Genomic DNA, 115,343 nt, shown 5'->3' with positions numbered 1-115,343 from the left:
TTTCTTGTACACTATCTGATAAAAATTGTAATGGGGGACTAAGTCTAACCTTATTTAAATAAGATGAAAGAGCCCCAACTGGAGGAGATATAGACATATCATTATCATTTAGTACTACAACAAAGGGTGTATTTGGTAGGTGACCAGCATGATTTATGGCTTCTAAAGCCATTCCACCAGTTAATGCTCCATCTCCAATTACAGCTACACATTTATGATTTTCTCCTTTTCTATCTCTTGCTATAGCCATTCCTAATGCTGCTGAAATAGATGTACTTGCATGACCTGCACCAAAATGGTCAAATTTATTTTCAGTTCTTTTCAGATAACCTGCTACGCCATTTTGTTGTCTAAGAGAATCAAATTCAGTGAAACGACCTGTTATTAATTTATGAGGATAACCTTGATGACCAACATCCCAAACAACTTTATCAAAATCAAGATCAAGAGTTTGATATAAAGCCAATGTCAACTCAACAACGCCTAATCCAGGACCAAGATGTCCACCACTGGTGGATACTACTTGAAGATGTCTTTCCCTAATTTGACAAGCAATTTCCTCTAATTGTGCAACTGTTAAGCCATGTAGTTCATTCGGATGACTTAACTCACTTAAAAGCATTACATAAAAATAGTTATCTATATAATTTAAAACGCCGAGGTGCAAAATGAGTACTTTTTATGAAATAGATCATGTAATGTTTTATTAGATTAATAATTAATGCTAAAAATATGTATATGAATGATTATTTTGAAAAAATACTTCAAGCTGAAGTTTATAAAGTGGCAAAAAAAACACCGCTAGAAAAAGCTCATAATCTAAGTAATTCACTTAAAAATGAAATTTATTTAAAAAGAGAAGATCTTCAAGACGTATTTTCATTTAAAATAAGAGGTGCATATAACAAAATGAGTAAGCTCAATAAGTCACAGCTAACTCAGGGAGTAATTACCTCTAGTGCTGGTAATCATGCTCAAGGGGTGGCATTGAGTGCTCTTAAGTTAAATTGCCAAGCTACTATTTTAATGCCCATAACAACACCTCTAGTTAAAATCAACGCAGTAAAAAATTTAAAAGCAAAAGTTATATTATATGGTGATAATTATGATGAAACTTATAAAGAAGCAATACGGATTAGCCAAGAAAGAAAATTATGTTTTATTCATCCTTTTGATGATCCAGACGTAATCGCAGGACAAGGAACTATAGCTATTGAACTTGAACAACAATCAAATGAAAAACCATATGCAATTTATGTTGCTGTAGGTGGTGGTGGATTAATCGCAGGAATATCTTTATACATAAAAAAAATATGGCCTACGGTAAAAATAATTGGTGTAGAGCCTGAAGACGCAGATGCTATGTCAAAATCTTTGGAAGAATCAAAAATTGTGGAATTATCTTCTGTAGGACAGTTTGCTGATGGAGTGGCCGTTAAAAAAGTTGGTAATAATACTTTTGATATTGGTAGGAGATATATTGATAAGATGATTACGGTTAATACAGATGAAATATGTGCTGCTATAAAAGATGTATTTGAGGATACTAGATCGATACTAGAGCCTGCAGGAGCATTATCAATTGCTGGAATGAAAAAAGACATATTCGAGTCTAATCATTCAAATAAAAAAATGATCGCAATAGCATGTGGTGCAAATATGAACTTTGAAAGGCTTAGATTTGTTGCAGAAAGAGCCGAGCTGGGAGAGTGCAAAGAGGTAATGATGGCTGTTGAAATTCCAGAAAGAGCCGGTAGTTTAATTGATTTTTGTAAATTGCTTAATGATAGAAATTTAACAGAATTTAGCTATAGAATGTCAAATTCATCAAACGCACAGATATTTGTAGGAGTGCAGGTTTATGGATTATTTGACAAAAAAAACCTATTAGATGAATTTAAAAATTCACAATATCCATTTATGGATATAAGTGATGATGAATTATCTAAAAATCATCTCAGACATATGGTAGGTGGAAGATTACCAAAGAATATTAATGAATTGAATAATATAAATTTTGTAGAGTTGCTTTATAGATTTGAATTTCCAGAAAGACCTGGAGCATTAATAAATTTCTTAAATAATATGAAATCTAATTGGACAATAAGTGTATTTCACTATAGAAACTATGGTGCTGATGTAGGAAAAATTGTTATTGGAGTTTTAATTGATAAAAATGAAATTACAGAATGGGAAAAATTTGTAAAAATCTTAGGTTATAAATACTGGGATGAGACCAATAACAATACGTATAAATTATTCCTTGGTGCATCAGATTAAATATAAGGTAAATTAGGAAAGAATTTGGTCATCTAAAATTAATCAATCTGATCTAATTACTAAGAAAATATCTGATATAGATCTAATAACTAGAATTGAGGCTGTCCTTTATTTGAAAGGAAGGCCAATAACAAGAAAAGATCTTTCTGAAATTACTAATACGGATATCAATTCAATAAATGAATCAATCAAAGATCTAAAAAATAAATATTCCAATCCAAACTCAGCAATTGTATTAAATGAAGTAAATAATAGTTTTTGTCTGGAGTTAAAATCTAGTCTTAATGATTTTGTAGAGGATTTACTACCTTCTGATCTTAAAACATCAGAATTAAGGACATTGGCAACCATTGCTATTAAAAAGAAGATTCTACAATCAGATCTTATACTTCTAAGAGGCTCAGGTGCTTATGAACATATTAAAGAATTACTAGAAAAGAAATTCATTGTGAAACGAAAGCAAAAAGACGGCAGATCATTTTGGTTGTCCTTATCCGAGAAGTTTTTCCAAACTTTTGCTGTAAGTGATGAATATCTCTCAAATATAGGAAGCGGCATTAACAAGCAGCAATAAGAAGTAAATGTTAGAATTGAATTGATTAACTTTTTTTAATGGCTGCAATAACAATTTCAATTTTACAAGTTATTAGTACTACATTATCGCTTTACTATGCCTTATTGATTATTAGAATACTTTTGACCTGGTTCCCAGGAATCGATTGGAGTAATGGAATATTATCCGCATTAACATCAATCACAGATCCATATTTAAATATATTTAGAGGTATTATCCCACCCATTGGTGGATTTGATATATCTTCATTATTAGCATTAATTCTTTTCCAAGTCATACAAGGATTCATACCTCAATTAATAATGTTTTTACTAAACCAAGGCAGTGGATATCAATATTAAAAGTTAGCGATCATCACCCGAACCACTTATCTTACCTTTAGAAGCTCTGAATTTTAATTTTTCAAGGTTTTGTAATGCAACATCTTCTAAATTGAAATTTAATTCTGTACAAAGATTAGATATGTACCATAAAACATCTCCTAATTCTTTTTTTATACCTAATTTTGACTCTTTATCAAATACTCCATTTTTATCCCTAATTACTTTTTTTACTTTTTCTGCAACTTCACCAGCTTCACCAACTAAACCAAGAGTTGGATAAATATTATTTGAGCCTAAATTTGGATATTGAGCTGTTTCTCTTGCTTTTTTCTGATAAGTTTTAAAATTCATGACTTAAATAACTAACTTTGGGTATGGTAAATTTATTTATATCTAGCAATATTATTTATATATGTCGAATATTGATTTAAAAAGAAGAACAAAAATTGTAGCTACTATTGGCCCTGCAACTCAATCTGAAGAGATTATTACAGATTTAATTAAGGCTGGAGTTACAACATTCAGATTAAATTTCTCACATGGAGATCATAAAGATCATGCAGAGAGAATTGCAACAATTAGAGAAGTATCAAAAAAATTAGATATTGATATTGGTATTCTTCAGGATCTTCAAGGCCCTAAGATAAGATTAGGACGATTCAAAGATGGTCCAGTAAGAGTAAAAAAAGGAGATAAATTTAAACTAACTTCAAATGAAGTCGAATGCACAAATAGTATTGCTAATGTAACCTACGAGAATCTTTCTCAAGAAGTTAGCGAAGGAAAAAGAATACTATTAGACGATGGAAAAATTGAAATGGTTGTAGAAAAAGTAGATATAGAATCTAATCTTTTAGAATGTTTGGTTACTGTTGGTGGGGTTCTTTCGAATAATAAAGGTGTAAATTTTCCAGATGTTCAATTATCTGTAAAAGCTTTAACAGATAAAGATAAAGAGGATTTAAAATTTGGATTATCTGAAGGTGTTGACTGGATAGCTTTAAGCTTCGTTAGAAATCCATCTGATATAAACGAGATAAAAGATTTAATAAATAAAAATGGGCATTCCACTCCAGTAGTTGCCAAAATAGAAAAATTTGAAGCTATAGATCAAATTGATGCTGTATTACCCTTATGTGATGGGGTTATGGTAGCAAGAGGTGATTTGGGAGTAGAAATGCCCGCTGAAGAAGTTCCACTTTTACAAAAAGAATTAATAAGAAAAGCTAATACATTAGGTATACCAATAATTACCGCGACTCAAATGCTTGATTCCATGGCCTCTAATCCAAGACCAACTAGAGCGGAAGTAAGCGATGTTGCCAATGCAATACTAGATGGAACAGATGCAGTAATGCTTTCAAATGAGACCGCCGTTGGTGATTATCCTGTAGAAGCAGTAGAAACGATGGCAACTATAGCGAGAAGAATTGAAAGGGACTATCCACTTAAAGCTATAGAGAGTCACTTACCTAGTACAATACCAAATGCTATCAGTGCAGCAGTAAGTAACATCGCCAGACAACTTGACGCAGGAGCAATTATCCCATTAACAAAATCAGGTTCTACTGCTCGAAATGTAAGTAAATTCAGACCACCAACTCCCATTTTGGCTACTACAACAGAGAGGAGTGTAGCAAGAAGGTTGCAACTCGTTTGGGGAGTTACCCCGATAGTAGTAAAAAATGATGAACGAACAGCAAAAACATTTAGCTTAGCTATGCAAATTGCTCAGGAAATGGGAATACTAAATCAAGGAGATTTAGTGGTTCAAACTGCAGGTACACTAACAGGGATAAGCGGCTCTACAGATTTAATAAAAGTCGGTTTAGTAAGAAAGATTGTTTCAAGAGGGGTTTCAATAGGTGAAATTGGAGTCACAGGAAAAGCAAGAATAATAAAAAATAATCTTGATATGTCATTGATTTGTCCAGGAGAAATTTTATTTGTTCCAAAAGAACTATTAGGAAATTTACCATTAAGCAAAAATATTGCCGGAATTGTTACGAACCAAAATGTCGATGATGTTTACTCATTATTTAATAAAAATAATAATAAGGTTTCTACAATATGTAATCTGGAAAATATTGATGATCTTCAAATTATTAATGGCGACCTAGTAACTTTGCAACTTAATGAAGGGGTAATTTATATGGGTCAAATTGAAGATGATGAAGAAGCAATAGATAAATATAAATATGTCTAGGAATATCTCAATAAATGAAGCCTTAGGTATGGCTACCAAAACATTAGTATCGAACAAATTGAGAAGTTCTTTAACAATGTTGGGAATAATTATAGGAAATGCATCTGTTATTACACTCGTTGGACTTGGGAGAGGCGCACAAACATTAGCAAAAAACCAATTAAGTAATTTAGGAGCAAATGTATTATTTATTGTTCCTGGAAATAATGACACAAGAAGAAGAGGTATTTCATTTCCTAAAAACTTAGTTTTAGAAGATGCACTGGCAATAAGTAATCAGGTCCCAACTGTTAACAAAGTTGCTCCCCAAATATCTGCGAATGAAATAGTTCAATCAAATTCTAAAAGTCTAAATATATCAATTGCAGGTGTAACTCCTGAGTTTCTTGATGTTAGAAGTTTTGAAGTGGATAAGGGTAGATTCTTATCTCAAAGCGATATTAACAGCGCCAGGAGTTATGTAGTAATAGGTCCTGATCTAAAAGAGGAATTTTTTGAAAATAAATCTTCATCACTTGGGGAACAAATTAGAATTAAAGATCATACTTATGAAATAATAGGAATTTTAAAACCCAAAGGGGCAGTATTTGGAAGTAATCAAGACAGGAATGCTTATATTCCATTGACTACAATGGTTAATAGGATTACGGGGAAGGATCCTACATATGGTGTAAGTTTAAGCTTCATAAGTGTTGAAGCAAAAAATAAAAAGACAACCAGCGCAGCAAAATTTCAAATTACTAACTTATTAAGGCAAAGACATAAAATAATAAGAGATGATGACTTTGCAGTTAGATCACAAGAAGATGCATTAAACATTGTAACTAATATTACGAGTGGACTAACGTTTCTATTAGCAGGTATTGGTGCAGTATCTTTAGTAGTTGGAGGTATAGGAATAATGAATATTATGCTTGTTTCTGTTAGCGAAAGAACTGAAGAAATAGGTCTTAGAAAAGCAATTGGTGCTAAACAGTCGGATATATTAATTCAATTTTTAATTGAGGCATTGATTTTATCTACAATTGGAGGATTAATAGGAACAACAACTGGATTATCAGGTGTTTTTCTATTATCTCTGATTACACCACTTCCTGCATCTGTAGGTATTACAACTACTTTATCCACAATGATTATTTCAGGATCAATAGGTTTAATTTTTGGTGTTTTACCCGCAAAAAGAGCCTCTAAATTAGATCCGATTGTTGCCTTAAGAAGCTTATAAATAATATTTATAAACATGCTCAATTTGTATAAATTAATTGAGATACTGGTATGTTTTCAATCAATAATAGTATCAACCCTGATTCCTATAAATATTCCACTCACATTTACTGATAAATCAAGTATTAACTTTGACATACCTATCACTTGGCAAATTCCAACAATTATTTTACTAACACTTTTATTTAATAGAAAAGTTGTTTTTAGAGCATTTACTATATATATAATTTTAGGGTTATTTATATTCCCAGTTTTTCATGACGGTGGGTCAATAGGATATTTGCTCACTCCAAATTTTGGATATTTATTAGGAGTGTATCCATTAATCAAAATAATTGATAATTTAAATACAAGAAATAAAATAAATTTTGGCAACTTTTTAAAAAATGGATTTATAGCAATAGGTGCTATGCATTTAACCGGAATATTTTACAACTTTATACAAGTTATATTTTACAGTCAATTTAATATATTTTTATATAATTTAGGGAAATACTCTTTAGGTAAAATTGGATATCATTTTTTAATGCTATTTCCACTATTATTATTTATTGAACCTATAAAACGTTTAAAACATAGCAAATAATGGTTAACAAAATACAAACAAAATTATATTTCTTTTCTTTAAGTATTTTTATTATTTTAATAGATCAATATACGAAATATTTAATGTTTTATAATTATAAAAAACTTATAAATAAAGATTTTCTTTTATTTAGATTAGACTTTGTAAAAAATTATGGGGCAGCATTTAACATATTTAGTGGCAGTAGAATATTTTTATCTTTCATAAGTATTATTATTTCAATATTCCTTATTTATTTAATATTAAGAAAAAATACTTTAAACGTTTTTGATCTCTATTGTTATAGCTTTATTCTTGGCGGAACTTTTGGTAATGGAATAGATAGAATATTAAAAGGATTTGTAATTGATTTTATAAATTTAAATATTATAAATTTTCCAGTTTTTAATATTGCCGATATATCTATTAATATTGGTTTTATTTTTTTAATTTATACTATTTTTAAAAAGAAACGATAATATGAATTACTTTAAATTAAAGTATATAAAATATTTTTTCTTTATTTTATTTCTATATATTTTATTTTCGACATTAATAAGAGTAGTTAATATTTATACGCTTTTATTTTTAATAATAACTATGTATATATTTTATAATATTGATAAAAAATTATTTAAGAAAATAGTTTATAAAGTTATATACAAAAATAAAAAGAATACACTTTCATTCAAGAATACATATGGTGCTGCCAAGATAAGTTTGGAAGGGATCGAGAAAATAAGTAAAAAAATAAACGATAAAGTAAAAGTTGAATTGTTAAATTACCAAAAAAATAAACTTGAGGCACAATTAAAAACAGGAGATTATAAAGTTACTCTTTTTGGAGCAGGTTCCTCAGGAAAAACTTCAATAGCAAGATCTTTATTAAAAAATATTGTCGGACAAACATCAGCTAAAATAGGTACAACAAAGCAAATTAATAGCTATAAAATTCGTATCCCAATCTTAAAAAGAAACATTAATATAATTGATACTCCAGGATTATTCGAACCATCTAAGTTAGGCGAAGAAAGAGAAAAAGCAACAATTATACAAGCATCAAATTCTGACATAGTTCTCTTTGTCTTAGATCAGGACATAAATAAATACGAAAAATATTTAATTAATGAATTATTCAAAGTAGGAAAAAAAATAATAATAGTGCTAAATAAATGTGATTTAAGGTCTAGAGATGAAAATAACCTCATCAAAGAAAATATAATTTCCATAACTTCTGCTAGAAAAAATAAAATTTCAGTTGTTAAAACAATTGCAATACCTCAACAATCTCCATATGTAAAATCAGAGGCCTTAAATATAGTTCCAGAGGTAGGAAGTTTATTTAAAGAAATAATTGAAACGCTAGATAATAGTGGTGAAGAGTTATTGGCAGATAATATCCTTTTTCGCTCAAATAAGTTAGGTATTAAAAGCAAAAATTTCGTACAAGAACAAAGATACTTAATGTCAAATAAAGTGATTAATAAATATATGTGGGTAACAGGAGGAGTAATCCTAGTTAATCCACTTCCAGCGGTTGATTTTCTTACTACTACCTCGGTTAACCTTCAAATGATAATGGAATTATCAAAAATATATGAAATAAAGCTTACTAAAAAAGATGCCAAAGATTTATCGAAATCATTGCTAAGCGCATTGGCTAAACAAGGAATACTAAAAGGTGGGCTCGCAATTCTTTCACCTGCTTTAGCTACAAGTATGACTAAAATAATAATATCTAAATCGATACAATCTATTACTGCAGGTTGGTTAATAAAAATAGTAGGACTAAGTTTAATTGAATATTTTAAAAATGGACAAGATTGGGGAGATGGAGGAATTCAAGAAGTTGTAGATAAAATCTACAGAATAAGTAAGAGAGAGGACATTTTAAATAACTTCGTAAAAGAAGCTATTTCTAAAATTAAGATAAAAAAATATTTCAAGTCAAATAAAAGTTTGCCTCCATTTCCTATGTAAGATTTGATAATTGATCATTTAGATAAGTTCTGAAATCAAAGATAGTTATTAAAAGTAAGTAGGCAATACAAATGGCTATAGAGATAAACCCTGTGACTACTGCAATAATTTTTGGTCTACCTATATTCATTGTTAAGCATGTAAAATTTTCAAAAGTTCTTCAATATGAGATTCGTTAGTATTGTAATTACCCATGACAACTCTTAAATAATATTTACCTTTAAATTTTGGTCTAGAAATCATAAAATTATTTTTCATTAGTTCATTAACTTTAGTTTGAGTCCAGAAATCCGTGTCTTTTGTATTAAGTCCCTTTGGTAAGAAAGAAATAATATGTAGAGGACCTGAATATATTTCAAATTTATTTTTATTAATATTTTTTATAAAAAAGTCTTTTCTATTAATTGATGAATTTAATATATCATCCAATCCTTTCAAACCTAAAGATCTTAATCCAAGCCAAAGTTTTATAACTTCTGCAGGTCTAGAACCTTGAATACCTAATTCTCCTCTGTTTATTATGTTTTCCTTAGATGATATATATGGAAGTCCAGTCGAAAAGGTATTTTCCAAAGTACGCATATTTGATACCAATAACAGAGAGGAAGTCTTTGTAATGCCAATTATTTTTTGGGGATTTATTGTTATGGAATTAGCCTGATTAATATTATTTAAACCCTCTATTGGAATAGATGTTACTCCAAAAATCCCACCAATAGAGCCATCAATATGTAGCCAAATATTTCTTTCTTTGCATATATCACTTATATCCTTAATAGGATCAATTGCTCCTCTTACAGTTGTTCCTAATGTGGCAACAATAACAAAGATTTTTTTATTATTTATCGAACATTGATCTATAGAATTTTTTAGATTATCTATGTCCATACAACCTTTATTATCAGTTTTAATCTTTACTAGATTTGAATCATCAAGACCCATAATTCTTGTGCATTTAATGAAGGAAGAATGAGCATCTTCACTTACAAGTAATACAGAATTAGGATCTGAACCTAATCCAGCATTATGTCTAGCTGCTATAAGTGCATTCAAATTACTTAAAGTGCCTCCGCTAGCTGCTATACCTCCTGAAGAATCATTAAACCCTATTTTCTTTGCAAACCATTTGCATAATGATTCCTCAAGCAAAGTAACACTTGGAGACAACTCGTAAGCAAGAAGATTATTATTTAAGCCAGCAGCAATTAAATCTCCTAAAATAGAAAAAATTAAAGGTGGGGGGTCAAGATGAGCTAGAGAGCCAGGATGAACGGGATTAAATGAATTATTCAGAAGGGATTGAATCTCAGAAAACAAATCTTCTGTAGAATTACCATACTCATCAGGCATTAAGCACTTGAAATTCTCATCAAAGGTTAATGGACCATATTTCTCGGCATTAGAGAACCAGTCACAAAGAATTTGAGTTGCTCTATTGAGGAGAGTAATAAAGTTATCGTTAGTCCCTAAAGAGGAAGGGAAGTATATATCTTTTTTATTAATTAAATCTTCAGTCATCAGATAAGATATCTTTTAACAAGTCTATTCTCAATATTATTAAATGAGGAATATTTTTGAAAATGGAAATAGTAGTAATGATCCACATAAAGGAACAAATAATTTAAATTACATTAAATGGATGAATTCTATATTAAGAAGATCAGAAGAAATTGGAAAAGTTGTGCTACCAATCTCTTCAATAATTTTAGATGAAAGAGGAAGATGTATTGGAAGAGGGGTTAACAGGAGAAGTGTAAATAAAGATCCATTAGGTCATGCTGAGATAATGGCACTAAGGCAGGCATCTCTAATAAAAAATGATTGGAGGTTTAATGAATGTATTACTATCACAAACTTAGAACCATGTACCATGTGTGCATCGGCGCTTATTCAAGCGAGGATGGGTAAAGTTGTTTTTGGTGCCTACGATAAGAAAAGAGGTGGATTGGGAGGGTCAATTGACTTATCAAAGCATAAAAGCTCTCATCACAAGATGGAAATTGTAGGGGGTATATTAGAAGAAGAATGCAGTCAAATATTACAATTATGGTTTAAAAAGTTGAGGACTCAAAAATAGAATATTTCTTTAACTCAGTATCAAATAGGTTTAATAACCTGTCGACATTCTCTTCACTTGAGTTATAGCCCATTAATCCTATACGCCATACCTTACCAGACAATTCTCCAAGTCCATTTCCTATTTCTATTCCAAAGTTTCTTAAAAGATGATTTCTAAAACCATCTCCATCAACTGCTGGTGGAATCTTAACTGTTGTAAGAGTTGGCAATCGATAATCTTTTGAAACATGTAATTCCATGCCTAAACTTTCTAAACCATTCCACAGTTTCCTTGCATTGGTATTATGCCTAATCCAAACATTTTCTAAACCTTCATTTGCAATTAATCGTAAACCCTCTCGTATAGCAAAATTCATATTTACAGGGGCTGTATGATGGTAAACGCGATCTGAACCCCAATATTTATTTAAAAGGGATAAATCTAAATACCAGTTAGGAACTTTTGTTTTTCTTGAACTTAGTTTTTCTTCAGCTCTCTCATTCATTGTAAAAGGACTTAATCCAGGGGGGCAACTTAGTCCTTTCTGACTACAACTATACGCTAAATCTATTTTCCATTCATCTATCAATAGTTCTAAAGCGCCAAGAGAAGTAACAGCGTCAACTAAAAACAAGCAGTTATTTTTTCTACATACATCACCAATTCCATCAAGAGGTTGTAAAACCCCACTAGATGTTTCAGCATGAACAATAGCAAATATAGCTGGTTTTTTAGTCTCTATTTCATACTTGATTTCTTCATAAGAAAAAGATTCCCCCCAAGGTTTTTCCATAACAGATATATCTGCTTTATATCTAGTAGCCATATCAACAAGTCTGTCTCCAAAATATCCTTTTTTAGCTATTAGAATTTTTTCTCCTTCCTCTATAAAATTGGCTATTGAAGCTTCCATAGCTGCACTTCCAGTACCACTCATTGGGAGAGTAAGACGATTATTGCATTGCCAGGTATATCTTAGAAGTTTTTGAACATCAGACATTAATGAAATATATGCTTCATCTAAATGACCAATTGGATTTAGAGAAAGAGCGTTTAAAACTTCTGGATGAGCGTTTGAAGGACCGGGACCTAATAAAAGTCTAGAGGGAACATAAGTCTTTGAGAAATGAGATAAATTCTCTTCATTTAAAGCAGAAATAAGTTTCGCCTCTGTCAAAGCATTACATTCAATTACTTTTAAATTAGACTAATATCACCGCATAAGCGAGATTTATATAAAGAAATTCATTCAATTTAAATATTTACGTAAACAATTATTAAACTTATGACTTGAAACACTAAAAGAAGCCATCTAACCTTAAAAAAGGTTACGGTTGATACAAAACAAGACTCATCAAGTTATTAATTTCATATAAGGTATTAAAAAATTATGTCTAAGTCACCTCAAGATGTTTTAAGTCAAATTAAAGACGAAGGAATTGAACTCATCGATTTAAAATTCACTGATATTCATGGAAAATGGCAACATTTAACACTTACATCAGACATGATAGAAGAGGATTCTTTTACAGAAGGCTTAGCGTTTGATGGGTCATCAATAAGAGGTTGGAAAGCAATTAATGCATCTGATATGTCAATGGTGCCTGATGCAAGTACAGCATGGATCGATCCTTTTTATAAACATAAAACTCTTAGCATGATTTGCTCTATTCAAGAGCCAAGAAGCGGTGAGCCTTATGATAGATGTCCAAGAGCTTTAGCTCAAAAGGCATTAAAATATTTAGACTCTACTGGCATAGCAGATACTGCATTTTTTGGACCAGAGCCAGAATTCTTTTTATTTGATGATGTCAGATATGACTCTAAAGAAGGAGGTTGTTTTTACAGTGTAGATACTATTGAAGCACCATGGAATACAGGGAGAATAGAAGAAGGTGGAAACTTAGGATACAAAATACAATATAAAGAAGGATATTTTCCAGTAGCTCCAAATGATACTGCGCAAGATATCAGATCTGAGATGCTTCTTCTTATGGGTGAATTAGGTATCCCTACAGAAAAACATCACCATGAAGTTGCTGGTGCGGGCCAACACGAGCTTGGAATGAAATTTGATTCTTTAATAAATGCTGCTGATAACGTTATGACGTATAAATACGTGGTTAGAAACGTAGCTAAAAAGTATGGCAAAACAGCTACCTTTATGCCTAAGCCTGTATTTAACGATAATGGTACTGGAATGCATGTACACCAAAGTTTATGGAAGAGTGGAGAGCCATTATTCTTTGGTGAAGGTGCCTATGCAAATTTATCTCAAACAGCTAGATGGTACATAGGAGGAATACTTAAGCATGCCCCTTCATTCCTAGCATTTACTAATCCAACTACAAACAGTTATAAAAGATTGGTTCCAGGGTTCGAAGCACCTGTTAATCTAGTTTATTCTGAGGGTAATAGATCCGCTGCAGTCAGAATACCTTTAACGGGTCCAAGTCCAAAAGCTAAAAGATTAGAATTTAGATCAGGTGACGCACTTGCCAACCCATATTTAGCTTTCTCAGTAATGATGCTTGCTGGTATTGATGGAATTAAAAATCAAATAGATCCTGGTGATGGTGTAGATGTTGATTTATTCGAACTTCCAGCAGATGAACTTGCAAAAATCGATACCGTTCCTTCATCTCTTAATGATTCACTTAATGCACTCAAAGCAGATAAGGATTATCTATTAGCTGGTGGAGTATTTACAGAAGATTTTATTGATAACTTTATCGATATAAAATATGAAGAGGTACAACAATTAAGACAGAGGCCTCATCCACATGAATTCTTCATGTACTATGACGCATAAGTAAGAGAATCTAAAGGTTCAAATTAATCAATTTGAGAATTATCACAAAATATTCTCAAATTGATTTTTTTTTTGTTGGAATATATATATATAAATTTAAAAATGGCTAGGGAATCTATTTCAAAAATTGCATATAAAACGCTTCAACAGAGTAAAAGCATTGCTGGATTTGCTCATAAGCAAATTAGTTCAAGGATAATGAACTTTATTCTTCCCGATTCTAATCTTGAAAACTTTGATATAGATAAGAACCTTTTATTACAAATCCAAAATTCAATGGATCTATTAAGAGAGGAAGATTGGAATGACGCAGAAAAAAATATATATCCAAAAAAATTATTGTTTGATGAGCCATGGCTTAGATATTTGAGTCAATATCCTAAAATTTGGCTAGATATGCCTAATACATGGAATAGGCGAAGAAGCCAAAACTTTGATGATCTTCCAAAATCGATTGAAAAAGATAATTATCCTCACTATTACTTAAGAAACTTTCATCATCAAACAGATGGTTATTTATCAGAATTTTCAGCTAGTATTTACGATTTACAAGTAGAGATACTTTTTAATGGAAGTGCTGACTCAATGAGAAGGAGAATCATAAAGCCAATAAAAGAAGGACTTGAAAGTTTTAGTGATAGAAAAAAAAGTTCTATAAAAATTCTTGATGTGGCAACTGGTTCAGGAAGGACGTTAAAACAATTAAGAGGAGCATTCCCCAAAGAAAAAATCACAGGAATTGATTTATCTGATTCATACTTGAAAGAGGCGAGTCGATATATTTCAGATCTTGATGGGGATTTAATTGAATTAATAAAAGGTAATGCCGAAGAATTACCTTTCGAGGATAACAGCATTCAATGCATTTCTTGTGTTTTTTTATTTCATGAATTACCGAGAACAGTTAGAGCTAAAGTATTAAATGAATTTTTTAGAGTACTAGAACCTTCCGGAACATTAGTTTTAGCAGATTCGATTCAAATAAGTGATTCCCCTGACTTTACATCCATAATGGAAAATTTCTATAAAACTTTTCATGAGCCTTTTTATTGTGATTATATAAAAGAGGACATAAATTCTAAACTTGAAGAAGTTGGTTTTAAAAATGTTAATTCAAATTCCTTTTTTATGACCAAAGTATGGTCTGCTGTAAAGTAGATCAAAAAACATCTATGACATATTGGGATAAAGATACTATTAAGCTTGTGCAAAGTCTTAATGGAAAATTAAAAATTGATCATTCAAAATGGCATATTGATAAAGGTAATAAATATAAAAGATCTGCAGAACTTATTTCAGCAGCGTTATGTCAATTAATTATTTCTTGTAATGAGAAAGAAACCATTGAATATATGGAAGAAAGTATTAAATGGTTAAAAGAAATTAACGTAGATAAACCTTGTCCTAGTAAAAATCACCTTTTTAAAGCCAATTGAAGCCTATTACCTTTATTACTCCATCGAATGTCATCAAAACATTCATTAATAATGTATAGTCCACGTCCATTAATACTATTTACTTTTTTTGGTAATTTGTAATTTCTTTTTTTTATTTCTAAACCATTACCTTGATCCTGGATTTGCCAAACACACCAATTAGGAGTAATGATTCTTCTAACTCTAATATTTTTAGTTGGATCTAATTTATTTCCATGTTTAACTGCGTTAACAAGGGCTTCATGTAAGCCAAGTTTGATGAGGTAACTTGATTGAGATCTTTCAATGGGTTCTAATAATTGATCTACAAATTCATTTAATTGTAATGAAGATTCAAATTCAAAAATAGACCAGTTAATACTTGAACTCTTTAGGAATTTTTTAAAAATATTTTTGCCCTGAAAGAAGGACATAATAATATTTTGATACTAACCTAATCTTAACTTATTAAATACCTTATTTTAAAGTATATTATTGTGTCTCTCAGCTATAGCAGGATGTCTAAGAATAGAGTCCATAAGCCTTACTCCTCTTAATTGATTTATTAGAGGCATATGTCCATCAGGAGCCTTTAATGACCAACAAAAAGAAGAGGGGTATCTTGTCCATAACCCATCTTTCTTCCATCCTATTTTAGGCCACAACAATTCATATTTCTTTCCTACTGATTTTAAAATCATTGCCTGAATAGAAAAGCCAAATCTACCAGTAGAATAAATAGTCCATAATCTATCAATTGTTTGTAGATCTTTACCTGACATATTATTAACCTCACTATAGAAAACATATCCACGTTTTTCCGCTAGTTTTCCTGCTAACTTCCTTAAGTAGCTGCTTGTTAATCTATCAGCTTCTTCAAATTTTTGCTCAACTAACATCAATTGCAATTCTGCATAATTAATATCAATTTCTGAATAGGTATTAAACCAATCATTGAATTTGGTATTATCAAAGAAATCAGGCTTATATCTTTTTAAAACTTGCAATAACCAACCAGCAGCCCAGTCATCACCGTCACTATCAAAGATTTCAAACAATGAATGGCCAAGTTTAAAAATATTATCCACTTCATCTTCTATTTGAGTTAATAAATTTATTCTTTTTCTTTGATTTGAATCTACAAATTTATTTATCAGATCTAATGTAGCATTACTATGGTCATCTTTTTCTTTGTTAGTCATTTTAATAAATTAACCTAAAAATAAAAACTATCAATGTATTCCAAAAGTATAGAACTAGAGAAATTTAGAAGTTTTAAAGGACCACTTATAGATGTTAGGAGCCCGAGTGAATATTATAAAGGACATATGCCTAATTCTATTAACATTCCATTATTTGATAATAATGAGAGATCAATAATTGGGACAATTTATAAAAAAAAAGGTAGGGAAATAGCAGTAATAGAGGGATTAAAATTTTTTGAAAAAAAATTGAAATTACTTCTTGATGATTTATTTATGAATATTGACTCTCATAAAATTATTTCTGAAAATAATAATGAAATATCAATTAGAATATATTGTTCTAGAGGTGGAATGCGATCACAAAGTATTGCTTGGTTATTAGAAAAATATAAATATAATACCATTACACTTAAAGGAGGATATAAAACGTATAGGAGATGGATATTAGAAAGTTTCACAAAAAAGTGGAATTTTTTAATTATTGGGGGGAAAACAGGAACTGGGAAAACAAGGTTATTGACTTTACTAGAGAAATATAAATATCAAACTATAGATCTTGAAGGATTTGCCTGTCATAGAGGAAGTACATTTGGTAGTTTAGGAATGAATGAACAACCTTCAAATGAACAATTTGAAAATAAAATTGCAGAAAAATTAAATTCCTTTAAAGCTATTAATAAAATTTTTATAGAAGCTGAAAGTGCAAATATTGGCAAATGCAAAATACCTCATGAAGTCTTCAAGCAGATGAAGACTTCAAGGAGAATTGAGATTTTAAGGAGCGAAGAAAACAGGTTAGATGAGTTAATAGATACTTATAGTGTATTTAATAAAGAAGAACTCAAAGAATCTGTACTAAGGATAAAAAAACGATTAGGACCACAAAGAACAAAAATAGCTATAGAATCAATTGAAAAAGAGAGATGGGACTTGGTTTGCAGATCAGTTTTGGATTATTACGATAGATGTTATGAATATGAAAAGGTTGGGAAAGAAAACATAACGTTATTAGATTTAACAGATAAAAAGTATGATGAAAAGATCTTAGAATTAATAAATAATGTTTTATAAAATATTTATAAACAAAAGCGAAAATTTTTTCCTAAAATAAAAAATTATTATACGAATATTATGACAGTAAATAAAAAGGCAAAAATACAATTTTATCAAGGAACTGATGAACCAGTAGTTCCAGAAATAAGACTAACTAGGAGTAAAGACGGCACTACAGGTCAAGCATTATTTTCCTTTGAGAAACCTCAGGCATTATCATCAATTGCAGACGGTGAAATCACGGGAATGCGTATGATTGATAATGAAGGTGAGTTATTAACGAGGGAAGTTAAAGTAAAGTTTGTAGATGGAGAGCCTATATTTTTAGAAGCAGTTTATATTTGGAAGAACAGTTCAGACTTTGATAGGTTTATGAGATTTGCAAATAGTTATGCCAAATCAAATGGATTAGGATATTCTGAGAAGAAGTAGAATATTTTTCTAAATTGAATAGTTCAGCATATTTCAAGTTAGCAGTAATTTTAATAACATCTTTAATAATATGGATTTTAAGAGATTTCATACTATTAATAATTTGCTCTTTAGTAATTTCAAATATTGTATGTAATTTATGTAATCAAATTCAAAATGGTTTAAAGATCCCCCGGTCACTATCATTGTTTTTTGTCTTAACAGTTATATCGGTAATAGTTTTTACTATTTTTATTCTTGTCTTACCTCCATTTATAAAAGAATTTAATGAAATACTAGTTGATATTCCAAATGGTTTATCTAAAATAAATTTTCTACTAAATACAAATATTAACAAATTAAATAGCTTATTTTATGGTGAAGAATCAGAAAATGTTATAGACATATTTAATCTTATAAATAATGTAGTTACTATTCCAGATGCTGCAACTATTGCTAAAGCTATTCAAGAAAGTTTTAAGAACTTAATAAATATAGCTGGGAATCTTGGCTCAGGATTTTTAAAATTAATTTTCGTTTTAGTAGTCAGTTTGATGATATCTATTGAACCAAAACAATATATAGAAAATATACTTCTATTAATTCCTAAAAGTTATCGTAATAAATCTAGAAATATTCTGGCAAAATGCAATACTGCACTAGCAAACTGGACCTTTTCTATGGTCATAAGCTCATTATCAGTAGGCCTTTTGTCATTAATAGTTTTATCGATATTAGATGTCAAATATGTTGTCTCTAATGCTTTAATAGCAATGGTTTTAAATATAATTCCAAATATAGGTCCAGTTATTAGTGGTATATTTCCAATTTCAATTGCACTACTAGATAATTTTTGGAAACCGCTGGTAGTATTAGGAGCTTATGTAATCATTCAAAATATTGAAAGCTACATAATAATGCCATCAATAATGAAGAAAAAAGCAAATTTACTACCTGGTTTAACACTAATCTCACAATTTGGATTTACATTCATTTTTGGTCCATTAGGATTAATCTTATCTCTTCCTCTAGCTGTAGTAATTCAAGTTCTTATCAAAGAATCAATTAAAGATATATAAGAATTTACTTATTTAACTTTTTATATAAATATGGATAGGAAAAAAGTATAAAGAAAGCTAAGGGATGCTTAGCAAAAGCAAATTGTAAGGAATTAAAAGTAAAATGATCAAATAATATTCTTAGTTCAGTAGAAAGATCAATTAAAACTAAAGAAAGTAAAAGTATTAAATAGTAATTCAATCTCATAAAGTTAGAAACTTAAACTTAATCTTTCAGCAAAAAAGATGGCGCTAATAAAATACTTGAATAACTACCAATAATTATTCCTAATGATAGAGAAACAGAAAACCAAAATAATGAATAAGAACCAAAGAAAATTAGAGTTATTAATGGAATTAGGGTTGTAATACTAGTAAAAGTTGTTCTTCTAAATGATTCATTAACTGATGATTGAATAGTTTCGTTGTAGCCTAAGTTGCTCGATCGTAAATTCTCACGGATCCTGTCAAAAATAACAACAGTATCATTTACTGAATAACCCGCAATAGTTAACAAAGAGACTGCAAATAAACTATTTACCTCTATAGATAAAATGATTCCTAACCAAGAAAAAAGACCGAAAACAATTAATAAATCATGGAATAAAGCTAATAATGCAAATAATGCATATTTCCTATCAAATCTTATAGTTATATATAAAGATATTGCAAATAAAGAAGCTAACAAAGAGGCAACACAGTTAGTAAGTAATCTTTTCCCAAGCTTTGGACCTATTAATCTTGAATCTTTACTCTGATAATTTAGAGGACCAATAATGTTCTCAAGATTAGTAATAAGATTATTTGATTCTTCAATACTCAAATAAGGAGTTCTTATTGAAATTAATTTATTATTATTTTGGAATTGTAATTTAATATTATTTAAAAAGTTTTTATTTTTAGAGATCTCTCTTAAATCATCTAGAACTGAATCAGGAGAAATATCAGAACATTCCTCGTCACAAACTCTCTCTATTCTTAATTCATTTCCCCCAACGAAATCCATCCCAAGATTTATAGGTTTCTTATAAGAAGTATTAAAAGTAGAATATAAAATTCCTAAAAGACTCATCATAATTAGAAAAGTTGAAAACCCAATTATCTTTCTTTTATTTTTTATTAGTTCAAGATTAAATAATTTCATGGAAAGATTAGAAATAAAAATTTAATTAGATAAATTGTTTTTGGGTACGTAAAGATTTTTTTGCCTTAAAGATTGATATGTTGTCAAAAATCTCAAAATAGTTTTGGAGCAATTTAATGAGGTAAATAAGCTTATTAAGACTCCAATTCCTAATGTTGCAGCAAAACCTTTAACAAAATTTGTTCCCAATAAAAACAATACAAAACAACTTAAAAGAGTTGTAATGTGACCATCAACTATGGATGAATTAGCTCTTTGAAAACCACTATCAATAGATCTTGTAAGTGTATTGCCATCATATAATTCTTCTCTAATCCTCTCAAATATTAGAATATTTGCATCAACTGCCATACCGATACTAAGTATAAGTCCAGATATTCCAGGTAAAGTTAAAGTCACAGGAATTAAAGAATACAGGGCCAAGTTAAAGAAACCATAAAGTCCTAGAGAGAGAACTGAAACAAAACCTAAAATTCTATAATTGAAAATCATAAAAATACCAACAAAAATTAATCCACTAATAGCTGCATAAAGACTTTTTAAAATATTCTTGGATCCAAGCAGAGCTCCTATCGTGTTAGTTTCGACTATTTCAATTGGCAAGGGCAAAGAACCTCCTTTAAGTTGCACTTCTAATTCTCTAGCATTTTCAGCACTAAAATTACCGCTTATAGTTGCCAATCCACCTGTAATCCCAGTATTTGCAAACTGACTACCAACACTAGCTTCACTTATAGATTCCCCATCAAGAATTATAGCCAATAGTTGATTAGTGCCAGCAATTGACTTTGTAATTGCGGCAAACTTTTCACCTCCTGAATTATTAAAGGTTAATAAAACTTCCCAATTACTATTTGTTTGTTCTTGTCTCCTTCCTGCGTTAATAAGATCCTTACCAGATAAATCAGTTTTAATAAATAAATTTGTAATTTCTTTATCAATATACTTTTTAATTTCAATTAATTTCGCATATAACTCTTTATTATTAGCAGAGTAATTTAATTTTTTTTCAATCTCCTTAAGACTCTCCTGCATAGTGTTTAAGAACTCATCTGAATATTGATTTTTTCCTATAGAGGAATATTCTTCAATTAAATTTTTAATATTCAATCTCTGAAATTGCAATTCTTTTAAATTTGAGGATGTACCTAATTTTTGAGTTCTAAATTCTAATAAAGCAGTCTTACCTAAAACTCTTGAAGCAACTAAGGGATTCTGTTCTCCGGGTAATTCTAAAATCAATTGATCTCCACCAAGGGTTTGTAAGTTAGACTCGGATACACCTAAATTGTTAACGCGTCTATCTATAACCGAATTAACCGCTTCAAGTTCATCCTTAGTTACCTTACCTTCCTCTTTTATAATTTGAAGTGTAAGTTGAGAACCCCCTCGTAAATCCAGTCCCAACTGTAGGGGGTAATTTATTAATAAATAAATTGATAAAGTAAGTAGAAATATTATAAAAAAAAGCCACCCTTGCCTTCTCTTCATTGACTATATACTCCCAGTTATTAAATGTTCAACTTTTTCAACTATTTGATGTGGCTGTATTATTGTCAAATTCTCAAGATTTCCATTGTATGGAGTTGGTATATCCTGACTTGATAACCTAATTGGTCTGGCATCAAGATCATCAAAACACTCTTCTGTTATTAAGGCAATCAATTCTGCACCAATACCTCCAGTCTTCATACATTCTTCAACAATAATTACTTTATTTGTTTTTCTTATTGATTTGGCAATGGTTTCCATATCAAATGGTTTTAAACTTATCAAATCAATCAACTCAACATCTATTCCTTTTTTATCTAATTCTTCAACAGCTTTAAGACAGTGATGTCTCATTCTTGAATAAGTTAATAAAGTAAGATCCTTTCCCTCTTTTACGACATCAGCTTGGTCTAGTGCACAGGTATAATCGCCCTCTGGTAATTCTTCAGTCAAGTTGTATAAAAGTACATGTTCAAAAAACAGAACCGGATTATCATCTCTTATCGCTGCTTTCATTAGACCTTTAGCATTTGTGGGAGTACTGCATGCCACAATTTTTATACCAGGAACTGCATGAAAATATGCTTCAAGTCTTTGACTATGTTCAGCACCAAGTTGACGGCCAACTCCTCCAGGACCTCGAACTACTGCGGGTATCTTATAATTTCCACCACTTGTATATCTAAGCATACCCATATTATTCGATATCTGATTAAACGCCAAAAGCAAAAAACCCATATTCATTCCTTCTACTATTGGTCTTAACCCAGTCATGGCTGCACCCACAGCCATACCTGTAAAACTATTTTCTGCAATTGGAGTATCTAATACTCTTAACTCACCATATTTTTCATATAAATCCTTAGTTACCTTATATGAACCTCCATATTGACCAACATCTTCACCCATAACGCAAACATTAACATCATTTGCCATTTCTTCATCAATTGCCTCTTTCAAAGCATTAAACAATAATGTTCCAGCCACAATTAATTACCTAATTAATCAGATATATAAATCTTACCATTCTGGTTAATTTATCCTCCTTCTGCAAAGGTTATAAGTAGTAATATTGACAAAATCATTCCTGGTGATAGCAAAAGAATTAAGAGGCCTAGATCATGTAAAGACATTCAAATAAAGCGTTTTTTTTATAATATTTGTTATTCAACTTTTCTTCAGAAAAAAACTGCGAATAAATACAATGAAAAGTCCAAATCCTATAAAAGCGAAAGAAAAAGTTAGCAAAAAAGATAATCCAATTATTAAAGTATTAATACTAGATGAAATACTTTGGACTATTTCAGAAGAATTAGATGGTTTATGTATTGAAAAATAAATTGCAATTTTATTACTTAAGAAATAAAAAAATATAAATAATAAAAAACTTGTTAATGATCCAACTATAAAATTTAAAGGGCCTTTTTCGGGAATATTATTTTTAATATTCTCACTATTTTTATTTATACTATTTTGTGACACAATATTATTTTTGTTCATAGTAAAAATTTAAATGAATGTTATTCCCTTTTCAAGTAACTTACAAACCCATGAATCATAACCTTTATCTTTAAATAATTTATAATTTGCATTTAATTCTTTTTCAGCAGTCTCAAAATCTTTAAAGAGGGCAAAGCAAGTAGGTCCTGATCCACTCATTGAGAATGTAAGAGAATTTTTTAATTTAGAAAGTAAATATAATGCCTGCTTTACAGAATCATTCTCATTTTCAACAACTAACTGCAAATCATTTTTTATAGAAATTAGTTGATTATCGAAATTTAATCCAGTTAAACCATTATCCCTTAGATTTTTTCTTGTCTTCTGAATCATTTCTCTACTCGTAAGATATTCATCACAAAATCTATTACTATATTTTTTATAAGTTTCAGCAGTAGATACTGATACACTTGGATTTTTTAAAAGAAGTACCCCATATTCAAAGTTTGGATCTAATTTCTCCAAAATTTCGCCTCTTCCAAAACATAATTGGATACCACCATTAATAAAAAAAGGAATATCTGATCCTAAACTTGATGCCAATGAAACTAATGTATTTTGATCTAGTTCTAAGTTCCATAGTTTATTAAGACCAATTAATGTTGCTGCTGCATTACTTGATCCACCAGCTAATCCTGCACCTATTGGAATATTTTTTCTTAAAAATATATTTGCACCGAAATCTATATTCGATATTTTCTTTAATAGATTGGCAGATTTAACGATTAAGTTATCACTAGACACGCTTAAATTATTACAATCAGATTCAAGTTTAATTAAACCTTCATTATTAATTTCCAATTCCAAATAATCAGAAAGATCAATATTCTGCATAATCATTGCTAATTCATGGTATCCATCATCTCTTTTTCCAATAACTTCTAAGTGCAAATTTATTTTTGCAGGAGATTTTAAAATAATTTTTCCTTTAGATAGATCTTGCATATCATGAAATTTTATTTTTTAATTTTAATACAATTTTCTGCAAGCTTAATCCATTGGTTAATTGAAATATCTTGTGGTCTTAAATTAAAACAAATTTTTGAAGATTCAGATAATTCATTTATTTCTTCATTTGAAAGTATTGAATTAAGAGTATTTCTAAGCATTTTTCTTCTTGAATTAAATGAAATACGAAGAAGTTTATCTATATATTTTTCTACACTAATATCTAAACGTAAATCTTTTTTTAACGGTTCAAAAACGACTAAAGATGAAAAAACTTTAGGAGGTGGACTAAATGATGAAGGCTCTACATCGCAAATTTTTTTTATTTTTGATAAAAGTTGCATTCTTATACTAAGCGCACCAGCATTTGAACTTCCTTCCTGTGACAAAATCCTATCTACAACATCTTTCTGCATTAAAAAAATTATCTTTGCGTAATTATAGTTTCTAATAACACCCAATCTCCCTACAAATATATCCAATATTGGGCCAGTTATATTGTAGGGGATATTTGCAACCACTTTTGTAATCTTATTATTAATCGAATCTAAATTCACAGAAAGAATATCTCCCTGCTGAAGTGAAAACTTAACATTATTATTGAATTTAATATTCAATAAATTAATTAAATCTTTATCTAATTCAATTGCATGCAATTTTCTGATTTCTGAATCTAATAACTTAGAGGTTAAAGCTCCTCTTCCTGGCCCGATTTCTAAAATAAAGTCATTTTCATTTAGATCAGCAACCTCCTTAATTTTTTCTAATATTTTTTTATTTACCAACCAATGTTGTCCAAATCTTTTTTTTTGATGATAGTTTTTAGAATTCATCTAAAAGATAAATAATATGTTTAAATTAAATATGAATTTATTTAATACTTTATATCATGAGCTTATCAAAAAAAAATTTAGATAAACTCAATAAATATAAAAAAAATAAAAATTTCAATAACAATACTAGTAATGTAAGTAATTATTCAAAAATATATGACAACGATAATTCAACCAAAATGCAACTTAAATCAGAAGATCCCAATAAAATTTTTTATTCGTTAATTGACAATTCAGAATCTCTAGACAAGACTTCTAATGTTAATCATTCACTAAGAAAAAGCGAGCTTAATCAAATCAATATGAATTCTAGAAAAGCTAATTATTCTAAGAAATTAACAAATGAAGAGAAACTGTATGATGAATTTAATTATCTTCTTGAGGAATAATTAAATTTAATATTTACCTATGCTTCAGAGTAATAGATTAACAATTTATGCTATCGGCAAAATAAAGAAAATTTGGATTAGAGATGGAATTAATCAATACAAAAAAAGAATGCCTGAACTTATCATTAATGAGTTAAAGACTTTTAATATAAATAATCTAAGATCAAATAACCATATTATTATCTGCCTAAGTGAAGAAGGCAAACAGTTTAATTCAGTTGAGCTATGTTCTTTACTCTTAAATTTTAAAAATAAAAAAATTAATTTCTTAATCGGTGATACTGATGGAATTAGTTCAGATATAAAAGAAAAATCAGATCTTATACTAAGTCTGTCTCCTTTAACTTTTCCTCATGAATTAGCTAGATTAATCCTAATCGAGCAAATCTATAGAGCTATTTCTATATCTAACAACTCCCCTTACCATCGCTCTTAAAAAAATTAGATTTAATCTAAAATTAATTTATAAAAGCTTAATAACTAACTAATTTTTGAATTTTGTTATATAGTACATATATACTATTAATTTAAGTCTTGGATTCCTTTGATTCAACTACTAAAAAGTTTCAGATCCCCTTATTAACTGATTCGGTATCAGCAGGATTTCCTTCTCCTGCAGATGACCATACAGAAGAAAATATTGATTTGAATGAACATTTAATATCTAATCCGTTTAGCACTTTTTTTCTTAGAGTTAAAGGCGACTCAATGATAAATGCTGGAATTAAAGATAAAGATTTAATAATAGTAGACAAGAGTTTAACAGCCAAGCCAGGGAATATTATCATTGCAATGATAGACGGGGAATTTACAATAAAAAGATTATCTATAAAAAATAATGAATTATATTTAAAAGCAGAAAATCATAATTATCCCGATTTCAGATTTAAAAACCATCTTGATGTACAGATATGGGGCGTTGTCATTTATTCAATACATAGCTATTTATGAAGATTCCAAGTATTAATGCGATAGTTCTTATAGATGCTAATAATTTCTACGCGTCATGTGAACAAACTATTAATCCTCATTTAAGGAATAAACCAGTAGTAATTCTATCTAATAATGACGGATGTATCATTGCGAGAAGTCCTGAAGCGCGTGCTTTAAAAATTAAAATGGGAGCTCCTTATTTTAAGGTAAAAGAAAGATTAAATAAATTAGGTGTAGCAGTTTTAAGCTCAAATTACTCTCTTTATGGCGATATGAGTAGAAGACTAATGAATTTACTAAAAGACTGCTGTGAACAGATAGAGATTTATTCTATTGATGAAGCATTTGTCTCAATTTCTAGACCTAATGATAAAAATCTATATCCTTGGGCAAGAAGCATAAGAGCATTAATATATCAGAATCTAGGGATTACCATAACCGTAGGAATAGGAGAAAATAAAGTAAGAGCAAAAATTGCTAATAAATTAGCTAAAAATATTGATTATTCAGCTGGAATATTTGATTTAGCTAGAGCCAGAAATGAGAATAATTATTTGAAAATAATTAGTATAGATAAGATCTGGGGAGTCGGGAAACAAACCTCTAATTGGTTACAAAGTAAAGGTATTAAAAATGCAAGAGAATTAAGAGATATGGAAGAAAATGAAATCATTAAGAAACTAGGCATCGTAGGAAAAAGACTGCAATTAGAACTTAAAGGTCATAAATGTCTGCCTATAGAAAAAAACAAGAAATCCAAAAAAGAACTTCAGGTAAGCAGGAGTTTCAGTACACCTGTCACAAAATTAGAAGACTTAACTCAAGCACTGGCTACTCATGCAATAAAAGCATCTGAAAAAATGAGAAGTCAAAATTTGCAATCATCTAATATTAGAGTATTTGCCAGAACCAGTAAATATTCAACTCAAAATTACCAAAGAAGTGCTCATAGAAAACTTACGAATCCAACAGACGACACAAATAGTATTTTAAAAATAGTAGTCGCATTATCTAAAGAAATTTATAATCCCGAATATAAATTCTCAAAAGCTGGAGTTTTAATGCAGGATTTAACTAATAGCGAATATTTACAGCAATCAGTTATCAATTGCAAATCTCAGAAAGATCTAGAAAAATCAACAAACCTTATGAAAACGATTGATTTCTTAAATAAAAGATTCAATCACGATGCAATTACATGGGCGATTACAAAAAAGCCACAAAGTTGGTCGATGAGTAAAAATTTCTTAAGTCCCTCATCTACAACCGATATCAATAAGATCCCAACTATAGTAAAATAAAAAAATAAAATGGAATTTATTATATTTTTAAGCAAATTAGATAAAGAGATTCTTGAATTATTGACAAAAGCAAATTACATAGTTGAAGAAAATAAAGTTGAGTGTCTATTAAACAAAAAGATTAAAGGACTACACAATTTTGAAGAAAATAAGATAATAATATGTACTGAAAATGCAAAAAGGAAAACAAATTATAAAACTATAAAGAAACAACCAAAACAAGATAGCTTTAAAACAGAACGAGCGATAAGAAAAGCATTAAGACATGAAGCAACGCATGCAATACAAAAATGTAATAACAATAAAACAGTAGGAGATATAGAAAAACTAGAAAGTAAATTACATCCAACTAAGAGGAATGCGTTAGAGTTCTCTATTTCTAATTTTTCTGGAACTTATGCAAAAGAAGTTGAAGCATATGTTCTTGAAGACAAACCCAAAAAGGTAAAAAACTTGATTAAAAAATACTGCCTATAAATTAAAAGTAAACGTATTAACTAGCAATGAAATTACCACAGCGTTGTTTATCTAAAAAATTAATATGTTCTCTTTCTAAATAATATAATTCCTGAAATTTAATCGCATCTGAATTTAAATCTTTAAAAAGATCGTCTATCTCATTATTAGTATTTGAGGAACCTGAAGAAGAATTATCAATTAATATAGATATACAATTTTCTAAAGTTTTTAATCTTTGAGATCCCCAAGATTCGATTAAGTGCCTACATCTTTTTAGAGAATTATATTTCTCAAGAAGTGATAAAGTTCCAAGTAAATTGTCTTTAGGGTTACTCAGTAATGTTAAAAAAAACTCATTTGGATTAATAAAAATATTAATTTTATTTGATGATTCAAGATTATTATGATCTAAGTAGTCAGGCAGAAGTGAAATTAAGTTAATAGCAGAAAACTCTTTTTGAAGAATTTGACTATTTGATTGTTTTAAATCATTTAAATAATTTAAACCCAAATTATTTTGTTCAATTTTTGAAATAGATTCCCATAAATTTTGAATATAATTAGTGTTAAAACCATTAATTTCTCTTTTGAGAAATTCATCTCGAATAAATAGCCTAAGATCTGGACAATGTAAATAATAAAAGATTATTTCCGATTCATTTTTCTCTCGACGAGAAATTTCATTTGGTTGTTCAAATTTCTTTGATCTACCATGCCAACGAAACCCCTTAACTTGATTTCTTAAATCTTGTTCAAACTGTATTGCTAACCTAGCTTGTCCCTTACTTAATTGTTCGGCAACTTTTTGTAAGTAATGAGTTCTGGTTGATGATTGAGGTAATTTACTCAACAATTTTACCAATAAAGAAATAACGCTCTGAAAAATTTCAGCTTTAGTTAAATCTTTATCTTTAAAGATCTGATCAATCTCCCAATCAATCCAAAAGGATGAATTATCAATCAAATTAAAATAATCTTCAGGCGTATGACTATTCAAATATTCGTCAGGATCTTTAAAATCACTTAGTTGAAGTATCTTAAGATTTATTTGATCATGAAGAGATAGACTCTCCACTTCTTTAATTACTCTTTTTGTGGCTAATATCCCTGCATTATCAGAATCAAAATTCAAAATTATATTTTTATTATCTGTACATCTACATAGTTGAGAAATTTGATACTTATTTAATGCAGTCCCAAGAGAAGCCACAGAATTAGTAATACCCTTTGAATGAAGAGAAATCACATCAAAGTAGCCTTCAACAATAATGGCTTTATCTCTTTTCCTAATATTGCTAGAAGCTTTTTCGAATGCAAACAACATCTTTCCCTTTTCAAATATCTCTGATTCAGGAGAATTAAGATATTTGGGTTCCTGACCATCAAGAGATCTACCCCCAAAGGCAACTACTCTTCCCTGCATATCATGTATTGGAACAATTAACCTATTTCTAAAACGATCATAAATCTTGTCAGAATTATCTTTAGAAATTGAAAGACCTGAAGCTAATATTAGATTAATAGGAAATTTTTCTACCTTGGATAGATAATTAAATAAATCGTTCCATGAATTTGGAGCGAAACCTAATTCAAAGTTATCAATAGTTTTGTTATTCAAGTTTCTCTTTGATATTAAATATTTCATTGCTTCAGCACCAAGAGAATTATTTAATTGAGACTTAAACCAATTTTTAGTGACTCTTAATATTTTATAGAGTTCTTCCTTTCTGGATAATTGTTTCTTATATGCTTCTACTTGAGGACCCTCAAGATTTTCAACATTAATATTATTTTTTTTTGCGAGAGAAAGTACAACATCAGAAAAGTTTGCACGAGTAAATTCCATTAAAAATTTAATCGAGTTACCACCAGCACCACAAGAAAAACAATAATAGAATTGTTTACTAGGTGATACTGTCATAGATGGCTTAGTATCATCATGAAAAGGACAAATTCCAACAAATTCCTTACCTTTCTTCTTAAGAACAATATGCTCTGATATAACGTCAACAATATCTGCCTTTTCTTTAATCTCTTGAATAGTTCTTGGGTGTATAGAATGAACCATTGAGATTTTTTATAAAAGAATAAATAATGATTTATTTGTTATAGTTCAAAATCAAATAAGAATCTACTTAATTTCACAATAAAACTATTTATCAAATGATAAATATCGCAGAATTAGAAAGAAAAATTAATTCATTGAATAAGTTTAATTTGGTATTTGCCTCATTCTTCTTTAGTTTAATGACTTTGTGTGTAAAGAATATTGATAAAAGGATACCTATTTATGAATTAGTTTTCTTCAGATCACTGTTAAGTTTAATGATTACATTATTCATAATTAATCTAAAAAATATAAATCCATGGGGCAACAATAGACCATTACTTATCTTAAGAGGTGTTTTAGGAACTTTAGCTTTAGTTTGTATTTTTTATGCGATAAGAAATATGCCTCTTAGTATATCTACTGTCATACAGTACACATATCCTATTTTTATATCTATATTTGCTGGCATATTTATAAACGAAAAAATAACTCGGAATTTAGTTTTTGGTTTAATTATTGGATGGATTGGAATATTAGTAATGTTAAATCAAACTCAGTTATCAAATATAAACGTTGAAATTAAAAATTTTTCGATTTCGATAGCCTTTATTGGAGCAATTTGCACTGCTTTGGCTTACGTTACAGTTAAGAAACTTTCATTTACTGAAGATGTTTATGTAATTATTGAATATTTTCCACTTGTTTCTTTTATAACATTATTGCCAATTGTATTAATCAACTGGGTTACCCCAAATTGGAATGAATTAGTTTGGATAATTGGCATTGGCTTATTTACTCAATTAGGTCAAACATTCTTAACTATAGGATTAAAAAATTTACCTGCTTCTGAAGCTTCAATAATTAACTATTTACAAGTATTATTCGGGTCAATTTGGGGGGTTTTGTTTTTTAATGAAATAATAAACATAAATTTTTTATTAGGAGCTTCACTAGTTTTATTAGGAACTATTATATCTACTACCAAAATAATCAAAAGGACATAGAATATTAAAAAGAATAAAAAAAATGGTGAAATTTTTCTATCTAGCTTTATTGTTTTGTTTTTCCCCTATTGTTCAAGTTAATGCAACAACTCCAAAGTCAGTAACTTGCACAAGAACCGAATATAGAGAGGAGTATATTCCTGGAACGAAATCAAACCCAGGCTACGTAAAAAGTTACGAAGTGGATGTTGTAATACCTTGTGGAGGTCAAAGTCAAGCTGAAAAAATAGATGATAATGACTGTAGTGAAGGTTCTGTTATTGGAGGTATTCTTGGTGCTGGAATAGCACTTTCCTCCTCTAGAGGGAAAGACAGATTTTGGGCCGTACCTGCTGGCGGAACGGCAGGAGCGCTAATTGGATGTCAGGTGGATGGTGGTTAATTGATTAGTTGGATAAATGGAGAATTAGTTGAATTATGGCAAACTAATCAAAAATTTTTTGTTTTAATAAATTGTCAAGGATTAGGGTACGAGATTCAAATACTAGAAACTTTATTTCTTAAATTAAAAACAAAAAAGATATCTAATAAAAACATCACTCTTTGGATAAAACATATTAAGAAAGAAGATTCTGATTTATTTTTTGGCTTTACATCAAAGGATCAAAAAAATTTCTTTATTGAAATTTTAAGTATTAGAGGTGTTGGATCTCAAATTGGTATGGGGATATTAAATAAATTTTCCATTAATGAAGTTATCAATGCAATAAAAACGCAAAACAAGAAATTAATTTGTTCCGTACCTGGAATAGGACAAAAAATGAGTGACAGGTTTATTTTAGAATTAAAAAGTAAATTTAAAAATGAAATACCAATTGCCGAAAATAAAGGCAATGATCAAATCGCGATTAAGAATCCTGAAATTAATAAAATGGTGGATGACCTTCAGTTAACCCTTCAATCATTAAATTATAAAAATCAAGAAATTAAGACTATTTTGCCAATTATTATTAAAGAAACTGATCTCCTTACAAAAAACGAAAAAAATATATCATTTGAAAATTTATTGAAATTAGCTATGAATTATTTAGACAATAATAGTAGTAATATAGTCAGATAACATAGTAATATAGTTTTAAGGAAAATAAATTTTATGTCATTAGATACAGCTGAAAAACAGAAGCTTATTGGAACCCATCAAGTTCACGCAACTGACACAGGCTCAGTGGAAGTGCAAGTTGCAATGCTCTCTAAAAGAATTTCTAAATTAAGTGAACATCTTCAAGGAAACATTCATGATTTTTCTTCAAGGCAAGGATTATTAAAAATGATTGGGAAAAGGAAAAGATTACTAGCTTACATAAAAGATAAAAATGTCCAAAGATATCAAGATTTAGTAAAGAAAATTGGAATCAGAGGTTGATTTCTATTAATGAATAAAAAACAATCAAAAAAAAAGGTACTTAATAAAAAGAAAAAAACATTATCTGATGAAACTGCTTTTGCTAATCTAGAAAAAAAACCTATTCTAGTAAATACCCAAAAGAAATCATCAAGTGGAATACCTAAATATATAGCGGATAGAATGGCGAGAAGAATATTTTTTACCGCAGGAATACCGACGATAATGGGTATGTCAGTTTTTATTCTGAGCTACATTATCGTTACAAGAAATATTGCTGAAATACCTCCTTCTGCAACAATTGCAATCTCAGCATTGTTCTTCTTATTAGGTCTTGCAGGATTGAGTTTTGGAATATTATCAGCTAGTTGGGATAAGGAGCCAGGATCTTTTTTCGGTATTGAAAATATTCCTATGAATATACAAAGAGCAAAAGCGGCCTTCAAACCTGCGACTCAAAATTTTGAGGAGAATGGTTAATCTAGGAAACTAAAGATTTCAGATTAACTTGAAATGATTTATCTTCTAGTAGTTTGCATGCTCCTTGGATATCTCCAATACAAAATTGTTCGCCAAATTTAACGTAAGTAACACTATTTCTATTTTTTACTGCAGCTAAAACTGGAATTTTGTTTCCACATTTGCCTTTATCTGGCTTAAATTTAATTAAACAGTCTCTTAAAGTATTTTGAACTCTTACATCTGATGCTTGAGAACTTTCAAGATTAATAATAAGCAATTTTAGGTTATCTATTTCTCTACAATCATCAATTATTAATTGAGTTTTATCACTTTTTTTATCTATAGTTCCCCAAACCAATAATCTGGTATCAGTTAAAAGAAATTCTGATAATCTAACATAGGTTTTAGGGAAAACTATCGCTTCGCAATTTCCAGAAAGATCTTCAAGCTGAACTATAGCCATCCTATCTCCTTTTCTCGTAGTAATTTGCTTCAACTCAGGGATCATCCCAACTAAGGAGACTTTGGTTCTATCTTTAGTTTCTTCTAACTGCGAAATACTAATTGGAGATACAAGTTTTGCTGGCTTAGTTAGATGTTTTAGCGGATGATCAGATAAGTAAAAGCCTAAAAGCTGCTTTTCTAACTTTAACTTCTCAATAAGTGAATAATCATCAACCTTGGCTAATTGTGAATCTGAAAATGCTACATTTGAAAATCCTTCATTAGAATCAAATAGATTTCTTTGACCTGACATTCTATCGCGATATCGTGAAGAAGCCCATTCAATGACATGTTCAAGATCTGACAACAATTGAGCTCTATTATTATTAGTTGAGAACTCATCTAATGCCCCACAATGAATTAGAGATTCAATGCTTCTTTTGTTAAGAACATTAGAGGGTAATCGATCGCACAAATCTGATAATGAATTAAAACTTCCAAAATTATTACGATTTTCAATTATATTTCTTATGGCAGAATCTCCTAAATTTTTAATTGCAGAAAGACCAAATAAAATCTGATTATTCTTAATAGTGAAATCAATTCCAGAGAAATTAATGCTTGGTGAAATAACTTCTATTCCCATCGAATAACAATTAGAAATATATCTTTGCATCTTTTCGGTGGAGCCAGAATTTACACTTAAAAGGGCTGCCATATATGCAACAGGAAAATGGGCTTTTAAAAATGCAGTTTGATAAGTTACTGCACCATAAGCAGTTGAGTGGCTCTTGTTGAAACAATATTCTGCAAATAAAACCATTTGGTCAAAAAGATCATTAGCTAATTTTTCATTTACACCCTTATTCATAGATCCTTCTACAAAAATATTCCTATGTTTTACCATTTCTGATACTTTCTTTTTTCCCATTGCTCTTCGAAGCAAATCAGCATCACCCAGAGAATAACCAGCTAAGTCTTGAGCAATTTTCATAATTTGTTCCTGGTAAACCATAATTCCATAGGTTTCGGTAAGAATTGACTTAATAAAAGGATGAGGGAAATCAACCTTTTCGTTCCCATTTTTTCGATTTATGAATTTAGGTATAAGACCGGCATCAAGAGGGCCAGGTCTATAAAGAGCTAGGATAGATGAAATGTCCTCAAGAGAATTAGGCTTAAAGTCCTTTACAACCTGTTTCATACCAGAAGATTCAAGTTGAAATATACCTTCAAGATCTCCTCTACCAATAAGCTCAAAGGTTTTACAATCATTTTGGGGTAAATTATCAATATTTACTTTCTTCCCAGTGGATTGATTAATAAGAGAAACTGTCTTTTCAATCATTGTTAGATTCTTAAGACCCAAGAAATCCATTTTCAACAATCCAAGTGATTCAATATCATCCATAGAATATTGGGTTATTATTTGACCCTCATTATTTCTTTGAAGAGGTACAAGTTCGTCGAGAGGATCTGATGCAATAACAACTCCTGCAGCATGAACTCCATATGTTTTATTAGTTCCTTCAATTCTCAAAGCCAAATCAATCCATTTTTTTACTCTATTATCATTAATATATTTATCTCTAAACTCTTTGCTAGGAGAATTTTTATCAATCATTTCATTAAGTTTATAAGGTTTTCCTCTTACAACCGGTATTAACTTAGCCAATTTATCGGCTTCTCCATAAGGAATATCTAGAACCCTCGCAACATCTTTTAAAACCGCCTTAGAGGTCATTTTATTGAAAGTAATTATTTGCGCAACTTTATCCTCTCCATATCGATTGGTAACATAATCAATAACCTCATTTCTCCTGTCAATACAAAAGTCAGTATCAATATCTGGCATAGACTTTCTTGCAGGATTTAAAAATCTCTCAAACAATAATCCATGCTCTACAGGATCTATGTTTGTAATTTGAAGAGAATAGGCTACTAGTGAGCCTGCAGCAGAACCTCTACCTGGTCCTACTGGTATAGAGTTATCTCTGGCAAATTTGATATAGTCCCAAACCACCAAAAAATAATCTGGGAAACCCATATCTTTTATAATTTTTAATTCCGAAGATAGTCTTTTTTTATAATTCTCATCAACTTCTGTAAGATCATTTTTTTTCAATCTTTTTAAAAGACCTTCATTAGATAATTGTGTTAGTAGGGAAAATGAATCTGTGTCTTCATTAAGAGGAAATTTTGGCATTCTATATTTACCAAACAAATCAAATACTTCGATTTTTTTTGAAATTTCTACTGTATTGTTCACTGCCTCTTTAATTGATTCATCATCAATATGGTCTTTAAAAAGTTCAAGCATTTCACTTTCACTTTTAATATATTCTGTACCGGTATATCTTAATCTTTTCTCATCGCTTATTAGTTTTCCAGTTAATACACAAAGCAAAGCATCATGTGCTTCAACATCCATATTCGATATATAGTGAGCATCGTTGGTAGCGATGACTTTTATTTGATGCTTCTTCCCAATATTTAATAATTCAACGTTAACAATTCTATCCTCAATAGAGCCATGATCTTGTATTTCTAGATAAAAATCATCTGCAAATAATTTTTTATACCAAAGAGCTATGTCCTCCGCCACATCTAATCTTCCTTTCAAGATGGCCTGAGGTATCTCTCCTCCAAGACAAGCTGTAGAAACTATAAGACCATCGCTATATTTACTTAAAAGAAATTTATCAATACATGGTCTAGAAAAAATACCTCGACCTCTCATCCCATTTAAGTGACTAATGGTTGTTAACTTTACGAGATTCTTGTAGCCAGTATGATTTTTTGCTAACACCACCAAATGATATCTTTTTTCTTTTTTAGGTTGAGGGTCATCAATAGAACCATTAATCACATACATTTCATTACCGATAATTGGTTTTATACCTTTCTCTTTACACTTCTTGACCAAATCAAGAACTCCATACATAACTCCATGATCGGTCAGAGCAATAGAATCCATTCCCAGATCAGAAGCTCTTTCTACTATTTTAGAAATTTGACTTGCTCCATCAAGCAGACTGTAATCACTATGATTATGAAGTGGAACGAAACCCATACTCTATCTATTTATATATATAAGATAGAGAAAATTTCTAAAAGGTCTATAGATCTTAATTACAAATTAATTATTAATACAAATTTAGAATAAGGGCCTAGCCTGAATTACCTGAGCATCAATTTCAAAGATATTTGCTGCATTCAATATTTTATTCTCTTCCAATACATTACCTATAAGTTGAAGTCCTATAGGCAATCCTTTGGTATCAAAACCACATGGAATACTGATAGCTGGTAGTCCGGCTAAATTAGCTGGAACAGTTAAGAGATCAGACAAATACATAGAAAGTGGGTCATTGGCAAAATCACCCTTCAAAAAAGCAGTAGTTGGACAAGTCGGAGTCAATAAGATATCTACTTTCTTAAAAGCATTATCAAAATCTTTTCTTATCAAAGTTCTAATTTTTTGTGCTTTCTTGTAATATGCATCACTATATCCAGCTGACAAAGCATAAGTTCCTATCAAAATTCTTCTTTGTACTTCATCTCCAAATCCTTCAGCTCTACTTTTTGAAGTCATATCTAAAAGATTAGACCCTTCATTCGACCTATAACCATATTTAACTCCATCGTATCTAGCTAAATTTGCAGATGCTTCAGATGGAGCAATTACATAATATGTGGCGATACCATCGTTAAACCTTGGGCAATCAACTTCAATAATTTCAGCTCCTAAAGTTTTAAATTTCTCAACTCCAGAAAGAACGGATTCTTTAACTTCTGGATTAAGGCCCGGATGTTCAAAGCATTCTTTTATGATTCCAATTTTTAAACCCTTTATAGATTTATTTAAATCACTTAAATAATTTGGCACTGGTTTATCAAGACATGTTGAATCTAGGGGGTCTTTACCAGATATTGAATAAAGTATTTCAGCGGCATCTGAAACAGTATTTGTTATTGGGCCAATTTGATCAAGAGAACTAGCAAAAGCTACCAGTCCCCATCTACTTACTCTGCCATAAGTAGGCTTAAGCCCTACCACTCCACAAAAAGAAGCGGGTTGTCTTATGGATCCTCCAGTATCAGAGCCTATAGCAGCCGCACATAATCCAGCCGCAACTGAAGCAGCACTGCCTCCGGAACTTCCACCTGGAACTCTATTAATATCCCAAGGATTTGAAGTAACCCCAAAGACAGAGGTTTCTGTTGAACTACCCATTGCAAATTCATCCAAATTTGTTTTACCTAAACAAATACCACCTGAAGACCATAATTTACTAGAAGCTGTTGATTCGTATGGTGCTACAAAGCTTTTAAGCATTTTACTTGCACAAGTGGTTACAACACCCTTAGTGCAAATATTGTCTTTAATTGCTATTGGCATACCCGCAAGAGGAGGAAGTATTTCTTCCTTCTGAATTAATTTATCTATATTTTCAGCTTGCTCTATTGCCTTATCTTTAGTCGTACAAATATATGAATTAATTTTAGGATCATTAGAATCGATTTTTGATAAAAAATCATTTACTAATTCCTTAACAGAAGCATTTTTACTATTAATTTGCTTTCTTAAAGAATCAAAATTCATTTCAAAACTTTTTTCTTAAAATTTAAGATTATCAAACAGTTAATGGTTCTTCTTTTTTGCAACGAACTAAACTATGTTTAATATTTGTAGAACCTTCATCAGAAAGATCTTTAATAAAAAAAGATAAATTTTCTTTTAAACTACGTTTTGTAATAAATGGACCATACCAGTACGTAGTTGAAGGCTGATCTGTTTCAATCTTAGCCCACCAAGCTAATCCGAGTTTGTTTCCAAAATTTCTAATCAATTTTATTGGCCTTATTAAGCCATTAATTCTTGTTAAATTCTATACAATTTTGTAGCAGAAATTCAATAAATTTTGATTAATTATATAAATATATTGAAACAACAATATTTCAAATCATATTAAAAGGAGTTTCATAAATAAATAAACTTATTTACTTGTCAAATGAAATAGTGATATTGCCGCTGCCACAGAGGCATTTAAACTTGATGTCTTACCCTTAAGAGGGATACTTAATAGGAAATCGCATTTTTTTTGAGTAAGCAAAGAGATACCTTTATCCTCTGCACCAACAATAACTACTAAGGGAGTTTTTTCATGAAACTTAGAGATCGATAATTGACCATCTCCAGATAATCCAATAACAAGAAAACCATTTTTCTTTAATTCCTCTAACGCCCTATTTAAATTAACAACTCTACTTACTGGTAAGTGTTCCAAGGCTCCTGCAGCCACTTTGGCTACTGTTCCAGTTAATCCAGCAGATCTTCTTTGAGGAATAATGATACCCTTGCAATCAAATGCTTCAGCAGATCTTATAATTGCACCAACATTATGTGGATCAGTTATTCCGTCTAAGGCCAGGATAATTGGATTTGCAGAGTAATTTTTAGAAAGATCAATTAATTTTTCTAGGGATATTGTTTTAGAGCATGCCAACTGCAACGCGACACCTTGATGTGAAGCACCAAAAGTTAATTGCGAAAGCCTATTCCAAGAAACTTCTTCAATAAGTACTCCTTTTGATTTAAGTTCCTTGAGTAAGATATAGAATTTCTCTGAAGAAAAAATTTCTGATGTACACCAAATCCTGTTAATAGCTCTTTCACTAATAAGGGCCTCAAAAACAGAATGTTTACCCCATATCCAGTCATCAAAATTTCTTTTCTTTGTAGGATCTTGATAAGTATTAGTAGCTTTGCTAGAAACTTCTATATTGGATTTATATATTGGCTTACTTCTTTTTAAAGATGAAGATTTACTATTCTTCTGATCACTTTCATCTAAATTGTTAAGACCCTTGTTTTTAGTAGGATTTTTCGAAAATCTATTATTTTTCTTGGAAGAATTTGAATTTTTAGAGAAAAAATTAGAATCATAATCTTTTTTGTATTGTTTACTATTTTTTGCAGAGTAATTACTTTTTGAGGAGTTTTTCATAGATTCAATGCATTGTGATTTCAAGATATTCAAAAATAGTTGATAATCTTTTAGGATCTTTCAGAAATAGCCAACCGATAAGGGTTTCAAAACCAGTTGCTCTTGAGTATATGGTAGGGTCTGAAGACTTTGGGTATCTCTTTGTTTTATTTCTAGCACGTCTAATTAAATCCATTTCATTTGAATTTAATAAATGTTCAATTTGACTTAATGATTTTGATTGAGATTTTGCTTTTACTTCGTTTACTACTGATAAATGGAGTTCTTTAGATTTCAATGGAAAATGAACATGTCTTAGTCTCTGATGAAGTTCCCATACCGAATCACCAAGCCAAGCAAGTTGAATAACACCTATTTCATCAGGAGATCCATATGGAACCAAGTTTTGAATCCAATAATTCAATTTTTCAAATAAGTTAATGCATCTTCAAGATTTAACTTTAAGTTAAGAAAATCACCTAAACGTACTAGTTTAATAGTTTGAGCAACTCTAGAATTACCAACAACTGAGAACCCTAACTTCAATTTTTTACATTCTTTAGCAGTCTGAACAAGAGCCCCAAGACCAGAAGAATCTAGAAAATCAATTTTTGTAAGATCAATAATGAATGGAAACTCATTTCTTAAATTATTAGTAACAAAAGTCTTAAATTGTTTTTCTGAAAATGCATCAAGTTGGCCTTTAAAAGTAAAAACAATAATATTTGTTTTTACATCGAGGTTTCCTCTTAAAGAAACAGTTAGCTTCTGGAAATCTTCTATGATCTAATCCCTCCAAAAAAATAATGTATCAAATGTAATAATCAAATCAAATCAAAAGAAAACAATATGTCAACATCTTTCTAACATTAGAGAAACAAATTTCTTAAATAAATAATCTGAATCATGAGGACCCGGCCCAGCTTCTGGATGATATTGAACACTAAATATTGGCTTATTATTCACTTCCAATCCTGCAACAGTACTATCGTTAAGGTTGTAATGAGTTATTTTGACTATGTCCTTTGAGAGAGAATTAGGATCAATTGCAAAACCATGATTCTGACTAGTTATCTCAATTTGATGATCTTTTCCACAAGGGTGATTTAAACCACGATGTCCAAAAGGGAGTTTATAAGTAGAACCTCCTAAGGCTAATCCAAATATTTGATGGCCAAGGCAGATTCCAAACATAGGTATTTCACCAAGTTCAATAAGTGATCTTGCTAAATCTATCCCTTCAGAAACAGAAGAAGGGTCGCCTGGCCCATTTGAAAAGAATATACCATCAGGCTTATTAGATAGAACATCTTTTAAAGAAGAGCTAGAAGGTAAAACTAAAATTTCACAACCATGAGAAACAAGTCTGTTTAGAATAGATTTTTTAATTCCAAAATCAATTGCTACTATTTTTAATACATTAGACTGTTTAGTGTATTTCTTTCTAAGGTCAAAATCTGTTTCTGTAGGACTACTCCATAAATATTTTTCCTTCGTTGAAACTACTTTTGATAAATTCAACCCCTCCATTTTTGGCGTTTGATTAATTATCTTTAAACAACTATCTACGGTTTTGTCTTCAGAGGTAAGAACTCCATTCATCGAGCCATAGGTTCTTAAGATTTTGACAAGAGCCCTTGTATCAATTCCATAAAGACCTATTATATTTTTTTCAACTAACCATTGATTAAAATTCTTTAGAGATCTCCAATTACTATTATTTGATGAATAATTTCTTACAATTATTCCTTTAACACTAATACTTGATTCTGAATCTTCAAGATTAATACCAGTATTTCCAATTTCTGGATAAGTAAATGTTAATATTTGTCCATAGTAACTTGGATCAGTAATAACTTCCTGATATCCAGTCATTCCAGTATTAAAAACTATTTCGCCAAAAGTAGTACCTAAAGCACCAAAAGAAAATCCAGGGAATGTAATACCATTACTTAAAACCAATTTTGCATTTTTCTTGTAGGGATTAATCATCAATTTGATATTAATTCATCTGAGGATAAAAAATTTTTCAACAGTAAAAATGTTTTCCAAGGATTTCCTTGATTAATTGAAAATATAGCTTTATTAAAGCCTTCATGTAAATCCTCCTCAATTCCTGCTACCCAAAGGACTAAGGCAGTGTTCAAAGCAACAACATCTTTATGTGATTTTTGTCCAGAACCGTTTAAAACAGACTTTAATATTTCCTCGTTAGAGTCACTATCTGTAACTACAAGCTTTTCGTTTGGAACATTATCATGGTTAAAATCTGAAACATTTATTTTTGAAAATCTTAATTTACCATTATCTACAAATACTAATTTATTTTCTCCTTGAAGCGAGGCTTCATCAAGGCCACCAAAACCATGAACTACTATTGCCCTATTCATGCCCATTTTTAATAGTGCACTTCCCATAGGCTCTAAAAGATCCTCAGAGGCAACACCTAAAACTTGCGCATTTGGTCTTAAAGGATTTACTAGTGGTCCAAGTTGATTAAAAACAGTCCTTATTCCAAGGGACTTTCTTAAAGGAGCAAGTTTTATTAAAGATTTATGCCAAACAGGTGCAAATAAAAAAGTTACTCCAATTTCATTGACTGCAGAAATTACTTTTTCTAATGAACAATTTAAATTTAAACCAAGATTCAACAAAACATCTGCAGAGCCAACTTTCCCACTAGCACTTCTATTTCCGTGTTTAGCAATTTTTACACCACAAGAAGCGGCTACAAATGCAACTGCAGTAGAAATATTAAATGTATTAGCCCCATCACCTCCAGTTCCACATGTATCTACCATATAAAAATTTGGTCTAGCTAATGGTAAGTTGCAAACATTTAAGAGTTCCTCAGCCATAGCACACAACTCAACCCCTGTGCAGCCCTTAGCTCTTAAAGCGCTTAAAAAAGCTCCTGTTTGAACATCAGATATTTCATCATTAAGCCATCTTTGCATTAACGTTCTAGAAGTAAAATCTTCAAGATTCCCACCCTCTAGCAAAATATTTAGTATTTCAGCGTTTGATAGATTAGAAGACATTTATTTATTGAAGGGAATTATCCAGAAAAGATTCAATTTGAAGTATCAAAACCTGACCCAACTAAATCTTTATTTGTATTGGATGGCCTGAAGCTAAGTGACCAAATTTCTTTTGTTTTTGAAAAAAGTTGATTTTTAGTAATTTTCCAAAATTTCAAAATTTTTCCGATATCATTTTTAATCTCTATTTCACCAGGGAAATCAGCATAACGATTTATTAATCTAGCTAAATTAATAAAGTCAAGATCTTCTGGTTTTTCTTTAGTGATAAGAGAATCTATAATAATCTTGTCTGTTGCATGCAAAGGATGAGTTTGTTCGTTACTCATAAATAAATACTAAATCATTCATAAAACTAGCTCACATATTTAAAAATGAAACATTATCTTAATCATATCGGCAAAATTAAATGAGCAATTTAAAATTGAAGGTTATATTTAAATACCTCAAACCATACAAAAAAGAATTTCTATATGGAGCTTTAGCTCTCTTGGTAGTAAATATTTTGAGTGTTGTAATACCCCTAGAAGTAAAAAATATAATTGACCAATTACAAAATGGGTTTTCTTCAGATTTTGTAATTTCAAAATCATTGTGGTTAATCTTATTAGCAAGTTGTATGGGTTTAATTAGATTAATTTCAAGACAGATTGTCTTTGGGATAGGAAGAAAGGTTGAGGTAAATCTACGTCAGAAACTTTTCGATCATTTGCTTATTCAAGACCCAGAATGGATTCAAAAAAAAGGCAGTGGGGACATTATCAGTAGGGCTACCAGCGATGTTGAAAATATTAGAAGGCTTTTAGGTTTTACTGTTTTAAGTTTATGCAACATTGTTTTAGCTTATTCACTCACTATTCCCTCGATGTTTTCGATTAATAAAATATTAACAATATCCGCATTAATGATATTCCCATTAATCCTTGGAATTGTAAGCTTATTCGGAGGAAGAATGGTGAATCAAAGAAAAGCTCAACAAGAATCACTATCAAAACTTAGTGATCTGATACAAGAAGATCTTTCTGGCATAAGCGCTATCAAAATCTATGCACAAGAAAATGCTGAGCTGAAAGAATTTAATATATATAATAATGCTTATCGAAATTCCGCAATAAAACTTGCAAGAACAGCAAGTACCCTATTCCCATTGCTACAAGGTATTTCATCAATTTCATTATTAATTTTATTAGGATTAGGGTCTTTTCAATTAGAAAGTGGATTTATTTCAATAGGTGGATTAGTAGCTTTAATTCTTTACGTCGAAAGACTTGTTTTCCCTACAGCTCTCTTAGGTTTTACATTGAATACTTTTCAACTTGGTCAAGTTAGTTTAAATCGTGTAGAAGAAATCTTTCAGAATAGTCCAAATATTGTAGACGGAGAAAACACCAAATTTTTAAAGAGAAAGGTAAAAGGATTATTAGAAGCAAAACATTTAACTATAAAATATTCTGGGTCAAAATTTAATTCATTAAATGGTCTCAATTTCAAAATTTATCCTGGTGAACTTATTGCAATAGTTGGCCCTGTAGGTTGTGGCAAAACAACTCTAGCAAAATCACTTGGAAGAATTATTGAAATTCCCGACGGTCAATTATTTTTAGATGAAATTGATGTAAAAAATATTAAATTAGGTGATCTTAGAAAAAATATTGCAATCGTTCCGCAAGAGGCATTCTTGTTTACTTCTACAATCTCAGAAAACCTACGTTTTGGAGAACCCAAAGCTTCTAAGGTATTAGTCAAAGAAAGTGCAAAAAAGGCTGGGTTGATGGATGATATTAATAATTTTCCTAAAAAGTTTAAAACTATTGTGGGAGAAAGAGGGATAACACTAAGTGGTGGACAGAGGCAAAGAACAGCACTTGGAAGAGCATTGCTAATAAATTCTCCTATTGTCGTTCTTGATGATGCTTTAGCTAGCGTTGACAATAAAACAGCTGCAAGAATAATAGATGAAATGCGAGAAAGAAGTAATAAAACAATATTAATGATTAGTCACCAACTATCTGTTGCTGCAACTTGTGACAGGGTTTTAGTAATGGACAAAGGAGAGATAGTACAAGAAGGTAATCATAAAGATTTAGTAAAAGAGAAAGGGCTATATAAACAACTATGGGAAAGAGAACTGGCCACTAAAATTGTTAAGAGCTAAAAGTAATTTGTTAAATTATTATATAAAAATTAAGTTATGTTTGAATTTCTAAAAAACATTATGAATAAAGAAGAGAAAACTTTAACTAATGATGTTAGTTCACTTCATAGAATATTAAAAACAGATATCAAAAAGGATCCTAATCCACAAGAAGAGGAAATAATATTTGGATGTGGTTGTTTCTGGGGAGCTGAAAAATGTTTTTGGAAACTTCCAGGAGTTGTGACAACTTCAGTAGGTTATGCTGGTGGAGATAAAACCAAACCAACTTATTATGAAGTTTGTTCTGGTTTAACTGGTCATTCAGAAGTTGTAAGAGTTATCTGGGACAAAAGTGAAATAGATATAAGTGATTTATTAAAAATGTTTTGGGAATGTCATGACCCTACACAAAAAAATCGTCAAGGTAATGATATTGGTACTCAATATAGGTCAGCGATATATTATAAAAATGAAAATAATAAAAAAATTATATTAGCTAGTAAAGAACAATATCAAAAAGAACTAAATAAAAAGAAATTTGGTTTAATTGAAACAGAAATAAAAATGATTGATACATATTTTTATGCAGAAAATTACCATCAACAATATCTTGCATCAACAGGCAGCAGGCAATATTGTTCCGCTTCTCCTACAAAAGTTAAGTTAGGAAGTTTCGCTGGGAGTAATTACAAATTAAATGATTATATTTGGGAAAACTTTAATTGGGAAGTTGATAAGTGTGTATTGAGATCTGATAACAATCCCATAAAGAATAACATTTAAATCCATCTTATCCTTATAGTAATAATACGGGGCGTAGCGCAGTTTGGTAGCGCACCACTTTGGGGTAGTGGGGGTCGTGGGTTCAAATCCCGCCGTTCCGATCACTCTTCATCATCATTTATAAGCGACTTGTATAGTTTATATGAGCTTATGCCGACAGCTATGAAAGTAAATGAAGAAAAAAATGCTAATACTAATATGGTAAGGTTTGAAACTTCAACTTCACCTAGCTGAAAAGATATAAAAATATTCATTAGACACTATTTTTTTAAAACCTTAACATAATTGCAAAATTTTATTCAAAATAAATTATAAATTCAGAAGAATTACAATACCAAATATAATTCGATAGAAAATAAATAATTTTAAACCATTTGAAGAAAAATACTTTAATAAAAAATCTATAGCTAATAAAGAAGACAAAAATGTCGCAAGAAAACCCACCATTAGAGGAAAAAGACCATATGAGGAAAATTCATTGAAAGAAAAAATGAACTCCACAATTGCGGCCATAGAGATAGCGGGTATACCTAAAAGAAAAGAGAACTTTACTGCATCAGCTCTTTCCCATCCTGATATAAGAGCGGTAGAAATAGTAATCCCAGATCTTGAGACCCCAGGAAAAATAGCAAATGCTTGAGAAAAGCCTATCAAAAAACTATCAGTATAATTATGATTTTTTAAATTTATAGAACCTTTTTTCGAACGATCTGCTATGTACATAAAAAAAGCCATTAGGAAAGAAACTAAGGCTATTGATAAATTTGAACGAAGAAAATTATTATAAAAATAGGGAAATAACAATTTAAGACTAAAACCAAGCAAAACAATTGGGATCGTCCCGACCAAAATAGATCTCAATAAGCGTTCATGTAAGAAATAATCATAAATTCTTTTTGAAGATTTACTTTTTAATTTAAAAACATCATTCTTAAAATACCAAAGTAGCGCTAAAACACTTCCAAATTGAATAATTGCAGAAAGAGAGGAGCCCGGATCATCAATTCCTAAAAGATTAGATATGACTTTTAAATGAGCAGTGCTACTTACTGGAATAAATTCTGTTAAACCTTGAATTACGCCGTATAAAATAAATTCTATATATTTCAAAAACCTAAAAATATTCCTATTTTATAATTAGCAAATCAGAAAATATAATTTAAATATAATAGGTAAACTCTAATATAAATTAATGAAACAAAAATCTATTAAAATAATTTTATTTCTTTTTTCTTTATTGTGTTATTCAAATTCATTATGGGCTAATAATTATTGGCTAGTAATTGGAACTTATAGGCAAGGGCCAGGAGGAAGACCTGAGGTAAGTGGAATAACAAGTCCTTCGTTACACTCTATTCCCATGGAGGATTTGGATACATGTAAACAGGCAGGTGAGAAAATCACAAAAGATATATATAAACCGGTCTGGCAATTTGATAGTAAGTGGACTTGTGTATTTAGCGGTAATAATTAGTGAAGTTACCTTTTTACATCGTGAGCACAGCCATCACCTTTATAATTTTCACTTTCGTAAAAATCATTTTTTGTGCCAAAGTAAACAGTTAATAAAACGAATGGCAAACTTAATATAAATAGAATGATTGTTAAATCCATAAGAAAATAGTTGAAATAATGTGGTTATAAAAATTTTAAATAAACATTTGTTAAATAAAATTCAGCATTAATAATCCGTCGGACCTTAGATACCAAGTCAAAAGAAGTCGACCAAACCAACTAGAAGTAAAACGCCCGCAATAGATGTAGAGGGAGCAAATCCTCCTATTGCGAAAGAAGAAAATTGGTATGTCACAATAAACTAAAAAACTAGTTTGATGATATCAGTAAAAAATAGCTATTTGTATAAAATTGTGACTCGAAGACAATTACAGGTCCAGGGTCTATGCCACTAAAGAGGAATCTTCATTATCAGATGAAACTCTTATTCTCTCTTCCAACTTAGGGCCATATAATTCATTTCCCCAGATTTCAACTCTTGAATCTTCTGGGGCATTAAAAGTAAGAATGTCAGTTGGGAATAAAACTCTTTCTAAAAAAAAGTTTGAAGGACCAATACATCTCAAAACAATCATCCTACAACCTTCATTTTTGTAAGAAAACTCAACCATCACTTAAGTAACAAAATAAAATTAATTAAACACCATTTAGATCAACTAAAAATGTATAAAAAATTACTTAAAAAAAGAAATTTATAAACTTTTACAAATTTAATCGAGATTCAACTAAATTTCTTTCTTGATCAATCAATAAGACAGCATAAGAATTTATGAGATCAAAACTTTTTTGAGGTATTGAGACATTAAGCATTCTCAGGAAATTAGATAATTTCTCATCTCTAAGGGCGTTTCCTTTCTTTAAGAACATTTCTTTTTCTTGATTTAACTTCCACATATTCATATATTCATACTTTAAGGGCTTTAAGTGCCATATATTGTCTATTAAATTCCAAACATCTAAATATTCTTTTAAATTTTTTTGTATTTTAAATCTATATGAAGATTCATGAGTGCTCAACTCTTCCGAATTCATGGTTTGATCATTAACATTAAGAGGTAAAGGTTCAATTCCCAAAAACCATCCCTCAAGAATTAATAAATCAGGATTATCTGCTCTCCAATGAGATCTATCTCCTAAGCCATTTCTTAAAGACTTATCGAAAACAGGTACATTTAACTCTCCATTTGTTTTCCAATTTAATAATTTTTCATACATTAAATTTACTGAGTGACTTCCAGGAAAACCTCTTGAGACATTCCAAGGATTATTATTAATAGCCAAATTCATTTCATCTGAAGGAAGATAAAAATCGTCAATTGAAATAACAGCAATTTTAAAATTTAAATTTAACGAGATTGCTTCAAGCCATTTACCTAAAGTTGTTTTGCCCGTTCCAGGGAGAGCTGAGATCCCGATTATTTTTCGATCAGAAAACTTATTATGAAATTCATAAGACTGAGATAAAAGAGGTAAAGCCAAACCCCAAATCCAATCATCATTTACTTTGCTATTCCAAAATTGATCAATTGAGAGAATATTTTTTTGATTATCCCAAAAGTTGATCCATTTATTCAACGATTCCCAGCCAATATCAATAATTAATTTTTCAAATTTATCAAGAGGAAAACTAATATCTAAATCTTTCACTTTTCTAGATCAATTCAAGCTTATTTATTAATTTATTGATTTCTTTTTTCCAACCATATCCATTTGGTTCAGAAGCCAAAATAAATTCCATATCTTTTAATTGACCTAGTAAATTTAAGTTAGGTCCTTCGATTCCTGGAATAACAATTCTAAAATCTGAATTCAAAAGTAATGGCAAATCATTTGGAGAATCACCTAGACCAATAATTTGAATATTTTGATTATTTGAATATTTTTTAAGGGCATTTATTGCTTTTCCTTTATTAGAATTTATAGATAATAAGTGACTCATTCTGTTTCCTTTAAATATATCTACTTTGAACTTTTTGCAACATATATTAATTCTCTCTTCTAAAAAACTAGGCGGGTTTAAAAAAGGCATACTCCAATGTCTATCACGCATTAAGTTCAATGAATTGCCTCTTAAACCGGTGAGCTTAGTTGCTTCTTGATCAGTAAGATTATTAAGAGGAATAAGTTTATAATTAATTTCTTTAGAAATAAAACCTAAGATTTCTTCAAGAAATTCGTATTTTTTTCCAAGAATAATCTTCCCATTCACACTTCTAAGAGATTCACCAAATATTGCTGCGCCATTTTCAACAATATAGGGATCCGTTAAATTCAGTTCCTTCCTAATAACTTTAACTTCAGATGCTGTCTTACTTGTACAAAGAATTACAGGTATAGATAATTTTTGTAGTGTTTTTATAGTTTCTTTTGCAGGTGTTAAATCATATGAGTGATCCATTAAAGTGCCATCAACATCACTCACAACCCAAATAGGAGAATTTTCAATCATTTTATAAAGAACCAAGCCAAACGACTTGAAAAGGATCAAGACTAATATTTTTACAATTGTATTTAGTGCATGTTAAAAAATCTCGCATATTAAAATCATTATCAATTTTTTCTGTTAAATCATTATCATTCAATTGATAATTAATTTTATTTTCTGTCATATTATGGATTGCAAAAACAGATTCTGGACCTTTACCTCTTTTGATTACAACAATGTCGCTTCTATCTTTAGACAAACATTTCATTTGTGAACAAGGATGAAATTGCTTTAATTCTGACCTTACATCCATAGCATTACAAAGATATTTTAAGTTTTTATTAGCATTAGATTCAGGATTATTAAAAACAGATAAAAGATTGTCTGATTTAAATTTCTCTCTATTAAGGTCTCTTCTTTGACCTGTCATAGAGAAACTTTTGATATCATTTTCTGAAGCCAGTAAAGCTGGCAAATAAAAGGCAGGTACTCCTTTTAGAGACATCACTAATAATTGAGTCAAGATAAACCTCTCAAATTGAAATCGATTGGAATCTCTACTGGAGTCTTCCATTGCGCTCCACCAACTAATATTCAATTCATAAGGTTTATCAACACCATTTGATAAACGTCTATGACTTACTAGTCCCCCTCTTTTCTCACAATTAATTAACAAATCTTTAATTCTCTGCTCATTCATTAGGCCCTCAAGAGCTCTTAAACCAACGCCATCATGTGATGCAGTGAAATTGAAAAGAGTAGTATCATCAGGTAATCTTGGCCAATCAAAAATCCATGAGTTTAGAATATCAGCTTTTGAAGTAATAATTGCTTCTAGGAGAAGAGGAGGCAATGGGAAATTATATGCCATATGGGCTTCATCTTCTGGAATAAGATAAGATAAATTTTCCTTCTGGGGGACATTAGTTTCTGTTATTAAAACTCCATCGTTAAGAAGATCATTTAAAAGAATTCTTAAAATTTTTACAATTGAATGTGCCTTTGGCAAATGTAGGCAAGTTGTTCCTGATTCCTTCCAAATAAAACCTACAGCATCAAGCCTTAACCATTTAATACCATTTGCTAAATAAGAAATAATTAAAGTAAGGAACTCAAGAGTCATTTTGGGATTATGCCAATTCAAATCAATTTGATCTGGACCAAAAGTTGTCCAAACTTGCTTAGGACCATATTGGGTATTTATTTGAGAAAACAAAGAAGAACTTCTTGGTCTAACCACCTTTGACCAGTCAAGATTTTGTTCAGGTGAAAAAACATTTGATATTCCTGGTTCTTGGGATTTAATAAATTGTTGAACCCAGGGATGAGAGGATGAAACATGGTTAAGTACCAAGTCAGCCATCAAAACATGATTTTTAGATATGCTTTTTAGATCATCCCAACAACCAAATTTTTCTTCAAGGGAATCATAACTAGAAACTGCAAAGCCTCCATCACTTGTGGATTTGAGAAAAGGGAGAATATGTACAACTTTAGAAAGACTGCCAAAGTGTTTGCTCAACAAATCTCCAAGAGTAATTAATGTTGGCTCACCATTTTTATAAATGCTATCTGCATAAGTTATTAAAACCGAATGAGATTCATCCCACCTTTCTTTATTGCTTATTTCTTCATAAGCAGATTTCTCTGAGAAATTATCTAAAATCTGCAATAATTGATTTGAAATAAAATTAATTTCTTCTGTAGTATTATTTGAATAAATTGTTTTCAACAATTTATTAAGCTTTAATCTATCTAATTTTTTCTCTGAATCAATTTGCTTCACTTTGAAAAAATCATCGAAGTATTAACACTATTCTGCACATCAATTAGAAAATGGACTTTCAACAAGGGTTAATCACAACAATACATGAATATGGTGTTACTAGCGATCTACTCAAAGAATTAAACAAAAGTCTAAAAAAAAGAACAACTAGTATATTAATTCCTTGCTTATATGAAGAATTTGAACGTCCTGCATTAAAAGATATAAGAGAAGTTTTAAAAAACCTTTCAGAATTAAACGAATTAGTTATAGCTCTCTCTGCAAAAACTGAGGAGCAAGTTAAAGCAGCAAAGACATTTTTTAACTCAATGCCATTCCCCGTTCATGTGCAATGGACTAATTCTCCTTATGTAATAGAGCTTTTAAAAAACCAAGAAAAAAATGGATTAGAATTATTAGGAACTCCTGGCAAAGGATGGGCTGTCTGGCAGGGTATAGGCGTTGCAACTAGAAAATCAGAGGTTGTGGCTCTTTTTGATGCTGACATAAGAACTTTTAGTCCTTTGTATCCTTCAAGAATGATACTTCCACTTCTCGATGAATCATATGGAATATCTTATGTAAAAGCCTTTTATAGTAGATTATCTTTAGAAACAAACCAATTACAAGGTAGGGCGACAAGATTATTTGTTGGTCCTCTATTAGCAAGTCTGGAGCAGTTAGTTGGGAAGGGGCCTTTTTTACAATATCTGCAATCATTTAGATATCCATTAGCAGGTGAGTTTGCTTTTACTAAAGACCTTGCTATGAATTTAAGAATACCTTGTGACTGGGGTTTAGAAATAGGTTTATTATCAGAAGTTTATAGAAACGTAAGAACCTCCAAGATAGCCCAAGTTGACCTAGGTTTGTTTGATCATAAACATAAGAATATTGGTGATTCTTCTAGAGAAGGATTGCAAAAAATGTGTACTGAGATCCTTTCGAGTGTGTTAAGAGGTCTTATGGAGCATCAAGCAGAGACCTTAACTAGCACTCAACTTGCAACTTTAGAAGTTCTTTATAAACGAGTGGGAGAAGATCGGGTAAAACAATTTGGATTAGATTCAGCAGTTAATCAACTTCCATATGATAGGCATGAAGAGGAACTATCAGTACAAAAATTTGCGAAACTATTGAGACCTGCTACAGAAGATTACCTAGCTTGCCCTACAACACAGCAGTTACCAAGCTGGTCTAGAGTCCTCTCCTGTGAGAACAAACTGCAAGAGGATTTAGCCATAGCGGGGTCAAAAGATATAAAGACAAGTGAGAAAGAACTAATTAAAAACTTCTAAAGCAAAAAGTACCTCTGAGCCATTGGTACTTCTTCAAGTGGTTCGCAAGTAAGGAGTTCCCCATCAGAAAAAACCTCGTAAGTTTCTGGATCAACTGAAATATTTGGCAGTTTGCTATTAAGTTTTAAGTGTGATTTATTGATATTTCTTGTATTTTCTACCGCAATACAATTTTTTTGTAATCCTAAGTTTTTAGGAATATCATGATCTATTGAATTCTTACTTAAAAAGGTAAAAGAACTATTAATAAGGGATTGACCAAAATTTGCAAACATCGGTCTACCATAAACGGGACCAGGAGTTGGGATTGAAGCATTCGCATCACCCATTTGAGACCAAACTATAGATCCTCCTTTAACAACCAATTCAGGCTTTACTGCAAAAAAGGAAGGTTTCCACAATACTAAATCTGCAATTTTACCCTTTTCAATTGAACCAACATATTTATTAATACCATGGGCTATTGCAGGATTAATTGTAACTTTAGAAATATATCTCTTGACTCTGTAATTATCATTCCTATCAGAATCCTGTGATAGAGGTCCTCTTTGTACTTTCATTTTATGAGCAGTTTGAAAAGTTCTTGTTATTACTTCCCCAACTCTTCCCATAGCCTGAGAGTCACTAGCGATAATTGAGAATGCGCCCATATCATGTAGGATATCTTCCGCTGCGATAGTCTCTCTTCTAATCCTTGATTCGGCGAATGCAATATCTTCAGGAATTTTAGAATCTAAATGATGACAAACCATTAGCATGTCAAGATGTTCCTCTAATGTGTTTCTCGTATAGGGTCTTGTTGGATTAGTACTGCTTGGAAGAACGTTTTTTTCTCCACAAATTTTTATAATATCTGGGGCATGTCCACCACCTGCTCCCTCTGTATGAAAAGTATGAATTGTCCTTCCTGCAATAGCGTTTATAGTATCTTCAACAAAGCCTGCCTCATTTAGAGTGTCAGTATGAATACAAACTTGAACATCAAGCTTATCTGCAATATTAAGACAAGAATTTATTGTTGATGGAGTCGTCCCCCAATCCTCATGAAGCTTCAATCCACATGCCCCAGCTTCAACTTGCTCAATAAGATTTCTTTCGTTTGTTGAATTTCCTTTACCAAAAAAACCTAAGTTCATGGGGAATGCTTCTGCAGATTGAAGCATACGAGAAATATGAAAAGAACCAGGAGTACAGGTAGTTGCATTTGTGCCGGTTGCAGGTCCAGTTCCTCCTCCCAACATAGTTGTGATTCCTGAAGCTAGTGCTGTCTCAATTTGTTGGGGACATATAAAGTGTATATGGGTATCTACTGATCCTGCAGTAAGAATATGACCCTCTCCTGCTATTACTTCTGTTGAGGCGCCAATAATAATATTAACTTTATCTTGGATATCAGGGTTACCAGCTTTTCCGATTTCAAAAATCTTTCCATCCTTTAGTCCTACATCCGCCTTAATTATTCCCCACCAATCTACAATCAAAGCATTAGTTATTACGGTATCAACAGCCCCATCTCCTCTTGTTACTTGAGACTGTCCCATCCCATCTCGAATAACTTTACCGCCTCCAAATTTAACTTCATCTCCATAAGTAGTTAAATCCTTCTCTACTTCAATGAATAGTTGCGTATCTGCAAGCCTTACTCTATCCCCTGTGGTGGGTCCGTAAGTTTGAGCATAAGTTTTTCTGTCAATTTTGTAGGACATAATGTTAAATATCTAAAGAACCGTTAACTAGTGAATTAAAACCATATGCATTTCTAAAACCTGAATATGGAACTAATTTGACATCTGTTGAATCTCCTGGTTCAAATCTAATTGCTGTTCCTGCAGGAATATCAAGACGCATACCAAATGTTATTTCTCGATCAAAAATTAACGCCTTATTAGCTTCAAAAAAATGATAATGAGATCCAACTTGAACAGGTCTATCTCCAGAATTTGAAACGGTTACTGTTTTAACTTCCTTACCAAGGTTTAATTCGATTTCACCTTGTTCTGGAATTATTTCACCAGGAATTAAATTACTCATAACTAATTAATCGGATTGTGAATAGTTACTAATTTGGTCCCATCAGGAAAAACCGCTTCTATTTGGACCTCATCCACCATTTCAGGAATACCCTCCATAACTTGTGATCTCGAAAGCCAGGTAGTTCCCTCTGACATTAATTGACTTACACTTTTCCCATCTCTAGCTCCTTCAAGAACTTGAAAACTTAAAAAAGCAATTGTTTCAGGATAATTCAGCTTCAGACCACGATTAAGTCTTCTTTCAGCTAAAAGCGCAGCAGAAAAAATCAATAATTTATCCTTTTCTTGAGGGGAAAGATGCATAATAAAAAATTAATCTATAAATTCTTAAAAAAGGTTCTCTCTGAACATAATTAATAATTCATAGAATCTTGTAGAGGCCATACACCTTGATATTTTGGCTCACAAAATCCACAAACAGACCTAATTTGTTTCCAAATACAAAAAAAACATTTCCTAGCATGTTGAGAAGAACTCCCCAGGAATCTTACAGAGATTCCATTCTCAAGAATTCCAATAGATAAATGATTTTCACTTTCTTGGAAAATCTTTTTTATATTTCTCACTAGATTATTTTTTTTTGATTTGGAAAAATCTTTTTCGCAAATCCAAATTAAGGATCCAAAAACGGGCATGTAATCCATACCAGACTTAGCTACATAACTAGCTTTAGATAATTCAATTTGATCAACATATTCCCAGTCATCATATAAATCATTATTTCTTATAATTTCTAATTTGGACCTAAAAACTCCACTTTCAATAGACTCTCCAGAAGAAGATCTTCCAAGTCTTATTAAATCAGTAAATAAAAAACTTGAAGTTTCTGAAATAGATACTTTAAACTTTTGATCATATAAACCATTTGCAAAGATAATTGTTTCTTGGGGGAGATATTCCAAATGAGAATTATCAAGAATGTTTATGAGATTTTTTTGCTTTGAAAAACTTCCTTTTGGATTAATTTTAGATCTTCCAACTGATCCATATACTTTCTGAGCTGAAGAAGTAGTCAACAAAACCTTAGAGTTTTTTTCAAGATTTACCTCAAACTTAAGTAAATCTCCACCAACCAATCCCCCTGCAGTATGAAGAACAGGTAAAATACATCTACCCTCATGATCATGAGTAGACTTTAATAACTTATAAGGAGAAGTTGATTTAGATTTAAAGATTGTTTTATCAACATTTCCTAAACTTGATTTATTATTGAAAAAATTTAAGAAACAATTACCTTCCCATGAAGTTTTAATCATAAATTGTTTTCTTTAATTACTAAATTAAAGTAACCAAAAATTTTGATTATGAGAATGAATAAACAAATTGTTGTAACTGATTGGATTAAGGAAAAACCTCGATTTGGTTCTTTTTTAAAACTAACCTTAACTTCAGATGAAAGAAGAATCTTACGAGGTAAAAGATTAACTGATTGTGATCAAGAAATAATTTTACAATTACCTAGAAAGGGGCAATTAAATGATGGAGATATTCTTTCAACTAATGAATCCAATTTTTATGTAGAGATAATTGCCAAAACAGAAAATTTAATTGAAATAAGTTCAAAATCTAAACTTGAACTTATTAAAACTGTTTATCATCTAGGAAATAGGCACGTAGAAGTAGAAATTTTAGAAGACATTCTTTTAACAAAAAGTGATTACATTATTGAAAATATGCTTAAAAATTTTAATGTTGACATCGTAAATACCCAGAAAAAATTTTTTCCTGAGAGAGGTGCGCATAGTCATGAGTAAAAGTCACTTATTAAAATATTTATTAACAAGCCCTAACTTACCAGTTGGAGGGTTTTGTTATTCGGAGGGAATGGAGAGTTATCTTTATAATAAAAATTTAAAAGACGCAAATTCGTTAAAAGAATTAATCATAAGTGAACTTAAAATAGGCCAGATCAGACTAGATGCAAAACTCTTACTTGACTTTTTTGATATTTTCAATGAGATAAACGACGGGAAAAATGTAAAAAGAAATTTACAAAAGTTATTTAGTTTGGATAAGTGGATCCTCTCATCAAAGGACTCTATCGAGATGAGAGAACAACAAACTCAAATGGCAAAATCTCTCTTTGATTTAACCAAAGAATTTGGATTTGAATATCCATATGAAAATAATAAAAGAAATTCCTGGCCATTGTCGTGGAGTTGGGCTTGTTATTGTTTTGAAATTTCGAAGTTAGAAATGGTTGAGAATTTTTTCTACGCTTGGAGTGCAAACCAACTAAGTGCAGCATTAAGGATTATTCCTATTGGTTCAACAAAAGCACAATTAATTCAGCGAGACTTATTAGCAATAATTTCAAAAGTTTCTGAAGAACTTATGGACAAAGAAATTGATGACATCTATTTTGGCAATGTAGGTTTAGCTATGGCACAACAAAATCATAATGACCTATATACAAAACTTTTTAGAAATTAATTTATGAGCAGTAAAATGAGAGTTGGAGTTGCTGGGCCTGTAGGTTCAGGAAAAACTGCATTAGTAGAGTCTCTATGCTTAAGCCTGAAAAAAAATTATGAGATAGCAGTTGTCACCAATGATATCTACACCAAAGAAGATGCCAACTTTCTTATAAATAAAAAAGTTTTAGAGGAAGGAAGGATTATTGGTGTAGAAACAGGAGGTTGTCCTCATACAGCGATCAGAGAGGATTGTTCCTTAAATAAAAATGCAGTTTTAGATTTAGAAAATAAATATAATCCTTTAGATTTTATTTTTGTAGAAAGTGGAGGTGATAATTTAGCATCTAGTTTTAGTCCAGAACTTGTAGATTTATCAATTTATGTAATTGATGTATCTGCTGGAGACAAAATCCCTAGAAAAGGAGGACCAGGGATAACAAGGTCAGATTTATTATTAATAAATAAAATTGACTTAGCAGATATGGTTGGTGCAGATTTAAAAATTATGAAAAGTGATACGGAATTCATGAGAAAAGGGAAACCATGGTTTTTCACCAACCTAAGTAGCGGCAAAGGAGTTGAAGAAATAACTCAATTTCTAGAATCACACATACCCAACAATTGAAACTAGAAAAATAATTATTTGTTTTATATTGGATTCAACAAAAAGTTACGACAGATACAAAACTTATCCTCACTCGTTAATAACTTTTACTTTATCCCCTTAATGAGGGTCAATTACCTAAATTATCCTAATTCATGAGAATTTCAAGGCGTATTTTGGCAGGATTAGCTACTGCCTCACTTGCGGTCACAGCAACTTCATGTGGTGGAGGTGGAACCTCCGGAAGTTTCGATGACACAGTAACCGTTGGTATTTTGCATTCGTTATCTGGAACAATGGCTATTTCTGAATCAACCCTTGTTGATACAGAAAAAATGGCTATTGAAGAGATAAACGCTGCTGGTGGTGTAACAGTTGGCGGCAAAAGCTACAAAATAGAGTACATAGTAGAAGATGGTGCATCTGACTGGCCTACTTTTGCTGAAAAATCTAAAAAACTAATTGATCAAGACGGAGTTCCTGTCGTATTTGGTGGTTGGACATCTGCAAGTAGAAAGGCAATGTTACCAGTCTACGAATCAAAAGATGCCTTCCTCTACTACCCTATTCAATATGAAGCCCAAGAATGTTCTAACAACATTTTCTATACAGGAGCCACACCAAACCAACAATCAGAACCAGCCACAGATTTCATGTATAAGCGTTCTCCCGCAGCTGGTGGAGATTTCTTCCTTGTAGGTTCTGATTATGTTTTCCCAAGAACTTCCAACACAATTACAAAAGCTCAGGTAAAACAATTAGGAGGTAAAGTTGTTGGAGAAGATTACCTTCCATTAGGAAATACTGAAGTTGCTCCAATTATCTCAAAAATCAAAAAAGCCTTACCTGAAGGTGGAATAATCATTAATACACTTAATGGTGACCAAAACGTTGCATTCTTCAAACAGATTCAAGACGCAGGTATCACTCCTTCAAGTGGCTACTACGTAATGAACTATTCGATTGCTGAAGAAGAGATTAGTACAATTGGTCCTGAGTTCCTTGAAGGTCACTACGGTGCATGGAACTACATGATGTCAATTGATACTCCTGCATCTAAGAAATTCGCTAAAAGTTTCAAGAAGAGATGGGGATCTGATCGTGTTGTAGCTGATCCTCAAGAATCTGCTTATAACATGGTTTATTTATGGAAACAGGCAGTTGAAGATGCTGGGACATTCGACGACAACGCAGTAAGAGAAGCCCTAGTTGGACAAACTTTTGATGCACCACAAGGTCCTGTTGAGGTTATGCCTAATCACCACTTATCTCAAACAGTAAGAATTGGAGAGATTAATGCAGAGGGTGGATTTACAATTCTTGAAGAGACAGGAGTTGTTCTTCCTCAAGCATGGAACCAAAAGCATCCAAGTTCAAAAGGATTTGCATGCGATTGGACAGATCCTTCAAAAGGTGAAAAGTATAAGCTTTAATTTAATTAGAACCTATACTTCTAAATAAAAGGAGGTTAACCCCTCCTTTTATTTTATATAATCAAATATTTTCTTTTTCTAAATTGGAGTTACTTCTCGATAGTCTTTTTAATGGTGTTGCAATCGGATCTGTACTACTTGTTGCTGCATTAGGTCTGGCAATTGTTTTTGGTCTTATGGGTGTAATTAATCTTGCCCATGGAGAACTTATGATGCTTGGGGCTTACACAACATACGTTACACAATTAATTTTCAAATTACCTATATTAAAACCCTTCTACAATTCATATATTATAGTCTCAATTTTTCTAGCTTTTATTGTTAGTGGAGTGGTAGGTATTCTCCTTGAAAAAACTATAATAAGAAAGCTTTATGGAAGTCCTCTAGAAACACTTCTCGCCACATGGGGCGTAAGCTTAATTCTGCAACAATTTGTCAGAAGTGTACCTTTAGCTTATGGGACGGGTTTGGTTATAAGTCTGATAATTGGTTTGTTTTTACCAATAACGTTTCCTTCAAAAATAAAAGAATCAATTAATTTCAAATATTTTAAATTTAGTTCTTGGATATTTGCTGCTTTAACTGGGGTTCTCACCGGTAGCGTTATTTCATCCACTGTAAGCAAACTTAGTAGAGCAAGTGCTCGTAATGTTGATGTAACAGCACCCTCATGGATGAGAGGTCAAGTAGAAATTATTGGAACTGCATTTCCTAAAACAAGATTAATGATAATTGTAATTACACTAATATCTGTAATAGCAATAACATTATTTCTTAATCAAAGTTCTTGGGGGATGCGTATTAGAGCAGTCACTCAGAACCGACAAATGAGTGATTGTCTGGGTATATCTACTGAAAAAGTGGATATAATTACCTTTGGGATTGGATCTGGCTTAGCAGGAGTTGCCGGAGTAGCAGTATCACTATTAGGTTCTGTAGGACCAAATGTTGGAGGGAATTATATAGTTGGTTGTTTTATGGTTGTAGTTCTTGGAGGAGTAGGAAATTTATTAGGAACAGTACTTGCTTCCTTTGGAATTGGAATAATGACAGATTTAATTGGAGCTGGAAGGCTCTTATCAATATGGCCAGATATGCCTTTACCTCTCTCAAATACAATCAACTTTTTTGCGACAACAAGTATGGCAAGAGTAATGATATTTGCATTAATAGTTATATTCTTACAATTTAAACCCACAGGTTTATTTCCTCAAAAAGGCAGGATGGTTGAATACTAATGACCCTAAGTAAAATTAAATTCGATAAAAAAATAGTATTATCATTTTGGATAATATTAATAGCCTTAATTATTGCAGCACCTACTCTACTTCCTGTATTCAGATTAAATCTTCTCGGTAGATACTTATCTTTATCCATAGTTGCTCTTGGTGTTGATCTTATTTGGGGATATACAGGTTTATTAAGTCTTGGACAAGGTATATTTTTTGCACTCGGTGGATACTGTGCAGCAATGTATTTACAAATAACCAGTTCTTCTGAATTTCCAAATAATATTCCTGAATTTTTTGCTTTATATGGCGTAGAAAAATTACCTTTTTTCTGGGAACCATTTAGATCGCCAGTTTTCACATTCTTTGCTATTTGGATTATTCCTGCATTGGTTGCAGGTTTAATTGGATTTCTTGTTTTCAGGAATAGAATCAAAGGCGTATATTTTTCTATACTTACTCAAGCATCTCTTCTCGTTTTCTTTAACTTCTTTAATGGACAACAAAAACTTATAAACGGAACAAATGGATTAAAAACAGATGTAACCCTGCTATTTGGTCAGATGGTAGGTTCTGAGTCTATGCAAAGAATGTTCTTTTGGTTAACCTCCATACTTGTAATAGCGGCATGGTTTTTTGCAAAATGGGTCGTCAAAGGAAGATTTGGCAATATTCTTATAGGAATTCGAGATGATGAACCAAGAGTAAGGTTTACAGGATACAATCCAGTGATATTCAAGACAATAATATTTTCTATAGCTGGAGGCCTCGCTGGAATTTCGGGAGCTTTATATACTGTTCAATCTGGAATAGTATCACCTCAATTCATGACAGTTCCCTTTTCTATAGAAATGGTTATCTGGGTTGCTGTTGGAGGGAGAGGAACATTATTGGGTGCAATATTAGGAGCTGTTTTAATTAACTATGCAAAAAGTCTGGTAAGTGAAGCTTTACCTGCTAGCTGGATGTTTATCCAAGGAGGAATGTTTATTTTAGTTGTTACAGCATTGCCAGAAGGTGTTTTAGGATGGATACAAGGAGATGGCCCTAGGAATCTTCTTCAAAGATTTGGTTTTAAAAGAAAAATTGAAACCTATCCAAGCTTGGAAGTTAATAATAAGGATGAAAATTAATGAATAATAAATCTCTCCTAAATTTAATTGATATTACAGTTAATTTTGAAGGTTTCTTAGCACTTAACAAGCTTAATCTGAATTTACTTAAAGGAGAATTAAGAGCTGTAATTGGACCTAATGGCGCCGGCAAAACGACATTTCTTGATGTAATAACTGGAAAAGTTAAGCCCACAAAAGGGGAAGTAATTTTTAAAGGGAAATCATTAATAGGTCGAAAAGAGCATAAGATTGCTCAACTTGGAGTAGGTAGAAAGTTTCAAAGTCCAAGAATCTTTGAAAATCTTACGGTTAAAGAAAATCTGGAAATATCAGTAACAACTCCTAAAAGTCCCTTGAACCTAATAAATAAAAATATTAAAGATGAGCAGCTTGATGAGATTGAACGTCTTATGAAAATTGTTAATTTATCTCAAAAAGTCAATTCAAAAGCAGGATCTTTGTCTCATGGCCAAAAACAATGGCTTGAAATAGCCATGTTAGTAGGACAGAAGCCCGATTTAATGCTGGTAGATGAACCTGTTGCAGGCTTAACTGATGAAGAGACTGATCTTACTGCTGATTTATTAAAATCTTTATCGGGAGAAAATACGGTTGTTGTAATAGACCACGATATGGAATTCATAAGAAGACTTGATAGTAATGTTTCAGTATTAAATCAAGGCACAGTACTATGTGAGGGGACGATGGACACTATACAAAAGGATAAAAAAGTGATTGACGTTTATTTAGGAAGACCTGAGGATTAGCTATGAAAAATTTATTGGAAATTAAATCATTAAATACTTATTATGGCGAGAGCCATATTCTCAGAGATATAGATTTAAATGTTAAATCAGGAGAAATGGTTTGTTTAATTGGTAGAAATGGAGTGGGCAAAACAACTTTATTGAAATCACTTATTGGTTTGTTAAAACAAAAAAAAGGCGATATTTATTTGATTGGTGAAAATATAAATAGAAACGCCCCTCATCAGAGAGCTAGGAAAGGAATGGCTTACGTACCTCAAGGGAGAGAAATTATTCCATATCTTTCAGTTGAAGAGAATCTTATGTTAGGAATGGAGTCTCTGCCAGGTGGATTATCTAAGAATAAGAAAATAGATTCATTTATTTATGATCTCTTCCCAATCCTAAAAGATTTTTTACAAAGGAAAGGAGGTGATCTTAGTGGAGGCCAACAACAGCAACTAGCTATTGCAAGAGCATTGCTGGGCAAACCTCAACTTCTATTACTTGACGAACCAACAGAAGGTATTCAGCCCAATATAGTTTTAGACATTGAAAATGCAATTAATCAGATAATTAGAGATACAGGAATTGGTGTTTTATTAGTTGAACAACACTTGCATTTTGTAAGACAAGCCGATAGATATTATGCTATGCAACGCGGAGGCATTGTTGCGAGCGGGAATACTAGTGAGTTAAGTCAAGCAGTTATTGACAAATTCTTAAGTGTTTAAATAAATTATTTCTTTAAAATTACTTAGTAATTTTAATTAATTTTCACATCTTATAAGGTCAATACTGTTTGGATGTTCATTAATATACTTATTAAATTCCATCGCTAGTGTTCTAGCTTCGTAAGCATCAAAAGCATAAAAACAATTTTCTAATCTTATATTTTGAAAGTCACGATAATGAACAGTATATGGCTTCAAGGAATTATTTTTGATCATTTTAATTTGCTAAAAAGCAATTGGTTTATATTTCAACAATGCATGTGTTTATAAATAAAAAGTATATCTTTTGTTGTTATCAATATATATTGATTTTAATTATGTATTTAAAGACACTTTATGAAGAAGAAAAAGTAATTGATCTCATTGTTTCTTATTTTTAGAATCAGGCTTGTTACCTTCTATTAAAAAAACAAATTTGGATAAAATGGAGCCAAAAAAAGGAACCCAAACTTTTTCATATAAAAACTTCATAAAAAAACTAAGCCGCTAATGAATCGTTATCTTTAGATTCAGATGTTTTTAAAACCTTTAAATCAATTGAATTGAAAATATGTTGAATAAGTAAAAAATCAAGTTCACCTTTCAATAAATCCACATCCGAAGAAAGTAGATCGTCTACAAAATCATCAAAAGTATCTGAAAGAGGATTCACAATTAAAATTTATTTTTGTCATTATCATCGCATCAACAATAAAAGTCAACAAAATATACAAATGAAAATAATTCCTCAGAAAAGTGAAAACAGATGCTTCTTTATTTTTAAAATGTAATTTCTATTTATTTTAGTATTTTGTTAAAGAAATTTTTAAAAATAGCTTTAAATATTTAAAGAATAAATTAGCAAATACTAAAAAATTAAATAACAAATATAATCAAAAAAAATAATAGATTTAAAATTAAACTCAAAGTCTTTGAATTAATTTTCATTTATCTTAATCTTCTTAATTTAATATCTCTCCTGATTAGTATTATCAAAACGACAATACAAAAATTTTCTAAAAAGAAATTTAAAGAAATCATCGACAAACCATTTAATTAATTTATAGCAAGATTATTTATGTGCCAATTTAAAAAGAATCACTAAAAATATATTGATTAAGTAATCAAAGTTCCTAATATTGATCTAATTGTTTATGTAAGAATTTTTTTTAATAATTATTTTTTATTAATTCGAAATATCCATTTTTATTCAATAAGTATTTATCAAACCAAAGGGTTAATAGATTATCTAATCCTATCCCATTCATATGATTTAATTGAGAAGTCTTATAGTCAGAAAGTGCTAGCAATAAATACGGGAAAATCATATCAGAAACCCCTTTGGGGAGTTTTTCTAATGGAACTCCATGAGCTCTATCCCATAGAATTTGCATATCCTGAGAGAACAAAGAGCTCCAATAATTAAAGTTGCAATATAACTTTTCAGGAGGTAATAGATTTATAGATAAAATAGGAAAGGATGATTTCATAATAAATTAATTTTTATGGATTAATTGATTTCAGGAATTTAAAAATGGGAATAAATGATTTTTAGTAGTTAGCTCTCAAATCAATAAATACATATTCAACATAACGCAAAGTGCAGCACTTTACAACACTAATCAATTTTTAAATTCATCCATCATTTCTTGAAATTTAAGGAAAGATAAGAACTTTTTATAAGTTTGCAAATCAAAAGTCTCCTGATTTGTTTGTTTAAAAAGGTTTTTTTTGCCAGTATATTTATGACTACTTAATTTTGTATTAATAGTAAATGATTCATTATCTTTAAAATCAATAGGTTCTTCAGATAAGGATTGAGATGAATCTTGGATGTCTTGATATAACAAACTTACTTTACCTGTTTTTTTGTTAAAAATACCTCTTTTAGAGAGTGCTTCCTCTACTAAAATACTGATTATTTTTGAATTACTTAAATTATTCTCAATACTCAATTTATCAATAATTAACATGACGTCTTCTCTTGGAATAAAACCAACTCTTTTTTTCTTTGTAGGCATATATAAATGAATTAAAGTTCAGCACTTGACTGCAATTAGTGTTGCACTATATTCGGAATATGTCAATTAATTTCTAATGATTTTACCAACAGCCTTACTTTTGGGCGCCCTTGGATATCTTTTCTACACTTCAAAAAAAGAACCTTCACTGGATGATGATTACTCTTTAGAAAATCCAAAAGAGAATGATGATATCCATAAAGACTTGGAAGATCTTCTTATTTAAATTAAATAATAATACTTAAAAACTTTGTTTCTTAACTAAAGATATACAAAACCTAAACCATAATTAGAATTAATTTAAAGCCATAAACCTATGACTGTTCATCAAGATTACGAAATAAAAATCAACCTAAATGAATTGATTGAGAGGAGAATACCATGCTGTGATTTACTTCATCCCGATCATTGTTTAACTGAAAAACAAGTATCTGAAATTGCACATGACATTCGTATGGATATAAATTTGCATGATCTTTATAAACAGGTAGATCAGCACATTATAAAATATATAAATGCAGCTGGTATTGATAACAAAGATCATTGGGTTGAACCACATCTTCCAGATTTGGATAGAGATTTAAAAGAAGAAGTTGGGATAGAATTTGATTAATCTTTTTCCTTATAAGAAAATTTTAATATATGTATTTTTTTTCTAAATCATCTATTAATTTATAAATGCTTTTAGCTGACCTTTTTCTTTTCCTTAAAATTGAAAAAACTATAAATCCAATAAATACTATAAAAAAAGGAGTAAAAATTATGATTTCATAATTCATAGCCATTAAAGAATAATCATCTAATATTTAAATTATAAAAAATTATGCCTCAATAAAATAGGTACTTTATACAAATAACTTTCACGATAAACAATTAAGATTTTTTATCAAAAATAAAAAGAGTGAATAATTTTTTATAAATTATGTATTAACAAACTTTAATTATATAAGGTAATGATTAACTATTTCGCATTAACTATCAACGAAATGGGGATTGGGAAAATAGAGATCGCCGTTATTGGATCAGTCATATTACTATTTCCAATAATGTTTGTTTATGCATCTATAAACCTCGATACAAAAGGTATTTTCGAGTGGATGATGGAGAAACCTAATGATTGGATAGGAAGAAAATAAGTCTTTTACCATTTCTATATTTCTAATCAAATTCTAATTTTTCTAAACTACTAATAGGAAAATCATAAATCTGGCAATTATTTTCTAAACCATTAACTATTGAATTTTTTAGTAGAGAATAATCTATCAACTTATTAAGTTTATTATTTTTAAATTCCTTATTAGTTTCTCCAATAGCAAAAGCTAAAGCTCCTTCATTAGAAATACCAAATTGGGTTGTGTTGCAAAAAGTTCTAGTAAATTTATTAGAAATCTTTTTAGTATATTTCTCAAGGGATTTAGACGAAGTATCTAATGAGTAAGCTGGACTATTAAATACAACAAGCAAAGTTAAAATAAAGATCGTAAAAATTCTTTTGATCATAATATTTCATAAATTGAAAATTTAATATAATTTAGAATTAAAGTAAAATGAATATATTTTATTAAAAATTACAAAAATCAAAAATTTGAATATAAAAAACATTAAATATTTTGGAAGTCAAAAACTCTCTCTGATTTTCATAAAGTTTGGATCTTTTTAGGAAAATTCATAAATTGCGTCTAATAATATTTGGCTTAATATAAAATTTATATCTAAATTAAATAAATACCAAGGCTTCTTTTGAATTAAATAAATAATTATCCAAAATAAGTAAATTAATTATTAAAAATGTTACTTCAGCTATGGAAATGTATTTGCGCTTGAATTATTGTTTAATTAACAATTAAGCTTTAAAACATATGGCTTTACCAGAATTAATATATGCTCCTATTGATGGAGGAACAATACATAGATATGAAATTAGTGGTGGTAAAAGAAAGTTCTTAAGGTTTATAGGTTGTTATCTCGGTCAGTGTAATTTCCACAAAAATATTGATGATGCTAATAATTACATAAAAAATTTGAAAGAATTACAAAAGATACAAAAATCATGAAATAATGAAAAATAAGAACATAAGTGACTCATAATTTTTAATAACAACATAATTATTGCTACAAATAATAGAGAATTATATTTTTATAAGAAATTAATTATTTACTTGGGTTATAGTTTCCATAGATAACTAGTCAATAAAAAAAGAAATTAATTTATGGAAAACAAACAAATTAATTTTTTTAAATCTAAAGACTTAAATACCGTTCTTAAGCCTTTTGAGAAAGGATCTGTAATTAAAATTGACTCTTTTGATATTAAAGAAAATCATAAAGATTTAAATATCGGTTTATTTGGTTGGTATGCAATTTGTCCTTCAAAAGAACTAAAAAATAATAAGCTACATTATTTTTCGCTCTATGATGAACCTCTTGTCCTTTACAGAGATGAGCATGAAAATGTAAGGTGCATTAAAAATATTTGTCCTCATAGAGGTGCATCCTTTTTTGGAGGAACATTATCAAATGGAGTAATAACTTGCCCATATCACGGAGCTAAATTCTCATCTGAGGGAAGTTGCCAAAATCTAGATAGAATAACTTGTAGCCACATAATTGATAATAACTACGATAACTACGCAAAAAAAATACATTTATCTCAATACAAAGCTTTAGAAAAAGATGAATATATTTTTGTACATTTTTCAAAAAAGTCTGAGACTGATTTAAATAATATAAGTGAGGACTCACCTATAAGTAACTACGAATTATCTGATAATGGCTTTTCACATCAGGATTATGTATCAGAACAGGTGTTAGTTGACTTCAAATGTGATTGGTCAAGGATAATTGAAAATCACTTAGATATACTTCATCTTTTTTGGGTTCATGGGGATACAATTCCAGATAAAGATGTTAATAAAAACGTACTTGTTAGTTTTAAACAAAAAATTAATGTTACTCCCAAATTCATTGAAAGTATTTACTTCTACAAAAATGATCCTTCAAAAGAATTTATCCGCATAAAATACATTCCACCAGGAAGGATATTAATTTATAAAGGAAATCCTTCGGTATGTCGATATTTACAAGTTTTAGATCATATTCCACTAGGAAATAATAAAGCAAGAGTAATAGTAAGACACTATAGGAAATTTTTAAAAAATAAACTACTTAATAACCTCATATTATTTAAAGAGACTCAAAGAAAGATTTTTTATAAGATATTTAATGAGGATTATATGATTTTAAAGACACAAACATATAATCACAAATTGGGATTTATAAAAAAAGATGAAATAAAGTTATTGGGAGAAGATAGAATAATAAATTACTTTTGGAAATGGTATAAGAAGTCTGAAGAGAAAGATAGACCTTGGAAAAATATTAATAATACCGAAAATTATAGCGTATATGATAATGTGATATTGAAATATCCTCCAGAGATTAAGAATTTAGAAGTTATGAACAATATAGATATTATCAGAAAAACATTTGTAAGATTTGCCGCTCCGCTACTAATTTTTATGTTAATCATATAATTAATGAAGAAAGTAAATAGACCTTCATGGTTGAATTGGCTTTATCTTTTTATATTTATTTTAAGTTCAATTCAATTAATTATATTTTGGAGTAATAAGTTTTAGTGGTTAATAAATTTTGGTTTGAAGCCAAAAAAATAAATTGTTTTAAGAACGGTTATAGAGTAATTAAAAATTTAGATTTAAAAATCGCCAATTCAGAGAATGTAATATTAATTGGACCTAATGGTTCAGGTAAATCCTCATTAATAGAAGTAATTAATAGAAACATATATCCAGTAATGGCTAATGAATCATCACTAAAAATATTTAACAATGAACTTATAGATTTATGGGAACTAAGAAAAAGAATAAGTACTGTCAATAATGATATTAAAAATAGAATAAATCCAAATCTACCAGTTTTTGATTTAATTTTAAGTGGACTATATGGAAAATATGGTTACATATCAAATAAATCTGAAAGAGACCATTATAAAGTTGAAAGTCTTATGGAAAATATGAACATATCAAGTTTATCTAAAAAATGTTTTTCCTATTTATCAGAAGGAGAAAAACAAATTTCTCTCATTGCCAGAGCATTAATTAATAAACCAAATATATTAATCCTAGACGAACCAATTGCAAATTTAGATTATAAATCAAAGTTTTTTGTAATTGATAAGATTAATGAATTAATAAAATCAAATACAAAAATTTTCTGTGTAACACACGATATTTCGATGATTACAAAAATTTATGACCGAGTAATAATGCTAAAAGAGGGGGTAGTAATCGCTGATGGTAATCAAAAAAAGATTATAAATAGTAAAAATCTTAATAAGTTATATGGTATTGATGTAGAAGTAATTGAAAATAATGGATTTTGGATTATTAAAAGATTATCTAATGATAATTATAAAAATAGCGATAGCAATAGCAGTAAAAATTAAGTTTTTACTATTAAAAAATGAATAAGATTTTTTTCTAAATGAAGAAGAACCACATTTAGAGCAGACCATCCTACCTCCTAAAGATCGATCTGAAACGAATGAAGCACTACCACAATTAGAACATACTCTATTTACACTCATAGATAAAAATTTTTAAGGCAATCTATTCAGATTATATTGCTGAAAGCTCTGTAAAGAAAAATAACAAAATAATTTATGATAATGAGAATCTATTGCAATAAACTCAAAAATAACGGATAATTGATAATAATTCTCATTATCAAATTAATAAGTAGTGAACTTTCAAGATTATGGTGGGCCTTACTCTAAGACAGTACGAATAGTAACTGGTCAATCAGTTTTAATAGATCCAACATCAAGACCAAAAGGCACATGTCTAGAAGTTGAAAGTGGAATTGCTAGAGTTTATTGTCCTTGCGAAGAAACTGAAGGGATGACGCTTGCATTTTTACAATCAGGTGATCAATTAAGGACGGACCTCTTATGTAGCGAGGGGGTCTGTGTTGAAGCATTAACAGATTTATCTTTTCATAGCAATGTAAATATTGAAGAGAATATTGGTTTCGATGCAGTAAATGAGTGGACTTTACAACTCCTCAGAATTAGGCACTTGGGGAATGCAGAGCAAAGATTACAAGCTTTACTTTCAATACTAGTAAATCGTTTAGGGAAAAGATGTGGTCAATGGTGTGAGTTACCTTTTAGGTTAACTCATGAAAGGATAGGTGAATTAATAGGCTCAACACGCGTAACATCAACGAGATTAATTTCTAAATTAAGATCTTCTCAATTATTAATAGCTCCAATTGGAACACAAACAGTAAGTGTTGCGCCTTCATTTATTGAAACATCACCACTATAGATACATGAAGGAATCACAATCAATAACAAACAACCTATTAATGGAAGTTGATGTATTATCAAATAGAATCAGAACTATAAAGCAATCATTCAAAACTACTCATAATAAAGGATTGAAAGAAAGGCTAGTTTCTGAAAACAAAAGTATTTTTAAAAGAGTTAATGAGATTTATAAAATAGCTGAGATCTTAAACAAAAGAAGCAGTGGAAAAATCAATTTTTCGATTTTACTTTTTGAAAAAACTAAAAGGACATTGAATGAAAATAAATTTGAAAGTAATTTATTTTTTATTTAAATCACTATCTATCAATAAGATTGCAGAAGGTTGATCAGAAGCAAACTTAACTTTCCCAAGTATATTTGCAAATTCATCTTCTGATTTTGTTTGAGCCTCTATAATTGGATCTAAAAATACATTGGTTCTTGTATCTGAAATTCTTTCTGAAATCGAATAAAGTTGTTGAAGAGATGAAGTCAAATCAGCCTCCATGTTGAAAGAATATGAGATCAAATCCTCTATTGAATCCCATGTCTGAACTGGTGCAGGAAGTTCATTTAGTTTCACACTTTGTCCTCTTGCAATTAAGTAATCTGCAAATTTTTGGGCATGTTCCATTTCACCTTGTGATTCAGTGAGAAAATGGGAGGCAAATCCATTTAAATCTCTCTCTTGAAACCAGAGGTATATAGAGAAATATTGAACATTAGCATATCTTTCCATTGTTAGATGTTCAAAAAAATTATCCAATAAGCTATTGTCCATTGGTTGTGCAATAGCTCTTCCAGATGGGCCAAAATTAATTAATTTTTTTGTTTTTAAATTATTTTCATTCATTATTCAAAAAATAAACTAATTAAATAGTACAACATTTTGTATTAATTAGTAATTCATTAGATCTTTAAATTAAATAAAATAATATGATAATGAATATCAATAGCAATACTATAAATGAATTTAGATTACAGTTTTTCTGAACTGCTATTAACTAATAAAATATATTTAAGTAAAAAAAAGAAATGTAAAAAGAAAAAATGCTCTAATTGGAAGGGTGGAAAGTGTAATTGCCTATAAAAAAAGCTTAAATATATACTTTATGTGCTCCAGGATATAAAAAATAATGACTATTTTTATTAATTGAAAGAGAACATTTATCACCACTATTTAGGAGATTATTAATATCAGTTCTAACCCTCAAAATGTCTTCATTAATAGATACTTTATAGATATAAAACTCGCCAAGGAATTCTTTAGATATTACAATCGCATTACCAGATTCAGATCTTTTAAGTGATATAAATTGAGGGGAAATTGACATACTTTTGATATTTTTATTGTTTAATAAACCTGAACTATTTATCTCACCTAAAGAAGACATATATGAATTGCCATTATGTTTTAGATTAAGAATATTATTTCCCAAAATAAAACTACTAACAAACAGAGTCTTAGGATTATTTAAAAGGTTAATTGGTGTATCAATTTGATGTATTTTACCTTCATTCATAACTGCAACATTATCGCAAATTGACATGGCTTCTTCAGGATCATGAGTAACCATTAACCCACTTGCATTACAACCTCTTAGAATATTTGGTAGTTCACTTCTCAATTTAAGTTTTACATGCATATCAAGACTACAAAAGGGTTCATCTAATAAAATAAAATTTGTCCCTGGAGCAAGAGCCCTTGCTATTGCAAGTCTTTGTTTTTGACCCCCAGACAATTCATGAGGGTACCTTCCAACAAAACTATCAAGACCTACAACATTTAATAGATAGTCAACTCTAGATCTATCTTTTTTGTTTTTCAGGCCAAACATTACATTTTGAATAACAGTTAAGTGAGGAAAAAGTGCATAATCTTGAAAAACCATACCAATATTTCTTTTCTCAGGACTAAGAATTCTTTTCCTACTTGAAATTTCATTATCATTTAAAGAAATCCTTCCTTTAGAAGGATATTCAAAACCTGCGATCAATCTCAAAAGAGTGGTCTTTCCGCAACCCGAAGGACCAAGCAAACCTAATAATTCACCATTTTCAATTTTTAGGTTAATTTCATTTAATATCCATTTTGAATATTCTTGTTTATCATATTTATGATGCAGATCATCAATTATTAACGCATCTTTTTTCACAAAAAAACTTCTTCTTTAAATATATTAAATTAGCAGAAAATATTAATCTAAAATATCTCTTGTATAATTTTATACACCGATACATCTATCACATTAATGAGAAAGGCTGAAAGAGCAGAAATAATACGAAAGGAACTCAAAAAGCTATTTCCATCTCCTCCAATCCCTCTTGAGCATACAAATGCATATACACTTCTCGTCGCCGTAGTTTTAAGCGCTCAATCAACAGATAAGAAAGTTAATGAATTAACAAAAAGCTTATTTAAGGCTGCAGATAATCCAGAAAAGATGGTGAAACTAGGTATTAATGGCATTTATGAATACATAAAATTTTTAGGACTATCTAATCAAAAATCAAAGAACATTTTTAACCTATCTAAACTCTTGATTGAGAAGCATAAAAGTATAGTCCCAAATACTTTTGAGAAGCTTGAATCTCTTCCAGGGGTAGGTCATAAAACAGCCTCAGTTGTAATGTCACAAGTGTTTAAAATCCCCTCTTTCCCAGTGGATACGCATATACACAGGTTGTCACAAAGATGGGGGCTAACAAATGGAGATAGCGTAGTTCAGACAGAAAAAGACTTAAAGAAAATATTTCCTGTTAAAGATTGGAATACCTTACATTTGCAAATAATCTTTTATGGCAGAGAATACTGCACCGCAAGAGGCTGTGATGGAACAAAATGTTATTTATGTCGTACTCTTTATCCCAAAAGAAAAAAGAAATTTATATGTAAAAAGCCCTGAGAAATTTCTATAATAATTAAATTAGTTTTTTAATTATGAAAATAGCAATTACTGGTGCATCGGGGAAAACAGGTTTTAGAATTTCTGAAGAGGCAGTTAAGAAAGGATATAAAGTAAGGCAAATCATTAGAAAGAATTCAAAAGTTTCGGAAGGACTAAAGAGTTTAGAAACAATTAGAGTCGAATTAGACAAAAAAGAAGAACTTGATAAAGCTTTAAAAGATATTGATGCATTGGTAATTGCCACTGGTGCGAGAGCATCAATAGATTTAACTGGTCCTGCAAAGGTTGATGCATTAGGCGTATACAGGCAATTAGAGAGCTGCAAAAGAGTTGGTATTAAGAGAGTTATTTTAGTTAGTTCTCTTTGCACTGGTAAATTATTTCACCCGTTAAACTTGTTTGGTTTAATTCTTATTTGTAAGAAAATAGGTGAACACCTTCTACGAAATTCAGATTTGGAATGGACTATTATTAGACCTGGAGGATTAAAGGAAAATGAAGAAATTAAATCAGAAAATATAAATTATTCAAAGGAGGATACTCAAATTAATGGATCAATCCCAAGAAGATTAGTAGCACAATGTTGTATAGATTCTTTAAAAAACAAAGAATCCATAAATAAATTAATAGAAGTAACAAGTTCGAAAGATAATAAAAAAATATCTTTTAAAAAAGCTATGCAAATGATTTAAAAGATGTAAATATATAAAATAAAACAATGAAAATAAACCCCAAAATTGACGCATTACAATTAATGCTTACTGATTTAAGAACTAGAAATGAACCAATAAGACATAAAGCAGCATTTAAAGGCTGTCAACCAGAATTCCAAAGTCTTGTATCAAGGTTAATAAAGCAGTTAGAGGATGAATTAGTATCTGAAAAACTTATAAATCGTGATAGTTAAAAAATATAGATTACTTTAATGAACTTAAGTTATCCAATTTTGCTTGTTCTGAAAGTTCATCATATCCTCCAAAAAATTTATTATCCAAAAATATTTGAGGGAAAGTATTATGGCTACTTTTAGCCATTATTTTCTGAAAGTTTTCATCATTATCAATTAAAAAAACTTCATGAGGAATAGATAAAGAATTAAGCAACCTAATTGCTCTTTTAGACCAAGGACAATCCTTTAAAATATATGCTTTTACACGTGATTCATTTTTTAATAAATCATTACTAGAGATATTAATAATTTTTTGTTCAAAAGAAAGTAATAATATATCAGTACCTTTTTTTACAATACATCCCTCCTCAAGATGCCCGCCAAAGACATTACATCCCTCATCTGCAAAACTCAAATGTAAATGAACATCTCCTTTATTAAAATGTCCATTTAAAGAAACTATCTCTAGATTTCCCTCAAATTTATTTATCTCTTGATTTCCTGGGCATTGAATACAAACTGTTCTAAGATTACCAACCACTCCAGAAACATACCCGTATAAATTATTCGATAAAGAATATTCTTTAATTGAATTTATCAAATCAGATTCTGGAGATAGCTTTAGGCTATGAGGCTGCATTAGATATAAGGAATAATTTTGTAATATAAAACATCATCATTCATAAAGAGAAGTTGAGTTTATAATCTTTAGGATTCAGATTTAAATTAAATTTTAGAATCTAACATTAAAAACCATTTAAAGTTTTCACTAAAAATTTAAGCTTGTTGAGAGTGTAATATATTTTTTATATACAAACCCTAGTTTGTTATTTTGAAAAAATCTTAAAAGTTTGACATTGAATATTCCCAACTTATTATCGATATCTCGCCTTTTTCTTGTATTTCCATTAATACTTTTTTTAGAAATTAACAGACCTTTTTATGTCTTTATATTGATTATTATTGGAGGTTTAACTGATTATTTTGACGGGTTAATTGCAAGGAAATTTAATCTTAAAACCAGATTAGGAGCTATCCTTGATCCCTTAAGCGATAAAGTATTCTATTTAATTCCCTTAATCTTCCTTTGTAAAAATAATTTAATACCTTTCTGGTCTTTGTCATTAATTTTATTTAGAGAATTAATTATCTCTAGCCTGAGGAACTCTACAAAAGACGGTTTACCAGCATCTATGTTGGGTAAATTTAAAACATTTTTCTTTTTTATATCAGTAATCACTTTCTTTACACCATTGAAAATAAGCTTATTGAATAATTTGGCATTAATTTTTTATTGGTTAGGATTCATTCTGACTTTTGCGACTTTATTAGGCTATTTAAGAATTAAAAAGAATATTATCTGAATTTTCATCAAACTCCTCACTCTTTTTATTATTAAAATCTTTCATAAAACTATCCTTTAAACCACTACGTAAATCAAAAGATGGCATCCACTCTAAATCACATTTAATCTTAGAGATATCAGTCTGATAATGATTTAATCTAATTGGAAATCCCTTTCGAGATTTAGGATCTAATTTTTGATAATCAAATGTTCTCAAAGAAATCTCATTTTGGTTTAATCCAAGAACATTCGCACAAAAATAAATTAAACCCTTTATTGTAACTCCTTTTTCACCTGAACAGTTGTAAATATTATTTTTGGAATTTTCAAAATTTATGCACCTAATCATTACATCAGTTAGATCAGAAACATGGCCTAGCTGAGTAATTAAAGAACCGTCACCAGGGATTGGTATAGATTTTTTAGTAAATAACCTTTCAAAAAACCAATTTTCAATTTTATTATAATTTCCTGGTCCATAAATATAAGTAGGTCTAAAACTTGTAAAAGGAATTTTTTGGTTTTTTAACCAATTTTCTGTCTCAAACTTTCCTTTGTGCCTACTATCTGGATCAATTGGATCAACTTCGGATAAGGGTAGTTCACAATTATCTTTATAAACACCAGCAGAGCTGACATATATATATCTCTGGAAAGAGTTATCTAAATTTTCTAAAAGAAGTTTGGTTTGCTCTAACTCTCGTCCAGAAATATCATAAACAACATCATACTTTTTATTTCTTAGCTTGACGATATCTTCTGAATTATTTCTATCACCCTTAATTAAATTTGTTTTTTCAGGATTACTTTTATTACCTCTTGTGAAAATATCAATATCATAATTTTTACTTAATAACTTTCCAACCAAAGACTTGCCAACAAATCTAGTGCCACCCATTACAAGAATTTTCATATTCAAAAAATATTTAACTGAAGTAGTAATCTTAAATAGAATTACATATTGAATAGTACTACTAATAAGTAATTAATGAAAAGGATGATTCTATGGACCTAATACCTGCAATTGATTTAATGAATGGTAAGTGTGTAAGGCTTTTTAAAGGCGACTTTAATAAAAGAAAAGACTTTACCAAAGAGCCTCATGAGCAAGCTAAATTTTGGGAAAGCGAAGGGGCTAAATATATACATATAGTTGATTTGGATGCTGCAAAAACTGGGTCCCCAACAAACGATAAATCAATAAAAAAGATTGCAAAAACAGTTAATATACCTATTCAAATAGGTGGGGGGATAAGGTCTCAAGAAAGGATAGAACAATTATTTTCATATGGCATTGAGAAAGTTATCATGGGAACCTCTGCGATAGAAAATAAAGAACTAGTTAAAGACTTATCAAATAAATTTCCTGGAAGGATAATTGTTGGGATAGATGCAAAAGATGGAAAAGTTAGTACAAGGGGTTGGCTTGAGCAATCTAATATTTTTGCCACAGATCTAGTAAAGGAGTTTTCTTCATTTAAAATAGCTAGTTTTATTGTTACAGATATAAATACAGATGGGACATTAGAAGGGACAAATGAAGGATTCATAAAAAGCATACTCGAGATTACAGATATTCCAGTAATAGCCTCAGGAGGTGTTGGTTCAATTTCTGATTTATTATCGTTAGTAAAATTTGAAAACTCTGGACTATTTGGAGTTATTGTAGGTAAAGCTCTATATGAAAATAAATTCACGATCAACGAAGCGAATAATATATTGTCATCAGAAAGATTAAATGACTTTGATTTAAACAGAAATTACTACGCTTAAAAGATTGTAAAAATTGATTTAAGGCTGGTGTTTGCAGTAATTGTTAGTTAATTTTGTATTAGAGATAAGAAATCTAGTCTTGGAATTAATTTCAAAAAAATCGATATTGATTATTGCTCCAAGCTTAATAGCAGAATCTTTATCGCTTAAGTTAACATCACTAGACCAAAATTTAGACATTAATTTTAATAATGGAACAGGTGATAAAACTCCGGATTTAGTTATATGGAATGTTCTTAATTTCCAATCAGAAGATCTTATAAGGTTAGAATTATTAAAATTAAGAGAAAGATATGATGAGTCAAAGTTTCTTATAATTCTCTCTGGAGAACTTATTTATGAAGCAAATACCTCTCCATCGTTAAATGCTGAAGGTTTTCTTTTAAATCCCAGTGCAGAAAAAGTTCTTGAATCCATTGATACCATTTTAAATGGAGGAAGGGTCTTTGATATTGAAAATAATTCCCGAGTTCAATTAAACAAAAATAAGCCTCTCTCTTTTAGTCAAAAAATTCTAACTTCTGGTCTTAAACAAATAGATTCTGAAATTAACTATATATTCAAATATCTTAACTCTGATTCAACTCCAGAATTTTATAAATTTATTTTAAAAGGAAGACTAAGAGAACTTATTACTGCTAAATCTTTTCTTATTTTCTTATGGGGTAATTCACTAGAACTTTATACAGAGGCGATTTATACCGAGAATACAATTAATCTTGAAAATAAAAATACTATATTTATTAAAGATAAAGATACTATAGAAATATGGAATTTAATCTTAAATAGACTAAAAGAAAGATATAGCTCAACTAACTTACAGGTTGAATTTAATAATTCATCAATAATTCTCTCTGGAATAAAGAAAGAGTTCATTTCACGTCTAATAGTCAAAATGTTAGACGAATTAAATAATTTAGTAAAAAATATTAAAGAAAACTATAAAGAAAATGATTTTAAAGATGATTTAAATTCTCTTATAAAAGAACTTAAAGTTAATACGATATCAAACATTACAGACAGCTATTTTAGATTAAGAAAAGGAAACGAATCTATTTCAATAAATGATTTTATTTACAGTGAAGTAAGTTGTGAAGAGATAGATAGAGAATCTCATGAATCAATAATGTTTATTGAGCCAATTATTAAAAATGAAGCTCTTGAGTATGATGGAAAATTACTACCTTTATATGAGACAGAATCATTTCTAATACTTGAAAACATAATTTCGAATTGGACAATAAGGAACTGTAATTTATTGGCTTCTGAGATCTTTAATATTTGTTCTTCTTGGCCTGAATTAAGAACTGTACTTATAAATCCTGAGTTACAATCAACAAGAAATTTTGAAAGGTTCAGAAATAATATTAATAACTACAATCGCTGGCATGACTACATTTATATGCCTATATACTTATATGAGAGTAAAAGAGAATATATTGATATTATAGATGAAAAGTTTACCCGATACTTTAAAAATGAAAATAGGGAGAAAGAACTAGAGAATTTAGAATGGCTTCAAAAACAAGTTACATTATTAGTTGAGATAAGAGATGCCGTAGCACCCCAGTTAGAAATTGCGGTAAAGTATATCGGTAATCTTTTCGTAACTTTCCTAACAAAAGTCGTAGGCAAAGCTATCGGTTTAGTTGGTAAAGGAATCCTCCAAGGATTAGGAAGATCAAGTTCCAAGTAAGTTTTAAATCTTTAATGAAAATATTTCAATGGTTCTTAATAGCATTAATCTTCTTAAGTCCATATAAAGCAAATGCTTATAGAGATACTAATAGTTATGACGGCAACATCTTTCCTATATATGCAGGTAATGGTGCAATAGTTCCTCCAAAGACAACACTCAAGGATTCATTAAAGAATAAAAGGGTATCTATTCTATTTTTCTACCTTGACGATAGTTCTGACAGCAAAGCAATGGCTCCGGTCATATCAGGTTTAGATTTAATATGGAGGGAAAATATAGATATTATTGCTTTAACCACAGATGAATTACAAAATGAATTGAAATCTGATCTACCAACTCAACCCAATTTTTATTGGAATGGATTAATTCCTCAAACAATTATTATTGATAGTAATGGACAAGTTAAATTTGATAGCAATGGGATGGTTGACTTTGGTGATTTGAACAAACTTATTAGTGAATCAACAGGAATCGAAATAGAAACTGATAGCTCATTTTCAGTAGAAGCTTTTAATGAATACAATAGTACAATTTCAGAAACAAAAGACACTAAAAATAATTAACAATTTGAAAACATGTTATTTATAAATATCCTTTTATTTTTACTGTTTTTTTTAATTCTTTCAGATTTATATATTAAAAACTCACCCAAATCAAAGTTAGATCTGGTACCCATAAATTACAAAATCAAAAAAAAGGATGGTTTAAACGAATTAATTATTGATTTAAAAATAACTAATAAAAGTAAAACCAAAGAGACAATGGTAACTAATATGAATTTTGAATTGGATTTTTTTAAAAGTAAAGGAAACGAATATTGCCAGAATTTAAATTATCAAGAAGATATTTATATATATGAAAATAATAAAATTAAGAATTTAAATAATTACTGGCCAACAACAATTATCAAGTCAAATGCAGAATTATTTGTAAGAATCATATATAGATTTAGCAATAATAATTTTAGAAAAAAAATAAAATATCTATGGTTAAAAATATATTGGGAGAACTATGGACATTTTGGAATTTCAACTAATAATGATTGTTTGTTAATTAATTTAGATGGTCAAAAACAAAGGCCGAAAGAAGTTTTTGAAATTCCAATAAATAATAAATATAATGCTTTTGCTATTAAAACTGATTTACTTGGTTGCTTTGATAATCCAGTAAATACTGTGATCAAATACTGTAATGGAATTGTAGAAAAAAATGATATTTTAACCATCGGTGAGAGTCCGCTAGCGATTATGCAAAATAGATATATTTCCCCTCAAAATTTAGACTATAGTTTATTTTCGAAAGCTTTATGTTATTTTTTTCACCCTACAAGCAGTCTCGCAACAGCTTGCGGAATGCAATTGTTAATAAATAGAATTGGAGTCACAAGAATAACCTTTGCACTAATTGTTGGATTTCTCTTCAAATTAGTTGGTATTAAAGGTATGTTTTATAGGTTAACTGGTTCAGAATCATCTCTCATTGATGATATAAGCGGTACAGTTACGCCTTACGACAAGAGTATAGTTATGGGTCCTCTCAATGCGGAGTTATTTTGTAGGGAGGTCTCGAACTATCTAAATATAGATGTTGCTGTAGTCGATGTTAATGATCTTGGAGGTGTGAAAGTCTTAGCTAGTTCAAATAAAAAAGTAAACAAAATACTCAAAAGAAACTTAATATCTAATCCAGCTGGCAATGGAGATGAAAAAACCCCTATAGTATTAATAAGAGAAAAAAAGTAAATGAAAAAAGATACCTCTTATTCTTTTCAATCTAAAAAAGGAATAGAAGTAACTTTTGAAGAACTCCATATAAGGCACATTAATCTTTTAATAGATATTAAAAATAAAGAATTGAATAATTGGTTTTTAAAGATGGCAATTATAAATACCTTTGACGACTTAAAAAGTTTTTTAAATAATCTTAAGAAAAATAAAAATAAATGCATAATTGCTATATATGGAAACGAAATTATTGGTTATTTGAATATTTTTCCTTTAAATAAAAAGGAGACTTGCTTAAAAATATCTAAGCCCAAGTTGATTAACAACAAGTGTTATTTAACAGATAAACAATTAACTTTAGGATTGATAAAAAAATCTATCTCAATAAAAGACATCAAAACTTCAAGTTGGATAATTAACGCTGATATAAATAATGTTGACCTCATATCAACCTCAAGAGAATTAGGCTTTCAGCCTTTAGGAGAGATAATCCTTTGGGATGGTACTGATCTAAATAAATCTATGAAGCAAAATAACAATGCCTCTCAATTAATTAATGAATTCCAAAAAATTAATAAACAAAATATATTAAAGATAGTGAATTTCATAAGATCGAATCAATCCCCCTTAATAAGAAATATTTTAGATTTTGATCAAGACGACATTCTTAAAAGAAATAACTCTAAAAGTGGTGCCTTAATATATGAAAATTCAGTCTTATGTACCATTTTAAAAGATATAAATTATCAAAACGAAGAAATTTATACATTAACTATAAGTAGATATTGGGATAAAAGATTCAATTCTATTTTAAAAGAATTTATAAAAAGATTTTTTGAAAAATCACCTGTTTCATATTTAAAAACCTATAAAGAAAATTCTCAATTAAATCTTTTTCTCGAAGAATGTAATCTCAAAGAAAAAAATCAAGAAATAATTCTTATCAGGAACACAATAGTTAAGAATGAAGCCAAACAAGTAAATATAATAAATCAATCTTTGGAATCAATCTTTGAAAAATTAAGTCCACAAGGTAATCCATATCCATCTCCTTTTCCATTAAAAACAAAGTGAAGTTTTGCAAACCCAAACCCAAGTCAATTTTGAGTTTGGATATAGGTACCAAAAGAATAGGATTAGCTTATTGTGATCCCCTCTGCATAACATCAAATATACTTCCAGCAGTAAAACGATTTGAAAATAATCAAGAGATTAAAATCATTAGGAATTATATAAATGAATTTAATTTGACTGGTTTTATTGTGGGTATTCCGCTAGATGAGGAAGGTCAAATGACCACTCAAGCTATTGACTGTAAAAATTACGGTCAAATACTTGCAAATGAATTAAAGCTTCCATTTTCTTATGTCAACGAACATAGTTCAACTTGGGAATCTTCAGAAAGATTTGGAATAAAAAAAGATAAATCCGGATTGATTGATAGTTTTTCAGCAAAAATAATACTTGAACAATGGATCGAAGAAGGTCCTGAATTAGAAGAAATAGCTGGTAAACGTCAGATAAAATATTAGTATTAAAAAGGATAGATAATTTTTAAATGAAAGAAGCCAATTCAAATGACAATTATGATGCACAGACTCTTTTATTAAATGACTCAAATGGAAACGAGCTATTTTGTTATCTTGAACAATTAGTAAGTGTTGAAGGCCAAGAATATGCTTTATTAACGCCAGTTGATACACCAGTAAGTCTTTTTAAGATAAATGAAAAAGATGAACCTGAACTAATTGAGAAAATAGATAAAAATGAACAAATACTAAAAAATGCTGAAGCAGTCCTTCAAGAACATGATTTAAGACTTATCAGATCAGCAGTTACATTAACAGTATCAGGAGAACTTGAAGAACCAATTTACGATGAATTAGAAGAAGATTACGTCGATGATGATAGTGAGAGTTATGAATTGCTCGTTAACTTTAATCTTTTTGACCAAGAATATGGCTTATACATACCACTAGATCCTTTTTTTATTGTGGGTAAATTAAAAGACAAAGGTGCCTTATTAGTTGAAGATGATGAGTTCGATAAAATTCAACCTTTGATTGAAACTGAGCTTGAAAAAAGTAGTTCTTAAAATAAATGAGATCTATCCTAAAAGTCAATTGGGATTCAAACTTACCAATATATAATATTTCTCAATCTGAGTTGCAAAAAAAAGGAATTAATTCTTTATTGTTAGACGTGGATGGGACTCTAGTAAATAGAAAATCAAATATGATCCCAAAAGCTGTAAAAAATTGGATCATAGAATCTAAAAAACTTTTCTCCTTATATCTAATAAGTAATAATCCATCAAAAAAAAGAATCGCAAAAATAGCGAAAGAATTAAATTTAAGGTATAAATACAATGCATCAAAACCTAGAAAAAATGTAACTTTGTCTGCTATCAAAGAAATTGGCAGAGAGCCAAAAAATATAGCCATTATTGGCGACAGAATTTTTACAGATATTATTGTTGGGAATAGATGTGATATAAAAACAATATTAGTTAAGAGATTAAATAGAGATGGCTTGCCTATAAAATTTAATTTAACTTTGACAATAGAAAAATTAATTTCTCATTTTATAAAATGAAAACTTGGGTTATAAAAATTGGTACTAGTATTTTAAGAGGAACAGAGGAAACATCTACAGAAGAAGTTATTGAAAACCTTTCTAGATCCTTTACAAGTTTTCTTTCAAAAGGAAACAAGTTAATCTTAGTAACTAGTGGAGCCGTTGGATTAGGTTGCCAAAAGTTAAATATTAAAACAAGGCCAAATGATTTAAGTACCCTTCAAGCTACTGCTGCAGTAGGTCAAGTTAATTTAATGTCCTTATACGATAAAGTATTTAATAAATTAGATCTTAAAATTGCTCAAATTTTAATAACTAAAGCTGATTTCAATTCACGAGAATCCTTTAATAACGCTTCTAAAACTTTAAAAAGATTAATCGATTTGAATGTTATTCCAATAGTAAATGAAAATGATACCGTAGCAAATGAAGAGCTTAAATATGGGGATAATGATACCCTCTCTGCTTTAGTTGCCTTGGCTATAAATGCTAACAAGCTTATTTTATTAACCGATATTGAAAATCTATACTCAAAAGATCCACGTAATAATAAAGATGCGCAACCTATTAAAGAAGTTCATAATAGTGAATTAAAGGATATTAAAGATAAAAATATTCAAAACTCAAATAATGAATGGGGAACAGGAGGAATTTCTACAAAATTAATTTCTGCAGAAATAGCAACAAAAGGAGGAGTCGAAGTCCAACTAGTTGATGGAACTAATAAAAAAAACTTAATTAAAATATTTAATGATAATAAAATTGGAACTTTATTTTATCCAGTAGAAAAACCTATTGGAAACAAAAAAAGTTGGCTTTCACATGCAATTCAAACAGTAGGGAAAATTACTTTAGATGATGGCGCTTCTTTTGCAATTAAAAAAAAAGGTGCCTCACTCTTAGCGGTTGGTGTTAAGAATGTAGAAGGAAACTTTACGATTAATCAGGCAGTTAAAATCGTAAATACAAATGATCAAGAAGTTGCAAAAGGTTTAGTATCAATAAGTAGCGACAAATTAAGAAGTATCTTAAATAATAAAGAAAATAACAACTCCTCGATAATTGTCGTACATAGAGATGTTCTTGCTCTCTCTTAGAAAAAATTAAAACTGAAAAATGCTTTTAAGTGATTTAGTTGATCTAATAAAAAAAGGAAATTCAAATTTTATTAGTGCCAATATTGTTGAAGATTTAAATATAGATGATGCTGCCTCATTAGATGATGCAGATAACCATCAAATATCTTTTTTAGAAGAAAATAATATCCTTAAAGAAAAATTAGATCAAACTAAAGCATCAGCAATAATAACTTCTAACAACAATGAAATTGTTAGTTCCCTAAAGAAACTCAATATATCAAACATAATTGTTAAAAATCCAAGAATTGCATTTGCAGAAGTATTGGATTGTTTATCTAAACCTATCAATTTCAAAGCTGGGATTCACGCTTCAGCCTTTATAGATAAAACAGCAATAATTGGAGCAGATTGCCATATTGGACCTAATGTCTATATTGGAGAAAATACTGTAATTGGTGAGAATAATCATATACTCCCTGGAACATCAATTTTAGGAAATGTTCGAATAGGAGATAATAATATAATCCATCCAAATTGTGTTATTTACGAAAATACCACTCTAAAAAATAATTGTGTAATTAATTCAAATTCTGTTATTGGATCAGAGGGATTTGGTTTTATTCCTAAAGATGGTAAATGGGTAAAGATGCCTCAAAAAGGTGGTGTAAAAATAATGAGTTTTGTAGAAATTGGAACAAATTGCTGTATTGATAGACCTGCAGTAGGATTTACTTTTATTGATGAGGGAACAAAGTTGGATAATTTAATACAAATAGGTCATGGAGTTAAAATCGGTAAGAATTGTGCATTTGCAGCTCAAGTTGGTATCGCTGGAGGAGCAAAAATTGGGGATGGGGTTATTTTGGCAGGACAAGTAGGCGTAAATAATAGAGTAAAAGTTGGGAATAATGTCATAGCAAGTTCAAAATGCGGCATCCATTGCGATATAGAAGATGGCAAGGTAATTAGTGGTTTCCCCGCGATGGATAATAAATCATGGCTAAGGAGTTCAAGTATTTTTAAAAAATTACCAGAATTAGCAAAAAAACTTAGACAATTAGACAAGCAATAATTTATTGTTCTATTAAACAAAAATTTAAATGAAGAAATATAAAATTGTTTTATTGTCAGGAGATGGAATTGGACCAGAGATTTCAGAAGTTTCAAAAAAAGTTTTAAAAAAGCTTTCAAAAAATCATAATTTCGAAATTGAGATTATTGAAAAATTATTTGGAGGGATAGCTTATGAAAAATATGGGACTCCTGCTCCAGATGAGACACTAGATCAATGCAAAAAAAGTGATGCAGTACTTTTAGCATGTGTTGGAGATATTAAATATGACTCTCTTGAAAGAGAATTAAGACCTGAAACTGGCTTACTAAAGTTAAGATCTGCCCTAAACCTTTTCGCAAATATCAGGCCTGTCAAAATAAGAAAATCTCTTTTAGATTCAAGTTCATTAAAAAAAGAAATTGTTGAGAATGTAGATCTTATTGTTGTAAGAGAATTAATAGGAGGTATTTATTTTGGAAAACCAAGAGGGCAAATAACAAATACAAAAATCCCAAAAGCTTTCAATACGATGGTTTATGATGCGGACGAAATAGAGAGAATAACTGAAATAGCAATAAAAATTGCTAACCAAAGAAATAAAAAAATATGTTCTGTTGATAAATCAAACGTTCTTGAGGTTAGTCAATTGTGGAGAGATACAGTTTTAAATATCACCTCGAAAGATAAAAATATATCTTTAAGCAATATGTACGTTGATAATGCAGCAATGCAATTAGTTAGAGATCCTGGTCAATTTGATGTGATTTTAACTAGTAATTTATTTGGTGATATTTTAAGCGATTTAGCCGCAATGTTAACTGGTTCTATTGGTATGCTTCCATCTGCATCTCTAAACAATAATGGGCCAGGAGTTTTTGAACCTGTTCATGGTTCGGCTCCTGATATAGCTGGTAAAAACATAGCAAATCCTATTGCGATGCTTTTATCCGCTTCCATGATGTTAAAAATTGGTTTAAATGAAGAAGAAGCCGCAGAAAGTTTAGAAACTGCTGTTGATAAAGTTTTATCAAAAGGATTTAGAACAGCTGATTTAGCTGATGGGTCTTCCGCAGTATTATCTTGCAGTGAAATCGGAGATAAAATAATAGATGAAATTTAAAAATAAATTAATAAATAAAAAAATATTTTTAAGTTGAACATAAAGTTGGCATATGACCTGTCAGAATCATTAGATATTGTTTTTATAAAATGTCAAAACGTCATCCAGTAGTCGCTGTAACAGGATCTTCAGGAGCAGGAACAAGTACAGTAAAAAGAGCCTTTGAGCATATTTTTGCCAGAGAAGATATTGTTCCCGCCGTTGTAGAAGGTGATAGTTATCACAGGTTTGAGAGAATGCCTATGAAAAAAGCTATGGCAGAGGCTCTTTCAAAAGGTGAAAATTTTTCTCACTTTGGTCCAGAGGCTAATCTTTTTGACAAGCTAGAAGAACTTTTTAAAATCTATGGTGAAACTGGAGGAGGGAAGAAAAGATATTATCTACATAGTCCTGAAGAAGCGGAAGAACATAATACAAGACTTGGGACATCCTTAGAGCCAGGACAATTTACTCCATGGGAAGATATTCCTGAGGGGACAGACGTACTATTTTATGAAGGGTTACATGGCGGGGTGGAAGGTGATGGATACAATGTGGCATCTTATGCTGACTTACTTGTTGGAGTTGTTCCGATAACAAATTTAGAATGGATTCAAAAAATTCATAGAGATAACGCAGAAAGAGGTTACTCAGCTGAAACCATTGTTGATACTATATTGAGAAGAATGCCTGATTACATAAATCACATTTGTCCACAATTTAGTAAAACCGATATTAATTTCCAAAGAATTCCTACAATTGACACTTCCAATCCTTTCATATGCAGGAATATTCCAACTCCTGACGAGAGCTTTGTGATTATACATTTCAGAAAAGGGGCGAGAGAAAAATGGGGAATTGATTTTCAATACTTGCTTGGAATGATACACGATTCATTTATGTCAAGTCCAACCAGTATCGTTGTAAATGGTGGAAAAATGGGTTTCGCAATGGAACTTATTCTTACTCCAATAATTCATAAAATGATTGAGGAGAAAAATAAAGGATAATTAATAATTAATTTTTAATTATTAACTCAAATACTTATATTTTTTCTAAGGATTAAGGAGTTCCTAATCTAAAAATCTCAAATATTTATATATCTTTCTTGATAAAAGTACCTTACTTAGATTTAAATAGAAAAAACAGGTAACGTTGTGTCATTAATCGACTGGTTTGCCGCAAGGCGTAAAGATCAATTTGTTGGGAAAGTTTCGCAAGATACTGACGAGGCGGATGGTTTGTGGGTTAAATGCTCAGAATGTTCCCAAGTGGCTTATAGAAAAGATCTAATTTCAAATTTCAATGTTTGTAGTAATTGTGGACACCACAATAGGATTAATAGCGATGAAAGGATAAGTATAATAGCTGATAAAAATTCATTCAAAGAATTTGACAGTTCACTAAGTCCTACAGATCCTTTAGGTTTTAAAGATAGAAGGGCATATGCTGATCGAATCAAAGAAAGTCAAGCAGGTACAGGTTTAAGAGATGGAGTCATAACAGGTTTCTGTTCTGTAAATTCAATCCCTTTAGCATTAGCTGTTATGGATTTTAGATTTATGGGGGGATCCATGGGTTCAGTAGTTGGTGAAAAAATTACAAGGATAATTGAGAGAGCAACTATAGAAAACTACCCAGTTCTAATTGTTTGCGCATCAGGTGGAGCAAGGATGCAAGAAGGCATGCTAAGTCTCATGCAAATGGCAAAAATATCTGGAGCACTAAAAAAACATAAAGAAAAAAATCTTCTATATATGCCCTTATTAACTCATCCAACTACTGGAGGGGTAACAGCCAGCTTTGCGATGTTAGGTGATTTAATTTTGGCGGAACCTAAAGCTCTTATAGGATTTGCTGGTAGAAGGGTTATTGAACAGACATTAAGAGAAAAATTACCCGATAATTTTCAAACAGCTGAATATCTTCTTGAGCATGGTTTTGTTGATGTAATAGTAAAAAGGAAAGATCTCAAGGATACTTTGACCAAAATTTTAAAAATTCACGGTGTAAAAGCACTTGCAGAAGCAAACACATAAGATGAAAATTATTTCTAATTTATTTTATTTTTCATTAACTCTTTTATTTTTCATTTTAAATTTTTCTTCCTATTCAAATGCAATAGGAAATGTTGATTGGGTTCTCCTAAAAGAGAATAATGATGGGAAAGAATGGCTTGATAAAGGGAGTATTAAACCGCTTCCAAATGGTGAAATAAGTGTCCTGACCAAGTTTTTTAAAAATCCAACTAATTCAGATAAAGGAGCGTTATCACTTTATGTAATGAGAATTAATTGCGATAAAAAAAAGTTCAAAGATACTTCTATAAATGGAATTCCTCAATTTAATTCAAAATGGCAAGCTTCTAATAATGATGAACTAATAGATGTTGTTATTGAAAGTAGTTGTTCAGAGTTTATTAATGGATAAGAATGAATACTAAAAATAAAAAATTAAAAATAGCAATAGCTGGACTTGGGTTTGGGAAAAAAGTTCATTTAGAGGCATTAAAAGAGTCTGTTTATTTAAAGCCTGTAGCTATTTATCATTATGAGGAAAAACAAAAATCGATTTTAGAGAAAGAAACGGGATTAGAGTTCTTTCATAATTGGGAAGACTTAGTAAAATCTCCAGAAATTGATGGAATTATTATTGCGACCCCTCCTGAATCAAGATTTAAATTAGCAAAACAAGCGCTTGAGAATAATAAGAATTTGCTACTTGAAAAACCTGTTTCAATATCGTCTTCTGAAATTGAGGAGCTTCAGAGAATATCTTTGATTAATAACTTAAGCGTATGTGTTGATTTCGAATACAGAGCAGTACCCCTTTTCCTTCAGACAAAAAAACTTATTGATGAAAATATTTTAGGAGATATATATTTAGTCAAATTAGATTGGTTAATGGGAAGCAGATCAGACCCTAAAAGAGTATGGAATTGGTATTCTTTGGAAGAAAAAGGTGGAGGAGTCATTGGTGCCTTAGGTACTCATGCATTCGATATGTTGAATTGGTTTTTTGGAGAATCAATAAACGTATCTGGCAAGTTAGCAACATCAATAAAAAAAAGACCTTTACCTAATTCCTCTAATTTAAATGATGTTACTAGCGAGGATGTTTGTCTAGCTAACATAGAAATATCAAACTACAGTTCGAATCTTATTCCATGCCAGGTATCTTTATCATCGATTTCTAGGAACGGTAGAGGATTTAGTTTAGAAATTTATGGAAGAGAAGGTTCACTTATTCTTAAAAGCGAGAACCAAAAAGATTATGTTCATGGTTTTAATTTGAAATATTCAAACAACGAAAATAAAGTACAAAATCTATCTGCAGATTCAATTTTTAATTTTGAAAAAACATGGACTGATGGCAGGATAGCTCCAGTCTTGAGAATTCAAAATTTATGGGCTGAGAGTATAATTAATAAAACACCTGTAATCCCAGGCTTGTGTGAGGGACTTGCAAGTCATAAAGTTTGCGAAGCAATAAGAGAATCTTCGAAGAGTGGGTTGAATATAAAAATATAGATTTTGTATATCTAATTACGTGACATTTGATCCCTCTTTGTACTAAACTCGCGGAAACAAGTGCTTTGTATAGCATCTAACTTATTTTAATTATGGCCCTCGTTCCACTAAGACTACTTTTAGATCACGCTGCTGAGAATGGTTACGGTATTCCAGCTTTCAATGTTAATAACCTTGAGCAAGTTCAAGCAATCATGGAAGCAGCATATGAAACTGATAGTCCTGTAATCCTCCAAGCTTCAAGAGGGGCAAGAAGTTATGCAGGAGAAATTTTCCTACGTCATTTAATACTTGCTGCAACTGAAACCTATCCAAATATTCCAGTCGTAATGCACCAAGACCATGGTAACGAGCCATCTACATGCTATTCAGCAGCAATAAATGGTTTCACATCAGTAATGATGGATGGGTCTCTAGAGGCAGATGCAAAAACACCAGCTAGTTACGAATATAATGTTGCAGTCACTAAAAAAGTAGTTGATTTTGCTCATTCAGTTGGGGTTAGTGTTGAAGGAGAATTAGGATGCTTGGGTTCATTAGAGACAGGAAAAGGTGAGGCTGAAGATGGTCATGGATTTGAAGGTGAACTTTCTACAGATATGCTTTTGACTGATCCTGATGAAGCTGCAGATTTTGTTGCTAAAACAAAAGTTGACGCTTTAGCTATTGCTATAGGTACAAGTCATGGTGCTTATAAATTCACAAGAAAACCTACAGGAGAGGTTCTTGCAATAAGCAGAATTGCTGAAATTCATAAAGCACTTCCAAATACCCATCTTGTAATGCATGGATCTAGTTCAGTTCCACAGGAATGGTTGGATATCATTAACAAATATGGTGGTGAAATTCCTCAAACATATGGTGTTCCTGTTGAAGAGATTCAAGAGGGGATAAGAAATGGAGTCAGGAAAGTTAACATTGATACAGACAACAGGCTTGCTTTCACTGCTGCTGTAAGAGAGGCCGCATTTGCTGACAAGGCAAACTTCGACCCAAGACATTTCAACAAACCTGCTAGAAAATACATGAAGCAAGTTTGTCTTGATAGATACAAGCAGTTCTGGTGTGAAGGTCAAGCAAGTAAAATCAAACAAAACAGCACTAATTATTTTGCTGATCTTTATGCAAAAGGTGCTTTAGATCCAAAAGTAAAAGCGACTGTTTAATTCCTAACCAAGTCAAACAAAAAAGACCTCCAAACTTGGAGGTCTTTTTTTTATTTCAATATTAATGATTTTAATGTAAAGAGACCATCAGTCCCACCAATTACCTCGTCACACGCTCGCTCTGGATGGGGCATTAAACCTAAAACATTTCCCTTTTCATTAGTTATGCCTGCGATATCGAATAAGGATCCATTAGGATTATTTTTGTATTTCAAAGCAATCAATTCATTATCTACAAGTTTCTTTAAAGTATCAGAATCACAATGATATCTTCCTTCCCCATGAGCTATTGGCAAATTAATAGTTTGTTTTTTATCTACATTATTAAACCAACCTCCTTTTGAAGAAACAATATCAAGTTCAACATCATCACAGATGAAATTTAGATTTTTATTTGAAACTAGGGCACCAGGCAAAAAACCTGATTCTGTCAAAATTTGAAAGCCATTACATATTCCTAAAACTCTTTTTCCGCTTTTAACAAAGTCGTTCAAGGCATTTATTAATGGAGAGAATCTCGCAATTGCTCCGCATCTTAAATAATCACCATAGCTAAATCCTCCAGGTAAAACTATTGCATCCACATCACTTAAATCTGAAGACTCATGCCACAAATATTTTGTTCTCATATCTAAACAACCTTCCAATGCCCATGAAACGTCACGATCACAATTAGATCCAGGAAAGACTACAACTCCTACAGTGAAATTATCCATTTTATAATTTTTCTAGTGAATACTCGTAATCTTCAATGACAGTATTTGCAAATAACCTATCACACAATAAATCAATTTTTTCTCTAACTTCGTTTTCCCCATTACCTTCTATTTTTACTTCAATCATTTTTCCTATACGTAATGATTTTATTCCCTCGGCTCCAAGTTTTATAGAAGCAGATTTGGTAGCTTCCCCTGCCGGATCTAAAACTGAGGGTCTTAGTCTTACAAAAACTTTTACAGCAAATTGGTCCAATTAAAAATTAATTTCTACTAGAAGATTAGTTTAAATTTTAATAAAAAGTACTCTTGATTAATAAACAAATATTTTTACTTTAAGGTTTTCTGAATTATTAAATATTTATGTAGCCTTTACCAAAACAAACTAAGCAAGTTCTTCTTGAATTTTCAGGTGTTTTAAAATTTCCTGAACCTCCACATTTGGAACATTTAATTTTATTAATAGAGAATGCATCATCAGAGATAATTTCTTTTAAAGCAATTTTTGAATTTTTCATTAAGGACTGTTAACTCTTCTAAATATCCCGACAGTAACTATAAAATCAAATCCTTATTTTTGGGTCACTTAAAATCTTAAATTTCTCTTTAATTTTTCTATTAAAAGTTTTTATCGATTTCTCATCAAATGAAATTATGACTAATTCAAGGCCAGCATTATCATTTGGTCTCCAACAATGATCTGGAGCCTCTTCAAACCAAGTATTAATTTTTTTACCAACTATTTGTATTTGTAAAGGTAATGATTTGTTTGGTATCCATATGCGTCCTTTTATTCGAAGAATATTCAATTCATCCAAGATTTTTGACATCTCTTTTTCAAAGTCATTTTTTTCAAGGAAATAATTTAATTTAATTGAATCTGATACAAGCTCAACATGATTGTGGTCATGTTCTTCCGTTAAAAATTCTTTATAAGTTTCTTTTTTAAAATTAAAATCAAATAGATAATTTAAATCAATTTTGCCATTTTTGGATTTAAGGACTGGCACAGATGAGTTTAGACTTCCTTGGATTTTATTTTTTACAAAATCAAATTGATCATCATTTAAGATATCTGATCTAGAGACTAAAACGATATCAGAAACTTCTAATTGTTCCTCAAAAAGTTCATCTATAGAGGCATTGTGATCAATTTTATCGGTTTCATTATATTGTTTTGTTATTTTATTTAAATCATTAATTGGTGAACCATTAAGCATTGATTCTCCGTTTACAATCCCAACTACTACATCGAGATAGATAGAAGACCTTATTTCAGGCCAGTTAAGAGCTTGAATTAAGGGGATTGGCAGTGCCAAGCCACTTGTTTCAATAATTATTGAATCGATAGGAGGATTAAATTCAAGGAGAGCTTTTATTGATGGAACAAAATCATCTTGAACAGTACAACATAAACATCCGTTGTTTAATTCGATTACACAGTCGTCTTCAGATTCATCACATTTATCACAACTTTTAATCAAATCGCCGTCAATTCCAACATCACCAAATTCATTGATTATTAAACCAAATTTTTTATTACTCTCTTTTAATAAATATCTAAGAAAAGTTGTTTTACCTGAACCAAGAAATCCTGAAACTACTATTACTGGTATTTTCTTTTTCATACTAAATGATTAACATCCTAAGCTATATTCTGTACTCTCTCCTGTAGAACTATTTGTGCCATTAGCAATAGCACACAATTGTTTCTGTTGTGTTCGACTAAGAACAGCATCCGTAAAATCCGCGCCATCTATTATTGCTCCGTCGAAATTACTCTCCATTAATAAAGCATTGGTAAAATTAACATCTGAAAGATCTGCATCTGTAAAGTCTGTTGCATAGGCAAGTGCGTCTCTTAAATTGGCACCCGTAAACTTTGAGTTTTGCAATTTACTATTATTAAATACCGCACCCTCCAAATTACTTTCACTGAAATTAAATCCATTCAGATCATATTTAACAAATTCGTTACCACTTAAATCTTGACCATGCATATCCGGCTCTAAATCAAGGTCTTGTTGGTTTCTAATCTCAGGAGGACGTTTGGCCCATGCAGAATTTACAGAATTAAAAAATAAAATTCCAATGAATAATAATGTAATTAACGCATTCTTTAGAGTGGGGAAATTAATTGATTTAATCATAATAAGACTGTATTTTAGAACTTATGTATTTAAAGTTTGTAAGAGTATCTTAAAGGAAAATATATGGCAATGTCACTAAAGGTTATTGTTCCTCCTCATCCATTAATAAAACATTGGCTTTCAATATTGCGAGAAAAAAACACTCCAAATATTTTGTACTCAACAGGATATGAACAATTAGGTAAATGGCTTACTTATGAAGCATTACGAAATTGGTTGCCATATAAAAAAGAAATAGTAAATACTGATCATGGGGATACGGACGGATATTTTATTAATAATGATTATCCAATAAAAGTTCTCGCAATGATGCCCGAAGGCTTATCTCTTTGGTTAGGATCTAAAGAAGTAATTCCTAATTCAACCCTTTCACTAGGAGAAATTCCTAAAAGTATTGAATCAAATGAAGGAATTATTTTTTATTCGGAACAAATAACGACAAAATCCACAGCAATTGAGACTTTATTAAAATTAAAGGAATTAGGAGTTGATTCCAATAGGATTTTATTAATAACTGCTATTTGCTCGAATAAAGGGTTAAATGAAATTGCGAAATTATTCCCTAATCAGGTAATCTACACCTCATGCATTGATGAGGAAGACGAAAAGACAACATTTTTGGTACCGGGTATTGGGAATCCTTTATTGCGTTTGAGTACTATATTTCGAGATAAGAACTAATATATAATGTAGGAGTAAATATTTTACCAATGTCTGAATACAGAGATTCGTCTTCAAATAATCTTTTATCATTAATAAGCGGTGCTTTTATTGGAGCAGCTGGTCTAGCTTGGTGGTTAATATCTGAAGCAGACAAAAGAAAGGAGGAAAAAAAACAAAAAGCAATGATGTATTCTTCCAGAATTCAAGACGGCTCTGAAGCGATTGATTCAAATGAAAATATAAATGAAGTTGAAGGAGAGAATCTTGAGAAGAAAGTTGAGCAACTTAATTCTGCAATTGCTGATGTGAGGAAGCAACTTGAAGAGTTAGGGCAATAGAATAAAAAAGGTTCTCTAATAACATGAATAAACTAAGATCATCTGCAATAACACAAGGTGTGCAAAGATCCCCTAACAGATCTATGTTAAGAGCTGTTGGATTTAGTGATGAAGATTTTAATAAACCTATTATTGGAGTTGCAAATGGATACAGCACCATAACACCATGCAATATTGGGTTAAATAAGTTAGCTCTCAGAGCTGAAGATTCAATAAGAAGATCCGGTGGGATGCCTCAAATGTTTGGAACGATTACAGTAAGTGATGGTATTTCTATGGGAACAGAGGGCATGAAATATTCTCTAGTTTCCAGAGAAGTTATTGCTGATTCAATAGAAACAGCGTGCAATGCTCAGAGTATGGATGGAGTGCTTGCTATAGGAGGATGTGACAAAAATATGCCAGGTGCCATGATAGCGATTGCAAGAATGAATATTCCCTCAATTTTCATTTATGGAGGAACAATCAAACCAGGCAAATTAAATGGAGAAGATCTTACTGTTGTAAGTGCATTTGAAGCTGTAGGACAATTAACATCAGGAAAAATTAATGAAGAAAGGCTAATCCAAGTTGAAAAAAATTGTATTCCTGGTGCTGGTAGCTGTGGCGGGATGTTTACAGCCAATACAATGTCTGCGGTTATAGAAGTATTAGGTTTAAGTCTTCCTCACAGTTCAACGATGGCTGCTGAAGATCTTGAAAAAGAATTAAGTGCAGATAAAAGTGCTGAGATATTAGTCTCTGCAATAGAAAAAGATATTAGACCTCTAGACCTAATGACTAAGAAAGCATTTGAAAATGCAATATCAGTAATTATGGCAATTGGAGGTTCAACAAATGCGGTTTTGCACATCTTAGCCATTGCAAATACGGCAGGAATAGATATCAATATTAATGATTTTGAGAGGATAAGACAAAAAGTCCCAGTCATTTGTGACCTTAAACCGAGTGGTAAATATGTAACGGTGGATCTTCATAATGCAGGAGGTATTCCACAAGTAATGAAAATACTTTTGAATGCAGGATTAATTCATGGCGAATGCAAAAACATTGAAGGTAAAACCATCTCAGAATACTTACAGAAAATTCCAGATAAGCCTCCAGCGAATCAAGATGTAATAAGAGACATATATGATCCTCTTTATAAAAAAGGACATCTAGCGATTTTAAAAGGCAACCTAGCAAGCGAAGGTTCTGTAGCGAAAATTAGCGGAGTAAAAAACCCTGTCCTAACTGGTCCAGCAAAGATATTCGAAAGTGAAGAGGATTGCTTAAAATCTATATTAAATAATGATATTAAAGCTGGTGATGTTGTTGTTATTAGAAATGAAGGCCCTGTAGGGGGGCCAGGCATGAGAGAAATGTTAGCCCCTACATCTGCAATTGTTGGTCAAGGACTGGGAGAGAAGGTGGCTTTAATTACTGATGGCAGATTTAGCGGTGGTACTTATGGTCTAGTTGTGGGTCACATAGCTCCAGAGGCTGCCATCGGCGGAAATATTGCTCTAATAAAACAAGGTGATTTAATTACCGTAGACGCCGTAAATCAACTAATTGAAGTTGATTTGTCTGACGAAGAATTAGAAAAAAGAAAAAAAGATTGGGTAAAACCTACACAAAAATACAAAAGAGGGATACTTTCAAAATATTCGCGGATCGTAAGCACATCAAGTCTAGGGGCAGTAACTGATTTATAAATCAGATCAAAGTTTATTTTCTTAATCAATAAAACTTTTTATCCTATTTGCTAAATTTTCCAATCTAGAGCTGTATTTTGGTGCGTTACATTTTTTCCCATTATTGCTATCCATCCATAATGTTTTAACTCCACACCATAATATTGGTTCGTCAGGAAAATTAAGCTTAGAGATTACTAAAACTAACTCTTTATTCGATTTAAAAAGTTCTAATTCAAGATCGTAAATTTCTAATCTTTTACCTTCTTTATCTCGACATAGGATATTAACAGTCAAATCAATATCTTCTTCTTCAATTGCGTATTCACCATTTATTTTTACTACAGAATGAACAAAAGGTTTATTTGTTATATCTGCTGACTTAGCGATTAAGCTCTCTATATTCTTTGGTGGATTTTCAAAAAACACTTATTGATTTAATTAAAACTTTTATCGAACCCTGTTTAAACTCATTATTAAGTAATCCATCATCTCCAAACTTAGAATGTAGTAATTGCAATCTTTTAATTTTAGATGGCTTGAATTTAAATGGGAAACTTACTTTATTAGCTCTTACCGAGGGCTTAAGCGAACTAAAAGGAATTTGAACATTTGTTGTTCCGAATTTTTTTGTTGGAAATGATTTAATCCACCTTAGACCACCTGGAATAAATTCGGTAAGTCCAAGTAGATCATCTTCACAAGCGACGGCAAATTTGAAAGTTCTTCCTTGTCCATCAATATTTAATTCAAAGGATGAATATTCAGAAAGATTTAAAGAAGGTTTATATATAGAAGATCTACAACTAACGAATCCTCCGGCTTTTTCGACAATAATACCCTTTAATAACAAACCAGAATTTGAAATTTCACATAAAGCTGAGCTTGATCCGCCCATAACCGTGTCATTTAATGTATTCCAACCATCAAAATACTTTTTCTGGAATAAAAATTTTTTCTTACTCATTAAATAATTTTAATTATTAATAGACTTTAACTAAATTTATAATTCTTTTGCTGATTCTCTATCACAAAATATTGAAATTTGATTTCTAGATTTAATTAATTTTGATGGTGTTCTATCGGGAGGTTCTTTTTCATCTAATAACCTCTCAAGAGCTAGTTTTTTAGAGGCACCACTAACCAAAAATACTATCTTTGATGAGGCCGAAAGGACTTTTGGAGTCAATGAAATTCTTTTTAATCCTTTACCTTCATTAAAAATAACAAAATCATCCACATTATTATTTTGCTGATAAGGGAATAGTGAAGCTGTATGACCATCATCTCCAAGACCTAATAAAGTTAAATCAAAAGATGGATGTTTTGATCCGCATTTTTCAAATAGTTTAGAAATAAAAAGATTTTTTATAGTTTCATCATCAGCTTTTAAGTCGCTAAAGATTTCATAAAAAAAAGCTTTAGATCCAAAATTAGTTAACAATGAATTTTTCAACATTAGGGAATTACTTAATTCTGAATTTGGATCAACACATCTTTCATCTCCTAAAAAAACATCAACCATATCCCATCTAAGATCACTATTTGAAAGAAGCTGATATACAGACTTAGGAGTTGAACCTCCACTTACACAGAATTTGAATCTATCATTCTTTTTTAATGTATGAATAATTTGACTTTCAATAAACTTAAAAACTGCTGATGATAGTTCTAACTTGTCTTTATAAATGTTTAGGGTATATCCATTTTTAACCTTTTCAATCATTTCATCCATTCAGTATGAAAACTACCTTCTTTATCAATTCTTTCGTAGGTATGTGATCCAAAACAATCTCTCATTGCCTGAACAAGATTCTGAGGAAGTCTATTTGTTCTATAACTATTCAAGTAATCTAAAGTACTAGATAGGCAGGGAACTGGTATTCCAGCTTTTGTAGATAAAGAAACAACATTGGCTAAGTTATCTAATCTTGTTGCGATTTCATTATTGAACCAATCATCAAAAATTAAATTTTTAAGGTTAGGGTCCTTTTTATAAGCGTCTTGAATTCTACTTAATAATTTTGATCTAATTATGCAACCTCCTTTCCATATTTGAGCGATTGATGGCATATTAAGATCATAATTATATACAGACGATGCTTCTCTTAATATATCCATCCCTTGAGCATAGCTAGCTATAGTGGCAAGGACGACAGCATCAAATAAAGGTTTCATTCCATCTGAAATATCTCCTAAATCGAAATCCTCTATATCTTTGGATGGAATAGTTTTTTCAATTTCAATACGTTGATCTTTTAAAGAACTCATTACTCTGGCATTTAAAGAAGCATAAATAGTTGGAACTGAAACCCCAAGTTCTAAAGCGCTTACAACAGTCCATAACCCAGTACCTTTCTGGCCAGCTTTATCCAATATTTTCTCCACAACATCATCTCCAGTTATTTCATCTTTTGTATTCAGACAAATCTCTGTTATCTCAACAAGATAAGAAGCTAATTCATCAGTATTATTCCAAATACCAAAAACCTCTGACATCTGCTGACCATCCATACCTTTGACTCTCTTCATAAGGTCATAAGCTTCTGCGAGTATTTGCTCTATTCCATATTCGATTCCGTTATGCACAGTCTTTACAAAATGTCCCGAGCCTCCTGGCCCAACATATGCTACACAAGGTCCATCTTCAACTTTGGCAGCCATTTTAGTAAGTAAGCTTTCTATCGCATCGTAAGAGGTTTTAGTACCGCCAGGCATCATACTTGGCCCTTCAAGAGCACCTTTAGCACCCCCGGAAACTCCCATTCCTATATATCCAAAACTTTTACTTTCAAGAGTATTTACCCTTCTTTCTGTATCTTTAAATTGGGAGTTACCACCATCAATTAATAAATCACCTTCTTCAAGATATCCAGAAATATTATCTATAACAGCATCAGTTGCAGGTCCAGCTTTTACCATCATAAGAATTCGCCTAGGTCTCTCAAGTTTATTAACAAATTCTTGAAGAGTTTTAGCACCCTCTATATTCTTCCCTAAGCCTCTACCCTCTAAAAATTCCTCAGTTTTTGAGTAAGTTCTATTAAAAACCACACTAGAAAATCCATTTCTTTCTGCATTAAGAACTAAATTTTCCCCCATAACACCAAGACCTATTAAACCAAAATGTGCCTTGGACATAAAAAATAAAAAACTCAATAAATATAGTTTGCCTACAACTCAAGAAAATTGCTCAAAAAAAATACTTATGTCAGCGAAAAATGATCGAAAAGAATTAAATTACTGTTCCGTTTGCAATAGTTGCATTTTTAACTACTACAACAATTCCATTTCTAATATAGAAACCTAATTCTGGCTTATCAGCTTCTTCCACTCGATCTTTATTAATAATCACGACATTATCACCTATCCTTGTATTCTTATCAAGAATCGCTCTTTTTACAGTAGTTCCCTCGCCTACTCCAAGAGGTGTTCCACCTCCTTTTCTTAATTCAATTCTTTCTTCGGGCGATTCAAAGAAATCGGCGCCCATTACTAAAGTGTCCTCAAGGACAGAATCACTTTCAATCCTGCTTCTTACACCTAAAACACAATGCAAAATACTGCATGACTTCAAAATTGTTCCTTCGCAAACTATTGAATCAGTAATTTGAGCATCTACAAGTTTAGAAGGGGGTAGAAATCTTGGTCTTGTATAGATTGGAAATTTTTCATCATAAAAACTAAATGGAGGTTTTGGTTGCTCTGTTAATGCTAAATTTGACTCAAAGAATGCTCCGATGGTTCCGATATCTTCCCAATAATCATCAAAAACATAACTTTTTAGATTATCACCCCTTTTAAGAGCTTCAGGAATAATATCCTTACCAAAATCTGTATAACTAGGAAATTTATTTAGAAGATCAAAAAGAGTATTTCTACTAAAAACGTAAATGCCCATAGAGGCAAGATACGTTTTTTTTGCTGCTGATTCCTTAGTTAATCCAAATTTTGAAGTATCAACAGCCATTGCCTTCAACTTGTCTCCAGTGGGCTTTTCACTGAATTCTTTTATATTTCCTAAATCATCTGTTCTCATGAGGCCAAAACCTTCTGCTTGAGCTTCATCAACAGGTAAAGCTGCAACAGTTAAATCTGAACCATTATCTCTATGATGTTGAACAAATAAGCTGTAGTCCATTCTATAAAGTTGATCACCTGACAATATTAAATATTCATCAACATCCCATTCTTGAAATAACCATTGGTATTTTCTTACAGCATCAGCAGTACCTTCAAACCACTTTGGACTATCAGGCGTTTGTTGAGCAGCTAAAACCTCTACAAATCCTTGTCCAAAAGGGCCATTTAAATTATAGGTTCTACCTATATGTCTATTTAGAGATGCACTATTGAATTGAGTCAATACGTACATTTTTTCAATACCTGAATTAATACAATTACTAATTGGGATATCAATTAAACGATACTTGCCTGCCAGTGGAACAGCAGGTTTCGCCCTCATTTTTGTTAAGGGGTAAAGTCTAGAACCTTTTCCTCCTCCGAGGATGATTGCCAACACACGCTTCATTCAATCTAATGGAGGTAGATACAACTATTTAAAGTAACTGATTATGGGTAGATTTAGAAATAGGAATGGTCAGTTTACAAAGGTATTTCGATAAATTACTTGAAAAACTTAATATAAATTCAGAAAATTTAAGAATTTTTATCCTCTTCTACCAAAGAAAACAATTTTTCAACAATTTTTAAAGAAGCTTGTCTTTCTTCTCTTGATTGAGGACTTCTCAACTTAGTAACAGGCGTATGAAGAATTTTATTAATAATTCCTTTGGTAAGAGCTTCCACAACTTTTCTTTCTCGAGCAGAAAAATCTGGTCCCATTCTACTAAGTGCTTTTTGCAATTCCTCTTTTCTAATTAACTCTAAATCTGATCTAAGTTTATTAATTACTGGAACCGCCTCTAAACTTGCCCACCATTCTAGAAAAATAATTCTTTCTTCTTCTACTAAAGATTCTGCTTCCTTTGCAATTTTCTGTCTAAATTCTTGATTTCTTGACACGACCTCTTGTAAGTCATCTACATCAAATGATTTTACAAATTGATGTTGTTTAACATCATTGGAAATATTTCTCGGTACCCCAATATCAATAAATTTAAGTTTATTATTCAAATTTAATTTTTCAATTTTAGCGAGATTAATTATTGGTTCTTCAGTTGCTGTACTTGTAAAAACAAGAGAAGATATTGATATATTTTCATCTAATTCGTTTAAACCTCTACAAACAATTTCCAAGTCAGGGAAGTCTCCCGCAAGATTTAATGCTCTATCAATATTTCTATTAACAAGAATAAGTTTGTGACATCCTTTTGATTTTAAATGAGTAATTAAAAGCCTACTCATTCGTCCAGCGCCAACTACAAGAACCTTTTCTGATGACAAACTTACAAGAGTATCAAACCCTTTTTCTTGTCCAATTTTTAATTGAGCAAGTTCTACAGCTGCTGAACTTATTGATACAGCTCCAGTTCCTAAATTTGTTTCTGATCTAACTTTTTTACCTGTACTAACTGATTGAGTTAACAATCTATTAAGAATAGGTCCAGTAGATTGATTCTCTTGACCTAATCTCATCATTTTTTTTACCTGCGAAAGGATTTGTCCTTCACCTAAAACGAGACTATCGAGTCCTGCCGAAACTTTCATTAAATGCAACACTGCATCTTCTTGTCTAAAGCAAAAAAGATGCGGATTTAAATCCTCAAAAATAATTCCAGAATAATTTACAATAAATTCTTTAATTGATGAAATTCCAGTATTTTTATCTTTTACAAGCGCATATATTTCTAGCCTATTACAAGTACTTAAAATTGACACCTCTAATACATCATTGAAAGCCTTTAAGGCTTTCAATGATTCTGTTATGGATTGGTCAGGAATACTTAACTTCTCACGCACTTCGACAGGTGCCGTGCGATGACTTAGTCCGACGACAACAATATGCATAAAATCAAATGTAAATTTTTAAAGGCTGATACTTTTTGCACCATCTTTTATATGGACAGTATTTGTAAATCGAGCAGTACTATCCAATGTACTAATAACAAGGCTACTTGTTCTAACACAATCCCTTTCAAATTTAACTCCGTCAAATAATAATCCATCAGTTATTCCACTACCAGCGAACACAACGTTTTCTCCTGATGCAAGTTCATTAGCCTCATATATTTTATCTATATCTGTTATTCCCATTTCATTAAGACGTTTAATATTTCCTTCTTTTGTGTAATCAGCCCATTCAGATGTTTGTGCAATTGCTGGATCATATACTAATTGTCCCTGAAAGTGTCCTCCTAAAGCTCTCATTGCTGCTGCTGAAATTACACCTTCTGGAGCTGCTCCTATACCCATCAAGCAATGTGTCCCAGTTCCGGCAAAACCACATGCAATAGCAGCTTGAACATCACCATCAGAAATTGGTTGTACTTTTGCACCACACCCACGAATCTCTTTAATTAAATCCTTATGCCTAGTTCTATCCATAACAACGACAGTAAGTTCATCAATAGAAAGACCTAGACAATCACTAAGTATCTTCAAGTTTTCAGTAGCCGAATTTCTAATATCTACTTTCCCTTTCGCTGCAGGAGGAGCAGCTAATTTGTTCATATAAAAATCAGGCGCATTAAAAAGCCCGCCGGTATCAGAAGCAGCTAAAACCGCCATAGATCCTCTTTGATTATTTGCACATAGATTAGTTCCTTCACAAGGATCTACTGCAAAGTCAACTCCTGGTCCACTTCCACTTCCTACCTCTTCACCGATATAAAGCATAGGTGCTTCATCTCTTTCGCCTTCTCCAATAACAATTTTCCCTTTCATTTCTATTTTGCCCATTCGCAATCTCATTGCTTCGACAGCCGCAGCATCAGCTTCATCTTTTTGACCAAGTCCTGTAAGTTTTGCTGAAGCAATTGCTGCTTGCTCAACAACTTCGAGAATTTCTTGAATTAAAGTTTGATTCACAATTAAAATTTTTTAAGGATTTTCTAAAAGGTTTTAAGTATAATCTCATAAAAAATTTATTTTTTATGAGAATTATTACGCTAATAAGCTTTTTTAACTCTTTACAGCTGTTACTTTATCAGGCCGTGACTTGAAATTAGGAATAAACAACTAAATATAGTATCTTTATTAAATATTTTTAAAAATTAAATGACTGAGTCAAATCAAACAAATTTAGCTGGTGTTAATAGACCAATTCAAATAATTCCTTCTGTTTTACCAGCAGATTGGGCAAATATGGGGGCATGTGTTAAAGAGCTAGAGGATGCTGGAGTAGATAGAATTCAATTTGATGTAATGGATGGAAATTTCGTACCAAATCTTACTTTTGGTCCTGAGATGATTACTGCATGCAGGAAATATTGCAATGTCCCTTTCGAAACTCAATTAATGGTGAGCCAATATAATTGTGAAACCATGCTTGAATCTTACGTAAACGCTACAAAAGGAGCTAATGGTGAACCAGGAGTAGTAATAGCTCATGCCGAAGCAAATATTCATCTACATAGAATTCTTGGAAGAATAAGAGACCTAGGAGGATCTCCTTCCGTTGCATTAAATCCTCATACTCCATTTGAGATGATTGAAAACATTATGGATATGGTTGATCATGTTTTGGTTATGACAGTTAATCCAGGCTTTGGTGGACAAGCTTACATACCGACAATGCTTAATAAAATCAGAAAGATAAGAAACTATATTATCGAAAAAAGCTTAAATGTCGACATTGAAGTTGATGGGGGCATAAAAGCAAATTGGACTATTTCACAATGTGCCGATGCCGGTGCTAATTGTTTTATTGCAGGCAGCGGGATGTTTGCCTATCAAACTTTAAAAGAGGGGTGTGATGACTTGAGAAAAGTTGCGAAAGAAGCACAAGATGGAAAGGTGCTTTCAGAACCTCAATAAATAATCTGGAATACTATCTAATCATCCAAAAATCCAGCCATAACTATGTAAACCTATTCCTAAAAAATTAACTCCTAAATAACATACTAAAACCACCAGGAAACCGGTTGAAGCCAATAAAGCTGGTCTTCTACCTTGCCAACCTTTACTTATTCTCATATGCAGATAAGCGGCATAAAACAACCATGATATAAATGCCCATGTTTCTTTTGGATCCCAACTCCACCAAGTACCCCATGCCTCATTAGCCCAAACTGCTCCTGAAATCAAACCGAGAGTCAAAAGAACAAAACCAATTAATATAGAACGATAACTTAATGTATCTAATTCTTCTGAATGAGAAAATTCAATAGGATTAACTAAATCATTTAAAGAATAGTTTTTAGACATTTTGAACCCTCCTATACCTGTAGAACTACTTCTAATTTGAAGCGGTTTATTTTTATTAACAAACAAAACAGAAGCTGAAAGTAAAGAACCTATTATTAGTGCTGCATAACTAAGCATGACGACACTAACATGCATTACTAACCAACTAGATCTTAAAGCTGGTACCAAGTTGGATGATAATTTCAAATCGTCAGGCAAAACAAAACAAGCAAAAGCCACAGTCAGCAACTCAATAGGTATTGCTATTGATGGGATTATTGGAGATTGATATTCCCTCTCAATCAAAAGTTGTCCCATTGAGATCCCCCAAGTAAGGAAATAAAGAGATTCATACAAATTGCTAATAGGAAAGTGTCCAGAAATTGACCACCTAAAAAGTAATTGTAATGTTATGAATAAATTAACCAGAATGGTAAGTAGTCTTACAATAGAAGAAGACTCTTTTTTGAAAAATGCAACTAAAGATATTGGTAAATTAACTAATAATATATAAAAAACTAAAATGCCTAATACCGAAACAGGGTCATATATTAAATTTTTAAAAAGATTATCTAGTATCATTTCTATAAATTAATTCAGTTTTAATAGTCAATATCAACCAAATAATAATTTAAATCATTCTTATATGAGTAAATCTTTAATAATTAAGTTTTAATTTAATTTGCAAAAGGATTTCAAAGTTTGAAATTATCTCCAAGATAATACTTCTTCACTATTGGATTATCTGCTAATTCACTTGATGATCCGTAAGCTAAAATTTGTCCTTCACTTAATACATATGACTTGTTGGTAATTAAAAGGGTTTCCCTCACATTATGGTCTGTAATAAGAATCCCTACCCCGTCACTACTTAATTTAAGAATTAGTTTCTTTAAATCAGTAACCGCTAGAGGATCGATACCAGCGAAAGGTTCGTCTAATAATAAATATTTAGGCCCTTTTCTACCTACTGTTAAAGCTCTCGCTATCTCACATCTCCTTCTCTCTCCTCCTGAAAGTTGATAACCATAATTGTCTACAAAATTATTCAAATTAAATTCATTAATTAGTTGTTCTCTTCTATTTCTAATTACCGCTCGACTAGAAGTTGAATTCTGCAAAGCTAAATCTATATTCTCTTTAACAGTGAGATCTCTAAATATACTCGACTCCTGAGTTAAATAACCCAAACCAAGTCTTGATCTAATTGGTAGTGAAAGATTAGTTATATTCTCACCATTCATTAAAACCTCACCTTTATCAGGTTTTATATTCCCAACCGCAAGATTAAAAGTGGTAGTTTTCCCTGCACCGTTCGGTCCCATCAAACCTACAACTTCTCCTGGATTTACAGTTATGGATACATCATTTACTATTAACCTTCCCTTAATTGAAAGTGATACCTTTTGAATTGTTAAATTCATCTTCATTTAGAACGATTAGTTATTTTATTTTCTTGAAAGAAAAATGAAATAAAAAACAAACTTTTAATTAGATTGAAAGATATACTCATATTCATCAAAGAGTTTTCAAATAAGGCTTGTCATTATCGTTTAAAATTTCCTTATATTGTAATTTCCTTAATAAATCTTCCAAACATCTGCAGAAGGATTCAAGATCAATACCTAAATTAATATTGGTTCTAGTTTTTATTCTACCTAAACCTTCTCCAAGCAAAATAGTAGCTCCATTTAAATTACCCTTACTTAGGTGAAACTGTGAGACGGCTACTTGTAAAATCCCCTGTATGACTTGTCTTTCGTCACCATCAACAAAATTCCAAATTTCTTCAAAAGCATCATGAGCCTCATACCATTCATGATTATTAAAAAGATTTAAAGCAATAAAAAGTGAATCTTTAAAATCTATTGTACTTTCTTCATCCATGAAATTAATTATTATTATTTCTTCTTCTTATTTATTTTTCTCATTCTTATTGAATCAGGTGTCACCTCTAGCATTTCATCTGGGCCAATATATTCGAGTGCTCTTTCAAGGGTAATATCAACAGGTGACTGCAAAGTATCAAGTTCTTCTGCCCCTGCAGACCTCATATTAGTCAACTGCTTAGTTTTACATATATTCAACTCAAGATCTTGTGGTCGATTATTCTCTCCAATAATCATTCCCTTATAAACTTTAACTCCAGGTTTAATAAAATAAACTCCCCTATCTTCAGCATTCTTTAAGGCATAAAATGTAGCCACACCTTCCTCAAAAGCAATAAGAACTCCATTTCTCCTGGTTTCAAAATCTCCTGTTTTAGGTTTATATTCATAAAAAGAGTGACTCATAATACCTTCACCCCTCGTTATTCGAACAAATTCACCACGGAATCCAATTAATCCTCTTGATGGCACAAGAAATTCTAATTGAGTTCTCCCATCTGAACTTGTCTGCATATTTTTCATCTCTGCCTTTCTCGATCCAAGTTTCTCTATACATGGGCCAACAGATACTTCAGGGACATCTAAAACCAAAGTCTCTATAGGCTCACATTCAACATTATCAATTTCTCTAAAAATTACTTGAGGTTGCGAAATTTGAAACTCAAAACCCTCTCTTCTCATAGTTTCAATCAAAATCCCTAAATGTAATTCTCCTCTTCCTGAAACTGAAAACCTATCAGGAGAATCAGTTTCTTCGACCCTTAGGGCGACATTTGTTAAAAGTTCCCTCTCTAATCTATTTTTCAATTGTCTACTAGTAACAAACTTCCCTTCTTTTCCAGCAAATGGGGAATCATTGACAACAAAAGTCATATTTAAGGTGGGTTCATCAACCTTGATTAATGGAAGAGGATGAGGAGAATCTGGACATGCTATGGTCTCACCAATATTGACGTCATCGAAGCCAGAAACAGCAACAATATCCCCTGCGAATGCTTCATTTATATCAATTCTTTGTAATCCTTCGAATCCTAATAGTTTACTAACCTTACCTTTAATAGTTTTTCCATTTTCTTTAATTAAACTGGCTTGTTGTCCATTTTTTATAGTTCCATTATGAATTTTTCCAATCACAATTCTGCCTAAGAAATCAGAATAATCCAAGGTAGTTATTTGTAGCTGAAGAGGCTTATTCGAGTCACCTACTGGAGGTGGAACATGTCTAATAATAGCTTCAAAAAGAGGCATCATATTGTCACTATTGGATTCCATCTCTTCTTTTGCGAAACCAGATAGGCCGCTCCCAAAAAGATAAGGGAAATCACATTGATCATCGTCAGCTCCTAATTCTAAAAACAAATCAAGGACCTTATCAACTGCTATTTCTGGAACTACTCTTGGCCTATCAATTTTATTTACAAAAACTATAGGCCTAAGTCCTTTTTCTAATGCTTTTTTCAAAACAAATCTTGTTTGTGGCATTGGCCCCTCATTTGCATCAACAATAAGCAAACAACCATCAACCATTCCTAAAACCCTCTCGACTTCTCCTCCAAAATCAGCATGTCCAGGTGTATCTATAATATTAATTCTGGTATCTTTATAGTTAACTGCAGTATTTTTTGAGAGTATTGTTATTCCTCTTTCTCTTTCAAGATCATTTGAATCCATTACACATGTAGGAATAACTTCATTGTCTCTAAATATTCCTGATTGAGATAACAATGCATCCACAAGAGTTGTCTTCCCATGATCTACATGGGCGATAATTGCAACATTTCTAATTTCTTTTATCGAAGATGACATTTATGAAATTTATATAAATTTTAGATTGACTTTATTAAGGCTAACTCAAAGAATGCTTATTATGACAATTTTCACTTTAAGACTTTGAAAAATATAATCATATTGAATAATTTAATTAATAAAATTAGATTTATAATTCTCTGTTTGAAGTTTCAAAAACTTTTAAAGCTTCAATTGAGCCCTCATATCGCCAATGCCAGGGTTCATAATCTATATATTTATTATTTTTGTTAAAAGATAACTTAAAGTGAAACTTAGCTGCATTCTTTTTTAACCATCTAAAAGCATCAGTATTCTCAAATTCGCTCTCAAAGTCAGTTCCTCTTTGAGTCGCATCACCAATATCAATTGCGAAACCAGTACTATGTTCAGAATATCCTGGAGGTGCTGAAACTCTAGCTCTTTCTGCAGCTTCTTGATTTCTAATAGATTTTAAAGAATAAAAGATATTGTTTTGCAAATTTATTGATCTATAACCACTCAAGAAGACTAAATATATACCATCCTTTTTTGCTTCTTCTCTCATATTTAATAGAGAATCACGCATATCAATGTGTACTTCAATATTAGGCTCAATTAAAACTAGTTTCTCTTTAGGAATTTCGTTATATGGTAGATGGCCCAAAATTCTATGGCCGTGATTCCTCTCAAACTTGGAATTTAGATTAACTATAGGGTCTATTTCTATATTTCTAATAAATCTCAATGCAACTGAAGAAAAAAGAAGTAAAAGAAATGGAGCAAATATTAAAAATTTTTTTAATAATATTGAGTTTGAATTATTTAAATGGGTTCTTTTGGCTAGCTGTATATCAAATTGATTTATTTCTTTGTTTTGTTCCAATAGATATAGATGAATTTGAAAAACATATTTCGATATTAACTATTATTTTAAGAAATGCACTTTTATAAGCAAAAAAGATGTAGCTTTTAAATACAGTATTATTTTTTTTCGTATGTTGAGGGTAGCGGTTATTGGAGGAGGTCCAAGTGGTTCATGTGCTGCAGAAATACTTGCTAAAGCTGGAATAAAAACTTGGCTCTTCGAGAGGAAATTAGACAATGCAAAACCTTGCGGGGGAGCAATCCCACTATGCATGGTAGAAGAATTTGACCTTCCAGAATCAATCATTGATAGGAAAGTAAGGCACATGAGAATGATATCACCATCAAATAGAGAAGTAGACATAAGTTTAGATAAGGTTTATGGGAAAAGTGATAATGAATATATAGGAATGTGCAGAAGAGAAGTCATGGATGCTTTTATGAGAAATAGGGCTGCTGATCTTGGGACTACATTAATTAATGGATTAGTTACCTCAATTGACACTGGAGCTAATAACCAAGGACCATATAAACTTACATATTCTGACTATTCTTCTGGAGATAAGAAAGGAGAGCTTAAAGAACTTACAGTGGATCTCTTAATTGGCGCTGATGGAGCTAATAGCAGAGTTGCTAAAGCCATGGATGCAGGAGATTACAAAGTAGCCATTGCCTTTCAGGAAAGAATTAAATTACCCAAAGAAGAAATGAGTTACTATGAAGACCTTGCTGAGATGTATGTAGGAACTGATGTATCTCCCGACTTTTATGGTTGGGTGTTCCCTAAGTATGATCATGTTGCTGTTGGAACAGGGACAATGCAAAAGAATCAATTATTAATCAAAGGACTACAAGAAGGTGTGAGAAATAGAGCAAAAAAAAGACTTGTAAATGGTGAGGTGATCAAGGTGGAAGCACATCCTATTCCTGAACATCCAAGACCTCGAAGAGTTGTTGGTAGGATGGCTTTAGTAGGTGATGCCGCTGGCTATGTTACTAAGAGTTCTGGAGAGGGAATATATTTTGCTGCAAAAAGTGGGAGAATGTGTGCAGAAGAAATTGTTGAATCGTCAAAGAGTGGAGAAACTATACCATCAGAAAATGATTTAAAAAATTATTTAAAAAAATGGGATAAAAAATATGGAACGACATATAAGGTCCTAGAAATTCTTCAAAATATTTTTTACAGGAATGACTCAGCAAGAGAAGCTTTTGTAGAAATGTGTGATGACATGGACGTTCAAAGGCTGACTTTTGATAGTTATTTATATAAAAAAGTTGTTGCAATGAAGCCCATACAGCAAATAAAACTTACAATGCTTACTCTTGGATCTATTTTAAGAGGAAAAGCATTGGCACCACTAAAATACAAACCCGTTAATAGTGCTGTGAGAGAAGAGAAAGAAGTTGAAAAAATGCTTAAAAATTATTCAATTAAGGGTGGTATTAAAGTTAAGAGTTCAAAAGTGTAAAGTCAGCGATCTTTAGAGAATAATTTCTAATTAGGCTTAATAAGTTAAGTCTATTATTTCTTATTTTTATATCTTCTGACATTACCAGAACACCTTTTTCATTATCAAACAAATCCTCAATAGTATTTATATTAATCTCGAACAACTTAAGAAGTTTCAAATAATTGCAATAACCTTTTGAAAAAAGTTTTTCTAATTCTCTAATAAATTCAAAAACTTTCAATTCACATTCTTTTTCAAAGAGTTTTGTGTTTACATAATCTCTTGTTGAGAAAATGTTTGTTGAAAGATTACTACTCTTAGCTAATTTGCTTACCCTAGTAATTACCTTTTGAATTTCAAAAAAAGTTTCTTTCTCCTTAAAATCAACAATAGATTTAAGCCTATTTTTTAGATCAACAATATTCAATATTCTTTTTTGATAAAGTTCATCAGAAGAGCAAACGGCCTTTATTAATTCTTTACTTAGTGATATTTCTTCAAGATGACTAACGATTCTTTGAACTAAAAATTCATTTAAATCATTAAAAACCTTCTCCTTTGAGAAGTTCAAATTCGGGAATGCGATTTTCCAAAAATCAATAAGTTCGTTAAATAAATCATCTAAAGGTAAGTCAAGTTCATAATCCCAAATTATTTTTATAACTCCATTTAAATTTCTTCTCAAAGCATAAGGATCAGATGATCCACTTGGACGCTTGCCGGAAATAAATATACTTATTAAAGTTTCAATCTTATCTGCGATAGAAACTATTGCACCATATTTTGAAGAGGGCAAAGCATCTTTATAAAAAGAAGGTAAATAATGTTCAGCCACAGCCAAACAAATATCATCACTAAATCCCTCGTCTTTCAGATATTTACCACCCATTATTCCTTGCAATTCTGGGAATTCGAAAACAATTTCGCTACATAAGTCGTTTTTACAGTATCTAGCAGCTTCTATTATTTTTTTATCTTCTAAAGACTTATCATTTAAAAATATAAGGATTTTTTTAGTAACTTCCTCTATTCTCTCTACTCTCTGAAAAATATTCCCCAGTCCTTTCAAATAAGAGACAGATTTAAGTTTTTCATTTCTTTCAATTGAAGCAACTTTTTTATCACTTTCTACAAAAAACTTTGCATCTGAAAACCTTGCCCTCAATACTTTCTCATTACCTCTGGTAATATTATTATTTGATTCTTCAAGACCATTTGAAATAACGAAAAAATTTGTACTAATATTTTTTTCAGAGCTTAAGTCTAGTTTTGAAAAAGTATTATTTTTTAATAATAGAGGCACATATCTCTGATGACTTTTCATAACTGTTGAAAGAACTTCAACAGGAAGATCAAGGAATTCTTCACTAAATTTACCAATAATTAAATCTGGCCATTCAACTAAATCAGTTAGTTCATTAAGCAATCCTTTAGAAAGGTCAGGTTTCAGATTTAGTAAATTAGAAGCCTCATTTATTAGACTTTCAATTCTTTCTTTTCTTTCATGTCGATTAACTAATACTCTATTTTGTTTCAATAATTCAAAAAATTTATCAGGATTCTTAACTTCAAAGTCTTCATTGATTAGTCTATGACTTTTTGATTTGTTACTTATTTGAATATTTGGATCACATCCATCAAATGCGAAGTCAAGAATATCATCATTATAAATAGAGGTAATCCACCTAATAGGTCTTGAGAATTTTATGTCCCCAGCCCCCCATTTCATAAAACGAGGGCCTTGAAGACTCTTCACTACTTTAGGAATAATTGAAGACAAAGAAATTCTTGTTGACTGTCCCTTCTCAATTTTCTTTCCAAAAACAAAGTCACCCTTTTCTGTATTTTTTACTTCTAACTCAACTACATCTATACCTAAACTATTAGCGAATCCTAAAGCAGCATTAGTGGGAGATCCATTTAAAAAAGCTGAACTTGCTTTAGGTCCTTTTCTTATTATCGTCTTATCTTCGGCATAATCTACTAAACCTTCAAGAAGTAGAACTATCCTCCTTGGTGTAGAGGTAACAACAATATTATTGAATTTGATTAACTTTTTATCCAATTCAAATTCTATTAGAGATTTAAATTGCTCTAGAACAGAATGAGAAAAATTTGCGGGCAACTCTTCGGTTCCTATTTCAAGTAAATATTTAGACAAGAAAAAATATGATTTCTATTACTATAATTTACTACCAGTTAAATAAGCTTTCCGCTAATGTATAAAAAGAGATATGTTTTGGTCCTTTGATCAAGGTTGAGAAAGTAAAAAAGAAAAAAGATTCTACCAAAGAAGAAACTGTTTGTTTAGCAAATGGACTAGAAGTTTCTAAATTTGAAAATTTCAAAAAAAGTAGCCAATTCCTTAAGGAACCACTTGCTACGGAATTATTTAATGAGAGCGATCATTTTACTAATGATGCGGTTCAGTTATTGAAATTCCATGGTAGTTATCAACAAGATAACAGGGAGCATAGGAAGCCTGGTAAAAGTAAGGATTGGCAAATGATGCTTAGGTTAAGAAGTCCAGGTGGGGAAATCCCTGGGAAATTATTTTTAGCATTAGATGAATTATCTAACAAACTAGGTAATGGATCACTAAGGGCAACTACAAGACAAGCCTTTCAAATGCATGGAATAAGAAAGGAGAATCTAAAGGAAGTGATTCAAACAATTGTAAATTCAATGGGCTCAACATTAGCTGCATGTGGAGACATAAATAGAAATGTAATGGCCCCAGCGGCTCCATTTGATTCGCCGGATTACAACATTGCAAGAGCATTGGCTAAAAAAGTTGCAGATCTTCTCACCCCTTTAGCTGGGCAAGGTACTTTTTTAGAGCTTTGGGCTGATGGGGATTTAGAATACACCATTAAACCCGACAAAGATATTGAAGATATTAGGAGACTTCAATTTAAAGATAATGTTTTTAGTGGGATAAAAGATGAGCCTCTATATGGTTCAACTTATTTACCAAGAAAATTCAAATGTGCGGTTACAGTTCCTGGAGATAATTCTGTTGATCTTCTTACTAATGACATTGGAATAGTTGCCTTTACTTCAGAAGAGGGGAACCTAGAGGGATGCAACTTCTATGTTGGAGGTGGCATGGGACGGACACATAATAATGATGAAACTTTTGCCAGAATTGCAGATCCGCTTGGATATGTTGACGAACAAGATATTTATGAATTAATTCAGAGTATTGTGGCAATTCAAAGAGATTATGGTGATAGAAAATCAAGAAAAAATTCAAGAATGAAATACCTTCTTCATAGAAAAGGTATTAAATGGTTCAAAAAGTTACTTTTAGAAAAGTATTTCAAAAAAGAAATTAAAAAAATCAGAAAAGAACCGAATCAAATTCTTATTGATTATCTAGGTTGGCATAAACAAAATAAGAGCTCTTTTTTTGTAGGGTTACCTTTATTATCAGGTAGATTATCCGGTGAGAAGAAGAATATTATTACTAGTATCGTAAAAAAATATAATCTTGATTTAAGACTTACGCCTAATCAAGATATCTTACTTTGCAACATCGCTAATAAAAACAAAAGTGAAATTAAAAAAGCACTTTCAAAAATTGGATACGACAATTTAGAAGACATTAATGAAATACAAAGACATGCCTTAGCATGTCCAGCTTTACCACTTTGTGGTCTTGCGATGACTGAGGCAGAAAGAATTTTACCTGATGTACTTAAAAGGATTGAAAAATTACTATTAGATCTAAAAATAGAAAAGACAATATTATTTAGAATGACAGGCTGTCCAAATGGATGTACTAGGCCTTACATGGCAGAATTAGCACTTGTAGGAAGTGGGCAAAACAAATACCAATTATGGTTGGGAGGAAGTAAAAATCTACAGAGGCTGGCAAAACCATTCCTACAAAGAATGGAATTAAATGATTTAGAAAAAACTCTACAACCATTATTTGATCATTGGAAAAGTAGTTCCGATTTGGATTTTGGAGATTTTATAAATACGCAAGATGAAAGTTCTATTTTGAATTTACTAAATGAAATTCAATAGAATTTAAATTTCCCCATAAATGGCATTTGCTTTTTTATTTTTCCAAGCCCATAATTGATCACCATAACTAAAATGCCACCATTCATTAGGATGTTGAGCAAATCCAAATTTAGTCATAATTTCCCTTAATAAATTTCTTCTACTATTCCAAATAATTCCTTCTTCATTCTTTATATTTTCATAAAAATAAGGATTTGAAGTCTTATCCATTTGATCAACTTTGCTTCCCATCTCAACAAGATTTCCGTCCTTATAACATAAACAAACATCCAATGCTCCTCCAGTTGAATGAGGTGGAGGACATCTAGAGTCATAAGAAGGATATGCCCAAAATTTTTCAACTTTTTTTAAAATAGATGGATAAGATTTCATATTTTTTACAGAAGCATCAATATCCAATTTTTCACACTCTAATAAAAATGCTCTTTTAAACATAAATTCTTGGACTTCTAGAGGTCGCCAACTGTCATAAATTAAAAGGTAAAAACTATTCTTTGAAATCAAATAATCATTTACTTTTTCTAATCTATTTACAACCTCCTCTCTTAATTTCCAAAGAGAATTTTTGTCTTTGTAAGGA

At 30.8% G+C, this 115,343-nt stretch carries 132 protein-coding genes and 1 tRNA gene (2 of these 133 cut by a window edge); 72 read left to right on the top strand and 61 right to left on the bottom strand.

What is annotated here, in order from left to right; all coding sequences use genetic code 11:
- Positions 1-622 carry the start of a 1-deoxy-D-xylulose-5-phosphate synthase gene (dxs, locus tag HA146_RS04555; protein WP_209108368.1) on the bottom strand. It extends 1,268 nt beyond the left edge of the window, so 622 of the gene's 1,890 nt are visible here — the first part of the coding sequence; its start codon is at positions 620-622; the stop codon falls past the left edge of the window.
- A 116-nt stretch (positions 623-738) separates the two neighbouring features.
- Here dxs and ilvA point away from each other — a divergent pair, with 116 nt between their 5' ends.
- The 3 genes from ilvA (at position 739) to HA146_RS04540 (ending at position 3,195) form a co-directional block, all read left to right on the top strand.
- Positions 739-2,280: a threonine ammonia-lyase, biosynthetic gene (ilvA, locus tag HA146_RS04550; RefSeq protein ID WP_209108367.1), complete on the top strand. Its 1,542-nt coding sequence runs from the start codon at positions 739-741 to the stop codon at positions 2,278-2,280.
- Positions 2,281-2,365: 85 nt separating this feature from the next.
- Entirely contained in the window at positions 2,366-2,854 is a 489-nt protein-coding gene (scpB, locus tag HA146_RS04545) for an SMC-Scp complex subunit ScpB (RefSeq protein ID WP_374027177.1), read from the top strand.
- A 38-nt stretch (positions 2,855-2,892) separates the two neighbouring features.
- The gene (locus HA146_RS04540; RefSeq protein WP_209108366.1) at positions 2,893-3,195 is read left to right on the top strand and encodes a YggT family protein; all 303 of its coding nucleotides are present in this window, start codon (positions 2,893-2,895) and stop codon (positions 3,193-3,195) included.
- A 3-nt stretch (positions 3,196-3,198) separates the two neighbouring features.
- Here HA146_RS04540 and HA146_RS04535 read toward each other — a convergent pair whose 3' ends face one another.
- Positions 3,199-3,528: a nucleoside triphosphate pyrophosphohydrolase family protein gene (locus tag HA146_RS04535; protein WP_209108365.1), complete on the bottom strand. Its 330-nt coding sequence runs from the start codon at positions 3,526-3,528 to the stop codon at positions 3,199-3,201.
- Between the two features lie 61 nt (positions 3,529-3,589).
- On the opposite strand from HA146_RS04535, the gene pyk reads away from it, so the two are divergent.
- The 5 genes from pyk to HA146_RS04510 are packed head-to-tail and all read left to right on the top strand — an operon-like array spanning position 3,590 to position 9,152.
- Positions 3,590-5,383, top strand: coding sequence for a pyruvate kinase (pyk, locus tag HA146_RS04530; RefSeq protein WP_209108364.1), 1,794 nt, complete (start codon positions 3,590-3,592; stop codon positions 5,381-5,383).
- Entirely contained in the window at positions 5,376-6,608 is a 1,233-nt protein-coding gene (locus HA146_RS04525; RefSeq protein ID WP_209108363.1) for an ABC transporter permease, read from the top strand. The genes pyk and HA146_RS04525 overlap by 8 nt, the downstream gene beginning before the upstream one ends.
- A 15-nt stretch (positions 6,609-6,623) precedes the next feature.
- A complete protein-coding gene (locus HA146_RS04520) occupies positions 6,624-7,193 on the top strand; it encodes a biotin transporter BioY (RefSeq protein WP_209108362.1) in 570 nt (189 codons plus the stop codon).
- On the top strand, positions 7,193-7,651 hold the full coding sequence (gene lspA, locus HA146_RS04515) for a signal peptidase II (protein ID WP_209108361.1): 459 nt from the start codon (positions 7,193-7,195) through the stop codon (positions 7,649-7,651). The genes HA146_RS04520 and lspA overlap by 1 nt, the downstream gene beginning before the upstream one ends.
- A 1-nt stretch (position 7,652) precedes the next feature.
- Positions 7,653-9,152: a GTP-binding protein gene (locus tag HA146_RS04510; RefSeq protein ID WP_209108360.1), complete on the top strand. Its 1,500-nt coding sequence runs from the start codon at positions 7,653-7,655 to the stop codon at positions 9,150-9,152.
- On the opposite strand, the gene HA146_RS04505 is transcribed toward HA146_RS04510, so the two are convergent.
- Both HA146_RS04505 and HA146_RS04500 read right to left on the bottom strand, forming a co-directional pair.
- Positions 9,145-9,282 (bottom strand): hypothetical protein, encoded by a 138-nt coding sequence (locus HA146_RS04505; protein ID WP_209108492.1) that lies wholly within the window; start codon positions 9,280-9,282, stop codon positions 9,145-9,147. The genes HA146_RS04510 and HA146_RS04505 overlap by 8 nt on opposite strands.
- Positions 9,283-9,284: 2 nt before the next feature.
- On the bottom strand, positions 9,285-10,670 hold the full coding sequence (locus HA146_RS04500) for a pyridoxal phosphate-dependent decarboxylase family protein (protein ID WP_209108359.1): 1,386 nt from the start codon (positions 10,668-10,670) through the stop codon (positions 9,285-9,287).
- A 43-nt stretch (positions 10,671-10,713) separates the two neighbouring features.
- Here HA146_RS04500 and HA146_RS04495 point away from each other — a divergent pair, with 43 nt between their 5' ends.
- Positions 10,714-11,229, top strand: a complete 516-nt coding sequence (locus HA146_RS04495; protein WP_209108358.1) for a nucleoside deaminase — start codon at positions 10,714-10,716, stop codon at positions 11,227-11,229.
- Here HA146_RS04495 and HA146_RS04490 read toward each other — a convergent pair.
- Positions 11,204-12,388, bottom strand: coding sequence for a pyridoxal-phosphate-dependent aminotransferase family protein (locus tag HA146_RS04490; RefSeq protein WP_209108357.1), 1,185 nt, complete (start codon positions 12,386-12,388; stop codon positions 11,204-11,206). The two genes, HA146_RS04495 and HA146_RS04490, sit on opposite strands and share 26 nt — an antisense overlap.
- A gap of 213 nt (positions 12,389-12,601) precedes the next feature.
- Between HA146_RS04490 and glnA the strand changes: the two genes are divergently transcribed.
- The 3 genes from glnA (at position 12,602) to HA146_RS04475 (ending at position 15,459) form a co-directional block, all read left to right on the top strand.
- Complete coding sequence (gene glnA, locus HA146_RS04485; protein ID WP_209108356.1) at positions 12,602-14,023, top strand: type I glutamate--ammonia ligase; 1,422 nt, start codon at positions 12,602-12,604, stop codon at positions 14,021-14,023.
- A gap of 102 nt (positions 14,024-14,125) precedes the next feature.
- A complete protein-coding gene (locus HA146_RS04480) occupies positions 14,126-15,181 on the top strand; it encodes a class I SAM-dependent methyltransferase (protein ID WP_209108355.1) in 1,056 nt (351 codons plus the stop codon).
- 14 nt (positions 15,182-15,195) lie between these two features.
- Positions 15,196-15,459 (top strand): DUF6439 family protein, encoded by a 264-nt coding sequence (locus HA146_RS04475; protein ID WP_209108354.1) that lies wholly within the window; start codon positions 15,196-15,198, stop codon positions 15,457-15,459.
- Here the strand turns inward: HA146_RS04475 and HA146_RS04470 are convergent.
- Both HA146_RS04470 and HA146_RS04465 read right to left on the bottom strand, forming a co-directional pair.
- Positions 15,438-15,872, bottom strand: coding sequence for an ATP-binding protein (locus tag HA146_RS04470; RefSeq protein WP_209108353.1), 435 nt, complete (start codon positions 15,870-15,872; stop codon positions 15,438-15,440). The genes HA146_RS04475 and HA146_RS04470 overlap by 22 nt on opposite strands.
- Positions 15,873-15,920: 48 nt before the next feature.
- The gene (locus HA146_RS04465; protein ID WP_209108352.1) at positions 15,921-16,640 is read right to left on the bottom strand and encodes a GUN4 domain-containing protein; all 720 of its coding nucleotides are present in this window, start codon (positions 16,638-16,640) and stop codon (positions 15,921-15,923) included.
- Between the two features lie 33 nt (positions 16,641-16,673).
- Here HA146_RS04465 and mnmH point away from each other — a divergent pair, with 33 nt between their 5' ends.
- Genes mnmH through HA146_RS04450 form a run of 3 tightly spaced genes read left to right on the top strand, consistent with a single transcriptional unit; the run spans position 16,674 to position 19,186 of the window.
- Positions 16,674-17,714: a tRNA 2-selenouridine(34) synthase MnmH gene (gene mnmH / locus HA146_RS04460; RefSeq protein ID WP_209108351.1), complete on the top strand. Its 1,041-nt coding sequence runs from the start codon at positions 16,674-16,676 to the stop codon at positions 17,712-17,714.
- A 60-nt stretch (positions 17,715-17,774) separates the two neighbouring features.
- Positions 17,775-18,128, top strand: coding sequence for a photosystem II reaction center protein Psb28 (gene psb28, locus HA146_RS04455; protein ID WP_209108350.1), 354 nt, complete (start codon positions 17,775-17,777; stop codon positions 18,126-18,128).
- Between the two features lie 14 nt (positions 18,129-18,142).
- Positions 18,143-19,186: an AI-2E family transporter gene (locus HA146_RS04450; RefSeq protein ID WP_209108349.1), complete on the top strand. Its 1,044-nt coding sequence runs from the start codon at positions 18,143-18,145 to the stop codon at positions 19,184-19,186.
- A 205-nt stretch (positions 19,187-19,391) separates the two neighbouring features.
- On the opposite strand, the gene secF is transcribed toward HA146_RS04450, so the two are convergent.
- The 6 genes from secF to rsmA form a co-directional block, all read right to left on the bottom strand.
- On the bottom strand, positions 19,392-20,309 hold the full coding sequence (secF, locus tag HA146_RS04445; protein WP_209108348.1) for a protein translocase subunit SecF: 918 nt from the start codon (positions 20,307-20,309) through the stop codon (positions 19,392-19,394).
- 21 nt (positions 20,310-20,330) lie between these two features.
- Positions 20,331-21,800: a protein translocase subunit SecD gene (gene secD / locus HA146_RS04440; protein WP_209108347.1), complete on the bottom strand. Its 1,470-nt coding sequence runs from the start codon at positions 21,798-21,800 to the stop codon at positions 20,331-20,333.
- Positions 21,801-21,803: 3 nt separating this feature from the next.
- Positions 21,804-22,787 (bottom strand): pyruvate dehydrogenase complex E1 component subunit beta, encoded by a 984-nt coding sequence (locus HA146_RS04435; RefSeq protein WP_209108346.1) that lies wholly within the window; start codon positions 22,785-22,787, stop codon positions 21,804-21,806.
- A 180-nt stretch (positions 22,788-22,967) separates the two neighbouring features.
- Positions 22,968-23,300, bottom strand: coding sequence for a DUF3082 domain-containing protein (locus HA146_RS04430; RefSeq protein ID WP_209108345.1), 333 nt, complete (start codon positions 23,298-23,300; stop codon positions 22,968-22,970).
- Between the two features lie 9 nt (positions 23,301-23,309).
- On the bottom strand, positions 23,310-24,245 hold the full coding sequence (gene ispE / locus HA146_RS04425; RefSeq protein ID WP_209108344.1) for a 4-(cytidine 5'-diphospho)-2-C-methyl-D-erythritol kinase: 936 nt from the start codon (positions 24,243-24,245) through the stop codon (positions 23,310-23,312).
- Positions 24,246-24,256: 11 nt separating this feature from the next.
- Entirely contained in the window at positions 24,257-25,081 is an 825-nt protein-coding gene (gene rsmA / locus HA146_RS04420) for a 16S rRNA (adenine(1518)-N(6)/adenine(1519)-N(6))-dimethyltransferase RsmA (RefSeq protein ID WP_209108343.1), read from the bottom strand.
- Between the two features lie 56 nt (positions 25,082-25,137).
- Between rsmA and HA146_RS04415 the strand changes: the two genes are divergently transcribed.
- The 5 genes from HA146_RS04415 to HA146_RS04395 all read left to right on the top strand — a co-directional run bounded on the left by HA146_RS04415 (position 25,138) and on the right by HA146_RS04395 (position 28,181).
- Positions 25,138-25,470 (top strand): hypothetical protein, encoded by a 333-nt coding sequence (locus HA146_RS04415; RefSeq protein ID WP_209108342.1) that lies wholly within the window; start codon positions 25,138-25,140, stop codon positions 25,468-25,470.
- Positions 25,471-25,489: 19 nt separating this feature from the next.
- Positions 25,490-25,906 carry a 23S rRNA (pseudouridine(1915)-N(3))-methyltransferase RlmH gene (locus tag HA146_RS04410; protein ID WP_209108341.1) on the top strand — a complete coding sequence of 139 codons (417 nt, stop codon included), beginning with the start codon at positions 25,490-25,492 and terminating at the stop codon, positions 25,904-25,906.
- A gap of 98 nt (positions 25,907-26,004) precedes the next feature.
- Complete coding sequence (locus tag HA146_RS04405; RefSeq protein WP_209108340.1) at positions 26,005-26,421, top strand: LexA family protein; 417 nt, start codon at positions 26,005-26,007, stop codon at positions 26,419-26,421.
- Positions 26,418-27,704 (top strand): Y-family DNA polymerase, encoded by a 1,287-nt coding sequence (locus HA146_RS04400; RefSeq protein ID WP_209108339.1) that lies wholly within the window; start codon positions 26,418-26,420, stop codon positions 27,702-27,704. Before HA146_RS04405 ends, HA146_RS04400 begins: the two co-directional genes overlap by 4 nt.
- A 9-nt stretch (positions 27,705-27,713) precedes the next feature.
- On the top strand, positions 27,714-28,181 hold the full coding sequence (locus HA146_RS04395) for a serine hydroxymethyltransferase (protein WP_209108338.1): 468 nt from the start codon (positions 27,714-27,716) through the stop codon (positions 28,179-28,181).
- A 16-nt stretch (positions 28,182-28,197) separates the two neighbouring features.
- On the opposite strand, the gene dnaG is transcribed toward HA146_RS04395, so the two are convergent.
- Positions 28,198-30,231 carry a DNA primase gene (gene dnaG / locus HA146_RS04390; protein ID WP_209108337.1) on the bottom strand — a complete coding sequence of 678 codons (2,034 nt, stop codon included), beginning with the start codon at positions 30,229-30,231 and terminating at the stop codon, positions 28,198-28,200.
- Positions 30,232-30,326: 95 nt separating this feature from the next.
- Here dnaG and HA146_RS04385 point away from each other — a divergent pair, with 95 nt between their 5' ends.
- Genes HA146_RS04385 through HA146_RS04365 form a run of 5 tightly spaced genes read left to right on the top strand, consistent with a single transcriptional unit; the run spans position 30,327 to position 33,039 of the window.
- Positions 30,327-31,217: a DMT family transporter gene (locus tag HA146_RS04385; protein WP_209108336.1), complete on the top strand. Its 891-nt coding sequence runs from the start codon at positions 30,327-30,329 to the stop codon at positions 31,215-31,217.
- A 22-nt stretch (positions 31,218-31,239) separates the two neighbouring features.
- Positions 31,240-31,599, top strand: a complete 360-nt coding sequence (locus tag HA146_RS04380; RefSeq protein WP_209108335.1) for a glycine zipper 2TM domain-containing protein — start codon at positions 31,240-31,242, stop codon at positions 31,597-31,599.
- On the top strand, positions 31,600-32,277 hold the full coding sequence (ruvA, locus tag HA146_RS04375; protein WP_209108334.1) for a Holliday junction branch migration protein RuvA: 678 nt from the start codon (positions 31,600-31,602) through the stop codon (positions 32,275-32,277). It abuts the gene before it with no gap.
- A 33-nt stretch (positions 32,278-32,310) separates the two neighbouring features.
- Positions 32,311-32,580 carry a 30S ribosomal protein S15 gene (rpsO, locus tag HA146_RS04370; protein WP_209108333.1) on the top strand — a complete coding sequence of 90 codons (270 nt, stop codon included), beginning with the start codon at positions 32,311-32,313 and terminating at the stop codon, positions 32,578-32,580.
- A 9-nt stretch (positions 32,581-32,589) separates the two neighbouring features.
- On the top strand, positions 32,590-33,039 hold the full coding sequence (locus HA146_RS04365; protein ID WP_209108332.1) for a PAM68 family protein: 450 nt from the start codon (positions 32,590-32,592) through the stop codon (positions 33,037-33,039).
- A 1-nt stretch (position 33,040) separates the two neighbouring features.
- On the opposite strand, the gene HA146_RS04360 is transcribed toward HA146_RS04365, so the two are convergent.
- From HA146_RS04360 to HA146_RS04320, 9 genes are all read right to left on the bottom strand, one after another.
- On the bottom strand, positions 33,041-36,538 hold the full coding sequence (locus tag HA146_RS04360; RefSeq protein WP_209108331.1) for a DNA polymerase III subunit alpha: 3,498 nt from the start codon (positions 36,536-36,538) through the stop codon (positions 33,041-33,043).
- Positions 36,539-36,622: 84 nt separating this feature from the next.
- The gene (gene gatA / locus HA146_RS04355) at positions 36,623-38,071 is read right to left on the bottom strand and encodes an Asp-tRNA(Asn)/Glu-tRNA(Gln) amidotransferase subunit GatA (RefSeq protein WP_209108330.1); all 1,449 of its coding nucleotides are present in this window, start codon (positions 38,069-38,071) and stop codon (positions 36,623-36,625) included.
- Between the two features lie 31 nt (positions 38,072-38,102).
- Entirely contained in the window at positions 38,103-38,318 is a 216-nt protein-coding gene (locus HA146_RS04350) for a DUF1816 domain-containing protein (protein ID WP_209108329.1), read from the bottom strand.
- 147 nt (positions 38,319-38,465) lie between these two features.
- Entirely contained in the window at positions 38,466-39,476 is a 1,011-nt protein-coding gene (gene rlmB / locus HA146_RS04345) for a 23S rRNA (guanosine(2251)-2'-O)-methyltransferase RlmB (RefSeq protein ID WP_209108328.1), read from the bottom strand.
- A gap of 4 nt (positions 39,477-39,480) precedes the next feature.
- Entirely contained in the window at positions 39,481-39,879 is a 399-nt protein-coding gene (locus HA146_RS04340; RefSeq protein ID WP_209108327.1) for a ribonuclease III domain-containing protein, read from the bottom strand.
- Entirely contained in the window at positions 39,876-40,238 is a 363-nt protein-coding gene (locus HA146_RS04335) for an STAS domain-containing protein (RefSeq protein WP_348535277.1), read from the bottom strand. The genes HA146_RS04340 and HA146_RS04335 overlap by 4 nt, the downstream gene beginning before the upstream one ends.
- A gap of 69 nt (positions 40,239-40,307) precedes the next feature.
- Positions 40,308-41,447, bottom strand: coding sequence for a glutamine-hydrolyzing carbamoyl-phosphate synthase small subunit (carA, locus tag HA146_RS04330; RefSeq protein ID WP_209108326.1), 1,140 nt, complete (start codon positions 41,445-41,447; stop codon positions 40,308-40,310).
- The gene (gene trpD / locus HA146_RS04325) at positions 41,447-42,496 is read right to left on the bottom strand and encodes an anthranilate phosphoribosyltransferase (protein WP_209108325.1); all 1,050 of its coding nucleotides are present in this window, start codon (positions 42,494-42,496) and stop codon (positions 41,447-41,449) included. The genes carA and trpD overlap by 1 nt, the downstream gene beginning before the upstream one ends.
- 32 nt (positions 42,497-42,528) lie before the next feature.
- A complete protein-coding gene (locus HA146_RS04320; RefSeq protein ID WP_209108324.1) occupies positions 42,529-42,825 on the bottom strand; it encodes a DUF3288 family protein in 297 nt (98 codons plus the stop codon).
- A gap of 80 nt (positions 42,826-42,905) precedes the next feature.
- On the opposite strand from HA146_RS04320, the gene HA146_RS04315 reads away from it, so the two are divergent.
- From HA146_RS04315 to HA146_RS04305, 3 genes are all read left to right on the top strand, one after another.
- Positions 42,906-44,651, top strand: coding sequence for an ABC transporter ATP-binding protein (locus HA146_RS04315; RefSeq protein WP_209108323.1), 1,746 nt, complete (start codon positions 42,906-42,908; stop codon positions 44,649-44,651).
- Positions 44,652-44,687: 36 nt separating this feature from the next.
- Entirely contained in the window at positions 44,688-45,416 is a 729-nt protein-coding gene (gene msrA, locus HA146_RS04310; RefSeq protein WP_209108322.1) for a peptide-methionine (S)-S-oxide reductase MsrA, read from the top strand.
- Between the two features lie 27 nt (positions 45,417-45,443).
- A tRNA-Pro gene (locus HA146_RS04305) sits at positions 45,444-45,517 on the top strand.
- Here the strand turns inward: HA146_RS04305 and HA146_RS04300 are convergent.
- On the bottom strand, positions 45,518-45,670 hold the full coding sequence (locus HA146_RS04300) for a hypothetical protein (RefSeq protein ID WP_209108321.1): 153 nt from the start codon (positions 45,668-45,670) through the stop codon (positions 45,518-45,520).
- A gap of 55 nt (positions 45,671-45,725) precedes the next feature.
- Positions 45,726-46,526, bottom strand: coding sequence for an undecaprenyl-diphosphate phosphatase (locus tag HA146_RS04295; protein ID WP_209108320.1), 801 nt, complete (start codon positions 46,524-46,526; stop codon positions 45,726-45,728).
- A gap of 82 nt (positions 46,527-46,608) precedes the next feature.
- Here HA146_RS04295 and HA146_RS04290 point away from each other — a divergent pair, with 82 nt between their 5' ends.
- The gene (locus tag HA146_RS04290; protein ID WP_209108319.1) at positions 46,609-46,890 is read left to right on the top strand and encodes a hypothetical protein; all 282 of its coding nucleotides are present in this window, start codon (positions 46,609-46,611) and stop codon (positions 46,888-46,890) included.
- Between the two features lie 424 nt (positions 46,891-47,314).
- Here the strand turns inward: HA146_RS04290 and HA146_RS04285 are convergent, their stop codons facing one another.
- The 4 genes from HA146_RS04285 to HA146_RS04270 all read right to left on the bottom strand — a co-directional run bounded on the left by HA146_RS04285 (position 47,315) and on the right by HA146_RS04270 (position 51,142).
- A complete protein-coding gene (locus HA146_RS04285; protein WP_209108318.1) occupies positions 47,315-47,542 on the bottom strand; it encodes a DUF1830 domain-containing protein in 228 nt (75 codons plus the stop codon).
- A gap of 91 nt (positions 47,543-47,633) precedes the next feature.
- Entirely contained in the window at positions 47,634-48,578 is a 945-nt protein-coding gene (locus tag HA146_RS04280; protein ID WP_209108317.1) for a kinase, read from the bottom strand.
- 4 nt (positions 48,579-48,582) lie between these two features.
- Positions 48,583-49,380, bottom strand: a complete 798-nt coding sequence (gene yedP, locus HA146_RS04275; RefSeq protein ID WP_209108316.1) for a mannosyl-3-phosphoglycerate phosphatase-related protein YedP — start codon at positions 49,378-49,380, stop codon at positions 48,583-48,585.
- A gap of 1 nt (position 49,381) precedes the next feature.
- Positions 49,382-51,142, bottom strand: a complete 1,761-nt coding sequence (locus HA146_RS04270) for a sugar phosphorylase (RefSeq protein ID WP_209108315.1) — start codon at positions 51,140-51,142, stop codon at positions 49,382-49,384.
- Positions 51,143-51,192: 50 nt separating this feature from the next.
- On the opposite strand from HA146_RS04270, the gene HA146_RS04265 reads away from it, so the two are divergent.
- Positions 51,193-52,419 carry a glycosyl transferase gene (locus tag HA146_RS04265; protein ID WP_209108314.1) on the top strand — a complete coding sequence of 409 codons (1,227 nt, stop codon included), beginning with the start codon at positions 51,193-51,195 and terminating at the stop codon, positions 52,417-52,419.
- Here the strand turns inward: HA146_RS04265 and ureC are convergent.
- Genes ureC through HA146_RS04245 form a run of 4 tightly spaced genes read right to left on the bottom strand, consistent with a single transcriptional unit; the run spans position 52,416 to position 55,708 of the window.
- Positions 52,416-54,125, bottom strand: coding sequence for an urease subunit alpha (ureC, locus tag HA146_RS04260; RefSeq protein ID WP_209108313.1), 1,710 nt, complete (start codon positions 54,123-54,125; stop codon positions 52,416-52,418). The two genes, HA146_RS04265 and ureC, sit on opposite strands and share 4 nt — an antisense overlap.
- Positions 54,126-54,129: 4 nt before the next feature.
- Positions 54,130-54,450 carry an urease subunit beta gene (locus HA146_RS04255; protein ID WP_209108312.1) on the bottom strand — a complete coding sequence of 107 codons (321 nt, stop codon included), beginning with the start codon at positions 54,448-54,450 and terminating at the stop codon, positions 54,130-54,132.
- A 2-nt stretch (positions 54,451-54,452) separates the two neighbouring features.
- Positions 54,453-54,755, bottom strand: a complete 303-nt coding sequence (locus tag HA146_RS04250) for an urease subunit gamma (protein ID WP_209108311.1) — start codon at positions 54,753-54,755, stop codon at positions 54,453-54,455.
- 50 nt (positions 54,756-54,805) lie between these two features.
- Entirely contained in the window at positions 54,806-55,708 is a 903-nt protein-coding gene (locus HA146_RS04245; RefSeq protein ID WP_209108310.1) for an urease accessory protein UreD, read from the bottom strand.
- A gap of 48 nt (positions 55,709-55,756) precedes the next feature.
- Between HA146_RS04245 and ureE the strand changes: the two genes are divergently transcribed.
- The 8 genes from ureE to urtE all read left to right on the top strand — a co-directional run bounded on the left by ureE (position 55,757) and on the right by urtE (position 62,730).
- Positions 55,757-56,206, top strand: a complete 450-nt coding sequence (gene ureE / locus HA146_RS04240; RefSeq protein WP_209108309.1) for an urease accessory protein UreE — start codon at positions 55,757-55,759, stop codon at positions 56,204-56,206.
- Positions 56,199-56,885 (top strand): urease accessory protein UreF, encoded by a 687-nt coding sequence (locus HA146_RS04235; protein ID WP_209108308.1) that lies wholly within the window; start codon positions 56,199-56,201, stop codon positions 56,883-56,885. Before ureE ends, HA146_RS04235 begins: the two co-directional genes overlap by 8 nt.
- A gap of 3 nt (positions 56,886-56,888) precedes the next feature.
- Positions 56,889-57,494, top strand: coding sequence for an urease accessory protein UreG (ureG, locus tag HA146_RS04230; RefSeq protein WP_209108307.1), 606 nt, complete (start codon positions 56,889-56,891; stop codon positions 57,492-57,494).
- Positions 57,495-57,628: 134 nt separating this feature from the next.
- Complete coding sequence (urtA, locus tag HA146_RS04225) at positions 57,629-58,906, top strand: urea ABC transporter substrate-binding protein (protein ID WP_209108306.1); 1,278 nt, start codon at positions 57,629-57,631, stop codon at positions 58,904-58,906.
- Positions 58,907-58,989: 83 nt separating this feature from the next.
- The gene (gene urtB / locus HA146_RS04220) at positions 58,990-60,144 is read left to right on the top strand and encodes an urea ABC transporter permease subunit UrtB (protein ID WP_209108305.1); all 1,155 of its coding nucleotides are present in this window, start codon (positions 58,990-58,992) and stop codon (positions 60,142-60,144) included.
- On the top strand, positions 60,144-61,268 hold the full coding sequence (urtC, locus tag HA146_RS04215) for an urea ABC transporter permease subunit UrtC (RefSeq protein WP_209108304.1): 1,125 nt from the start codon (positions 60,144-60,146) through the stop codon (positions 61,266-61,268). Before urtB ends, urtC begins: the two co-directional genes overlap by 1 nt.
- Positions 61,268-62,017, top strand: a complete 750-nt coding sequence (urtD, locus tag HA146_RS04210) for an urea ABC transporter ATP-binding protein UrtD (protein WP_209108303.1) — start codon at positions 61,268-61,270, stop codon at positions 62,015-62,017. The genes urtC and urtD overlap by 1 nt, the downstream gene beginning before the upstream one ends.
- A 2-nt stretch (positions 62,018-62,019) precedes the next feature.
- Entirely contained in the window at positions 62,020-62,730 is a 711-nt protein-coding gene (gene urtE, locus HA146_RS04205; RefSeq protein WP_209108302.1) for an urea ABC transporter ATP-binding subunit UrtE, read from the top strand.
- Between the two features lie 36 nt (positions 62,731-62,766).
- On the opposite strand, the gene HA146_RS04200 is transcribed toward urtE, so the two are convergent.
- The 4 genes from HA146_RS04200 to HA146_RS04185 form a co-directional block, all read right to left on the bottom strand.
- Positions 62,767-62,946 (bottom strand): hypothetical protein, encoded by a 180-nt coding sequence (locus tag HA146_RS04200; RefSeq protein WP_209108301.1) that lies wholly within the window; start codon positions 62,944-62,946, stop codon positions 62,767-62,769.
- A 262-nt stretch (positions 62,947-63,208) separates the two neighbouring features.
- On the bottom strand, positions 63,209-63,382 hold the full coding sequence (locus HA146_RS04195) for a hypothetical protein (RefSeq protein ID WP_209108300.1): 174 nt from the start codon (positions 63,380-63,382) through the stop codon (positions 63,209-63,211).
- 496 nt (positions 63,383-63,878) lie between these two features.
- A complete protein-coding gene (locus HA146_RS04190) occupies positions 63,879-64,199 on the bottom strand; it encodes a hypothetical protein (RefSeq protein ID WP_209108299.1) in 321 nt (106 codons plus the stop codon).
- A 132-nt stretch (positions 64,200-64,331) separates the two neighbouring features.
- The gene (locus HA146_RS04185) at positions 64,332-64,730 is read right to left on the bottom strand and encodes a hypothetical protein (RefSeq protein ID WP_209108298.1); all 399 of its coding nucleotides are present in this window, start codon (positions 64,728-64,730) and stop codon (positions 64,332-64,334) included.
- A 76-nt stretch (positions 64,731-64,806) separates the two neighbouring features.
- On the opposite strand from HA146_RS04185, the gene HA146_RS04180 reads away from it, so the two are divergent.
- The 3 genes from HA146_RS04180 (at position 64,807) to HA146_RS04170 (ending at position 65,866) form a co-directional block, all read left to right on the top strand.
- Positions 64,807-64,956: a hypothetical protein gene (locus tag HA146_RS04180; protein ID WP_209108297.1), complete on the top strand. Its 150-nt coding sequence runs from the start codon at positions 64,807-64,809 to the stop codon at positions 64,954-64,956.
- 90 nt (positions 64,957-65,046) lie between these two features.
- Positions 65,047-65,343, top strand: a complete 297-nt coding sequence (locus tag HA146_RS04175) for a hypothetical protein (RefSeq protein WP_209108296.1) — start codon at positions 65,047-65,049, stop codon at positions 65,341-65,343.
- A 340-nt stretch (positions 65,344-65,683) separates the two neighbouring features.
- Positions 65,684-65,866, top strand: a complete 183-nt coding sequence (locus HA146_RS04170; RefSeq protein ID WP_209108295.1) for a hypothetical protein — start codon at positions 65,684-65,686, stop codon at positions 65,864-65,866.
- A gap of 22 nt (positions 65,867-65,888) precedes the next feature.
- Here HA146_RS04170 and HA146_RS04165 read toward each other — a convergent pair whose 3' ends face one another.
- Positions 65,889-66,230: an RNA-binding protein gene (locus HA146_RS04165; protein WP_209108294.1), complete on the bottom strand. Its 342-nt coding sequence runs from the start codon at positions 66,228-66,230 to the stop codon at positions 65,889-65,891.
- Between the two features lie 359 nt (positions 66,231-66,589).
- On the opposite strand from HA146_RS04165, the gene HA146_RS04160 reads away from it, so the two are divergent.
- The 5 genes from HA146_RS04160 to HA146_RS04140 all read left to right on the top strand — a co-directional run bounded on the left by HA146_RS04160 (position 66,590) and on the right by HA146_RS04140 (position 70,373).
- Positions 66,590-66,784 (top strand): hypothetical protein, encoded by a 195-nt coding sequence (locus HA146_RS04160; RefSeq protein ID WP_209108293.1) that lies wholly within the window; start codon positions 66,590-66,592, stop codon positions 66,782-66,784.
- A 156-nt stretch (positions 66,785-66,940) separates the two neighbouring features.
- The gene (locus HA146_RS04155; RefSeq protein ID WP_209108292.1) at positions 66,941-68,263 is read left to right on the top strand and encodes a Rieske 2Fe-2S domain-containing protein; all 1,323 of its coding nucleotides are present in this window, start codon (positions 66,941-66,943) and stop codon (positions 68,261-68,263) included.
- Positions 68,264-68,367: 104 nt separating this feature from the next.
- Positions 68,368-69,195 (top strand): ABC transporter ATP-binding protein, encoded by an 828-nt coding sequence (locus tag HA146_RS04150; RefSeq protein WP_209108291.1) that lies wholly within the window; start codon positions 68,368-68,370, stop codon positions 69,193-69,195.
- A 295-nt stretch (positions 69,196-69,490) separates the two neighbouring features.
- Positions 69,491-70,078: a Crp/Fnr family transcriptional regulator gene (locus HA146_RS04145; RefSeq protein ID WP_209108290.1), complete on the top strand. Its 588-nt coding sequence runs from the start codon at positions 69,491-69,493 to the stop codon at positions 70,076-70,078.
- Positions 70,079-70,082: 4 nt separating this feature from the next.
- The gene (locus tag HA146_RS04140) at positions 70,083-70,373 is read left to right on the top strand and encodes a hypothetical protein (protein WP_209108289.1); all 291 of its coding nucleotides are present in this window, start codon (positions 70,083-70,085) and stop codon (positions 70,371-70,373) included.
- Here HA146_RS04140 and HA146_RS04135 read toward each other — a convergent pair.
- Both HA146_RS04135 and HA146_RS04130 read right to left on the bottom strand, forming a co-directional pair.
- Positions 70,359-70,913: a ferritin gene (locus tag HA146_RS04135; protein ID WP_209108288.1), complete on the bottom strand. Its 555-nt coding sequence runs from the start codon at positions 70,911-70,913 to the stop codon at positions 70,359-70,361. The genes HA146_RS04140 and HA146_RS04135 overlap by 15 nt on opposite strands.
- Before the next feature lie 244 nt (positions 70,914-71,157).
- The gene (locus HA146_RS04130) at positions 71,158-72,216 is read right to left on the bottom strand and encodes an ABC transporter ATP-binding protein (protein WP_209108287.1); all 1,059 of its coding nucleotides are present in this window, start codon (positions 72,214-72,216) and stop codon (positions 71,158-71,160) included.
- A gap of 96 nt (positions 72,217-72,312) precedes the next feature.
- Between HA146_RS04130 and nth the strand changes: the two genes are divergently transcribed.
- The 3 genes from nth to HA146_RS04115 are packed head-to-tail and all read left to right on the top strand — an operon-like array spanning position 72,313 to position 73,876.
- A complete protein-coding gene (gene nth, locus HA146_RS04125; protein ID WP_209108286.1) occupies positions 72,313-72,966 on the top strand; it encodes an endonuclease III in 654 nt (217 codons plus the stop codon).
- 35 nt (positions 72,967-73,001) lie between these two features.
- Complete coding sequence (locus tag HA146_RS04120; RefSeq protein ID WP_209108285.1) at positions 73,002-73,661, top strand: SDR family oxidoreductase; 660 nt, start codon at positions 73,002-73,004, stop codon at positions 73,659-73,661.
- Between the two features lie 26 nt (positions 73,662-73,687).
- On the top strand, positions 73,688-73,876 hold the full coding sequence (locus tag HA146_RS04115; protein ID WP_209108284.1) for a hypothetical protein: 189 nt from the start codon (positions 73,688-73,690) through the stop codon (positions 73,874-73,876).
- A gap of 10 nt (positions 73,877-73,886) precedes the next feature.
- Here HA146_RS04115 and HA146_RS04110 read toward each other — a convergent pair whose 3' ends face one another.
- The gene (locus tag HA146_RS04110; protein WP_209108283.1) at positions 73,887-74,498 is read right to left on the bottom strand and encodes a PCC domain-containing protein; all 612 of its coding nucleotides are present in this window, start codon (positions 74,496-74,498) and stop codon (positions 73,887-73,889) included.
- A 211-nt stretch (positions 74,499-74,709) separates the two neighbouring features.
- Here HA146_RS04110 and pgsA point away from each other — a divergent pair, with 211 nt between their 5' ends.
- On the top strand, positions 74,710-75,222 hold the full coding sequence (gene pgsA, locus HA146_RS04105) for a CDP-diacylglycerol--glycerol-3-phosphate 3-phosphatidyltransferase (protein ID WP_209108282.1): 513 nt from the start codon (positions 74,710-74,712) through the stop codon (positions 75,220-75,222).
- Here the strand turns inward: pgsA and HA146_RS04100 are convergent.
- Positions 75,196-76,116, bottom strand: a complete 921-nt coding sequence (locus HA146_RS04100) for an NAD-dependent epimerase/dehydratase family protein (RefSeq protein WP_209108281.1) — start codon at positions 76,114-76,116, stop codon at positions 75,196-75,198. The genes pgsA and HA146_RS04100 overlap by 27 nt on opposite strands.
- Before the next feature lie 92 nt (positions 76,117-76,208).
- Here HA146_RS04100 and hisA point away from each other — a divergent pair, with 92 nt between their 5' ends.
- From hisA to fba, 16 genes are all read left to right on the top strand, one after another.
- Positions 76,209-76,976 (top strand): 1-(5-phosphoribosyl)-5-[(5-phosphoribosylamino)methylideneamino]imidazole-4-carboxamide isomerase, encoded by a 768-nt coding sequence (hisA, locus tag HA146_RS04095; protein ID WP_209108280.1) that lies wholly within the window; start codon positions 76,209-76,211, stop codon positions 76,974-76,976.
- Between the two features lie 79 nt (positions 76,977-77,055).
- Positions 77,056-78,672 carry a DUF3685 domain-containing protein gene (locus HA146_RS04090; protein ID WP_209108483.1) on the top strand — a complete coding sequence of 539 codons (1,617 nt, stop codon included), beginning with the start codon at positions 77,056-77,058 and terminating at the stop codon, positions 78,670-78,672.
- A gap of 14 nt (positions 78,673-78,686) precedes the next feature.
- The gene (locus HA146_RS04085; protein ID WP_209108279.1) at positions 78,687-79,238 is read left to right on the top strand and encodes a thylakoid membrane photosystem I accumulation factor; all 552 of its coding nucleotides are present in this window, start codon (positions 78,687-78,689) and stop codon (positions 79,236-79,238) included.
- A gap of 12 nt (positions 79,239-79,250) precedes the next feature.
- The gene (locus HA146_RS04080; protein WP_209108278.1) at positions 79,251-80,417 is read left to right on the top strand and encodes a hypothetical protein; all 1,167 of its coding nucleotides are present in this window, start codon (positions 79,251-79,253) and stop codon (positions 80,415-80,417) included.
- Positions 80,418-81,473, top strand: a complete 1,056-nt coding sequence (locus HA146_RS04075) for a hypothetical protein (protein WP_209108277.1) — start codon at positions 80,418-80,420, stop codon at positions 81,471-81,473.
- Positions 81,470-81,931, top strand: a complete 462-nt coding sequence (gene ruvX, locus HA146_RS04070) for a Holliday junction resolvase RuvX (protein ID WP_209108276.1) — start codon at positions 81,470-81,472, stop codon at positions 81,929-81,931. The genes HA146_RS04075 and ruvX overlap by 4 nt, the downstream gene beginning before the upstream one ends.
- A 26-nt stretch (positions 81,932-81,957) precedes the next feature.
- A complete protein-coding gene (locus HA146_RS04065; RefSeq protein WP_011818296.1) occupies positions 81,958-82,494 on the top strand; it encodes a DUF3727 domain-containing protein in 537 nt (178 codons plus the stop codon).
- Positions 82,495-82,499: 5 nt separating this feature from the next.
- Positions 82,500-82,994 carry a YqeG family HAD IIIA-type phosphatase gene (locus tag HA146_RS04060; RefSeq protein WP_209108275.1) on the top strand — a complete coding sequence of 165 codons (495 nt, stop codon included), beginning with the start codon at positions 82,500-82,502 and terminating at the stop codon, positions 82,992-82,994.
- Positions 82,991-84,073, top strand: a complete 1,083-nt coding sequence (gene proB, locus HA146_RS04055; RefSeq protein ID WP_209108274.1) for a glutamate 5-kinase — start codon at positions 82,991-82,993, stop codon at positions 84,071-84,073. The genes HA146_RS04060 and proB overlap by 4 nt, the downstream gene beginning before the upstream one ends.
- A gap of 19 nt (positions 84,074-84,092) precedes the next feature.
- Positions 84,093-85,127, top strand: coding sequence for a UDP-3-O-(3-hydroxymyristoyl)glucosamine N-acyltransferase (gene lpxD, locus HA146_RS04050; RefSeq protein WP_209108273.1), 1,035 nt, complete (start codon positions 84,093-84,095; stop codon positions 85,125-85,127).
- A gap of 28 nt (positions 85,128-85,155) precedes the next feature.
- Positions 85,156-86,229, top strand: coding sequence for a 3-isopropylmalate dehydrogenase (leuB, locus tag HA146_RS04045; protein WP_209108272.1), 1,074 nt, complete (start codon positions 85,156-85,158; stop codon positions 86,227-86,229).
- A gap of 89 nt (positions 86,230-86,318) precedes the next feature.
- A complete protein-coding gene (locus HA146_RS04040) occupies positions 86,319-87,218 on the top strand; it encodes a phosphoribulokinase (RefSeq protein WP_032522338.1) in 900 nt (299 codons plus the stop codon).
- 147 nt (positions 87,219-87,365) lie between these two features.
- Complete coding sequence (gene accD, locus HA146_RS04035; protein ID WP_209108271.1) at positions 87,366-88,247, top strand: acetyl-CoA carboxylase, carboxyltransferase subunit beta; 882 nt, start codon at positions 87,366-87,368, stop codon at positions 88,245-88,247.
- A gap of 1 nt (position 88,248) precedes the next feature.
- Positions 88,249-88,638, top strand: a complete 390-nt coding sequence (locus HA146_RS04030) for a hypothetical protein (protein WP_209108270.1) — start codon at positions 88,249-88,251, stop codon at positions 88,636-88,638.
- Positions 88,639-88,640: 2 nt separating this feature from the next.
- Complete coding sequence (locus tag HA146_RS04025; protein WP_209108269.1) at positions 88,641-89,738, top strand: Gfo/Idh/MocA family protein; 1,098 nt, start codon at positions 88,641-88,643, stop codon at positions 89,736-89,738.
- Positions 89,739-89,830: 92 nt separating this feature from the next.
- Entirely contained in the window at positions 89,831-90,904 is a 1,074-nt protein-coding gene (fba, locus tag HA146_RS04020; protein WP_209108268.1) for a class II fructose-bisphosphate aldolase, read from the top strand.
- 50 nt (positions 90,905-90,954) lie between these two features.
- Here the strand turns inward: fba and purQ are convergent, their stop codons facing one another.
- The 5 genes from purQ to HA146_RS03995 all read right to left on the bottom strand — a co-directional run bounded on the left by purQ (position 90,955) and on the right by HA146_RS03995 (position 93,770).
- Positions 90,955-91,620: a phosphoribosylformylglycinamidine synthase subunit PurQ gene (purQ, locus tag HA146_RS04015; protein ID WP_209108267.1), complete on the bottom strand. Its 666-nt coding sequence runs from the start codon at positions 91,618-91,620 to the stop codon at positions 90,955-90,957.
- Position 91,621: 1 nt separating this feature from the next.
- Positions 91,622-91,876, bottom strand: coding sequence for a phosphoribosylformylglycinamidine synthase subunit PurS (gene purS / locus HA146_RS04010; RefSeq protein WP_011376342.1), 255 nt, complete (start codon positions 91,874-91,876; stop codon positions 91,622-91,624).
- 97 nt (positions 91,877-91,973) lie between these two features.
- On the bottom strand, positions 91,974-92,138 hold the full coding sequence (locus HA146_RS04005; RefSeq protein WP_209108266.1) for a hypothetical protein: 165 nt from the start codon (positions 92,136-92,138) through the stop codon (positions 91,974-91,976).
- Positions 92,139-92,183: 45 nt separating this feature from the next.
- Positions 92,184-93,248, bottom strand: coding sequence for a GTP-binding protein (locus HA146_RS04000; RefSeq protein WP_209108265.1), 1,065 nt, complete (start codon positions 93,246-93,248; stop codon positions 92,184-92,186).
- A 9-nt stretch (positions 93,249-93,257) separates the two neighbouring features.
- Complete coding sequence (locus tag HA146_RS03995; RefSeq protein ID WP_209108264.1) at positions 93,258-93,770, bottom strand: pentapeptide repeat-containing protein; 513 nt, start codon at positions 93,768-93,770, stop codon at positions 93,258-93,260.
- 63 nt (positions 93,771-93,833) lie between these two features.
- Here HA146_RS03995 and HA146_RS03990 point away from each other — a divergent pair, with 63 nt between their 5' ends.
- From HA146_RS03990 to ilvD, 3 genes are read left to right on the top strand one after another with little or no spacing between them, the layout of a single operon-like run.
- Positions 93,834-94,451: a uracil phosphoribosyltransferase gene (locus tag HA146_RS03990; RefSeq protein WP_209108263.1), complete on the top strand. Its 618-nt coding sequence runs from the start codon at positions 93,834-93,836 to the stop codon at positions 94,449-94,451.
- 29 nt (positions 94,452-94,480) lie between these two features.
- A complete protein-coding gene (locus HA146_RS03985) occupies positions 94,481-94,771 on the top strand; it encodes a hypothetical protein (protein ID WP_011376338.1) in 291 nt (96 codons plus the stop codon).
- A gap of 23 nt (positions 94,772-94,794) precedes the next feature.
- The gene (gene ilvD, locus HA146_RS03980) at positions 94,795-96,468 is read left to right on the top strand and encodes a dihydroxy-acid dehydratase (protein ID WP_209108262.1); all 1,674 of its coding nucleotides are present in this window, start codon (positions 94,795-94,797) and stop codon (positions 96,466-96,468) included.
- Between the two features lie 21 nt (positions 96,469-96,489).
- On the opposite strand, the gene HA146_RS03975 is transcribed toward ilvD, so the two are convergent.
- The 7 genes from HA146_RS03975 to glpX form a co-directional block, all read right to left on the bottom strand.
- Positions 96,490-96,876 (bottom strand): coat-like protein, encoded by a 387-nt coding sequence (locus tag HA146_RS03975; RefSeq protein ID WP_209108261.1) that lies wholly within the window; start codon positions 96,874-96,876, stop codon positions 96,490-96,492.
- Positions 96,866-97,414, bottom strand: coding sequence for a CIA30 family protein (locus HA146_RS03970; RefSeq protein WP_209108260.1), 549 nt, complete (start codon positions 97,412-97,414; stop codon positions 96,866-96,868). Before HA146_RS03970 ends, HA146_RS03975 begins: the two co-directional genes overlap by 11 nt.
- A gap of 36 nt (positions 97,415-97,450) precedes the next feature.
- Positions 97,451-98,182 carry a 6-phosphogluconolactonase gene (pgl, locus tag HA146_RS03965; protein WP_209108259.1) on the bottom strand — a complete coding sequence of 244 codons (732 nt, stop codon included), beginning with the start codon at positions 98,180-98,182 and terminating at the stop codon, positions 97,451-97,453.
- Positions 98,170-99,588 carry an NADP-dependent phosphogluconate dehydrogenase gene (gndA, locus tag HA146_RS03960; protein ID WP_209108258.1) on the bottom strand — a complete coding sequence of 473 codons (1,419 nt, stop codon included), beginning with the start codon at positions 99,586-99,588 and terminating at the stop codon, positions 98,170-98,172. The genes pgl and gndA overlap by 13 nt, the downstream gene beginning before the upstream one ends.
- A gap of 94 nt (positions 99,589-99,682) precedes the next feature.
- A complete protein-coding gene (locus HA146_RS03955) occupies positions 99,683-100,978 on the bottom strand; it encodes a glucose-1-phosphate adenylyltransferase (protein ID WP_209108257.1) in 1,296 nt (431 codons plus the stop codon).
- A gap of 128 nt (positions 100,979-101,106) precedes the next feature.
- A complete protein-coding gene (locus tag HA146_RS03950; protein ID WP_209108256.1) occupies positions 101,107-102,417 on the bottom strand; it encodes a glutamyl-tRNA reductase in 1,311 nt (436 codons plus the stop codon).
- Between the two features lie 18 nt (positions 102,418-102,435).
- Positions 102,436-103,437 (bottom strand): class II fructose-bisphosphatase, encoded by a 1,002-nt coding sequence (glpX, locus tag HA146_RS03945; protein ID WP_025890675.1) that lies wholly within the window; start codon positions 103,435-103,437, stop codon positions 102,436-102,438.
- 189 nt (positions 103,438-103,626) lie between these two features.
- Here glpX and rpe point away from each other — a divergent pair, with 189 nt between their 5' ends.
- On the top strand, positions 103,627-104,385 hold the full coding sequence (gene rpe / locus HA146_RS03940; RefSeq protein WP_209108255.1) for a ribulose-phosphate 3-epimerase: 759 nt from the start codon (positions 103,627-103,629) through the stop codon (positions 104,383-104,385).
- Positions 104,386-104,406: 21 nt separating this feature from the next.
- Here rpe and ccsB read toward each other — a convergent pair whose 3' ends face one another.
- From ccsB to HA146_RS03915, 5 genes are all read right to left on the bottom strand, one after another.
- Positions 104,407-105,336, bottom strand: a complete 930-nt coding sequence (gene ccsB / locus HA146_RS03935) for a c-type cytochrome biogenesis protein CcsB (protein ID WP_209108254.1) — start codon at positions 105,334-105,336, stop codon at positions 104,407-104,409.
- Positions 105,337-105,449: 113 nt separating this feature from the next.
- On the bottom strand, positions 105,450-106,178 hold the full coding sequence (lptB, locus tag HA146_RS03930; RefSeq protein WP_209108253.1) for an LPS export ABC transporter ATP-binding protein: 729 nt from the start codon (positions 106,176-106,178) through the stop codon (positions 105,450-105,452).
- A gap of 94 nt (positions 106,179-106,272) precedes the next feature.
- Entirely contained in the window at positions 106,273-106,641 is a 369-nt protein-coding gene (locus tag HA146_RS03925) for a DUF309 domain-containing protein (RefSeq protein WP_209108252.1), read from the bottom strand.
- Between the two features lie 14 nt (positions 106,642-106,655).
- A complete protein-coding gene (gene typA / locus HA146_RS03920) occupies positions 106,656-108,449 on the bottom strand; it encodes a translational GTPase TypA (RefSeq protein WP_209108251.1) in 1,794 nt (597 codons plus the stop codon).
- Positions 108,450-108,579: 130 nt separating this feature from the next.
- Complete coding sequence (locus tag HA146_RS03915; RefSeq protein ID WP_209108250.1) at positions 108,580-109,293, bottom strand: M15 family metallopeptidase; 714 nt, start codon at positions 109,291-109,293, stop codon at positions 108,580-108,582.
- 112 nt (positions 109,294-109,405) lie between these two features.
- Between HA146_RS03915 and chlP the strand changes: the two genes are divergently transcribed.
- On the top strand, positions 109,406-110,746 hold the full coding sequence (chlP, locus tag HA146_RS03910) for a geranylgeranyl reductase (protein WP_209108249.1): 1,341 nt from the start codon (positions 109,406-109,408) through the stop codon (positions 110,744-110,746).
- On the opposite strand, the gene glyS is transcribed toward chlP, so the two are convergent.
- On the bottom strand, positions 110,727-112,889 hold the full coding sequence (gene glyS / locus HA146_RS03905) for a glycine--tRNA ligase subunit beta (protein WP_209108248.1): 2,163 nt from the start codon (positions 112,887-112,889) through the stop codon (positions 110,727-110,729). The two genes, chlP and glyS, sit on opposite strands and share 20 nt — an antisense overlap.
- Before the next feature lie 86 nt (positions 112,890-112,975).
- Between glyS and HA146_RS03900 the strand changes: the two genes are divergently transcribed.
- Positions 112,976-114,763 (top strand): NADPH-dependent assimilatory sulfite reductase hemoprotein subunit, encoded by a 1,788-nt coding sequence (locus HA146_RS03900; RefSeq protein ID WP_209108247.1) that lies wholly within the window; start codon positions 112,976-112,978, stop codon positions 114,761-114,763.
- Between the two features lie 3 nt (positions 114,764-114,766).
- Here the strand turns inward: HA146_RS03900 and HA146_RS03895 are convergent, their stop codons facing one another.
- A protein-coding gene (locus HA146_RS03895; protein WP_209108246.1) for a M15 family metallopeptidase crosses the window boundary here: on the bottom strand, positions 114,767-115,343 show its 3' portion. 107 nt of this gene lie beyond the right edge of the window; 577 of the gene's 684 nt are visible here — the last part of the coding sequence; its start codon lies off the right edge, out of view — the gene reads right to left on this strand; its stop codon occupies positions 114,767-114,769.

The organism is Prochlorococcus marinus CUG1416, assembly GCF_017695965.1.
Lineage (GTDB): Bacteria > Cyanobacteriota > Cyanobacteriia > PCC-6307 > Cyanobiaceae > Prochlorococcus_A.
This window is presented reverse-complemented; position numbering and strand designations above follow the sequence as displayed.

What these genes read in the sequence shown, in the direction of transcription:
- ilvA (WP_209108367.1), top strand. Translation starts at nt 739, where the DNA reads ATGAATGATTATTTTGAAAAAATACTTCAAGCTGAAGTTTATAAAGTG.
- HA146_RS04540 (WP_209108366.1), top strand. Translation starts at nt 2,893, where the DNA reads ATGGCTGCAATAACAATTTCAATTTTACAAGTTATTAGTACTACATTA.
- HA146_RS04535 (WP_209108365.1), bottom strand. Translation starts at nt 3,528, where the DNA reads ATGAATTTTAAAACTTATCAGAAAAAAGCAAGAGAAACAGCTCAATAT.
- pyk (WP_209108364.1), top strand. Translation starts at nt 3,590, where the DNA reads ATGTCGAATATTGATTTAAAAAGAAGAACAAAAATTGTAGCTACTATT.
- HA146_RS04525 (WP_209108363.1), top strand. Translation starts at nt 5,376, where the DNA reads ATGTCTAGGAATATCTCAATAAATGAAGCCTTAGGTATGGCTACCAAA.
- HA146_RS04520 (WP_209108362.1), top strand. Translation starts at nt 6,624, where the DNA reads ATGCTCAATTTGTATAAATTAATTGAGATACTGGTATGTTTTCAATCA.
- lspA (WP_209108361.1), top strand. Translation starts at nt 7,193, where the DNA reads ATGGTTAACAAAATACAAACAAAATTATATTTCTTTTCTTTAAGTATT.
- HA146_RS04510 (WP_209108360.1), top strand. Translation starts at nt 7,653, where the DNA reads ATGAATTACTTTAAATTAAAGTATATAAAATATTTTTTCTTTATTTTA.
- HA146_RS04505 (WP_209108492.1), bottom strand. Translation starts at nt 9,282, where the DNA reads ATGAATATAGGTAGACCAAAAATTATTGCAGTAGTCACAGGGTTTATC.
- HA146_RS04500 (WP_209108359.1), bottom strand. Translation starts at nt 10,670, where the DNA reads ATGACTGAAGATTTAATTAATAAAAAAGATATATACTTCCCTTCCTCT.
- HA146_RS04495 (WP_209108358.1), top strand. Translation starts at nt 10,714, where the DNA reads ATGAGGAATATTTTTGAAAATGGAAATAGTAGTAATGATCCACATAAA.
- glnA (WP_209108356.1), top strand. Translation starts at nt 12,602, where the DNA reads ATGTCTAAGTCACCTCAAGATGTTTTAAGTCAAATTAAAGACGAAGGA.
- HA146_RS04480 (WP_209108355.1), top strand. Translation starts at nt 14,126, where the DNA reads ATGGCTAGGGAATCTATTTCAAAAATTGCATATAAAACGCTTCAACAG.
- HA146_RS04475 (WP_209108354.1), top strand. Translation starts at nt 15,196, where the DNA reads ATGACATATTGGGATAAAGATACTATTAAGCTTGTGCAAAGTCTTAAT.
- HA146_RS04470 (WP_209108353.1), bottom strand. Translation starts at nt 15,872, where the DNA reads ATGTCCTTCTTTCAGGGCAAAAATATTTTTAAAAAATTCCTAAAGAGT.
- HA146_RS04465 (WP_209108352.1), bottom strand. Translation starts at nt 16,640, where the DNA reads ATGACTAACAAAGAAAAAGATGACCATAGTAATGCTACATTAGATCTG.
- mnmH (WP_209108351.1), top strand. Translation starts at nt 16,674, where the DNA reads ATGTATTCCAAAAGTATAGAACTAGAGAAATTTAGAAGTTTTAAAGGA.
- psb28 (WP_209108350.1), top strand. Translation starts at nt 17,775, where the DNA reads ATGACAGTAAATAAAAAGGCAAAAATACAATTTTATCAAGGAACTGAT.
- secF (WP_209108348.1), bottom strand. Translation starts at nt 20,309, where the DNA reads ATGAAATTATTTAATCTTGAACTAATAAAAAATAAAAGAAAGATAATT.
- secD (WP_209108347.1), bottom strand. Translation starts at nt 21,800, where the DNA reads ATGAAGAGAAGGCAAGGGTGGCTTTTTTTTATAATATTTCTACTTACT.
- HA146_RS04430 (WP_209108345.1), bottom strand. Translation starts at nt 23,300, where the DNA reads ATGAACAAAAATAATATTGTGTCACAAAATAGTATAAATAAAAATAGT.
- ispE (WP_209108344.1), bottom strand. Translation starts at nt 24,245, where the DNA reads ATGCAAGATCTATCTAAAGGAAAAATTATTTTAAAATCTCCTGCAAAA.
- rsmA (WP_209108343.1), bottom strand. Translation starts at nt 25,081, where the DNA reads ATGAATTCTAAAAACTATCATCAAAAAAAAAGATTTGGACAACATTGG.
- HA146_RS04415 (WP_209108342.1), top strand. Translation starts at nt 25,138, where the DNA reads ATGAGCTTATCAAAAAAAAATTTAGATAAACTCAATAAATATAAAAAA.
- HA146_RS04410 (WP_209108341.1), top strand. Translation starts at nt 25,490, where the DNA reads ATGCTTCAGAGTAATAGATTAACAATTTATGCTATCGGCAAAATAAAG.
- HA146_RS04400 (WP_209108339.1), top strand. Translation starts at nt 26,418, where the DNA reads ATGAAGATTCCAAGTATTAATGCGATAGTTCTTATAGATGCTAATAAT.
- HA146_RS04395 (WP_209108338.1), top strand. Translation starts at nt 27,714, where the DNA reads ATGGAATTTATTATATTTTTAAGCAAATTAGATAAAGAGATTCTTGAA.
- dnaG (WP_209108337.1), bottom strand. Translation starts at nt 30,231, where the DNA reads ATGGTTCATTCTATACACCCAAGAACTATTCAAGAGATTAAAGAAAAG.
- HA146_RS04385 (WP_209108336.1), top strand. Translation starts at nt 30,327, where the DNA reads ATGATAAATATCGCAGAATTAGAAAGAAAAATTAATTCATTGAATAAG.
- HA146_RS04380 (WP_209108335.1), top strand. Translation starts at nt 31,240, where the DNA reads ATGGTGAAATTTTTCTATCTAGCTTTATTGTTTTGTTTTTCCCCTATT.
- rpsO (WP_209108333.1), top strand. Translation starts at nt 32,311, where the DNA reads ATGTCATTAGATACAGCTGAAAAACAGAAGCTTATTGGAACCCATCAA.
- HA146_RS04365 (WP_209108332.1), top strand. Translation starts at nt 32,590, where the DNA reads ATGAATAAAAAACAATCAAAAAAAAAGGTACTTAATAAAAAGAAAAAA.
- HA146_RS04360 (WP_209108331.1), bottom strand. Translation starts at nt 36,538, where the DNA reads ATGGGTTTCGTTCCACTTCATAATCATAGTGATTACAGTCTGCTTGAT.
- gatA (WP_209108330.1), bottom strand. Translation starts at nt 38,071, where the DNA reads ATGAATTTTGATTCTTTAAGAAAGCAAATTAATAGTAAAAATGCTTCT.
- rlmB (WP_209108328.1), bottom strand. Translation starts at nt 39,476, where the DNA reads ATGAAAAACTCCTCAAAAAGTAATTACTCTGCAAAAAATAGTAAACAA.
- carA (WP_209108326.1), bottom strand. Translation starts at nt 41,447, where the DNA reads ATGATTAATCCCTACAAGAAAAATGCAAAATTGGTTTTAAGTAATGGT.
- trpD (WP_209108325.1), bottom strand. Translation starts at nt 42,496, where the DNA reads ATGTCTTCTAATCTATCAAACGCTGAAATACTAAATATTTTGCTAGAG.
- HA146_RS04320 (WP_209108324.1), bottom strand. Translation starts at nt 42,825, where the DNA reads ATGAGTAACGAACAAACTCATCCTTTGCATGCAACAGACAAGATTATT.
- HA146_RS04315 (WP_209108323.1), top strand. Translation starts at nt 42,906, where the DNA reads ATGAGCAATTTAAAATTGAAGGTTATATTTAAATACCTCAAACCATAC.
- msrA (WP_209108322.1), top strand. Translation starts at nt 44,688, where the DNA reads ATGTTTGAATTTCTAAAAAACATTATGAATAAAGAAGAGAAAACTTTA.
- HA146_RS04300 (WP_209108321.1), bottom strand. Translation starts at nt 45,670, where the DNA reads ATGAATATTTTTATATCTTTTCAGCTAGGTGAAGTTGAAGTTTCAAAC.
- HA146_RS04290 (WP_209108319.1), top strand. Translation starts at nt 46,609, where the DNA reads ATGAAACAAAAATCTATTAAAATAATTTTATTTCTTTTTTCTTTATTG.
- HA146_RS04285 (WP_209108318.1), bottom strand. Translation starts at nt 47,542, where the DNA reads ATGGTTGAGTTTTCTTACAAAAATGAAGGTTGTAGGATGATTGTTTTG.
- yedP (WP_209108316.1), bottom strand. Translation starts at nt 49,380, where the DNA reads ATGATTGAAAATTCTCCTATTTGGGTTGTGAGTGATGTTGATGGCACT.
- HA146_RS04265 (WP_209108314.1), top strand. Translation starts at nt 51,193, where the DNA reads ATGGACTTTCAACAAGGGTTAATCACAACAATACATGAATATGGTGTT.
- ureC (WP_209108313.1), bottom strand. Translation starts at nt 54,125, where the DNA reads ATGTCCTACAAAATTGACAGAAAAACTTATGCTCAAACTTACGGACCC.
- HA146_RS04255 (WP_209108312.1), bottom strand. Translation starts at nt 54,450, where the DNA reads ATGAGTAATTTAATTCCTGGTGAAATAATTCCAGAACAAGGTGAAATC.
- HA146_RS04250 (WP_209108311.1), bottom strand. Translation starts at nt 54,755, where the DNA reads ATGCATCTTTCCCCTCAAGAAAAGGATAAATTATTGATTTTTTCTGCT.
- HA146_RS04245 (WP_209108310.1), bottom strand. Translation starts at nt 55,708, where the DNA reads ATGATTAAAACTTCATGGGAAGGTAATTGTTTCTTAAATTTTTTCAAT.
- ureE (WP_209108309.1), top strand. Translation starts at nt 55,757, where the DNA reads ATGAGAATGAATAAACAAATTGTTGTAACTGATTGGATTAAGGAAAAA.
- HA146_RS04235 (WP_209108308.1), top strand. Translation starts at nt 56,199, where the DNA reads ATGAGTAAAAGTCACTTATTAAAATATTTATTAACAAGCCCTAACTTA.
- ureG (WP_209108307.1), top strand. Translation starts at nt 56,889, where the DNA reads ATGAGCAGTAAAATGAGAGTTGGAGTTGCTGGGCCTGTAGGTTCAGGA.
- urtA (WP_209108306.1), top strand. Translation starts at nt 57,629, where the DNA reads ATGAGAATTTCAAGGCGTATTTTGGCAGGATTAGCTACTGCCTCACTT.
- urtC (WP_209108304.1), top strand. Translation starts at nt 60,144, where the DNA reads ATGACCCTAAGTAAAATTAAATTCGATAAAAAAATAGTATTATCATTT.
- urtD (WP_209108303.1), top strand. Translation starts at nt 61,268, where the DNA reads ATGAATAATAAATCTCTCCTAAATTTAATTGATATTACAGTTAATTTT.
- urtE (WP_209108302.1), top strand. Translation starts at nt 62,020, where the DNA reads ATGAAAAATTTATTGGAAATTAAATCATTAAATACTTATTATGGCGAG.
- HA146_RS04200 (WP_209108301.1), bottom strand. Translation starts at nt 62,946, where the DNA reads ATGATCAAAAATAATTCCTTGAAGCCATATACTGTTCATTATCGTGAC.
- HA146_RS04190 (WP_209108299.1), bottom strand. Translation starts at nt 64,199, where the DNA reads ATGAAATCATCCTTTCCTATTTTATCTATAAATCTATTACCTCCTGAA.
- HA146_RS04185 (WP_209108298.1), bottom strand. Translation starts at nt 64,730, where the DNA reads ATGCCTACAAAGAAAAAAAGAGTTGGTTTTATTCCAAGAGAAGACGTC.
- HA146_RS04180 (WP_209108297.1), top strand. Translation starts at nt 64,807, where the DNA reads ATGATTTTACCAACAGCCTTACTTTTGGGCGCCCTTGGATATCTTTTC.
- HA146_RS04175 (WP_209108296.1), top strand. Translation starts at nt 65,047, where the DNA reads ATGACTGTTCATCAAGATTACGAAATAAAAATCAACCTAAATGAATTG.
- HA146_RS04170 (WP_209108295.1), top strand. Translation starts at nt 65,684, where the DNA reads ATGATTAACTATTTCGCATTAACTATCAACGAAATGGGGATTGGGAAA.
- HA146_RS04165 (WP_209108294.1), bottom strand. Translation starts at nt 66,230, where the DNA reads ATGATCAAAAGAATTTTTACGATCTTTATTTTAACTTTGCTTGTTGTA.
- HA146_RS04160 (WP_209108293.1), top strand. Translation starts at nt 66,590, where the DNA reads ATGGCTTTACCAGAATTAATATATGCTCCTATTGATGGAGGAACAATA.
- HA146_RS04155 (WP_209108292.1), top strand. Translation starts at nt 66,941, where the DNA reads ATGGAAAACAAACAAATTAATTTTTTTAAATCTAAAGACTTAAATACC.
- HA146_RS04140 (WP_209108289.1), top strand. Translation starts at nt 70,083, where the DNA reads ATGAAGGAATCACAATCAATAACAAACAACCTATTAATGGAAGTTGAT.
- HA146_RS04135 (WP_209108288.1), bottom strand. Translation starts at nt 70,913, where the DNA reads ATGAATGAAAATAATTTAAAAACAAAAAAATTAATTAATTTTGGCCCA.
- nth (WP_209108286.1), top strand. Translation starts at nt 72,313, where the DNA reads ATGAGAAAGGCTGAAAGAGCAGAAATAATACGAAAGGAACTCAAAAAG.
- HA146_RS04120 (WP_209108285.1), top strand. Translation starts at nt 73,002, where the DNA reads ATGAAAATAGCAATTACTGGTGCATCGGGGAAAACAGGTTTTAGAATT.
- HA146_RS04115 (WP_209108284.1), top strand. Translation starts at nt 73,688, where the DNA reads ATGAAAATAAACCCCAAAATTGACGCATTACAATTAATGCTTACTGAT.
- HA146_RS04110 (WP_209108283.1), bottom strand. Translation starts at nt 74,498, where the DNA reads ATGCAGCCTCATAGCCTAAAGCTATCTCCAGAATCTGATTTGATAAAT.
- HA146_RS04100 (WP_209108281.1), bottom strand. Translation starts at nt 76,116, where the DNA reads ATGAAAATTCTTGTAATGGGTGGCACTAGATTTGTTGGCAAGTCTTTG.
- hisA (WP_209108280.1), top strand. Translation starts at nt 76,209, where the DNA reads ATGGACCTAATACCTGCAATTGATTTAATGAATGGTAAGTGTGTAAGG.
- HA146_RS04085 (WP_209108279.1), top strand. Translation starts at nt 78,687, where the DNA reads ATGAAAATATTTCAATGGTTCTTAATAGCATTAATCTTCTTAAGTCCA.
- HA146_RS04080 (WP_209108278.1), top strand. Translation starts at nt 79,251, where the DNA reads ATGTTATTTATAAATATCCTTTTATTTTTACTGTTTTTTTTAATTCTT.
- HA146_RS04075 (WP_209108277.1), top strand. Translation starts at nt 80,418, where the DNA reads ATGAAAAAAGATACCTCTTATTCTTTTCAATCTAAAAAAGGAATAGAA.
- HA146_RS04065 (WP_011818296.1), top strand. Translation starts at nt 81,958, where the DNA reads ATGAAAGAAGCCAATTCAAATGACAATTATGATGCACAGACTCTTTTA.
- HA146_RS04060 (WP_209108275.1), top strand. Translation starts at nt 82,500, where the DNA reads ATGAGATCTATCCTAAAAGTCAATTGGGATTCAAACTTACCAATATAT.
- proB (WP_209108274.1), top strand. Translation starts at nt 82,991, where the DNA reads ATGAAAACTTGGGTTATAAAAATTGGTACTAGTATTTTAAGAGGAACA.
- lpxD (WP_209108273.1), top strand. Translation starts at nt 84,093, where the DNA reads ATGCTTTTAAGTGATTTAGTTGATCTAATAAAAAAAGGAAATTCAAAT.
- leuB (WP_209108272.1), top strand. Translation starts at nt 85,156, where the DNA reads ATGAAGAAATATAAAATTGTTTTATTGTCAGGAGATGGAATTGGACCA.
- HA146_RS04040 (WP_032522338.1), top strand. Translation starts at nt 86,319, where the DNA reads ATGTCAAAACGTCATCCAGTAGTCGCTGTAACAGGATCTTCAGGAGCA.
- HA146_RS04030 (WP_209108270.1), top strand. Translation starts at nt 88,249, where the DNA reads ATGAAAATTATTTCTAATTTATTTTATTTTTCATTAACTCTTTTATTT.
- HA146_RS04025 (WP_209108269.1), top strand. Translation starts at nt 88,641, where the DNA reads ATGAATACTAAAAATAAAAAATTAAAAATAGCAATAGCTGGACTTGGG.
- fba (WP_209108268.1), top strand. Translation starts at nt 89,831, where the DNA reads ATGGCCCTCGTTCCACTAAGACTACTTTTAGATCACGCTGCTGAGAAT.
- purQ (WP_209108267.1), bottom strand. Translation starts at nt 91,620, where the DNA reads ATGGATAATTTCACTGTAGGAGTTGTAGTCTTTCCTGGATCTAATTGT.
- HA146_RS04005 (WP_209108266.1), bottom strand. Translation starts at nt 92,138, where the DNA reads ATGAAAAATTCAAAAATTGCTTTAAAAGAAATTATCTCTGATGATGCA.
- HA146_RS04000 (WP_209108265.1), bottom strand. Translation starts at nt 93,248, where the DNA reads ATGAAAAAGAAAATACCAGTAATAGTAGTTTCAGGATTTCTTGGTTCA.
- HA146_RS03995 (WP_209108264.1), bottom strand. Translation starts at nt 93,770, where the DNA reads ATGATTAAATCAATTAATTTCCCCACTCTAAAGAATGCGTTAATTACA.
- HA146_RS03990 (WP_209108263.1), top strand. Translation starts at nt 93,834, where the DNA reads ATGGCAATGTCACTAAAGGTTATTGTTCCTCCTCATCCATTAATAAAA.
- HA146_RS03985 (WP_011376338.1), top strand. Translation starts at nt 94,481, where the DNA reads ATGTCTGAATACAGAGATTCGTCTTCAAATAATCTTTTATCATTAATA.
- ilvD (WP_209108262.1), top strand. Translation starts at nt 94,795, where the DNA reads ATGAATAAACTAAGATCATCTGCAATAACACAAGGTGTGCAAAGATCC.
- HA146_RS03970 (WP_209108260.1), bottom strand. Translation starts at nt 97,414, where the DNA reads ATGAGTAAGAAAAAATTTTTATTCCAGAAAAAGTATTTTGATGGTTGG.
- pgl (WP_209108259.1), bottom strand. Translation starts at nt 98,182, where the DNA reads ATGGATGAAATGATTGAAAAGGTTAAAAATGGATATACCCTAAACATT.
- gndA (WP_209108258.1), bottom strand. Translation starts at nt 99,588, where the DNA reads ATGTCCAAGGCACATTTTGGTTTAATAGGTCTTGGTGTTATGGGGGAA.
- HA146_RS03955 (WP_209108257.1), bottom strand. Translation starts at nt 100,978, where the DNA reads ATGAAGCGTGTGTTGGCAATCATCCTCGGAGGAGGAAAAGGTTCTAGA.
- HA146_RS03950 (WP_209108256.1), bottom strand. Translation starts at nt 102,417, where the DNA reads ATGCATATTGTTGTCGTCGGACTAAGTCATCGCACGGCACCTGTCGAA.
- rpe (WP_209108255.1), top strand. Translation starts at nt 103,627, where the DNA reads ATGACTGAGTCAAATCAAACAAATTTAGCTGGTGTTAATAGACCAATT.
- ccsB (WP_209108254.1), bottom strand. Translation starts at nt 105,336, where the DNA reads ATGATACTAGATAATCTTTTTAAAAATTTAATATATGACCCTGTTTCG.
- lptB (WP_209108253.1), bottom strand. Translation starts at nt 106,178, where the DNA reads ATGAATTTAACAATTCAAAAGGTATCACTTTCAATTAAGGGAAGGTTA.
- HA146_RS03925 (WP_209108252.1), bottom strand. Translation starts at nt 106,641, where the DNA reads ATGGATGAAGAAAGTACAATAGATTTTAAAGATTCACTTTTTATTGCT.
- typA (WP_209108251.1), bottom strand. Translation starts at nt 108,449, where the DNA reads ATGTCATCTTCGATAAAAGAAATTAGAAATGTTGCAATTATCGCCCAT.
- chlP (WP_209108249.1), top strand. Translation starts at nt 109,406, where the DNA reads ATGTTGAGGGTAGCGGTTATTGGAGGAGGTCCAAGTGGTTCATGTGCT.